At 65.5% G+C, this 115,343-nt stretch carries 94 protein-coding genes and 3 pseudogenes (2 of these 97 only partly in view); 55 read left to right on the top strand and 42 right to left on the bottom strand.

What is annotated here, in order from left to right; all coding sequences use genetic code 11:
- Window positions 1-50, bottom strand: partial view of a hypothetical protein gene (locus IIE29_RS11520; RefSeq protein WP_209325389.1) — the beginning only. Its footprint begins 325 nt before the window's first position; 50 of the gene's 375 nt are visible here — the first part of the coding sequence; it begins with the start codon at window positions 48-50; its stop codon lies beyond the left edge, outside the window.
- A 210-nt stretch (window positions 51-260) separates the two neighbouring features.
- Here IIE29_RS11520 and IIE29_RS17235 point away from each other — a divergent pair.
- A pseudogene (locus IIE29_RS17235) lies at window positions 261-1,085 on the top strand (GTP-binding protein); the annotation flags it as partial.
- Between the two features lie 90 nt (window positions 1,086-1,175).
- Here the strand turns inward: IIE29_RS17235 and IIE29_RS11510 are convergent.
- Window positions 1,176-1,277, bottom strand: a pseudogene (locus tag IIE29_RS11510).
- Window positions 1,278-1,388: 111 nt separating this feature from the next.
- Between IIE29_RS11510 and IIE29_RS11505 the strand changes: the two are divergent.
- The 11 genes from IIE29_RS11505 (at window position 1,389) to IIE29_RS11455 (ending at window position 13,267) form a co-directional block, all read left to right on the top strand.
- A complete protein-coding gene (locus IIE29_RS11505) occupies window positions 1,389-1,853 on the top strand; it encodes a hypothetical protein (protein ID WP_209325388.1) in 465 nt (154 codons plus the stop codon).
- Window positions 1,854-2,008: 155 nt separating this feature from the next.
- The gene (locus tag IIE29_RS11500) at window positions 2,009-3,094 is read left to right on the top strand and encodes an inositol-3-phosphate synthase (RefSeq protein WP_209325387.1); all 1,086 of its coding nucleotides are present in this window, start codon (window positions 2,009-2,011) and stop codon (window positions 3,092-3,094) included.
- Between the two features lie 312 nt (window positions 3,095-3,406).
- Window positions 3,407-4,990 (top strand): AbgT family transporter, encoded by a 1,584-nt coding sequence (locus IIE29_RS11495; protein WP_209325386.1) that lies wholly within the window; start codon window positions 3,407-3,409, stop codon window positions 4,988-4,990.
- Window positions 4,991-5,199: 209 nt separating this feature from the next.
- Window positions 5,200-5,994 carry a Bax inhibitor-1/YccA family protein gene (locus IIE29_RS11490; protein ID WP_209325492.1) on the top strand — a complete coding sequence of 265 codons (795 nt, stop codon included), beginning with the start codon at window positions 5,200-5,202 and terminating at the stop codon, window positions 5,992-5,994.
- Window positions 5,995-6,195: 201 nt separating this feature from the next.
- Window positions 6,196-7,743 (top strand): sodium-dependent transporter, encoded by a 1,548-nt coding sequence (locus tag IIE29_RS11485; RefSeq protein ID WP_209325385.1) that lies wholly within the window; start codon window positions 6,196-6,198, stop codon window positions 7,741-7,743.
- Window positions 7,744-7,991: 248 nt separating this feature from the next.
- Window positions 7,992-8,882 carry a dihydrodipicolinate synthase family protein gene (locus IIE29_RS11480; protein WP_209325384.1) on the top strand — a complete coding sequence of 297 codons (891 nt, stop codon included), beginning with the start codon at window positions 7,992-7,994 and terminating at the stop codon, window positions 8,880-8,882.
- Between the two features lies 1 nt (window position 8,883).
- Window positions 8,884-10,371 (top strand): aldehyde dehydrogenase family protein, encoded by a 1,488-nt coding sequence (locus IIE29_RS11475; RefSeq protein WP_209325383.1) that lies wholly within the window; start codon window positions 8,884-8,886, stop codon window positions 10,369-10,371.
- 29 nt (window positions 10,372-10,400) lie between these two features.
- Window positions 10,401-10,757 (top strand): hypothetical protein, encoded by a 357-nt coding sequence (locus IIE29_RS11470; protein WP_209325382.1) that lies wholly within the window; start codon window positions 10,401-10,403, stop codon window positions 10,755-10,757.
- A gap of 151 nt (window positions 10,758-10,908) precedes the next feature.
- A complete protein-coding gene (locus IIE29_RS11465; protein WP_209325499.1) occupies window positions 10,909-11,121 on the top strand; it encodes a hypothetical protein in 213 nt (70 codons plus the stop codon).
- Complete coding sequence (locus tag IIE29_RS11460) at window positions 11,118-12,665, top strand: sodium/proline symporter (protein ID WP_209325381.1); 1,548 nt, start codon at window positions 11,118-11,120, stop codon at window positions 12,663-12,665. Before IIE29_RS11465 ends, IIE29_RS11460 begins: the two co-directional genes overlap by 4 nt.
- A complete protein-coding gene (locus tag IIE29_RS11455; RefSeq protein WP_209325380.1) occupies window positions 12,662-13,267 on the top strand; it encodes a hypothetical protein in 606 nt (201 codons plus the stop codon). The genes IIE29_RS11460 and IIE29_RS11455 overlap by 4 nt, the downstream gene beginning before the upstream one ends.
- A gap of 34 nt (window positions 13,268-13,301) precedes the next feature.
- Here IIE29_RS11455 and IIE29_RS11450 read toward each other — a convergent pair whose 3' ends face one another.
- On the bottom strand, window positions 13,302-13,736 hold the full coding sequence (locus IIE29_RS11450; RefSeq protein WP_246475902.1) for a VOC family protein: 435 nt from the start codon (window positions 13,734-13,736) through the stop codon (window positions 13,302-13,304).
- Window positions 13,737-13,754: 18 nt separating this feature from the next.
- Between IIE29_RS11450 and IIE29_RS11445 the strand changes: the two genes are divergently transcribed.
- Window positions 13,755-14,729, top strand: a complete 975-nt coding sequence (locus IIE29_RS11445) for a helix-turn-helix domain-containing protein (protein WP_209325378.1) — start codon at window positions 13,755-13,757, stop codon at window positions 14,727-14,729.
- Window positions 14,730-14,805: 76 nt separating this feature from the next.
- Here IIE29_RS11445 and IIE29_RS11440 read toward each other — a convergent pair whose 3' ends face one another.
- The 5 genes from IIE29_RS11440 to IIE29_RS11420 form a co-directional block, all read right to left on the bottom strand.
- Complete coding sequence (locus IIE29_RS11440) at window positions 14,806-15,510, bottom strand: class I SAM-dependent methyltransferase (RefSeq protein WP_209325377.1); 705 nt, start codon at window positions 15,508-15,510, stop codon at window positions 14,806-14,808.
- Window positions 15,489-16,319: an alpha/beta fold hydrolase gene (locus IIE29_RS11435; RefSeq protein ID WP_209325376.1), complete on the bottom strand. Its 831-nt coding sequence runs from the start codon at window positions 16,317-16,319 to the stop codon at window positions 15,489-15,491. Before IIE29_RS11435 ends, IIE29_RS11440 begins: the two co-directional genes overlap by 22 nt.
- Window positions 16,320-16,411: 92 nt before the next feature.
- Window positions 16,412-18,526, bottom strand: a complete 2,115-nt coding sequence (locus tag IIE29_RS11430; RefSeq protein ID WP_209325491.1) for an iron ABC transporter permease — start codon at window positions 18,524-18,526, stop codon at window positions 16,412-16,414.
- A gap of 21 nt (window positions 18,527-18,547) precedes the next feature.
- Window positions 18,548-19,588: an ABC transporter substrate-binding protein gene (locus IIE29_RS11425; protein ID WP_209325375.1), complete on the bottom strand. Its 1,041-nt coding sequence runs from the start codon at window positions 19,586-19,588 to the stop codon at window positions 18,548-18,550.
- A gap of 64 nt (window positions 19,589-19,652) precedes the next feature.
- Complete coding sequence (locus IIE29_RS11420; protein ID WP_216629727.1) at window positions 19,653-20,462, bottom strand: ABC transporter ATP-binding protein; 810 nt, start codon at window positions 20,460-20,462, stop codon at window positions 19,653-19,655.
- Window positions 20,463-20,699: 237 nt separating this feature from the next.
- On the opposite strand from IIE29_RS11420, the gene IIE29_RS11415 reads away from it, so the two are divergent.
- Together IIE29_RS11415 and IIE29_RS11410 are read left to right on the top strand one after the other, a co-directional pair.
- The gene (locus IIE29_RS11415; protein WP_209325373.1) at window positions 20,700-21,833 is read left to right on the top strand and encodes a metallophosphoesterase family protein; all 1,134 of its coding nucleotides are present in this window, start codon (window positions 20,700-20,702) and stop codon (window positions 21,831-21,833) included.
- Window positions 21,830-24,487 (top strand): AAA family ATPase, encoded by a 2,658-nt coding sequence (locus IIE29_RS11410; RefSeq protein ID WP_209325372.1) that lies wholly within the window; start codon window positions 21,830-21,832, stop codon window positions 24,485-24,487. Before IIE29_RS11415 ends, IIE29_RS11410 begins: the two co-directional genes overlap by 4 nt.
- 28 nt (window positions 24,488-24,515) lie before the next feature.
- Here IIE29_RS11410 and IIE29_RS11405 read toward each other — a convergent pair whose 3' ends face one another.
- From IIE29_RS11405 to IIE29_RS11390, 4 genes are read right to left on the bottom strand one after another with little or no spacing between them, the layout of a single operon-like run.
- Complete coding sequence (locus IIE29_RS11405) at window positions 24,516-26,216, bottom strand: class I adenylate-forming enzyme family protein (protein WP_209325371.1); 1,701 nt, start codon at window positions 26,214-26,216, stop codon at window positions 24,516-24,518.
- Window positions 26,217-26,267: 51 nt separating this feature from the next.
- A complete protein-coding gene (locus tag IIE29_RS11400) occupies window positions 26,268-27,470 on the bottom strand; it encodes an acyl-CoA dehydrogenase family protein (protein WP_209325370.1) in 1,203 nt (400 codons plus the stop codon).
- 10 nt (window positions 27,471-27,480) lie between these two features.
- Window positions 27,481-28,311 (bottom strand): SDR family oxidoreductase, encoded by an 831-nt coding sequence (locus IIE29_RS11395; protein WP_209325369.1) that lies wholly within the window; start codon window positions 28,309-28,311, stop codon window positions 27,481-27,483.
- The gene (locus IIE29_RS11390; RefSeq protein ID WP_209325368.1) at window positions 28,308-29,342 is read right to left on the bottom strand and encodes a phosphotransferase family protein; all 1,035 of its coding nucleotides are present in this window, start codon (window positions 29,340-29,342) and stop codon (window positions 28,308-28,310) included. Before IIE29_RS11390 ends, IIE29_RS11395 begins: the two co-directional genes overlap by 4 nt.
- Window positions 29,343-29,516: 174 nt before the next feature.
- Between IIE29_RS11390 and IIE29_RS11385 the strand changes: the two genes are divergently transcribed.
- Window positions 29,517-30,488, top strand: coding sequence for an NADPH:quinone oxidoreductase family protein (locus IIE29_RS11385; protein WP_209325367.1), 972 nt, complete (start codon window positions 29,517-29,519; stop codon window positions 30,486-30,488).
- Window positions 30,489-30,497: 9 nt separating this feature from the next.
- Here IIE29_RS11385 and IIE29_RS11380 read toward each other — a convergent pair whose 3' ends face one another.
- Window positions 30,498-31,661 carry an acyl-CoA dehydrogenase family protein gene (locus tag IIE29_RS11380; RefSeq protein WP_209325366.1) on the bottom strand — a complete coding sequence of 388 codons (1,164 nt, stop codon included), beginning with the start codon at window positions 31,659-31,661 and terminating at the stop codon, window positions 30,498-30,500.
- A gap of 172 nt (window positions 31,662-31,833) precedes the next feature.
- On the opposite strand from IIE29_RS11380, the gene IIE29_RS11375 reads away from it, so the two are divergent.
- Together IIE29_RS11375 and IIE29_RS11370 are read left to right on the top strand one after the other, a co-directional pair.
- Window positions 31,834-32,526 (top strand): TetR/AcrR family transcriptional regulator, encoded by a 693-nt coding sequence (locus IIE29_RS11375; RefSeq protein WP_209325365.1) that lies wholly within the window; start codon window positions 31,834-31,836, stop codon window positions 32,524-32,526.
- 59 nt (window positions 32,527-32,585) lie between these two features.
- Window positions 32,586-34,163, top strand: a complete 1,578-nt coding sequence (locus IIE29_RS11370; RefSeq protein WP_209325364.1) for an AMP-binding protein — start codon at window positions 32,586-32,588, stop codon at window positions 34,161-34,163.
- Window positions 34,164-34,178: 15 nt separating this feature from the next.
- Here the strand turns inward: IIE29_RS11370 and IIE29_RS11365 are convergent, their stop codons facing one another.
- Window positions 34,179-35,558: an MFS transporter gene (locus tag IIE29_RS11365; RefSeq protein WP_343071883.1), complete on the bottom strand. Its 1,380-nt coding sequence runs from the start codon at window positions 35,556-35,558 to the stop codon at window positions 34,179-34,181.
- Between the two features lie 466 nt (window positions 35,559-36,024).
- On the opposite strand from IIE29_RS11365, the gene IIE29_RS11360 reads away from it, so the two are divergent.
- On the top strand, window positions 36,025-37,599 hold the full coding sequence (locus tag IIE29_RS11360; RefSeq protein WP_209325363.1) for a BCCT family transporter: 1,575 nt from the start codon (window positions 36,025-36,027) through the stop codon (window positions 37,597-37,599).
- 43 nt (window positions 37,600-37,642) lie between these two features.
- Here the strand turns inward: IIE29_RS11360 and IIE29_RS11355 are convergent, their stop codons facing one another.
- The 4 genes from IIE29_RS11355 to IIE29_RS11340 all read right to left on the bottom strand — a co-directional run bounded on the left by IIE29_RS11355 (window position 37,643) and on the right by IIE29_RS11340 (window position 42,478).
- Window positions 37,643-38,368: a DeoR/GlpR family DNA-binding transcription regulator gene (locus tag IIE29_RS11355; RefSeq protein WP_209325362.1), complete on the bottom strand. Its 726-nt coding sequence runs from the start codon at window positions 38,366-38,368 to the stop codon at window positions 37,643-37,645.
- 38 nt (window positions 38,369-38,406) lie between these two features.
- Entirely contained in the window at window positions 38,407-39,453 is a 1,047-nt protein-coding gene (pdxA, locus tag IIE29_RS11350; RefSeq protein ID WP_209325361.1) for a 4-hydroxythreonine-4-phosphate dehydrogenase PdxA, read from the bottom strand.
- Window positions 39,454-39,527: 74 nt separating this feature from the next.
- A complete protein-coding gene (locus tag IIE29_RS11345; RefSeq protein ID WP_246475901.1) occupies window positions 39,528-40,991 on the bottom strand; it encodes a four-carbon acid sugar kinase family protein in 1,464 nt (487 codons plus the stop codon).
- On the bottom strand, window positions 40,988-42,478 hold the full coding sequence (locus tag IIE29_RS11340) for a GntP family permease (protein ID WP_209325360.1): 1,491 nt from the start codon (window positions 42,476-42,478) through the stop codon (window positions 40,988-40,990). The genes IIE29_RS11345 and IIE29_RS11340 overlap by 4 nt, the downstream gene beginning before the upstream one ends.
- Window positions 42,479-42,698: 220 nt before the next feature.
- On the opposite strand from IIE29_RS11340, the gene IIE29_RS11335 reads away from it, so the two are divergent.
- Window positions 42,699-44,885, top strand: coding sequence for a heavy metal translocating P-type ATPase (locus IIE29_RS11335; protein ID WP_209325359.1), 2,187 nt, complete (start codon window positions 42,699-42,701; stop codon window positions 44,883-44,885).
- Window positions 44,886-45,074: 189 nt separating this feature from the next.
- Window positions 45,075-45,587, top strand: a complete 513-nt coding sequence (locus IIE29_RS11330; RefSeq protein WP_209325358.1) for a hypothetical protein — start codon at window positions 45,075-45,077, stop codon at window positions 45,585-45,587.
- 55 nt (window positions 45,588-45,642) lie between these two features.
- On the opposite strand, the gene rraA is transcribed toward IIE29_RS11330, so the two are convergent.
- The 4 genes from rraA to IIE29_RS11310 form a co-directional block, all read right to left on the bottom strand.
- Window positions 45,643-46,110, bottom strand: coding sequence for a ribonuclease E activity regulator RraA (gene rraA / locus IIE29_RS11325; RefSeq protein ID WP_209325357.1), 468 nt, complete (start codon window positions 46,108-46,110; stop codon window positions 45,643-45,645).
- Between the two features lie 39 nt (window positions 46,111-46,149).
- Window positions 46,150-47,172 (bottom strand): D-cysteine desulfhydrase family protein, encoded by a 1,023-nt coding sequence (locus IIE29_RS11320; protein WP_209325356.1) that lies wholly within the window; start codon window positions 47,170-47,172, stop codon window positions 46,150-46,152.
- A 46-nt stretch (window positions 47,173-47,218) separates the two neighbouring features.
- A complete protein-coding gene (locus IIE29_RS11315) occupies window positions 47,219-47,686 on the bottom strand; it encodes a hypothetical protein (RefSeq protein WP_209325355.1) in 468 nt (155 codons plus the stop codon).
- A 230-nt stretch (window positions 47,687-47,916) separates the two neighbouring features.
- The gene (locus IIE29_RS11310; RefSeq protein WP_209325354.1) at window positions 47,917-49,260 is read right to left on the bottom strand and encodes a dicarboxylate/amino acid:cation symporter; all 1,344 of its coding nucleotides are present in this window, start codon (window positions 49,258-49,260) and stop codon (window positions 47,917-47,919) included.
- A 231-nt stretch (window positions 49,261-49,491) separates the two neighbouring features.
- On the opposite strand from IIE29_RS11310, the gene IIE29_RS11305 reads away from it, so the two are divergent.
- The 3 genes from IIE29_RS11305 to IIE29_RS11295 all read left to right on the top strand — a co-directional run bounded on the left by IIE29_RS11305 (window position 49,492) and on the right by IIE29_RS11295 (window position 53,257).
- Window positions 49,492-50,493: an acetamidase/formamidase family protein gene (locus IIE29_RS11305; RefSeq protein ID WP_209325353.1), complete on the top strand. Its 1,002-nt coding sequence runs from the start codon at window positions 49,492-49,494 to the stop codon at window positions 50,491-50,493.
- Window positions 50,494-50,557: 64 nt separating this feature from the next.
- The gene (locus IIE29_RS11300) at window positions 50,558-51,316 is read left to right on the top strand and encodes an SDR family NAD(P)-dependent oxidoreductase (RefSeq protein WP_209325352.1); all 759 of its coding nucleotides are present in this window, start codon (window positions 50,558-50,560) and stop codon (window positions 51,314-51,316) included.
- An 87-nt stretch (window positions 51,317-51,403) separates the two neighbouring features.
- Complete coding sequence (locus tag IIE29_RS11295; protein ID WP_343071882.1) at window positions 51,404-53,257, top strand: acyl-CoA dehydrogenase; 1,854 nt, start codon at window positions 51,404-51,406, stop codon at window positions 53,255-53,257.
- Between the two features lie 11 nt (window positions 53,258-53,268).
- Here the strand turns inward: IIE29_RS11295 and IIE29_RS11290 are convergent, their stop codons facing one another.
- The 3 genes from IIE29_RS11290 to IIE29_RS11280 all read right to left on the bottom strand — a co-directional run bounded on the left by IIE29_RS11290 (window position 53,269) and on the right by IIE29_RS11280 (window position 56,273).
- Complete coding sequence (locus IIE29_RS11290) at window positions 53,269-54,003, bottom strand: phosphatase PAP2 family protein (protein WP_216629726.1); 735 nt, start codon at window positions 54,001-54,003, stop codon at window positions 53,269-53,271.
- Between the two features lie 68 nt (window positions 54,004-54,071).
- Entirely contained in the window at window positions 54,072-54,737 is a 666-nt protein-coding gene (locus IIE29_RS11285) for a response regulator (RefSeq protein ID WP_209325350.1), read from the bottom strand.
- Between the two features lie 60 nt (window positions 54,738-54,797).
- Window positions 54,798-56,273 carry a sensor histidine kinase gene (locus tag IIE29_RS11280; protein WP_343071881.1) on the bottom strand — a complete coding sequence of 492 codons (1,476 nt, stop codon included), beginning with the start codon at window positions 56,271-56,273 and terminating at the stop codon, window positions 54,798-54,800.
- Between the two features lie 159 nt (window positions 56,274-56,432).
- On the opposite strand from IIE29_RS11280, the gene IIE29_RS11275 reads away from it, so the two are divergent.
- The gene (locus IIE29_RS11275) at window positions 56,433-57,203 is read left to right on the top strand and encodes a DUF4352 domain-containing protein (RefSeq protein ID WP_209325349.1); all 771 of its coding nucleotides are present in this window, start codon (window positions 56,433-56,435) and stop codon (window positions 57,201-57,203) included.
- A gap of 19 nt (window positions 57,204-57,222) precedes the next feature.
- Here IIE29_RS11275 and IIE29_RS11270 read toward each other — a convergent pair whose 3' ends face one another.
- Complete coding sequence (locus tag IIE29_RS11270; protein WP_209325348.1) at window positions 57,223-58,014, bottom strand: fructosamine kinase family protein; 792 nt, start codon at window positions 58,012-58,014, stop codon at window positions 57,223-57,225.
- A gap of 139 nt (window positions 58,015-58,153) precedes the next feature.
- Between IIE29_RS11270 and IIE29_RS11265 the strand changes: the two genes are divergently transcribed.
- The 5 genes and pseudogenes from IIE29_RS11265 to IIE29_RS16890 all read left to right on the top strand — a co-directional run.
- Window positions 58,154-59,215, top strand: coding sequence for a zinc-dependent alcohol dehydrogenase (locus IIE29_RS11265; RefSeq protein ID WP_209325347.1), 1,062 nt, complete (start codon window positions 58,154-58,156; stop codon window positions 59,213-59,215).
- 57 nt (window positions 59,216-59,272) lie between these two features.
- Window positions 59,273-59,656, top strand: a complete 384-nt coding sequence (locus IIE29_RS11260) for a 6-pyruvoyl trahydropterin synthase family protein (RefSeq protein WP_209325346.1) — start codon at window positions 59,273-59,275, stop codon at window positions 59,654-59,656.
- Complete coding sequence (locus tag IIE29_RS17165) at window positions 59,653-60,708, top strand: glycosyltransferase family 4 protein (RefSeq protein ID WP_209325345.1); 1,056 nt, start codon at window positions 59,653-59,655, stop codon at window positions 60,706-60,708. The genes IIE29_RS11260 and IIE29_RS17165 overlap by 4 nt, the downstream gene beginning before the upstream one ends.
- Complete coding sequence (locus IIE29_RS11250; RefSeq protein WP_209325344.1) at window positions 60,705-61,595, top strand: class I SAM-dependent methyltransferase; 891 nt, start codon at window positions 60,705-60,707, stop codon at window positions 61,593-61,595. The genes IIE29_RS17165 and IIE29_RS11250 overlap by 4 nt, the downstream gene beginning before the upstream one ends.
- Window positions 61,592-62,062 (top strand): annotated as a pseudogene (locus tag IIE29_RS16890) (lysylphosphatidylglycerol synthase domain-containing protein); the annotation flags it as partial. The gene IIE29_RS11250 and the pseudogene IIE29_RS16890, both read left to right, overlap by 4 nt.
- A 313-nt stretch (window positions 62,063-62,375) precedes the next feature.
- Here IIE29_RS16890 and ribA read toward each other — a convergent pair.
- Complete coding sequence (gene ribA, locus IIE29_RS11245) at window positions 62,376-63,818, bottom strand: GTP cyclohydrolase II RibA (protein WP_209325343.1); 1,443 nt, start codon at window positions 63,816-63,818, stop codon at window positions 62,376-62,378.
- Window positions 63,819-63,846: 28 nt separating this feature from the next.
- On the bottom strand, window positions 63,847-64,626 hold the full coding sequence (locus IIE29_RS11240) for a CDP-alcohol phosphatidyltransferase family protein (RefSeq protein ID WP_209325342.1): 780 nt from the start codon (window positions 64,624-64,626) through the stop codon (window positions 63,847-63,849).
- A gap of 269 nt (window positions 64,627-64,895) precedes the next feature.
- On the opposite strand from IIE29_RS11240, the gene IIE29_RS11235 reads away from it, so the two are divergent.
- The gene (locus IIE29_RS11235; RefSeq protein WP_209325341.1) at window positions 64,896-65,831 is read left to right on the top strand and encodes a formylglycine-generating enzyme family protein; all 936 of its coding nucleotides are present in this window, start codon (window positions 64,896-64,898) and stop codon (window positions 65,829-65,831) included.
- 9 nt (window positions 65,832-65,840) lie between these two features.
- Here IIE29_RS11235 and IIE29_RS11230 read toward each other — a convergent pair whose 3' ends face one another.
- Complete coding sequence (locus IIE29_RS11230; protein ID WP_209325340.1) at window positions 65,841-66,773, bottom strand: LysR family transcriptional regulator; 933 nt, start codon at window positions 66,771-66,773, stop codon at window positions 65,841-65,843.
- Window positions 66,774-66,945: 172 nt separating this feature from the next.
- Here IIE29_RS11230 and IIE29_RS11225 point away from each other — a divergent pair, with 172 nt between their 5' ends.
- The 5 genes from IIE29_RS11225 (at window position 66,946) to IIE29_RS11205 (ending at window position 73,226) form a co-directional block, all read left to right on the top strand.
- Window positions 66,946-68,289 carry an MFS transporter gene (locus IIE29_RS11225; protein WP_209325339.1) on the top strand — a complete coding sequence of 448 codons (1,344 nt, stop codon included), beginning with the start codon at window positions 66,946-66,948 and terminating at the stop codon, window positions 68,287-68,289.
- A gap of 20 nt (window positions 68,290-68,309) precedes the next feature.
- Window positions 68,310-69,815: a succinyl-CoA:acetate CoA-transferase ScpC gene (scpC, locus tag IIE29_RS11220; RefSeq protein WP_209325338.1), complete on the top strand. Its 1,506-nt coding sequence runs from the start codon at window positions 68,310-68,312 to the stop codon at window positions 69,813-69,815.
- A gap of 215 nt (window positions 69,816-70,030) precedes the next feature.
- Window positions 70,031-71,281: a sensor histidine kinase gene (locus tag IIE29_RS11215; RefSeq protein ID WP_209325337.1), complete on the top strand. Its 1,251-nt coding sequence runs from the start codon at window positions 70,031-70,033 to the stop codon at window positions 71,279-71,281.
- A complete protein-coding gene (locus tag IIE29_RS11210) occupies window positions 71,278-71,958 on the top strand; it encodes a response regulator (protein WP_209325336.1) in 681 nt (226 codons plus the stop codon). The genes IIE29_RS11215 and IIE29_RS11210 overlap by 4 nt, the downstream gene beginning before the upstream one ends.
- A 116-nt stretch (window positions 71,959-72,074) precedes the next feature.
- Window positions 72,075-73,226 carry a fatty acid desaturase family protein gene (locus tag IIE29_RS11205; protein WP_216629725.1) on the top strand — a complete coding sequence of 384 codons (1,152 nt, stop codon included), beginning with the start codon at window positions 72,075-72,077 and terminating at the stop codon, window positions 73,224-73,226.
- A 70-nt stretch (window positions 73,227-73,296) separates the two neighbouring features.
- On the opposite strand, the gene IIE29_RS11200 is transcribed toward IIE29_RS11205, so the two are convergent.
- From IIE29_RS11200 to IIE29_RS11190, 3 genes are all read right to left on the bottom strand, one after another.
- Window positions 73,297-74,178 carry an MBL fold metallo-hydrolase gene (locus IIE29_RS11200; RefSeq protein ID WP_343071880.1) on the bottom strand — a complete coding sequence of 294 codons (882 nt, stop codon included), beginning with the start codon at window positions 74,176-74,178 and terminating at the stop codon, window positions 73,297-73,299.
- 106 nt (window positions 74,179-74,284) lie between these two features.
- Entirely contained in the window at window positions 74,285-75,031 is a 747-nt protein-coding gene (locus IIE29_RS11195; protein ID WP_209325335.1) for an MgtC/SapB family protein, read from the bottom strand.
- Between the two features lie 63 nt (window positions 75,032-75,094).
- Window positions 75,095-77,419 (bottom strand): ABC transporter permease, encoded by a 2,325-nt coding sequence (locus IIE29_RS11190; protein WP_209325334.1) that lies wholly within the window; start codon window positions 77,417-77,419, stop codon window positions 75,095-75,097.
- A gap of 118 nt (window positions 77,420-77,537) precedes the next feature.
- Between IIE29_RS11190 and IIE29_RS11185 the strand changes: the two genes are divergently transcribed.
- On the top strand, window positions 77,538-78,194 hold the full coding sequence (locus IIE29_RS11185) for a TetR/AcrR family transcriptional regulator (RefSeq protein ID WP_209325333.1): 657 nt from the start codon (window positions 77,538-77,540) through the stop codon (window positions 78,192-78,194).
- A gap of 111 nt (window positions 78,195-78,305) precedes the next feature.
- Here the strand turns inward: IIE29_RS11185 and IIE29_RS11180 are convergent, their stop codons facing one another.
- Window positions 78,306-79,370, bottom strand: a complete 1,065-nt coding sequence (locus IIE29_RS11180) for an Rv2578c family radical SAM protein (RefSeq protein WP_209325332.1) — start codon at window positions 79,368-79,370, stop codon at window positions 78,306-78,308.
- A 101-nt stretch (window positions 79,371-79,471) separates the two neighbouring features.
- On the bottom strand, window positions 79,472-80,002 hold the full coding sequence (locus IIE29_RS11175; RefSeq protein ID WP_246475899.1) for a flavin reductase family protein: 531 nt from the start codon (window positions 80,000-80,002) through the stop codon (window positions 79,472-79,474).
- A 282-nt stretch (window positions 80,003-80,284) separates the two neighbouring features.
- Here IIE29_RS11175 and IIE29_RS11170 point away from each other — a divergent pair, with 282 nt between their 5' ends.
- The 4 genes from IIE29_RS11170 to IIE29_RS11155 all read left to right on the top strand — a co-directional run bounded on the left by IIE29_RS11170 (window position 80,285) and on the right by IIE29_RS11155 (window position 85,244).
- The gene (locus IIE29_RS11170; protein ID WP_209325331.1) at window positions 80,285-81,646 is read left to right on the top strand and encodes an MFS transporter; all 1,362 of its coding nucleotides are present in this window, start codon (window positions 80,285-80,287) and stop codon (window positions 81,644-81,646) included.
- Complete coding sequence (locus tag IIE29_RS11165) at window positions 81,643-83,022, top strand: LLM class flavin-dependent oxidoreductase (RefSeq protein WP_209325330.1); 1,380 nt, start codon at window positions 81,643-81,645, stop codon at window positions 83,020-83,022. The genes IIE29_RS11170 and IIE29_RS11165 overlap by 4 nt, the downstream gene beginning before the upstream one ends.
- 74 nt (window positions 83,023-83,096) lie before the next feature.
- Window positions 83,097-83,630: an MFS transporter gene (locus IIE29_RS11160; RefSeq protein WP_209325483.1), complete on the top strand. Its 534-nt coding sequence runs from the start codon at window positions 83,097-83,099 to the stop codon at window positions 83,628-83,630.
- A gap of 87 nt (window positions 83,631-83,717) precedes the next feature.
- Window positions 83,718-85,244, top strand: coding sequence for an MFS transporter (locus IIE29_RS11155; protein WP_343071879.1), 1,527 nt, complete (start codon window positions 83,718-83,720; stop codon window positions 85,242-85,244).
- Window positions 85,245-85,356: 112 nt separating this feature from the next.
- On the opposite strand, the gene IIE29_RS11150 is transcribed toward IIE29_RS11155, so the two are convergent.
- Window positions 85,357-86,040, bottom strand: coding sequence for a GntR family transcriptional regulator (locus tag IIE29_RS11150; protein WP_209325329.1), 684 nt, complete (start codon window positions 86,038-86,040; stop codon window positions 85,357-85,359).
- Between the two features lie 12 nt (window positions 86,041-86,052).
- Window positions 86,053-87,729, bottom strand: a complete 1,677-nt coding sequence (locus IIE29_RS11145) for a DUF885 domain-containing protein (protein ID WP_209325328.1) — start codon at window positions 87,727-87,729, stop codon at window positions 86,053-86,055.
- A 119-nt stretch (window positions 87,730-87,848) separates the two neighbouring features.
- On the opposite strand from IIE29_RS11145, the gene IIE29_RS11140 reads away from it, so the two are divergent.
- The 4 genes from IIE29_RS11140 (at window position 87,849) to IIE29_RS11125 (ending at window position 92,489) form a co-directional block, all read left to right on the top strand.
- Window positions 87,849-89,045: an MFS transporter gene (locus tag IIE29_RS11140; protein ID WP_209325327.1), complete on the top strand. Its 1,197-nt coding sequence runs from the start codon at window positions 87,849-87,851 to the stop codon at window positions 89,043-89,045.
- 101 nt (window positions 89,046-89,146) lie between these two features.
- Window positions 89,147-89,944 (top strand): nitrilase-related carbon-nitrogen hydrolase, encoded by a 798-nt coding sequence (locus IIE29_RS11135; protein WP_209325326.1) that lies wholly within the window; start codon window positions 89,147-89,149, stop codon window positions 89,942-89,944.
- A 101-nt stretch (window positions 89,945-90,045) separates the two neighbouring features.
- On the top strand, window positions 90,046-90,753 hold the full coding sequence (locus tag IIE29_RS11130; RefSeq protein WP_209325325.1) for a TetR/AcrR family transcriptional regulator: 708 nt from the start codon (window positions 90,046-90,048) through the stop codon (window positions 90,751-90,753).
- Complete coding sequence (locus IIE29_RS11125; RefSeq protein WP_209325324.1) at window positions 90,750-92,489, top strand: MDR family MFS transporter; 1,740 nt, start codon at window positions 90,750-90,752, stop codon at window positions 92,487-92,489. The genes IIE29_RS11130 and IIE29_RS11125 overlap by 4 nt, the downstream gene beginning before the upstream one ends.
- A gap of 84 nt (window positions 92,490-92,573) precedes the next feature.
- Here IIE29_RS11125 and IIE29_RS11120 read toward each other — a convergent pair whose 3' ends face one another.
- The gene (locus tag IIE29_RS11120; RefSeq protein ID WP_246475898.1) at window positions 92,574-92,921 is read right to left on the bottom strand and encodes a hypothetical protein; all 348 of its coding nucleotides are present in this window, start codon (window positions 92,919-92,921) and stop codon (window positions 92,574-92,576) included.
- Complete coding sequence (locus IIE29_RS11115; RefSeq protein ID WP_209325323.1) at window positions 92,918-94,498, bottom strand: acyl-CoA carboxylase subunit beta; 1,581 nt, start codon at window positions 94,496-94,498, stop codon at window positions 92,918-92,920. Before IIE29_RS11115 ends, IIE29_RS11120 begins: the two co-directional genes overlap by 4 nt.
- A 67-nt stretch (window positions 94,499-94,565) precedes the next feature.
- On the opposite strand from IIE29_RS11115, the gene IIE29_RS11110 reads away from it, so the two are divergent.
- Window positions 94,566-95,429 carry a biotin--[acetyl-CoA-carboxylase] ligase gene (locus tag IIE29_RS11110; RefSeq protein WP_209325322.1) on the top strand — a complete coding sequence of 288 codons (864 nt, stop codon included), beginning with the start codon at window positions 94,566-94,568 and terminating at the stop codon, window positions 95,427-95,429.
- Entirely contained in the window at window positions 95,426-97,030 is a 1,605-nt protein-coding gene (locus IIE29_RS11105) for an adenylate/guanylate cyclase domain-containing protein (RefSeq protein WP_209325321.1), read from the top strand. The genes IIE29_RS11110 and IIE29_RS11105 overlap by 4 nt, the downstream gene beginning before the upstream one ends.
- 58 nt (window positions 97,031-97,088) lie before the next feature.
- Here IIE29_RS11105 and IIE29_RS11100 read toward each other — a convergent pair whose 3' ends face one another.
- The 3 genes from IIE29_RS11100 to IIE29_RS11090 all read right to left on the bottom strand — a co-directional run bounded on the left by IIE29_RS11100 (window position 97,089) and on the right by IIE29_RS11090 (window position 103,541).
- Window positions 97,089-99,839 carry a DNA gyrase/topoisomerase IV subunit A gene (locus tag IIE29_RS11100; RefSeq protein WP_209325320.1) on the bottom strand — a complete coding sequence of 917 codons (2,751 nt, stop codon included), beginning with the start codon at window positions 99,837-99,839 and terminating at the stop codon, window positions 97,089-97,091.
- A 148-nt stretch (window positions 99,840-99,987) separates the two neighbouring features.
- Window positions 99,988-100,542 carry a TetR/AcrR family transcriptional regulator gene (locus IIE29_RS11095; RefSeq protein WP_209325319.1) on the bottom strand — a complete coding sequence of 185 codons (555 nt, stop codon included), beginning with the start codon at window positions 100,540-100,542 and terminating at the stop codon, window positions 99,988-99,990.
- 326 nt (window positions 100,543-100,868) lie between these two features.
- Window positions 100,869-103,541: a bifunctional acetate--CoA ligase family protein/GNAT family N-acetyltransferase gene (locus tag IIE29_RS11090; RefSeq protein ID WP_209325318.1), complete on the bottom strand. Its 2,673-nt coding sequence runs from the start codon at window positions 103,539-103,541 to the stop codon at window positions 100,869-100,871.
- A gap of 79 nt (window positions 103,542-103,620) precedes the next feature.
- Here IIE29_RS11090 and IIE29_RS11085 point away from each other — a divergent pair, with 79 nt between their 5' ends.
- The 8 genes from IIE29_RS11085 (at window position 103,621) to manA (ending at window position 114,866) form a co-directional block, all read left to right on the top strand.
- Window positions 103,621-104,208 carry a DUF5998 family protein gene (locus IIE29_RS11085; protein WP_209325317.1) on the top strand — a complete coding sequence of 196 codons (588 nt, stop codon included), beginning with the start codon at window positions 103,621-103,623 and terminating at the stop codon, window positions 104,206-104,208.
- Window positions 104,208-105,386, top strand: a complete 1,179-nt coding sequence (locus IIE29_RS11080; RefSeq protein WP_209325316.1) for an alkaline phosphatase family protein — start codon at window positions 104,208-104,210, stop codon at window positions 105,384-105,386. Before IIE29_RS11085 ends, IIE29_RS11080 begins: the two co-directional genes overlap by 1 nt.
- A gap of 62 nt (window positions 105,387-105,448) precedes the next feature.
- Window positions 105,449-106,651 carry a 5-(carboxyamino)imidazole ribonucleotide synthase gene (locus IIE29_RS11075; RefSeq protein ID WP_209325315.1) on the top strand — a complete coding sequence of 401 codons (1,203 nt, stop codon included), beginning with the start codon at window positions 105,449-105,451 and terminating at the stop codon, window positions 106,649-106,651.
- Between the two features lie 16 nt (window positions 106,652-106,667).
- Entirely contained in the window at window positions 106,668-107,195 is a 528-nt protein-coding gene (gene purE / locus IIE29_RS11070) for a 5-(carboxyamino)imidazole ribonucleotide mutase (protein ID WP_209325314.1), read from the top strand.
- Window positions 107,196-107,232: 37 nt separating this feature from the next.
- The gene (locus IIE29_RS11065; protein WP_281389136.1) at window positions 107,233-108,381 is read left to right on the top strand and encodes an acyl-CoA dehydrogenase family protein; all 1,149 of its coding nucleotides are present in this window, start codon (window positions 107,233-107,235) and stop codon (window positions 108,379-108,381) included.
- A 294-nt stretch (window positions 108,382-108,675) separates the two neighbouring features.
- The gene (locus tag IIE29_RS11060; protein ID WP_209325312.1) at window positions 108,676-110,196 is read left to right on the top strand and encodes an LCP family protein; all 1,521 of its coding nucleotides are present in this window, start codon (window positions 108,676-108,678) and stop codon (window positions 110,194-110,196) included.
- A 264-nt stretch (window positions 110,197-110,460) separates the two neighbouring features.
- Window positions 110,461-113,271, top strand: coding sequence for an NlpC/P60 family protein (locus tag IIE29_RS11055; RefSeq protein ID WP_209325311.1), 2,811 nt, complete (start codon window positions 110,461-110,463; stop codon window positions 113,269-113,271).
- Window positions 113,272-113,552: 281 nt separating this feature from the next.
- Window positions 113,553-114,866, top strand: coding sequence for a mannose-6-phosphate isomerase, class I (manA, locus tag IIE29_RS11050; RefSeq protein ID WP_209325310.1), 1,314 nt, complete (start codon window positions 113,553-113,555; stop codon window positions 114,864-114,866).
- A gap of 181 nt (window positions 114,867-115,047) precedes the next feature.
- Here the strand turns inward: manA and IIE29_RS11045 are convergent, their stop codons facing one another.
- Window positions 115,048-115,343: the final stretch of a 3-oxoacid CoA-transferase subunit B gene (locus IIE29_RS11045; RefSeq protein WP_209325309.1), read on the bottom strand. The gene runs 367 nt beyond the window's last position; only the last 296 of its 663 coding nucleotides appear in the window; the start codon falls outside the window, past its right edge; it ends in the stop codon at window positions 115,048-115,050.

Genomic DNA, 115,343 nt, shown 5'->3' with positions numbered 1-115,343 from the left:
CGTTCCCTCGGCTCCGAACGGCCGGCATATTCTACGAATTCCTCAGACATCGCCCACCAGCATATGAGGAGAATCCGACAGGACGCTGGATGCGCTGCCCGACGGATCCGGCAAACACTGCCCTGCCTGGCGAACACTGCGCCGCCCGGCGAGCACTGCGCTGCCCGGTGGACCCGGCGAGTGAGGCGAATGCTGCGACGACCGGCGACTGTGACTGAACGGACACGCCGAGGCAGAGAGAAGAACGATAGGATATTGCGGTGACTTCCGGCCAGTATTCCGATAAGGACATCCGACACGAGGCGGCCCGCCGCCGCACGTTCGCTGTCATCTCCCACCCCGACGCGGGCAAGTCGACGACAACCGAGGCGCTCGCCCTGCACGCGCGCGCTATCGGTCAGGCCGGAGCCACCCACGGCAAGGCCGGGCGCCGCGCCACCGTCTCCGACTGGATGCAGATGGAGCAGGACCGCGGCATCTCGATCTCCTCGGCGGCGCTGCAGTTCGAATACCGGGATGCGGTGTTCAACCTCGTCGACACCCCCGGCCACGCGGACTTCTCCGAGGACACCTACCGTGTGCTCTCGGCCGTCGACTGCGCAGTCATGCTCATCGACGCCGCCAAAGGCCTCGAGACCCAGACGATGAAGCTCTTCGAAGTCTGTGCCCACCGCGGCATCCCCATCATCACGGTGGTCAACAAGTGGGACCGGCCCGGTCTCGACGCGCTCGAACTCATGGACGAGGTGCAGCAGCGCACCGGGCTGCTGCCGACCCCGATCACCTGGCCTGTCGGCCAGTCCGGCGACTTCCGCGGTGTCCTCGACCGGGCCACCGGCGAATACACGAAGTACACCCGCACCGACGGCGGCGCGACCATCGCGGGTGAGGAGACCTTCTCCGCCGAGGCGGCCCACGACCTCGAGGGCGAGGCCTGGACGACAGCCGTCGACGAATCGGATCTGCTGGAGATGGAGGACCAGAACCACGATCAGGAGACCTTCCTCGCCGGGAAGACGACCCCGGTGATGTTCGCCTCCGCCGTCCTCAACTTCGGCATCCACAAGCTCCTCGATATGCTCGTCGACTTCGCCCCCGCCGCCGAGGCGCGTGTGGACAAGGACGATCAGCCCCGTCCCGTCGACGACCCTTTCTCGGGATTCGTCTTCAAGGTGCAGGCCGGAATGGACTCGAACCATCGCGACCGGCTCGCCTACATCCGCGTCTGCTCCGGTGTGTTCGAACGCGGCACCGTGCTCACCCATTCGGCCACCGGCAAGCCCTTCGCCACGAAGTACGCGCAGCAGGTCTTCGGCCGCGACCGCGACGTCGTCGACGAGGCCTTCCCCGGTGACGTCGTCGGACTCGTCAACGCCTCCGCCCTGCGGGTGGGCGACTCGCTCTACCTCGACAAGAAGGTCGAGTTCCCGGGCATACCGACGTTCTCCCCGGAACACTTCATGGTCATCCGCGCCAAGGACTCCTCGAAGTACAAGCAGTTCCGCCGCGGCATCGAACAGCTCGACCACGAGGGGGTGATCCAGGTGCTGCGTTCCGATCTGCGCGGCGACCAGGCACCTGTGCTCGGCGCGGTCGGTCCCATGCAGTTCGAGGTCGCGGAGGATCGGATGACGAACGAATTCAACGCCCCCTGCTCCCTCGAGCGCCTCAACTTCTCCTTGGCCCGGCGCACCACCCCCGAGTGCGTGCCGACGCTGGCTCGGGAGCGGTCCGTCGAGGTGCTGCACCGTTCGGACGGCGAGCTGCTTGCGCTGTTCTCCGACCGGTGGCGGCTGCAGGGCGTGCAGAAGAACCACCCCGATCTGGTCCTCGAGCCGCTGGTCGTCAGCTGAGACGAGAACCATCGCCGTCGGAGGCCGGTTCACGGAGTTTTGACGGGGTCATTATTATGGATAGGCGGGGCCGAGAACATGAGGTCCTGCTTGGGGAGACCGCCTGCAGGGTCAATCCTGCCGCACGGTGAGACCCGAAACGACAAAGGAGAACTGTGGCAACGAAATCGATTCGAGTCGCGATTGCCGGCCTGGGCAACTGCGCCTCGTCCCTGATCCAAGGTGTTGAGTACTATCGGAACGCGTCCCCCGGGACGAAGGTTCCCGGTCTCATGCACGTGGAGTTCGGGGACTATCATGTCGGTGACATCGATTTCGTTGCCGCCTTCGATGTCGACGGCAAGAAGGTCGGCGTCGACCTCGCCGAGGCGATCACGGCCAGTGAGAACAACACCATCAAACTCAGCGATGTGGAGCCGACCGGCATCGAGGTCCTGCGCGGACCCACCCTCGACGGTCTCGGACAGTACTATCGCGACACGATCGTCGAATCCGATCGTGACCCCGTCGACGTCGCCAAAGCACTCAAGGACGCCGAGGCGGACGTCCTTGTGTGCTACCTGCCCGTCGGTTCGCAGGAAGCCGTGGAGTTCTACGCTCAGGCGGCCATCGACGCGAAGGTCGCCTTCGTCAACGCCCTGCCCGTCTTCATCGCCGGCACCAAGGAATGGGACGAGAAGTTCCGCGCCGCCGGTGTCCCGATCGTCGGCGACGACATCAAGAGCCAGATCGGTGCGACCATCACCCATCGCGTCATGGCGAAGCTGTTCGAGGACCGCGGAGTCGTCCTCGACCGCACCTACCAGCTCAATGTCGGCGGAAACATGGACTTCAAGAACATGCTCGAGCGCCAGCGCCTCGAGTCGAAGAAGATCTCGAAGACCCAGGCGGTGACCTCGAACACGAGTGCACAGCTGTCCGATCGCGACGTCCACATCGGACCCAGCGACTACGTCGAGTGGCTCGACGACCGCAAGTGGGCCTTCGTCCGTCTCGAGGGCCGCAATTTCGGTGACGCTCCCGTGTCCTTGGAATACAAGCTCGAGGTCTGGGACTCACCGAATTCGGCCGGTGTCATCATCGATGCCGTCCGTGCGGCGAAGATCGGCCTCGACCGCGGCATCGGCGGAGCTCTCATCTCCGCCTCCTCCTACTTCATGAAGTCACCGCCGGAGCAGAAGGACGATGACGCCGCCCACGAGGCGGTCGAAGCGTTCATCCGCGGCGACATCGATCGCTGAGCTCAGCGAGTCAGCAGACCCGGCCGAGGCGGCTTCGCCTCCGAGAGGCTGAACGGCGCGTCGATCACACACCATGTGATCGGCGCGCTTTCCGCATTCACCCCCGATTCGGCGGGCTGCCGACGATGTGGGGGACTGCGACAGGATGTCCCGGGATTCGGCACACCGGGACGGCCGGCCGCCTCGGCGCATCCGACATATGAGACCTCCGAGACTCAACCGGAGTTGTCCCTACACTGGTGTCTTCGAAGTGCTTGCGCTCACATACGCATCCCCCGCACCGATCGGTGCCCCCACGACCGAGGAGACCCCATGTCGAGCACCAACACCGTCACCGACGAGAAGCCGCGAGGTTCTGCCGACCTCAGCTGGCTGATGCGGCTTCTGGTCTTCATCGAGAAGGCCGGCAACAAGCTGCCGCATCCGTTCTGGCTGTTCCTCTCATTGGCCGTGATCGTCATGATCCTCTCGGCCGTGTTCTCCGCCGTCGGACTCAGCGCGGTCAACCCGGCCACCGATGAGACGGTGACGGTGACCAACCTCTTCTCCACGGAGTCCCTGCGGGAGATCGTGGCCGGAGCCACGACGAACTTCGTCACCTTCCCGCCCCTGGGGCTCGTCCTCATCGTGCTCATCGGCGTCGCCGTGGCCGAGCAGTCGGGACTCATCCCGGCGATGCTGCGCGGAACCATCGCCGGGGCCTCGCCGAAGAGGATCACCTTCATCGTCGCGCTGGCGGGAACTGCCGCCTCGATCGCCTCCGACGCCTCGTACATGATCATGATCCCCCTCGGCGGACTCGCCTTCAAAGCCGTCGGCCGCAACCCTCTGCTCGGCTGCCTCGTCGCCTATGCGGCCACCTCGGGCGGCTATTCTGCGGCCCCGATGGTCAACTCCTTGGATACGATCCTCGGCGGGCTGTCCACCTCGGCGGCTCAGATCATCGACTCCGAGTACACGGTCAGCCCGGTCGCGAACTTCTACTTCAACTTCGTGTCGATGTTCGTCGTCGCCGTCGCGGTCACCCTCGTCACCGAGCTGGTGCTGTCGAAGCGGGCCGATCAGATCGAACTCGACGAGCCCGATGAGAACGATCCGGACGACTTCGATGTCAAGATGGCACTCGACGCCAACGAGAAGCGCGGCATGGTGTTCGCGATCATCAGCATCGTCGCCTGCGCAGCCATCCTGTTCTTCCTCGCCCTTCCGGCGGATTCGTTCCTCCGCGACGAGGCCGGAGGGTTCGGTCCCGAATCGGGTCTGATGGCGGGGATCGCGGCGATCATCGGATTCGGATTCTTCATCGTCGGCATCGTCTACGGCTATGCCACCGGCACGATCAGGAAGACCGCCGACATCCCCGACATGATGGCCAAGGGCCTGCTGCCCTTCGTCCCGGTCATCGTGCTGTTCTTCGCAGCCAGCCAGTTCCTCGCACTGTTCAAGATGTCCAGCCTCGGCGAGATCCTCGCCATCCGCGGCGCCGAATTCTTCGGTTCGCTCAATACCGGACCGTTCGTCATCCTCCTGGGCGGTTGGCTGCTCGTGGCCCTCGGCGCCCTGTTCCTCACCTCGGGATCGGGACTGTGGACGCTCATGGCTCCGGTGCTCGTGCCGATGTTCATGCTGCTGTCGATCGCACCCGAGACCACCCAGGCGCTGTACCGGATCGGCGATTCGACGACGAATATCATCTCGCCGATGAGCCCGTACTTCGTCGTCGTCCTCGGCTTCGTCCAGAGATACAAGAAGGAGGCGGGGATCGGCACCGTGCTCTCATTCACGATTCCGCTGTCGTTCGCGATGTTCGTCCTCTGGGGACTGCTGTTCTTCATCTGGTGGGCCACCGGCATCCCCTGGGGCCCGGGCGCGGCCACGCACTACCAGATGGGGTGAGTGCGTGCATGAGGGAATTTCCCTTCACACAGGTGCGTTGAGCACAGCAGTGCATCACGATCGCACAACGCTCGTCGGGTCGACGGGCACCCCTCAGTATCCGTCCAGTTCATACGGCTAGACTGACACCGTGAATCAGCACTTGCGCAGCATCCCGTCTGCGTACGCAACCTACTCAGATCGAAAGGATCTCGACCGTGAGTAACCCCATGATGAATCGGGCGATCAACCAGGGCGCCCGGGCCGGCCGCAATGAGCCGGTCATGTCCGACCAGGAGCTCAACGAGCTCTTCAACAAGCCGGCGGCCGAGAACCGCAATGCCGGTCCGCAGGTCGCCGACCGGGCGATGACCTACGACGATGTGATGATGAAGACCGGTGTGCTCTTCGCCATCCTCCTCGGCGGTGCCGTCGTCGGTTGGTTCGTTCCCGTGCTGGCGTTCCCCGCGATGCTCATCGCGCTGGTCCTCGGCCTGGTCAACGCCTTCAAGAGGGAGCCGAACAAGGCTCTGATCATCGGCTACGCCGCGTTCGAGGGAGTCTTCCTCGGCGGCATCTCCTCGCTGTTCGAGGCCATGTACTCCGGCATCGTCGTCCAAGCTGTGCTCGCCACGCTCTGCGTCTTCGGCGTCATGCTCGCCCTGTTCAAGTTCAAGGGTGTGCGCTACGGCTCGAAGATGAAGAAGTTCCTGCTCATCGCCGTCGGCGGTTATGCGATCTTCTCGATCATCAACCTCGGTGTCGCCATGTTCACCGGCTCCGGCGGTGCCCGCAGCGTCGAGGTCAACATCATGGGTATGACGATGCCGCTCGGCGTCATCATCGGCATCGTCGCCACGGTGCTGGCCGCGATGACACTGATCATGGACTTCCAGATGATCGAAGAGGGCGTCAAGCACAGGATCCCGGAGAAGTACTCCTGGATGTGCGCGTTCTCGCTCATGGTCACCCTCGTGTGGCTCTACATCGAGATCCTGCGTCTCATCTCCTACTTCAGGGACTGAACACTCACACCGCTTCCACCGCGTCCTGAGCAGGGCGCCGGTTCGCAGGCGGAGAGTTCCGAAGGGCGGATCCCCGAGCCGGGATCCGCCCTTCGTCGGCTCGGCGGCCCTGGCCGAGGCCGGAGCCCGGGCGAACTCTTCTCTTCGCGAAGCGTTGGGGGTACAGTGAGGGCACCGACAGCGCAGTCGGATGAGTTCCCGGTGACCGGTGCCGTCGGGACGGACCGGGGCCTCGGCACGGTGGTCTTCCTGACGGTTGGGAGGGACATCATGGCCGTGCGCACCGGCGAGTTCTTTGCGAACCGTTTCACCTTCGTCGCCGCCGCGATCGGAATGGCCGTCGGCACAGGCAATCTCTGGCGCTTCCCGCGCGTCATCGGCGAATGGGGAGGCGGCACCTTCCTCATCGCCCTGATCATCGCGAATCTTCTCTGGGCGATCCCCATCCTGATGTCCGAATCGATCCTGGGCACCCATACTCGGCTGGGCACGGTCGGCGCATTCCGCGATTTCATGGGGCACAGATTCACCTGGGTCGGCGGCGTCGTCGGCTTCATCGGCCTCGGCGTCGCCTTCTACTATTCGGTCGTCACCGGCTGGGCCCTGCGCTACTTCGCCTATTCGCTCACCGGAGAATTCTCCACGGGCACGGACACGCAGAAGGTGTGGGAGGACTTCGTCTCGAACCCGTTCCAGACCATCCTGTTCCACGCGATCGCCATCGCGCTCGTCGGCTTCGTCGTCTATCGCGGACTGAAGAACGGCTTCGAGAAGCTGCTCAACATCATCATCCCCGCGCTCTTCGTCATCCTCGTCATCCTCACCATCCGAGCACTCACCCTGCCGGGAGCGATCGACGGGCTCACCTATATGTTCGTCCCCGACTGGAGCCAGTTCGGTGACGGAGAGATGTGGCGAGAGGCTTTCACCCAGATGGCCTTCTCGACCGGAGCCGGGTGGGCCCTGTACCTGACCTATTCGGTCTACGTCGACAAACGCGAGGACAAGTCTCTCAACGCCAGCGTGGTCGTCGCCGGCAACCTCTTCGCCTCGCTGCTGGCCGGCATGGCCGTCATCGGAACCGTCTTCGCCCTGCGCGGCGCCGACTTCGCAACCGAGGCCGTGGCCGCCGGCGACCAGGGGTTCGCATTCGTCTACTTCGCCGAGCTGCTCGGGCAGATGCCGGGCGGAGTCGTCTTCGGGCCCCTGTTCTTCCTCGCGCTCTTCCTCGCCGGGGCGTCGAGCCTCATCGCCATGGTCGAACTCGGCACCCGCAACGTCATGGACATGGGTGTGCGTCGGACCCGAGCGGTGCCGGCCATGATCATCGTCATCTTCATCTGCGGCATCCCCTCGGCGCTGAGCCTGTCGTTCTTCACCAACCAGGACAATGTCTGGGGCATCGGGCTTCTCCTCAGCGGCCTCGGGGTGGCCATGGCGATGTGGAAGTTCGGCGTGCACAGGGTCAGTGCCATGATCGAGGCGGTGGCCGATCTGCATTTCGGTCGAGCCTGGATCTTCTGCATCCGGATCTTCCCGCTGCTGTTCGTCGCCCTGTTCGGTTGGTTCATCGTCGACGCGGTCACGGGTACGGACCAATGGTGGAACCCGTTCCAGGAGTTCAGCCTCGGCACGATGGTCCTGCAATGGGGCGTGCTCATCATCGTCATGCTGCTGCTCAACCGGTTCCTCGCCAGGAAGGTCGTGGCCGGGCCGATGACCGAAGGCGTCGAAGGAGGTGAGAGGTGATGGCAGAGACGGTCATCTGGACCATCGTCTTCGTCGGCGGTGACCTCGCCGTCCTCGTGGCACTGCTGGGCTTCGCCATCCGCAAGGACAAGCAGAAGCTCGCGGCCGAGAGCTGAGCGGAGAGATCGCATCCGCGGGAGCCCGGACCGCTGCGGCGAAGCGGCCATTGCATGTGATCACACTCACCTCTATGGTCTGAGTATCGAGACGATACCGTGGTCGTCCACCGACAGTGAGGGGATCTTTCAATGACGAAACCGATGCGCGGCGTGTTCGCGGTGCCGACGACGCCATTCAACGAGGACGGCACGCAGAACATCGAAGCTCTGACCTCACGGGTCGAGGCCGTACTCGATGCCGGGGTGGAGGGGATCCTCTGTCTCGGGGCGACGGGCGAAGCGCTGGCACTCAGTGACGAGGAGCGCGAAGCTCAGATCCGCGCGATCGTCGACACAGCAGGCGACCGTGCGAACCTCGTGGTCGGATGCATGGCCTACACTCCCGAGCAGATGAGCGCGCACATCGCGAATGCGAAGTCCTGGGGCGCCGATGCCGCCATGATCACTCCGCCCTTCTACGGCGGGCTCGAACCCGAAGCGGCCGCCGCGGCACTGCACGCGGCGATGAAGGACTCCCCGCTGCCCGTGATGGTCTACAACAACCCTCATTCGACCGGCACCGACCTCCTGCCCGAGCACCTTGCCGCCCTTGTCGACACCGGAAGGCTGTGGAGTGTCAAGGAGACTTCCGGGGCCGCCGGCCGCGTACGCGAGCTGCGGGCCGAACTCGGCGACGACGTCGACGTGTTCGTCGGCGCCGACGGAATCGCCCTCGAAGGCTTCGTCCAGGGTGCCAGCGGGTGGGTGGCCGCCTCGGCGTGGCTGCTGCCCCGGCAATGTCAGGCGCTGTGGTCCCACGCACGGGAGGGCGACTGGGCGGCGGCTGTCGAGCTGTGGAACGACTTATCAGGTGCACTCGCCCAGATCGAGGACAACCCGGCGTTCATCTCACTGATCAAACAGGCGCTGAGCCGGCTCAGCATCGACCAGGGGCCGGTGCGCCCACCGCTGCCGACCGCCGACAGTGAGGCGCTGGAATCCCTGCTGTCGACGATCAGCGCACTCGCGAAGGGGAACTGACATGACCGACACCGGCGCACAGGCCCTGGCCGCGCTCCTCGACCCGGATCACGGGGTCTTCACCACCGGCGGCTTCGCCACGGGGCAGGGGCCCGGACTCGACCTCGTCTCACCGATCGACGGGGAGCTCATCGGCACCGTCCGCGAAGCCTCCGGACATCAGCTCGACTCGGCGGTCGCCTCCGCCCGCCGCACCTTCAGTGAGGGCTCCTGGTCGGCCGATGGGGCGCATCGCGCGAAGGTGCTGCGCCGCCTGGCCGATCTCGTCGTCGACAACGCCGAGCAGATCGCCTACCTCGACGCCATCGAGGCAGGCAAGGTCTTCACCGACAGTGTGGCAGAAGACGTCGAGGACGTCGCGTCCAACCTCCGGTTCTTCGCGGACCTCATCTCCCGCGATGACGGCCGCTACCTGCAGGGGCCCGAGGGCTGGGGCTGGGTGCGCAAGATCCCCGTCGGCGTCGTCGGGGCCGTCCTGCCATGGAACTACCCGATCGCCATGCTCGGGTGGAAGGTGGCACCGGCGCTGGCCGCCGGCAATGCGATGATCATCAAACCCTCGGAGGACTCGACGCTCAGCGCTCTGCACTTCGCAGGGCTGGCGCAGCAGGCAGGGGTGCCCGACGGCATCCTCCACGTCCTCACCGGCACCGGCCCGAACATCGGGGAGGCTATGGGGCTGCATGCCGGCATCGATGTGCTCACCTTCACCGGCTCCGGTCCTGTCGGACGCTCTTTCCTCGAGTCCTCCGCGAAGTCGAACCTCAAGAAGGTCTCGCTCGAATTGGGCGGGCGCGCGGTCTACATCGTCGATGCTGAACATGCCACCGACTTCGCTGCCATCGCCGCCGACATCGCCGGTGCCGCATTCGGAACCAGCGGACAGAACTGCACGGCCTCCTCCCGTGTGATCTTCGTCGGCGACGATGACGCGGACTTCCAACAGTTCCGCGAGGCGCTCGTCGCCGTCACCGAGGGGCTGACGGTCGGCGATCCTCTCGTCGAGGGCACCGATATCGGTCCCGTGATCAACAAGAAGGCCCGCGACCGGATCTCCGCCTGGGTCGATGAAGCAGTGGGCAAGGGCGCGAGCATCATCAATACCACCGCCGAGGTGCCTTCCGCAGGGACCTGGTTCCCACCGACGGTCATCGATGGTGTGCCCGAGGACAGCGAGCTCGGACGCGGCGAGATCTTCGGACCGCTCACCCAGCTGCTGCGCACCTCGAGCCGTGATGAGGCCGTGAGCGCGATCAACGACGAAGCCTACGGTCTGGCGTCGACCGTATGGTGTGAGGACCTGGGCACCACGAAGTGGTGGTCCAATCGTATACGGGTCGGAACCCTGGCGGTCAACGGCTACAGCGAAGGGACCGTGGCCACTCCGTTCGGCGGCCTGCGCCAGTCCGGGTTCTGGGGTCGCGACAACGGCCCCGAGGCGCTCGAGACCTACCAGGAGACGATGACGGTCTGGATCGCTGGGAACTGAGCAGGGCCGGTGGGACCTAAGATGGGTTCATGACCGCTCTGACCGACGACCTCGAGACCGAGATCCGGCGCCTGCGTGTGCGCATCATCGGATTGGACTCGCGCCGACTCGACGAGCCCGGCGGAGGGCCGGAGACCGGTGCCGACACGGGGCGGACGGCGAAGTCCCGCCGGGAGACCATCGAGAGAGCGCTCGCCGAATTCTCCGACATCGCCTCGGGCGGGCGCGCTGTGCCCGACCTCGGCGATGCGAGCCTGGCCGACCAGGTCGTCGTGCTGCTGGACCACGGTCGGAGCGTGGGCCAGAGCCTGCCCGAGGCAGAGCGTGACGCGATGCTCACTGAGCTCCTCGACGCCGCAGTCGCCCTGCGCCGCGGACTGGCCTGACCCTGCGCCGACTGCCGAACCGAGCTCGGCTCATGCACACTCCCGGGCGTCTTCGATCTCGACCCTGAGAAGCGTGTGAGTCGACCGACGGAACGCTGTATGCTCAGCCCCAGCAGTCAGCGTTCCGACATCACAGTGAGGTGGTTGAAACATGTTCGGCCTTCCGGCGGCAACGGTCGCCATCATCTTCGGGATCCCCGCGGTCTGGGTGCTCTACACCCTTGTGTTCGTCTATCTTTCGCGCGGCTGGAAGGCAGAGGACGTGGCAGAGGATCGCGCATTGCTGAACGGCGGTGGCGGCAGCCCGCGTCCCGGTGGCGACGACACCGGCCCGGCCGCCTCGGCGAACGGGGGAGCGGCGTGAACATCGAAACCTGGTTCCTCGTCATCTACTTCGTCGCGATGGCCGCCATCGGGGTGGCCACGCTGAAGATGGGCAACAAGGACAGCGAGGGCTTCCTGCTCGGCGGGCGCAGCCTCGGACCGGCGGTGACGGCCCTGCGCCTGCAGTCCTCATCGATGTCCGGCTACATGTTCCTCGGGGCCGGTTCGCTGGCATACACGAAGGGCTACTTCTCGCTGTGGTATGCGATGGGCGACATCGGCGGAGGCGTCCTCAACCTCTCGATCCTCGGTCGGCGGATGCGCAAGCTCTCGCAGATCCTCGGGTCCCTGACCTCGATCGAATACCTCGAACACCGCTACCCTTCGCGGTGGATCCGCGCGATCGCGGCCCCGATCGCTGTGGCCTGCATCTTCTTCTACGTCATGACCCAGTTCATCGCCGGCGGCCGCGGACTCGAGATGGTCACCGGCATCCCGTACGCCTGGGCCCTGCTCATCGCCGTCGGCGTCATCGTCTTCTACACCTTCCTCGGAGGCTACCTCGCGGTGGCCTACACGGACTTCGTGCAGGCGATCATCATGCTCATCGGCATGCTGTGGATCCTCATCGGCACGATGCAGGCCATCGGCGGCTGGACGGCCGGCAACGAAGCCGTCGGTGAGATCAACCCGAACCTGCTGACCATGTGGGGCCCGGACGGCATCGAGTCCGTCCAATGGGGCGTCATCATCGGCGCGGTCCTCGTGTTCTCCATCGGCTACATGGGGTGGCCGCACGTCAACGTCAGCCATATGGCGATGAAGCGCCCCTCGGTCGCGCGCACCGCGAGTATGTACGCCACCGGCTTCAACCTGCTGTTCATCCCCGCCCCCTACATCGTCGGTGTCATGGCGCTCATCCTGTTGCCCACGCTCGACAATCCGGAGCTCGCGGTCTTCCAGGTCGCCGACACCGTGCTGCCGAACTTCGCCGTCGGCATCGTCATGGCCGGCATCATGGCCGCGATCATGTCCACCGCCGATGCGCTGCTGCTGCAGTCGGGCACGATCGCCAGCCAGGACCTGTTCCGGCGCTTCGTCAAACCGGACATGACCGACAGGCAGTCCGTGTGGATCTCACGGTTCACAGTCCTCATCCTCGCGATCATCGGCTACTGGGTCGCCGTCAACGACCCGCCCTCGGTCGCCGAGGTCGCGATCTTCGCGACCACCGTCCTCGGAGCTGCCTTCGTGCCCGTCTACGTGGCCGCGGCGTGGTGGAAGAAGGCGAACGTACCCGGGGCGATCGTGTCCATGATCCTCGGCACCATCTCGTCCGTGGGTTGGCAGCTGGCCGGCCTCGTCGACAGCACCGGGATCGACCCGATGGGCATCGGAATCGTGTGCTCGACGCTTGCGATCATCATCGTCTCTCTGGCCACGCAGCGCTCTCATCCTGTGCCCGAGCATGTACTCGCCGCCCTCGAAGAGACCGAGAAGATCGGTGCCATTCCCGCTCACATGCTCGCCGGGCAGAACGACGCCCTGGCCGGGCAGGTGCCGAAGGAGGCAGAAGAGAAATGAGTGCCGAGCTCGGCGCCGAGTCGTGGGACGACCTGTCCGTCGTCGACCCCGTGCGGATGCATCCGAACATCACCGGCGCCGAGGCGCTCGCCGTCTTCCAACGCAAGCTGCCGGGTGCCGTCGCCGAGGGGCGAGAAGTGCACCACCCGTTCTGGTGGGCTCCGCTGCGGGTGAGGACCCGAGGACTGCTGAGGCGGGAGTCTCACGGTCCGGGGCAGGAGATGAACGTATTCGTCAATGCTGTGACCGGACGCGCGATGATCGCCGACTTCACTCCCGGCGGCACAGTGGAGGCGGGGGAGGCGTGGTCGACCATTCTGGATGAGCATGGAGGTCAGTCACGACTGCCGAGTCGGTCCGAGGCGGAGCGGACGGCGCGTGCATTGGCCCGGGCAAAGGTCGTCAAAACGGTGAAGCTCGGTATGGGGATCGAGATCTCAACGGCCGACGGGCACGGCCTGCACGGGGTGCTCAAACCCAATTGGCTCGTCACCGGAGCGAACTCGAAGCACTCGGCGACGATCCTCGTCGACGGCCTCGATTCCTCCCACTACATCGTGCGAGTGGAGAAGCTCGACAGGAACGGGGCTGCGCTTCGGTGACAGCGGGTTCCGGCGGAGCTGCGACGGAGACGGGTCAGCCCCAGTTCTTCGCATCGGAGATGCAGAAGGGGTGGCCTGCGGGATCGATGAGCACGACCCAGGACTCACCGGGCTGAGGATCGGCGAGTGCGGCGCCGAGTTCCACACAGCGGTCAGCTGCCGCCCGGACGTCATCGGCGGCGAGATCGAGGTGGAACTGCTTATGCCCGTCGTCGGGCCAGTCCGGTGGCCGGTAGTCGGGAATCGTGCCGATGCCCAAGGCATGGCTGGGGCCGGTCAGCATGGCATAGTTCTCGTCTGCATAGACCATCGGCCACCCGAGAACCGCGGAATAGAATTCGCCGAGTGCTGCAGCATCGGGGGCATCGAGGGTGACCATGGCCAGTCGGGCGACAGGTGCAGGGGCAGCGGCGTCGGCGACGGTCGACGTGCTGACGGTCTGGGCATCGGTCTTCTGTGTGTCAGTCATGTCTGACATTCTTGTGCCATGGACGATGTCGTCGCTAGGAAAAATGCGTCAGCAGAGGGAGGGACGCCTCAGCACTTCTTCGGGCGTGTGCTCAGACCCGGCGAGCTGCTCGACCACGCGAGCTATTCGACTCCGCGCATGGTCTCGGAGCGGCTGCGGCCCTTCGTGAAACGCTACTGGGCCGTCACATGGGACTTTCCGGACGGCGAGAGCTATCAGACGTCGACGGTCTCGGAACCGACCATCAACCTGACTTTCGAATTCGGGTCCAGCAGACGGGTGAGCACCGACGGACCAGGCGTATGGGTGACCGGACCGGTGACAGAGCGGCGCTTCGATGTGGGCATCTTCGGTCGGGGAGGGGTACTCGGGGTGAACTTCCATCTCGGCGCCACACTGGCGTTCTCGGATCGGGCGCCGTCGATCATCCGCAACTCGACCGTGGCCGCCGCCGAATGGTTTCCCACACTGGAGGCCGACCTCGGACTGGCCGAGGCTTTCTCACCGGTGCCCATCGCCGCGTCCGGACTGCGCCGGACTGAGGCAGCGGCGGTCGGTGAACCACAGGTCGATCGCGACCCCGTTGTTCCCGATATCGTTGCTCTGGCCGAGTCGGTCGAGAATTGGCTGCTCTCCCGGCGCCCGGAGATGACTCAGGGCTACAGTCGCCTGAAACATGTGCTGGACGTCCTCGCCGACCCCGAGGTCGTCAGTCTGCAGATCCTGTCCCGTCGTACGGGGATCGGCGAGCGCACACTGCAGCGGATGTTCGACCGATACTGTGGTGTCGGCGTGAAGAAGATCCTGGCTCGCGCTCGGATCATCGACGCCGTCGGCGCCATCGATTGCGGGTGGGACGGGTCCTTGGCCGATCTCGGGATTCACTTCGGGTGGTACGACCAATCCCATTTCAGCGCCGACTTCCTCCGCGTGACCGGGTTCAGCCCGCGGGAGTACTCGCAGAGGGCATCTGCGCGGGTCAATCGGGGATGATCCCCCTGCCGTCGACCTTCGGGATGGCGACGAGCAGCTTCTGCGTATTGAACAGTTAAGACACGGACAAGTCGGTCTATTGCCGTCTTGCGAAGATGAGGCCCCCGGGTCGCTCCTCGTCCGGGCCGATGACCGTCTCCGAAACGATGACGAATCCTGACGCCCGCAGCCATCCGGTCATCGTCTCCGGCTCTCGTCGATGGCTGTCGAGGCTGATCCGGGCTCCCATATATCCTTCGTCTGTATGGCGAACATCGGTCCCGACGGGGAAGCCCAAGAGGAGCAGACCGTCGCCGCGTAACACGCGGTGGAACTCGTCGATGACTCCTGGCATGGCGTCGTCGGGGATGTGGACGGTCGACCAGAAGGCCAGGGCACCGGCCAAAGAGCCTTCGGGCAGGTCGAGATCGGTCATCGTTCCGACCTCGAATCTGATCTCGGGATAGTCACGGTGGGCGATGGCGACCATTTCGGGCGAGAGGTCGATGCCGAAAGAGTCGACGCCGAGCCGGTGAAGATGGGCAGTCACATATCCGGGGCCGCAGCCGATGTCGGCGACAGGTCCTCCTCCCACCTCGGCGATCATCTCAGCGAAGATCTGGAGACCGGAACGCAGGTGCGGGTGCCCGGCGAGGAGCCCACGGACCTGTTCAGCGTACCCGGCCGCGTCGATGTCGTAGGATCTGCGGATCTGGGACAGCCACGTCGTCGATGTCGCAGCGGCTTCGGAATCCGCCCGCGAGCTGCGTGCGCCGCGGCTCAGAAGATGGTCGCGGAGCACCGGCAGCAGCGTGCTCCATGCTGGTGGAGGGGGCGTCTCATGGCCCATCCCGTCGAGCACGAGAAGAGTGGAGTCGGGACCATCCGTGCCAGAGCCTCACCGTGTGGCAGCGGGAACATCGGATCGGATGCACCGTGGACGACCAATGTCGGTGCTCGGATCGCTGCCGGGTCGACGGTCGTCTCGGCAGCGATCAGGAAATGATTGGCCTCCGCGGCTGCGATGTCTCCGCCGCGCCGGATTTCGAGTGCTGCGATGGCGCGGATGCGGGCCTCGTCGAATCCCCACGAGCCTGCAAAGGGGCGTTCGCCCTCGACCCGGTGGGTGAGGACAGCGTCCGGATCGAACCAATCGATGTGACTGTCGCCGGAGAAGGTCGCCTGAACCGATTCCGTCGGCGGCGGCAGAGGGGGCGGCGTACCGCCCGCCGGGGAAGTCGCGATGAGGGTCAGTGTCCTCACTCGGCCCGGGAACTCCACAGCGATGGTCTGGGCGATTCCGCCTCCCATCGATACTCCGATCAGATGAGCGGAGTCGATGCCGAATGAGTCGAGGATGCGCACAGGATCGCTCGCGAACTCAACGGCCGAATATCCCGGATACCCAGGTGGAGAAGTCGTCGACCGACCGGTGTCCCTGTGGTCGTAGCGGATGACCTGGTAACCCTCATCGCGGATGAGCCCGCAGAACTCGGGTGTCCACCAGTCCATGGACTGTGCGGCACCGGCGATGAGCAGGACGGCAGGGTCATCGGGTGCGCCGAATCGGTCGACGCAGAGAGCGGCGTCCTCGAACTCGACCGATTCCATGACAGCGGCCTCCCCGTTGACAGCCCTGTGGAGAACCGAGTCTATCGACGGAATCTGCGCATTTCACCCCTCTTTCAGGCGTTCGTCCGTGATCACGCCCGCGAACGGGCCAGCAGGTACACGAAGTACGGGGCGCCGATGAGGGCGACGATGAGGCCGGCGGGAATCTGAGCGGGGGCGATGATCGTACGACCGATCGCATCGGCGGCGACGAGTCCACCGGCACCGAGCAGCATGGACACCGGCAGCACGCGGGCATGCTGCGCCCCGACGAGGGCTCTGGCCGCATGCGGAGCGACGAGGCCGATGAAGCCGACCACGCCGACGGCCGAGACGCTGACGGCGGCGAGCACCGCTGCTGTGATGAGCACACCGAGGCGCACGGGTTCACGGGCGACCCCGACCAGCCTCGGCGTATCATCGTCGAGAGCCAGGAGGTCGAGTTCCCGAGTCCACACGAACGCCAATGGAATCGCGATGACGAGTGCAAGGGTCACCGGTGCGACATCGGCCCAGACCCGCCCGTAAGTCGACCCGGACAGCCAGGTGAACAGGGCAGGGGTGTCCCAGGGATTGGCGCGGATGAGGAAGAGCGTGGTCAGCGCCGTGAACCCGTACCACATGCCGATGCCGACGAGAACGAGACGATCCGTATTCATCCCGGCCCGCCAGGCGAGGGCATAGACGAGGGCGAAGGCCACCAGTGCCCCGATGATCCCGACCGTCGAGATCAGGACGACGGTGGCGCCGGGCACCAGTGTGATGACCACGACCGCCCCGAGCCCGGCTCCTCCGGTGATGCCGAGCAGGCCGGGTTCGGCCAGAGGGTTGCGGGCGCTGGCCTGCACGAGAGCGCCTGAGAGTCCGAGGGCCGCTCCGGCAGCCAGCGCTGCGGCCACTCGTGGGGCACGCGAGTCGAAGGCGAAGTTGATGACAGGGGTCGCCTGGCCGGTGAGCCACAGCGAGACATCGCCGAGGAGGTAGAAACGTTCGCCGGTCAGCAGCGCAAGGATCGCGGCGGCACCGACGAGCACGCAGCCGCCGACGATGACGACGGCCGCCCGCCGGGCCCCGTGAATCCGCGAGCGTGCTGCAGAAGTAGCCTGGGCAGGACTCGCGGTGCGCATCGATCGTGCGAGGGCGATGAGGACGACGGCGCCGACGATCGTCGTCGTCACTCCCGACGGCAGCGTGATCGCCTCGTCGGCTCCGACGATGGCGCGCAGCAGCGCATCGGCGAAGATGACGATGATCGCGCCGATGAGTGCGGTCGCAGGAATCATCACCGCATGCTTGCCCAGCGCCGGGACCAGCCGCCCGAGCAGTCGGGCGATGACAGGGGCGCAGAGTCCGACGAATCCGATCGGTCCCGCCAGAGTCACCGCCGTGGCGGTGAGGAGCACGGCGAGCAGGATTCCGATGGCCCGGGTCGAGCGGATCGGCACTCCGAGCACCGAGGCGGCGTCATCGCCGAGGCTGAGCAGGTCGAGGCGGCGGGAGAGCAGGATCGCTGCGATGACGATGAGCCCGATGACGGGAGAGCTGCGGACGGCGGCGGTGCCGTCGAGTTGATTGAGCGTACCCGAACCCCAGGAGACGAGGCTCGTCGTCTCCTCAGAAAAGAGGATGAGCAGCGTCGAGGTTCCCGCCTGCAGCGCCAATGCCGTCGCAGTGCCGGCGAGGACGAGTCGAGTCGTCGACGCGGCCGCCCCGCCGGCGAGTCCCAGCACGAGAGCCGCGGCGGCCAGACCACCGACGAAGGCGACCCCGCCGGAGGCCCACACCGGGACGGCGACGCCGAGGGCCGTGACCACTGTGACCGCGAAGTACGACCCGCCCGTGACCGCGAGCGTGTCGGGCGAGGCCAGCGGATTGCGCGCCAGGGACTGGAACAGCGCACCGGCCACACCCAGGGCGATGCCGACGAGGATGCCCGCACCTGCGCGCGGCAGCCGGGACCCGAGCACGATGTCACGCGTGCTGGGACCTGCCTCGGCGGGGGAGGCCGTACCGGTTGCGGCCGCGACCAGATCTCGGACACCGATTCCCGAGGTGCCCTGCGTGATGTGCCAGGCGCAGAGCAGCGTGAGGACGCACACCAGTCCGAGGAGGATTCCGGCGGCGGAGAGGACGCCGACGGCTCCGACCTTCTGCGCGGACGCGTCGGCTGTCTTTGCGGACGGTGCCTCGGCCGCGGTGGTGGGCATTGTCGTGGGCACGGTCACGGGCTACTTCGTCAGAGCGTCGACGTAGGCGTCGAGGGCCTGCTCGGAGGACTTGGGGCCTCCGAAGGTCCAGATGCCGGAGGGAAACGCATAGGTGCGGTCGTCCTTGACGGCGGGGATGTTCGCCCAGATGTCGTTCTTCTTCAGCAGCTCGACGTAGTCCTCGGACTCGGGGTCTTCGGTGCCGGTGTAGAAGAAGTTCGCGTCGCCGACCTTCGAGATGCCCTCGATGTCGGTCTGACCCAGCCCATAGGCCGGATCGACCTCGCCGGTCCAGGCGTTCTTCAGCCCCAGCTCTTCGCCGAGTTCGCCGATGAGCGAGCCCTGGCCGAAGGGCCGGATGGCGACATTCGAGCCGTTGACCCATCCGTCGAAGTAGACGAACTCCTTGGTTGCCAGATCGGCTTCGGCGATGGCTTTCTTCGACTCGGTGACCTTGGCGTCGAAGTCGGCGAGTACGGATTCGGCCCGTTCGGTCCGTCCGGTGGCCTCGGCGACAGTGGTGAAGGTGTCCTTCATGTATTTCACGGGGTCCTCGCCGTCGGCTCCGGCCATCGCCATGACCGGGATGCCCTGGTCCTCGAGCTGACCGACGATCTTGTCATCGCGGTTCGTCGTTTCGATGATGACCAGATCGGGGTCGGCCGACAGGATCGACTCGACGTTGGGTTCCTGGCGGGTGCCGACGTCGGTGGTTCCCTCGGGCAGCTTCTCTGCCGTGTCCCAGGTGGTGAAGCCCTTCGCATCGGCCACAGCGACGGGGTCTACACACAGGGAGAGGAGGTCCTCGGTGTACTGCCACTCGAGTGAGACGACCTTCGCCGCCGGTTCGTCGAGCGAGATCTCGTGTCCGGTGTCGTCCTTGACGGAGACCGGTTCTGTCGAGGCGGTGCTCGAATCGTCCGCACACGAGGCGGAGGTCGTGGACTTCGCATCGGCGGCGTCGGTGTCGGTGGTTCCGCATCCGGTCAGGGCGAGAGCGCAGATCGCCGTTGCCGAGGCGAACGTGGCGAAAGCGGTGCGCGGCAGGTGTGTTCTGGTCATTGTCTTCCTTCTATGGGCCGATCATCGATCGGAGGGTGGGTGGAGCACGGATGAACGGGGTGCTTCAGGTCGAAACGGCGGACCGCCGGTGTCGCCGCTGCAGAGCCTCGACCCTGACGAGTCCCGTGTCCTCGTCGACGCGGGTGCTGATCGGAACCCCGTAGACGTCGCTGAGGACATCGGCCGTGAAGACCTCCTCGCAGGTGCCGGCGGAGCGGATATGTCCCTGATCGAGAAGGATCACGTGGTCGGCCACCGTGGTTGCATGTCCGAGATCGTGGAGGACGACCCCGACGGCGATGCCGTGGTCGTCGGCGAGTTCGCGCATGAGATCGAGGATCTCCGCCTGGTAGCGCAGGTCGAGGTGATTCGTCGGTTCGTCGAGCAGCAGCACACCGGTGTCCTGTGCCAGGCATGTCGCCAGCCAGACGCGCTGCAGTTCACCGCCCGAGAGCTGATCGACAGGGCGTTCGGCCATGCGGGCCGTTCCGGTGAGCTCGAGTGCACGACCGATGGCCGTGCGGTCCGCGTCCGTGAGAGCGGCGAAGCGTCGGCGGTGCGGATGGCGACCGTAGGCGACGATCTCGCGGACGCTCACGCCGGAGGGGTGCGGACGGGACTGAGACAGAAGCGTGACGACTCGTGCGAATTCCTTGGCCGTCAGGGCGCTCGAAGCCGTGTCGGTGCCGTCGGCGGTGACGACGACGTCGCCGGAGGCGATCGGGTGGAGACGGGCCAAGGAGCGCAGGACAGTCGACTTGCCTGATCCGTTGGGGCCGAGAAGCGCCGTCACTCGACCGGGAGCGATCGACAGGCTGACGCCGTGGACGACGGAAGGTCCGCCGTAGCACAGGGTGAGGTCTGTGGCAGTCAATGCAGTAGGGTTCACAAATGCTTAGCCTAACCTAACCGTCCGTGATTCGTGATGCGCTTGAGAAGTCGTCGGTGGCGACAGCGGTTCCCGGAGGCGCCGGTTGGCCTTCTTCGTTGGCGTTCGTCCAGGCAGGACCGCCGGAGCGAGTCGGAGCTGTGCCGTGCATCACTGATGTCAGTCCCGGCGTATATGGTGGCCCCTCGACCGTAGGATGGGTGAGGAGACGAGGAGGAGCAGATGAGATTCATCGCCACGGGGGACTGGCAGCTGGGTATGACAGCTCACTACCTCAGCCAGGAGGCCCGCCCGCGGTTTCACCGGGCCCGGCTCGATGCTGTCGCGCGCATCGGCGAGGTGGCTGCTGAGAAAGGCGCGGAATTCGTCCTCGTCTGCGGAGACGTCTTCGAGACCAATCAGCTCGACCGAGCAATCATCGCCCGTGCCTTCGAAGTCCTCGCCTCCTTCACGGTCCCCGTCGTTCTGCTCCCGGGCAACCACGATCCGTTGGACGCGTCATCGATCTACGATTCCCCGGCGTTCGTCTCCCGAGTGCCCGGGCACGTCCATGTGCTGCGTGACAGCGAACCGTTCGAAGTCGTTCCCGGAATCGAGATCGTCGGAGCTCCGTGGTTCTCCAAACATCCCCAAGGCGACCTCGTCGCGGCAGCGACGGCCGACCTCGCCGAGGTGGCCGCTGGCGCCGTCCGCATCATCGCCGGCCACGGCGCCGTGAGCGTCCTCGACCCCGATCGGGAATCCCTGGCGACGATCGACACGGACAATCTGCAGACCCTGCTGCGTGAGGATCGGGCCCAATTCGTCGCCCTCGGCGACAGGCACGCCACCTACGAGGTCGCCGAGAGGATCTGGTACCCCGGAGCGCCCGAGGTGACCTCGCGGAGAGAGGACGATCCCGGCAATATCCTCCTCGTCGACATCGACCGCGACAGCCATCTGGCCGGGGTAGAGAAGATCCCTGTCGGAACCTGGACCTATACGGTCATCGAAGCCGACCTCAACTCGGACGAGGACGTGGCCGAGTTCGAACAGCGGCTGAACGCAATGCCGGACAAGGATCGGACCGCGATCTGGCTCGTGCTGCGAGGCACACTGCCGACCGCGGCGAAGGCACGGCTCGACGACATCCTCGACCATTTCACCGACCTGTTCGCGCTCGTCTCCCTGTGGGAGCGGCACATGGACCTGGCCGTCATCGCCGCCGACGAGGACTTCGCCGATCTTGGCCTGAGCGGGTATCTGCAAGAGGCCCTCGACGAACTGTCCGAGCAGGCGGCCGGCGACGGTGAGGACGCCGTCACGGCCCAGGACGCCCTGGGCCTGCTCTTCCGATTCGCCAGGAGCGGTTCATGAGACTCCATTCCATCAGCCTCGTCGACTATCGGGGAATCACCGATGCCACCGTCGAATTCGGTTCGGGAGTGACGATCGTCGAGGGGCCGAACGAGATCGGCAAGTCCTCCATTCACCAGGCGATCACTCAACTGCGGGAGGACAAGGCCAGCTCTCGAAAAGCCAGCATCAAGGACACGCAGCCCGTCGGCTCCGATGTCGGCCCCCAGGTCGAACTGCACCTGAGCACGGGAGGATACGAGCTCCGGTACCGCAAGCGGTGGCTCAAGCAGCCATTCACCGAGTTGAACATTCTGCACCCCGTGCCCGAGCAGCTCAGCGGGGACGAGGCCCACGAACGATTTCTCAGCATCCTCGACGAGACGGTCGACGTGGATCTGCTCGACGCTCTTGATGTCGCGCAGGGCAGAAGCCTGGCTCAGGCGCCGCTGGCCGAGATCAAGGCTCTGCACGGTGCCTTGAACGACTCCGGGGAGGAGCCGGCCGACCATGATGCCTTCCTCGATCGTGTCGAATCCGAATACCTGTCGTTCTTCACTGCCAAGGGCAAGGAGACGGGAGAGCTGAAGAAGCTTGCTGAGGAGGTCCCTGCCGCAGCCGAGCAGTTCCGTGAACTCAACGAGCGCAGCAAAGAGTTGGACGCGCTCGTGGACAGGCATGCTCGGGCGACCGAACGGCTGACGTCCGTGCGTGCCCAGCTCAGTGCGGCCGTCACCGAACGTGACGAGGCAGAAGAGGCCTCGAAAGCAGTCTCCGGGCTCAAGGCCGAACTCGATCGGGCCGTGGAGCTGGCCGAGTCGGCGGAGCGCGAGGAGCAGCGGGCCGAGGAGGCCAGGGAGCGCCGTCTCGCCCTCATCGCTGAAACCGAATCTGCCGCAGAAGCGGTGCAGGCCGCCGAGGTGGACCTCGAGCGGGCCGTGGGCGCCCAACGGGACAAGGACACCGAATTCGCCGCCGCGCAGAAGACGCTCGAAGGGAAACAGGCCGATCTCGATCAGGCCCGGGCAAGGGCGAAGTCCGCGTCCACCGACTTGGCCAAGGCTCGAGCCCGACGCGAAGTGAGTGAACTGCGCAGGAGGCTGTCGAGCATCCGCGAACAGGAGCGCCGAGCGACCGAAGCGAAGGCGACGATCGGGTCGATCACCGTCACGGCCAAGAACGTCGAGCGCCTGAGCGCCTTGGTCACCGAAGTGCGCATCGCGCAGAATTCGAAGACTGCCGCTGCCGCGCAGATCGTCGCCCGACGCCTCGGCGACGCCGCAATCAGCATCGATGGCACGGAACTGCCCGACGGCTCCACCGAGGAATTCGCCGTCGTCAGAGATACGCGGATCCTCGTCGACTCAGTCCTCGACATCACTGTGCGCCCCGGCCAGTCGCCGGCGGAACTCGACCGGGCAGTCGAAAAAGCGCAGACCGCGCTCGACTCCGAGCTCGATCGTCTCGGTGTCGAAAGCCTCGACCAAGCCCGGCAGCGCGCCGACGTCCGGACCGACGCCGAGGCGGTTCTGGCGGAGACGAGGGCGACGCTGCGTGTGCTCATCGGCGGCGACGACCGTGCGGAACTCGATTCTGCCCTGTCGCGGGCAGAGCACCTGGCCGGGCAGTCTCCGGAGACAGGTGGCACAAGCGGCTCGTCCGGCGACTCCGCCGGCGAGTCGGACGTCGAGACCATCGAGGATCAGGTCGCGATCGACGAACTCGAATCGGCCGTCGAATCGACTGCTGCAGTGGTCGACTCCGCACAGGAGGCAGTCGACAGAGCCCGAGTCGTGCTCGAGCGCAGCCGCGCCGAGCGTGATGAGACGCGGGTGGCGGCGGTGCGAGCGCAGACGACCCGCGAACAGGCGACGACGACATCGGACAATCTCATTTCACGTCTTGCCGCGGATCGGGAGGCGAACTCCGATGAGGCACTCGATGAGGCGCTGACCGCGGCGAAGAGCCAGTCGGAGAAGTCGACGGTCCAGGTCGCCGCGGCGCGTTCGCGCTATGCAGAATCCGATCCCGAGACCCTGGAGATGCGGCTGCAGAATGCGCACCAACTCGTCGACAGCAAGCAGAAGCAGCTGGAGACCGACCGAGAGGAAGTCGACCGGCTCTCCGCGCTCATCGATGACCGCGCGAGCGAAGGCATCTACGACAAGCTCAAAGCCGCAGAGGAGTCGTTGACGTCTCTGCAGTCGAGACAGGCCCGTCTGCGTCGGCAGGCCGATGCGATCAGATTGCTGCGTGAGACGGTGCTCGCCCACAAGGAGGAGGCCCAGCGGAAGTACGTGGCTCCATTCAAGGAGCAGATCGAGAGACTGGGACGGGTGATCTTCGGACAGGGACTGTCAGTGGAGATCTCCGAGGGCCTCGAGATCGTCTCCCGTACGCTCGACGGTCGAACCGTGGCCTTCGAATCGCTGTCCGGTGGGACGAAGGAGCAGCTGGCGCTCATCGGTCGGCTCGCCGTGGCCACTCTGGTCGACGACAGCACTGGGGCTCCGGTCATCCTCGACGATGCCTTCGGCTTCGCCGATGAGAAGCGGCTGGCAGCGCTCAACGTCATCCTCGGCAACGTCGGCCGGAATGCGCAGGTCATCCTGCTCACCTGCCAGCCCGGTCGTTTCGGTGCCATCGGCGGAGCGCAGACAGTCAGCCTCGCGTGAGACGAGCGGAGTCGACCTGACAACGTCGTCACTCTGCAGGCGTCGCCGCCTCGCGCGCTGCCTCGGCGGCCTCGACGGCATCGGCGCGAATCGTGCGCCGCAGGATCTTGCCCGAACTCGTCTTCGGCAGCTGATCGATGAATGTCACCCGGTGCGGGGCCTTGTACGAGGCCAGATGCTCGCGACAGTAGGCGATGACCTCTTCGGCTGTCGCCTCTGCCCCCGGCTGCAGAGTGACGAAAGCGGCGACATCCTCTCCGCGATACTCGTCGGGAATGCCGACGACCGCAGCCTCCTGGATGGCCGGATGGGTGTAGAGGACGTCCTCGACTTCGCGCGGCCAGACCTTGAAGCCGGAGGCGTTGATCATGTCCTTCTTCCGGTCGACGATGAACAGCCAACCGTCCTCGCGCATGAATCCGACATCGCCGGTGTGCAGCTCGCCATTGGGGATCTGCTCCTCGGTCGCCTGAGGGTTGTTGAGGTATTCGCGAACCACCTGCGGTCCGGAGATGGCGACCTCGCCGACTTCACCCGGCCCGACTGGTTCGCCGTCATCATCGAGGATGCGGATCAACACGTCGGGCTGAGGAAGGCCGCAGGCGAGGTTGCCGCTGTCGGGATCGACAGGTGCTTGGAATCCGTGAGGAACGGTTGCCACCTGAGCACAGGTCTCCGAGAGCCCGTAGCCTTGGCCGACATAGATGTCTGCTCTCTGCTCGAACTTCTTGACCAGACCCTCGGGCAGCGGCGCACCGCCGGACATCAGGGACTTGAACGACGCGAACTTCTCGGCGGCGAAATCCGGGTGAGCCATCATCGCCGTGTAGATGGTTGCCGGTCCGGCCATATACGCCGGCTTCTCCCGATCGCACAGGGCGATGAGCGAGCCCGGCTCGAACCGATAGTTGAGGATGAGCCGCGCCCCGCCGGCGACCGCGGCGAGGAACTGGCAGACGAACCCGGTGATATGGAACAGCGGGGCGAGTGAGACGTAGCCGTCTCCGGGGCCGAGCATGGGGTTGCGCAGGCAGTACCGCGAATTGCTCGAGATGTTGGCGTGAGTCGCCGCCGCGCCCTTCGACCGGCCCGAAGTCCCCGACGTGTACGCGATGAGCGCGAGGTCATCGACGGCCGGTGAGAGCGGGGTGAAGTCGGTGTCGAGGCGCTCTCTGACGGCTGCTTCGAAATCCGGGAGATCGGGCACCTCCGGCAGTGCGTCGAACATCGCGAAGATCGCCTCGGGCCCTTCCGTCTGGAAGCTCCGATCATCGCTGAGGACGACGAGCGGAAGATCGGTCGCATAGTCCCTGACCCGATTGAGGTAAGCCGCCTTCGAGACGATGAGCCCCTTGACCTCGGCATCGCTGAAGATATGCTCGAGCTCGCCGCGATACATGGGGTTGAGCGGGACGACAGCGGCACCGGCCTTCCAGATCGCATAGGTCGAGACGACGAACGCCGGCGTGTTCTGCTCGTAGATTCCGATCCGGTCTCCGGGTTCGACTCCCTGTTCTGCGAGGAAGGCGGCGAAGGCGGTCGACCAGCGGTCGAACTCCTTCCAGGTCAGCCTGAAACCGTAGTAGGTGATGGCCTCCTCATCGCCGCGGGCCCCAACCGTCGCGGCGAGGTCGGCCAGAGGGGTCGAATCCTCGAGTACATAGGGCTCCTGGGCGATCTCACCCAGAGTGGTGATCCAGGGTCGTGTCTCGAACCAGCTGCTCGTCATTGAACGTCCTCTCTCGGATGGTCCTTGCAATTGGGTGGTGTCGGCGGCGGATCAGCGGTGTTTCTTCAGCTCATTGCGCGCGATGGAGCGCTTGTGCACCTCGTCGGGCCCGTCGGCCAGGCGCAGAGTGCGCATATGGGCCCAGAACCTGGCCAACGGGAAGTCATCGGTGACTCCGCCGCCGCCATGGACCTGGATCGCCCGGTCGAGGACCTTCAGGGCCATCGTGGGGGCGACGACTTTGATCTCGGCGATCTCGTTCTTCGCGACCTTGTTGCCGTACTTGTCCATCATGTCTGCGGCATGCAGGGTCAGCAGCCGGGCCTGATCGATCTCGATTCGGGATTCGGCGATCCAGTCCTGGATGTTCGACCGGTTCGAGAGCTTCTCCCCGAAGGTCACGCGTTCCTCGGCGCGCTTGACCATGAGTTCGAGTGCTCGTTCGGCGACCCCGATGGCGCGCATGCAGTGGTGGATGCGCCCGGGCCCCAGCCGTGCCTGACTGATGGCGAAGCCTTCGCCCTCGCCCTTGAGGATGTCCTTGAAGGGCACAAGCACATCCTCGAACAGGATCTCCGCATGCCCCTCTCGGTCGGCATAGCCGAAGACGGGAAGGTTGCGCACGACTTTCACTCCCGGGGCGTCGATGGGCACGACGAGCATGGACTGCTGACGGTGCACTTCTGCGCTGGGATCTGTCTTGCCCATGACGATGAGGACTCGGCAGTTGGGGTGCATACCGTTGGAGGCGAACCATTTGCGTCCGTTGAGCAGGAATCCTTCTGTGGTGCGTTCCATGCGCATCTCGACGTTCGTAGCATCGGAGCTTGCGACCGCGGGCTCGGTCATCGCGAAGGCCGAGGCCATCGTTCCCTCGAGCAGCGGACGCAGGTACTTCTCCTTGTGCTCATCGGTGCCGAAGAGGGTGAAGACCTCCATATTGCCCGTGTCCGGAGCGTTGCAGTTGATCGCCTCGGGCGCGAGTTCGATGCTGCGGCCGGTGATCTCGGCCAGCGGGGCGTATTCGAGGTTCGTCAGGCCCGGGCCCCATTCGCGATGCGGGTGGAACAGGTTCCACAGACCCTGACGTTTCGCCTCGGCCTTGAGATCCTCGAGGATCTGCGGCTGGGTGTGCGGGCTGGCCGTGGCAGCCATCTGTTCGGCGTAGACGGGCTCGGCCGGGTAGACGAATTCGTCCATGAACGCATTGAGGCGGTCCTGAAAGTCGCGTCCGCGTTCGGTCGTTTCCAGCAAGGTGTGCTCCTTATTCTCCGTTGAGGCGAGTCTGATAGCGGGACATCCCACGCAGCCAGCGGTCGTAATCGCTGCCCTTCATGCGGTACATCTCGAGCACTTCGGGGTGAGGCAGGATGAGGAACTGTTCATGCTCGACGGCATCGATGACGATGGAGGCGACCTGCTCGGGTTCGAGGACAGTGCCGGCCTCCGTGACCGCTCTCTGCGCAGCCCCGCCGCCGGCTCCCGCATCGCCGAGCAGGTTCGTGTTCACACCCATCGGGCACACCACCGAGGCGCGGATGCCGTCATCGCGATACGTCACCGACAGCCATTCCGCGAAGCCGACCGAGGCATGCTTGGTCACCGAGTACGCAGCCGAGCCGATCTGGGTGAGCAGTCCCGCCGCCGAGGCAGTCGCGACGAAATAGCCGGATCCGGCCGCCTTCCAGCGGGGCACGAGAGCCTGGGCGGCGCGGATATGGGCGCGCACGTTGACATCGATGATCGCATCCCACTCGGCATCGGAATCTCCGAGCATGGCCGGGCCGATGATTCCGGCATTGGCGAAGTACATGTCGACGCCGCCGAGGCGGTTGTCGGCGAAGGCGATGAGCTCGCCGACGCCAGCGACCGAGGAAACGTCCCCGACCCAGGAATGGGCGTGCGGTCCAGCACCATCGGAGTCACCGTGTGAACCAGCGGCCAGGTGCTCAGCGGTCTGCTTGACCGTGGGGGAGAGATCGGCGAGGACGACCGAGGCGCCGCGGCTGATGAGCTTGGCGGCCAGAGCTGCGCCGATTCCGCCGGCGGCACCGGTGACGATGACACGGGCACCGTCGACGCTCCGGGAGCTCATGCCTGCTCCAGCAGAGTCAGCGCCTGCTGCGCGAGGTCCTCGACTCCGGCCCCGGCGGCCTCCGGATCGAGGTCGAGATCGCCCATCTTCCCGGTCGCGAGCCGAGTGTAGACGCCTTCGCGGATACATGCGAGCTTCCACATCGCGAAGGCCGAATAGTAGCCGACATCGTGGACTTCGTGGCCGCTGGCCTCCTGATAGCGGTCGATGAGCTCGTCCGTCGACGGGAAGCCGTCCTCGGCGGTCGGCACCCAGATGCTCGTGTACTCTTCGGGCACGGTGAGCATGGCGATGAAGTAGCCGAGGTCGGTGAGCACCTCCCCGACAGCGGTGAGCTCCCAGTCGACGACGGCATTGACCGCTCCGCTGGGGGAGAAGATGAGGTTGTTGGGTTTGTAGTCGCCGTGGGCGATGCCCACGGGACTGCCCGCGGGGTCGGGCATGGATTTCAGCAGGACGTCGTGGACCTCGTGGATCATCGGGGTCTCACGCATCGCGATCTGCTCCACCTGGCCGAGCCATCGCCGCAGCTGACGTTCGATGAGACCCCCGGGCCGGCGCAGATCACCCAGTCCGACCTCGTCGATGTCGACCGCATGGATGGCTGCGAGGGTGTCGATCATCCCGAGAGCGCAGGAGCGTTTGTCGTCCGGGCCGGGCTCGTCGGGGATCCGCGCCCAGTCGTCGGGAGCGTTGATCGCAAAACCGGGGCAGTGGTCCATGAAGACGAAGGGCACATCGAGGACCTCGGGGTCGTCGACGATCTCGAGCACGTTGGGCACCGGGACGGCGCTGCCGGACAATGCCGACATGATCCGCCCCTCACGAGCGACGTTGTGCGCGCTGCCTCCCTCGTGGCCCAGAGGCGGGCGGCGGAGAACCCAGCGGGGACTGTCGGCGACAGTGATGGTGAATGTGAGGTTCGACCGGCCGATGGACATGACTTCGACGTCGAAGTCCCTGACTCCGAACCTCTGCTCGATCCATCTGCCGATGCTCTGCGCATCGAATCCTGCCGGTGCCTGCGTCATCCTTGACCTTCCCGAGTGAACAATCGTTCAGTAGAGTTCACAGTATTCAAAGCGGGCAGGGGAGTCAAGCCGTGAAAGTGACCGCCGTCACCGGCGCAGATGTGATAGGGCTTGAGCTATCGCCGCGGCGAGACGCCCACCGGGCCCGCACCCGACAACGACAGTGAGGACACCATGAAAGCCATCCGCGTCACCGCCCTGACCGGTCCCGATGATGTTGAGCTCGCCGAGGTGGAGCGTCCGAGCCCCGGCCCCGAGCAGGTCCTCATCGAAGTCGCCTATGCGGGCGTGACCTTCCCCGAGCTCCTGCAGACCCGCGGCATGTATCAGACGAAGCACGAGCTGCCCTTCGTCCTCGGCTCCGAGGCCTCGGGCATCGTCGCTGAGGCGGGTCCGGGCTCCCGCTTCTCCGTCGGTGATCGAGTGGCTGCGATCACGGGAGTCGCCACCTTCGCCGAGTACCTGCTCGCCGATGATGCCTCGACCATGGCGCTGCCGGACACCGTCAGCCTCGCCCACGGTGCGGGCATGCCGATGAACGTGCTCACCGCTGATTTCGCCCTCCGGGTCCGCGCCGGGGCTCAGCCGGGGCAGAGCGCGCTCGTCCACGGTGCTGCCGGCGGATTGGGTTCGGCGGCTGTGCAGATGGCGCTGGCGATGGAGCTCGAGGTCATCGCTGTCGTGTCCACGGAGGCGAAGGCCGCAGCGGTGCGAGAGCTCGGCGCCGATCACGTGGTGCTCGCCGACGGCTTCAAGGACGCGGCCAAGGAGATCAGCCCACGCGGGGTCGACTATGTCTTCGATCCCGTGGGAGGCGACCGCTTCACCGACTCCACGCGTGTGCTCGCCCCGTTCGGCCGCCTGCTCGTCCTCGGCTTCACCGCCGGGGAGATCCCGTCGGTCAAGGTCAACCGTCTGCTGCTGAAGAACATCTCGGTCGACGGGGTGGCTTGGGGTGCGGCAACGGTCGGCGATCGTTCCTTCATCGCCAGGCAGTGGGAGGCAGTCAGCGGGCATATCGCGGCGGGACGGCTCAATCCGCGCATCCACGCGACCTATCCGCTGGCCGAAGCCTCCCAGGCGCTCAGGGCACTCGATGAGCGTGCGGTCATGGGCAAGGTGCTCCTCGAAGCCGCGGGGGAGTGACGCTGCGCATCACCTCTTGTGTCGGGAGGCGATGTCGCGTCCGATGAGCTCCTTCATCACTTCGTTGGCGCCGCCGAAGATGGCCTGAATGCGGTTGTCCTTGAATGCTCGGGCGATGGGGAATTCGAGCATGTAGCCATAGCCGCCGAAGAGCTGCAGGCATCGGTTGACGACCTCGATCTCGAGATCGGACCCGAGGTACTTCGCCTTCGCCGCATCCACGGCGGTGAGTTCGCCGGCGTTGAGCGCGAGTGCGCAGCGGTCGACGAAGGCTTCGAGGGCGTCGACGCGCGTCTCGAGCTCGGCGAGTTCGAAGCGCGTGTTCTGGAAGTCGCCGATCGTCTGTCCGAAGGCCGGGCGCTCGAACACGTACTCAGCCGTCCATTCCAGGGCGGCGCGGGCCGCGGCGAGCGTGCCGGAGCCGATGAGCAGACGCTCGGTCGGCAGGTTGACCATGAGATGGATGAAGCCCCGATCGAGTTCGCCGAGCAGCGCCTCGGCGGGCACCCGGACGTCCGAGAAGGAGAGTTCGGCAGTGTCCTGCGCGTCCATGCCGAGCTTCCGCAGCTTCCGTCCGCGCTCGAATCCGGGGGTGTCGGCGTCGACGATGAACAGCGAGGTGCCGCGTGAGGCCTTGGCCTCCGTGTCGGTCCTGGCGACGACGATGACGAAGTCGCAGTGGATGCCGTTGGTGATGAAAGTCTTCGCTCCGTTGATCACCCAGTCATCGCCGTCGCGGACGGCCTTCGTCGTGATTCCCTGGAGATCCGAGCCGGCGTTGGGCTCGGTCATCGCGATCGCCCCGATCATCTCTCCCGAAGCCAGGCCGGTGAGATACTTCTCCTTCTGGGCCTGCGTGCCGAACGCCATGAGATATCCGGGCACGATGCCGTCGGAGACACCCCAACCGCTGGTGGCCGAGCCGACGCCCCGACGGGCGATCTCTTCGCTGCGGACCATGTCGAAGCGGAAGTCCGTGACCCCGGCACCGCCGAACTCCTCGGGGATGGTCAGACCGATGACGCCCGCCCGTGCGGCCCTGCACCACATCTCGCGATCGACGAGGTGATCCTCTTCCCACTGGTCGATATGGGGCACGACCTCCCGGTCGAGGAAGGCGGCGACGGTGCCGCGGAAGGCTTCGTGGTCCTCGTCGTACAGGTTTCTCTTCACGGTGTCGGTCCTCTTCTGCTGTGGTCGTCGGCGATCGGCTCACCGATGCGAGGGCTGCGGGGTCTCGCGCCGTGCGTGTGATCGTCCTCACTGATCGTGCGCTCAGCTTGACAGCTCAGGAAAAAACAGTCAACACGGACCGTAAATGTGAGATAGTCGTAACTGACGAGACTTGTCGAAGCAGACGGAGGACGCAGTGGACGCCCGCAACCAGGCCGATCGAACGGCGGTTTCGCGTGAGCTCATCCTCGACGCGACGATCGAATGCCTGCTCCGGGAGGGCTACTCCGCGACGACGACGGTCAAGGTCCAGTCCCTGGCCGGTGTCACCCGCGGACGCCTGCTCCACCACTTCCCGTCGAAACAGGCCCTGCTCACTGCCGCGGTCGCCCGCCTCGGCGAGCAACGGCTCGACCGACGGCTCGAGGACGGCGGGGACGAACTCGATCACATGCTCGACGCCGAACGCCCGGCCGACGACGAGGTGGGGCCGCGCATCGATTGGGCAGTCGTGAGCCTGTGGACGGGACTCATGCACAAGAGCTTCTTCTCCGCCCTCGAATTGTGGACGGCCTCGCGGACCGATGACGAGCTTGCTGACAGTGTGCGCAGCCATGAGAAGGTCGTACTGGACAAGGTCAGAGACAATGCGAAGGACCTGTTCGGCCCGGTCGTCGCCGCTGCCCCGGACTATGACGAGATCTTCACGATGCTGTTCGCGAGCATGCGGGGGATGGCGGTGACCTACACCTTCTCCCGCCGAGACCCTCGACATGAGCCGATGATCGCGACCTGGCAGTCGGTCGCACGCTCGCTGCTGTCGTACCATCTCGCCGAAGGCGGCGAGACTTCAGCTGCGCACTGACGGCGGAGAGCAGATCCGAGAACCCGAGCACCGGAAAAGCCGAACACAAGGAAGTGATCATGTATCCAGGCAGATGGGCAGCTCAGAACCCCGAGAAACCAGCGATGATCATGGCCGACACCGAAGCGGTCCTCAGCTACGGCGAATTGGAGGACAGATCGCTGCGGCTGGCCAACCATCTGCGCTCTTCGGGCGTCGCCCCAGGCGATCACATCGCAGTGATGGCGGAGAACCGCTTCGAAGTCGTCGAAGCCCTGTGGGCGGCGCTGCGAACCGGCGGGATCATCACCGTCGTCAACACTCACCTCACCGCTGCGGAATCCGCCTATATCGTCAGCGACTGCGACGCCGTCGTGCTCATCGTCTCGACCCAGGTCGAGCACGCCGCCGAGCTGGCGCGGTCGTGCAGCCACGTCACTCACCGGATCCGCATCGGTGAGACCCCGAGGGGAGACGACGCCGCGGCATTCAGCGGCTGGGACGAGTATGAGACCGTCCTCGCCGCCGCCTCGGACGAGAAGCCGGAGATGGAGCCGCGCGGCGATGACATGCTCTACTCCTCGGGGACGACGGGGCGTCCGAAGGGAATCCTGCCGGCACCGAAGGCGCTGACGATCGAATCCGAAGGCGTGCCGACCATTCAGCTCTTCACAGCCGCCTACGGCTTCGCCGAGGACTCCGTCTACCTCTCACCGGCCCCGCTCTATCACGCAGCGCCGCTGCGGTTCGTCATGACGACCCATGCGCGGGGCGGAACCGCGGTCATCATGCCGAAGTTCGATGCGGAGACATCACTGCATCTCATCGAGAAGCACGGAATCACGCACTCCCAGTGGGTGCCGACCATGTTCATCCGCATGCTCAAGCTTCCCGAGAAGGTGCGCAGATCCTATGACGTCAGCAGCCTGAGAGCCGCGATACACGCGGCCGCGCCCTGTCCACCGGAGGTCAAACGCGCCATGATCGAGTGGTGGGGCCCGGTCATCTGCGAATACTATGCGGCCACCGAAGCCATCGGAGTCACACTCATCGACAGTGAGCAGGCGCTCGCCCGACCCGGATCGGTGGGACGCGACGGAGTGCTGGGAACGGTGCACATCTGCGGCCCGGACGGACAGGAGCTGCCGACCGGCGAGGTCGGCCTCATCTACTTCGAACGCACAGACACACCGCTGTTCGAATACTACAAAGATCCGGAGAAGACGCAGGCCTCACGCCACCCCGAGCACCCGGAGACCTGGGCGACAGCCGGAGACATGGGCTGTCTCGATGAGGACCGATATCTCTACATCGCCGACCGAGCGAGCGGCCTCATCATCTCCGGAGGGGTCAACATCTACCCCCAGGAGATCGAGAATGCGCTCGCCGTCCACGAGGCTGTGGCCGATGTCGCCGTCATCGGCAGAGCCCACGACGAACTGGGTACGGTTCCCGTCGCATACGTGGAGCTGGCTGAGGGAGCCCGCCCGGAGGGGCGTGCAGCAGAGCTCGCGGACTGGCTGAACGGGCGGCTCGGCCGCTTCAAGATCCCTCGCGAGTTCCATTTCGTCGAGAGCCTGCCGCGGACTCCGACGGGCAAACTCGTCAAACGTCGTCTTCCCGATCTCGGGGCCCTGCCGCAGTCCTCTGTGCAGTAGCTGTCGGCCCGGCCGTCATTTCGAATCAGTGGGCTCTGCCTCCTCGAAGACGATCTCGGCGCCCTCTTCGGGAAGACCCGCACCGCGCAGGGAGGCTCCCTTGGTCTCCTTCATGAACAGCGCGGCGACGAAGCCGATCACGCATGCCCCCATGACATAGTAAGCGGGCACGATCGGATTGCCGGTCGCCTCGATGATCGCCTCGTTGACCGAGGGGGCGGTGCCGCCGAAGGTCGCCGTGGACACGTTGTAGGAGATCGCGAAGCCCGCGAAGCGCACAGGTCCGGGGAACATCGCCGGGAAAGTCGCCGAGATCGTCGACAGCTGCGGGATGTAGAGGACTCCGAGGACCGCAAGACCGATGAGCGCCCAGACGAAGCCGTTGGCCATTAGCATGAACATCGGGATGGCGGCGACGAAGAGGCCGATGAGGGAGAAGTACCAGACGGGTTTGCGTCCGACCCTGTCGGACAGGACGCCGCCGAAGGGAATGAGAAGCATCATGAACGCCTGCGCCAGGAACATGACGGTCAGAGCGACCGACGAACCCATGCCGACCTGGTTCTCCAGATAGCTGGGCATATAGGACAGGAGCGTGTAGTTGACGACGTTGACGGCGACGACCATGCCGCCGAGGACGAGCAGCTGCTTCTTGTAGTGGGCGAACAGGCTGCGGAAGACTTCCTTGACCGATTTACCCTGATCGTTGTCGTCGAGCTCTTCGTAGACGGGGGATTCATCGAGCCGTGACCTCAGATACAGGCCCACGACTCCGAGAACGCCTGCCATCATGAAGGGGATCCTCCAGCCCCAGGCCATCATGGTCTCCTCTCCGAGACCGAGCTGGAGCAGGAGCACCACGAGGGAGCCTGCGGCCATACCCGCCAGAGTGCCGAACTCGAGGAAGCTGCCGAAGAATCCCCTTCGCCTGTCAGGAGCGTACTCGGCCATGAATGTCGCGGCACCGCCGTACTCTCCTCCGGAGGAGAAGCCCTGAATGACGCGCAGCAGCACGAGGATGATCGGAGCGAGGACGCCGATCGTCGCATAGCTGGGGAGGAGGCCGATGCAGAAGGTCGATCCGGCCATGAGAAGGATCGTCAATGCCAGGACTCTCTTGCGACCCAAACGGTCGCCCATCGGCCCCCAGAAGATGCCGCCGAGCGGGCGGAAGACGAACGAGAAGGCGAACGTCAGAAGCGTGAGCAGCGTTCCCTTCTCTCCGGGGAAGAAATGCTGCGTGATGTAGGTGACCGATACGGCGAAGAGGCCGTAGTCGAACCATTCGGTCGCGTTTCCGATCGCCGAGGCGACGACGGCTTTCCTCACCGTCTTGAGCTCCGGTTCGGGCGGGGATGCGGGAGATGTCGAATCATGGGTGTTGGGGTTGCTCACGAGTTCCTCCGATCGTACGAGTCGCCGTCGAGGCGGCCCTCAGCAGAAGCCGAAGTCACGCTACGAGCATCGACTCAGGGTTTCAACAGCGGATACGCTGTCAAATCAACGGCGTGTCCTCTCAGCACAAACAGTAAATTAAGCTTCTGACCTGGATCGATGGGCGGACGCTCCGGATCTCCGATCCCGTCCCCTTTCACAGGGAACCCTGAGGCGAGCGTTATGCTCGGTCGCATGTTCTCGGACTCCGGCGATAGGGGGTCGCGAGACCGGGTTCGGCCGTCCCACAGTGCTTCGATGCGGGTGAGTATTCCCACATCCGAGCGGAATCCGTCCCGCCCACGGACGGTGCCGGTCTTCCGCCCCCTAGACTGGGCCGCTGCGATTCCAGACGGAACGAGCATCGGAACCCAACAGCTCCGCCCCCGACAGCACGGTCGGTGGGGCACGGAAGGCAGCACGACCCATGGACCAGTCCAATACCCGTACGGAATCAACCGATCAGGAGGCTGATCCTCCTCCCGCAACCGCCGAACCCGCTCAGACCGGGCGTGGTCGCATCGATCTTCCCGTTGCCGGAACGAGCGTGGGGATCCTCGCGACCTTCGTCGTCCTGGCCCTCATCCTCCCCGACCGCATGTCGACCTGGGTCGGAGACGCATTCGCCGCCTGCGCCGAGATCTTCGGCATGTACTGGCAGATCCTCCTGCTCGCGACATTCCTCATCGCGCTCGCCCTCATCTTCACCCCCTGGGCGAAGGCCCGCTTGGGCAATCAGGCGCGACCGGACTTCAACCGCTTCGCCTGGGTCGCGATGATCATGACGACTCTGCTCGCAGCCGGGGGAGTGTTCTGGGCCGCGGCTGAGCCGATGTACCACTACACCTCGACCCCTCCGTACTTCGGAGGCGGCGGCGTTGACGCCGTGGCCGCCGCACTGGCCACGAGCTTCATCGACTGGGGCTTCCTCGCCTGGGCGATCCTCGGGTCGTTGGGCACCATCGTGATGATGCGGGCGGCGGAGAAGGGCATGCCGCTGCGCCCGCGAAGCCTTCTGTACCCGATCATGGGCAGACGTGCGGCCACCGGCCCGATCGCGGCGATCGTCGATGTCGTGTGCGTGATCTCCGTGGCGGCGGGGACCATCGGTCCGGTCGGCTTCCTCGGTCTTCAGGTCTCCTACGGTCTGAACTCCCTGTTCGGGGTCCCCGATGTCTATCCCGTCCAGCTCCTCGTCATCGCGCTGCTCACCGCAGTCGCCGGTGTCAGTGTCTTCTCCGGCGTCAGCCGCGGAATCCGGTTCCTCAGCTCCGCGAATGTGTGGATGGCGCTCGGGCTCATGGCCGCAGTGCTCGTGCTCGGCTCGGCATGGTTCGTCGTCAAGAGCTACTTCAGCGGCATCGCGCTCTATGTCACCGACTTCTTCAGCATGACGCTCTACCGCGGAGACACCGAGTGGCTCTCCGGCTGGAGCGTGTTCTTCTTCGGCTGGTTCCTCGGCTATGCGCCCCTGATGGCGATCTTCGTCGCCCGGATCTCCAAGGGGCGGACGGTCCGCGATCTGCTCATCAGCACCACAGTCCTGCCTCCGATCGCCACAACCTTCTGGTTCACCGTGCTCGGCGGCACAGGCATCTTCCTCGAGCAGAGGACCGAGGGTTCGATCTCGAAGCCGCTCATGGACGGCGGACTGCCCGCCGCAGTCATGGCGATCAGCGACAACCTGCCGCTGTCGCTGATCATCAGTCTCGGCTTCCTCCTCCTGACGATGACCTTCGTTGCGACGACCACGGACTCGATGTCATTTGCGATGTCGCAGTCGTGCATGGCCTCAGGGGAGCCCTCGCCGAAGTTGAGAGCCACCTGGGCTCTGCTCATCGGCATCACCGCGGCCGTGCTCATCAGCCTCGGCGACGGAGGTGTCGATGCTCTGCAGTCGGCGATCGTCATCACCGCGGTGCCGGTGGGCTTCGTCATGCTGCCCTCGCTGTTCGCCGCTCCCGTCTTCGTGCGGCAGATGGCTCGCGAACAGAAGGTGTGAGCTCGGCCGAGCCGAGCCGCGCCGGGCCGGTCGCCGAGCGCCCTCACCCGTGAGTGTGCGAACCGTGCTCGTCGATCCACACCCACCCGGGCGGCATCGGCGCCCATGCGGCGACCTCTCGGCCGGACTTGGAGCTGTCGGCGAGCACGACGACGCTGCGGGCGCGTTCGGCGATGAGTTCCTTGGTCCGTGCTTCGTCCAGCGTCGGTTCGCCCAGTCCGTTCCGCGGATCGACGGCGTCCGCGCCGAGGAATGCGACGTCGACATGGATCCGTCCTAGCGCATGATCGCTCAGGGCACCGGTGGTCCCGTGCGACATCGTCGAGACCTCACCGCCGATCATGATGACCTTCGGGCCCCTCGGATGAGCCAGGGCGAGGGCGATCTCGAGCCCACGGGTGACGACGGTGAGATCATCGCGGTCGCGGATCCTGTCGGCCAGACGCACGGTCGTCGAGCCGGCATCGAGGAAGACCGTGCGCACACTCGAGCCTGCGAGGTGGCCCAGCGCCCAGGTCGCGATCGTGTCCTTGGCCACGGCATTGTGCTCCATCCGCTGCCCCAGCGGCGGTTCGACGTAGCCGGCGGCGGTGGCGCCGCCGATCGTGCGGATGACATCGCCGGATTCGGCCATCTCGCGCAGGTCGCGGCGAATCGTCGATTCGGAGGTGCCGAGTTCGGCGGCCAGACGCGCGATCGTCCAGGTCCCGCTCTTGAGCAGGGACAGGATGTCCTCGCGACGTCTCAGCGTGCCTGTCCGAATCGCCATTCAAGGTGTCCTCTCACTGGTGGAAGCGGCCGTCGGAGTCAGCGCGGCAGGTACTCGGTGCGGATGCCGTCGACGTAGGGAGCGTAGCCGATCGCCGCCCGGTAGGCCGAGCGCATCGTCCCGGCGTCGGCGATGCCCTGCCCGGCGATGTCGAAGGCCGTGCCGTGATCGACGGAAGTCCGCAGGATCGGCAGGCCCACGGTGACCGAGATCGTCCCATCGAAGTCGAAGGTCTTCGAGGCGATATGGCCCTGATCGTGGTACTGCGAGAGGACGCCGTCGAAGCGTCCGGTCAGCCCCTGGTGGAAGACGGAGTCGGCTGGAATCGGTCCGGCGACTTCGAAGTCTCCGGCGGCATTGACCTGCTCGACCGCGGGACGCAGGATCTCGATCTCCTCATCGCCGAAGGCCCCGTTCTCGCCCCCATGCGGGTTGAGTGCGGCGACGGCCAGCCTCGGCGACTGCACTCCGTAGAGCTGCAGGGCCCGATGAGCGCGTTCGATGGAGTCGATCTGCGCGTCGACGGTGAGCGCGTCGATGGCCTTGCGCAGAGACATGTGGCGGGTGGCGAAGAAGATCTGCAGCTTGTGCCCGGGAGCCTTCGTGTTCTCGACGACGAACATGGTGTCCTGCTTCGTCACACCGGTCAGCTCCCCGAGCATCTCCGTGTGGCCCAGGTGAGCAGAACCCGATTTCCAGACCGCCTCTTTGTTGATGGGGCCGGTGACGATGCCGGCGATCTGCTGGTCCATGGCCGCCTTCGCGGCGACCTCGATGGCGGTGACTGCTGCTTGGCCGGCACGCGCGTCGACGGTGCCCCAAGCGGGCAGGTCGGTCCCGAGGACGCCGATGTCGAAGACGTCGATGACTCCTTCACCGGCCGAAGGGGTCGACCAGTCGGTGATCGTGCGCAGTTCGACATCGAGGTCGAGGACCTCGACGGCTCGTTTCATCGCTGCGAGGTCAGCCACTGCGATTCCGTGCTGATCGTCCCTGCCGGCGAACTCCGCGAGCACCTGTGCGGTGATCTCCGGTCCGATGCCGACCGGGTCGCCCACGGTGACGGCGAGTGCTGGTGCTGTCATGTCAATCTCCTCAGATGGTTGTCTGTGCTTGGATGCTGCCGATGGTCGCGGAGTCGTACGCTGTCACTGTGAAGTCATTCCCTCCTCACGCGGGAGGTCGCCTTGAGGTATTCGAAGCAGTGTGCTGCCGTGGTCGGCCCTCCGATCAGGCCGCCCTTGGTCACGATGGGCAGCCCGTCTGCGCGGCCTCCGACGAGGCGGCCGCCGACGGCCAGCGGCACGATCTCCTTCTCCACCTCCATGCCGACCGCGCCGAGCTCCCGCATGACGGTGGCCGTGACGTCGCCGCCGGTCGTGTAGAGACCGGTGACCGAGACCGAGTGCATGATCGCCGCTGCGATCATCGCCAGCCGTCGCGTCGTTGTCTCCGACTCTTCGTCGCTGAGCTCGAGCAGGTCTCCGGACTCGAGCACAGTCGCGATGATGATCGCCCGCGCCGAGGCGGCTTCTTCGACCCGTTCGAGCGTCGCGTCGACGTCGGGCAGGCTGTCTTCGTCGAGGACGGTGCGGATGAGCGCGACCGTCGGATCCCCGGCGAGCTCGGCCAGCTGCATGCGGGTGACCTCGGTGGCGGATCCCGAGATGCCGAGGAGGACCTCGTCCGAGCGGGTCGGCAGCAGGGAGAGCGCCAGTGAGAGGCTGCCGGGGCCGGGGTCGATCGTCACCCAGTCGAGCAGTTCGTCGGGAGGCAGTCCCGCGCGGTCTCGGACATTTCGTCCGGTCACTTCAGCAGCGCTCTTGCGAGAACCGGACGGCGGCGTTCCCATCGAGATCTCGGCGATCTCGGCGCTCACCTCGGCGACGACGGAGCCGACGAGCTCGACGTGGGCTGTCGTCAGCGCATCGGCGATGATGACCTCGGCGCCGGAGCGGATCGCCTCGAGCACCTCGGCGCGGATCGCGCTGCGTCCCTCGAGCACCGAGGAGATCTCGATGAGACGGCACTCGAGGTCGGTGCCGGAACGCAGGATCTCCTCGACGTCGGAGGTGAGCATGGGGGAGCGGACGTCATGACGCAGCTCGGTGTGTTCGAGCAGTCGACCGTCGAGCAGCTGGCGGCCGCCGACGGTCGTGCGGTCGGCATCGGGGAAGGCCGGGATGCACAGCCCCAGAACGCGTCGGTGCCGTCCGTCGTCCCTCTGCCGGTCGGCGGAAGCGACGAGCCTCCTTCGTGCGCGCAGGGCCGCCTCGGCGGTCGCCCCCACATTTCCGCGCAGAGTCGTGTCGATCCGGCAGGACACGAGATCGACGTCACCGGCCGCGGCGATGAGCGCCTCGGTGAGCTCGGCGGCATCCTGCGACGGCAGATGCCGGGAATCGGCGTTGAGGACGACGGCATCGTAGTCGTCGAGGAACCCACCGAGGCCGACCGCCGCCTCCTGATCGTTCGCCGAGACCGTGATCGTGCGCAGCCCCGCCTCGGCGAAGAGCGCACCGCAGGCGTTGCCGCCGGTGAGGTCATCGGCGACGATGAGGATCCGCGGGTCGGCGCCGCAGGTGCCTGCCGTTCCGGACTGGGGCATGGGACGTTCGCTCATACGACCAAGTCGAGCACGAACAGCAGCGGAAGGGAACCGAGCCAGACGGCCGTGGTGATTCCCGACCAACCCTTGATCGCGTGGATTCCGTCGAGGCCGGCGAAGCGGGTGACGACCCAGAAGTACGAGTCGTTGAAGTAGGAGAAGACCATGGAACCGGCCGTGCAGGCCATGACGGCGACGAGCGGATCGAGGCCCAGCGGTGCGATGAGCGGTGCCGTCACCGAGGCGGCGGTGATCATCGCGACGGTGCCGGACCCCTGTGCGAGACGGACGAGGGAGGCGATGAGGAACGGCACGAGGAGGGCCGGGAGGCTAATCGAGGCGATCGCCTCGGCAAGGGCGTCGCCGACGCCCGATTCGCGCAGAACCAGTCCGAAGCTGCCGCCGGCTCCGGTGATGAGAAGGATGAGACCGGCCGAGGCTGCACCGTCGGCAAGCCACCCCTGGACCGTGTTGCGTGGGGTCAGGCGCGGCAGAAGCGTGTAGACGGCGAGCACGAGGCCGATGATCAGAGCGATGACGGGGTTGCCGAGGAAAGCGAGAGGAGCGACCCATGCCGAGGGTTCGTAGGCGTCGCCGGCGAGCTCGCCCTGCGCGTCCTTGTCGATCGCGGTGCCCACGGTGTTGGCCACGATGAGCAGCAGCGGCACGATCAGCGGGAGGAATCCGAGGAAGGCACCTGGCTTCTTCGACGTCTCGGTCTCGACGTCGGCCGAGCCGGCCCCGACGCCGCCGGAAGCCGAAGGGCCTTCCGTCGCAGTCGTGCCGTCAGTGTCGACAGTGGCGGCGGCGGACGTGGTGCCGGAGGCGCTCGCCGAGGTGGCTGCGAGTTCTGTGTAGACATCGTGTTTGACCGCCGCGTTGAGGACGGGTTCGAGCTTCGGCCCGATCCAGCGGGCGTAGACGACGACAACGGGCAGGAGGATCACGGTGAAGACGAGACCGGCGAGGATGACGGACCCGATATCGGCGCCGAGGATGCCGGTGGCCGCCAAGGGGCCGGGCGTCGGCGGGACCATATGGTGGGTCAGCGTCATACCGCAGCCCAGCGCGAGTGCGAGGGTGACATAGCCGCCCCTCTTCACGCGGGCGATGGAGCGGGCGAGCGGGTTCATGATGACGTAGCCGGAGTCGCAGAAGACCGGGATGGACACGAGCGAGCCGACTGTGCCCATGGCCCAGGGCTCGCGGCCCTTGCCGAAGGCGCGCAGGAACGCGCGGGCGAGTGAATCGGCGGCACCGGAGACTTCGAGGATCTTTCCGATCCCGACGCCGAGTCCGATGACGATGCCGATGCTGGCCAGGGTGTCGCCGAATCCCGTGGTGATCGACTCGACGATGGAGAGCAGGTCCTGACCGGCGACGATCCCGGTGACGACTGAAGCGAGGAGCAGGGCGATGAAGGCGTCGAGGCGGGTCGCCAAGACGATGACGACGATCGTCGCGATCCCGGCGATGAGCGCCAGGATGAGTTGCAGGTCCATGAGGTTCCTCCGCAGTGAGGCCGGCTCGATCGGCGAGCCAGGGTGGGTGTGGTTCTCGGCGGCTGCCCGGTCCGATGGCGCAGCACAAGCGCCCGGACCAGAACCGAAGATGAACAGTATGAGCAAGTATGTTCCATAGGTGCGCAACTATGCAAGGTATTTGGTAGCGGTGGGGTGAATCACCATTGAAAGGTACCCCTAGGGGGTATATGTTGAGGGTATGAGCAATCAGCAGAATCATCAGCAGCACAGTGTGGGGCTTGACCACTCGGCACATGCCGGGCACGAAGGCCACACAGACCACCACGGCAGTGATCGTTCCGGCGCCGCGGTCGCGCACGAGCACGGCGGCCACGGAAGCCACGAGGGTCACGGCGGCCATGAGGGCCACGCAGGGCATGGGGGACACGGCGGCCATGGTGACCATGTCGCGCAGTTCCGGCGTCTGTTCTGGATCATGCTCATCATCGCTATCCCGGTCGTCGCCTTCAGCCCGATGTTCGGCCACCTCGTCGGCTATGAAGTTCCCGAAACCGGTGTGCTCGGTGTCCTGCGCTGGCTCTCGCCGATCCTCGGCACCGTCATGTACTTCTGGGGCGGCAAGCCGTTCCTGACCGGCGGCCTCGACGAGATCAAGGGCCGCAGTCCGGGGATGATGCTGCTCATCGCCTTGGCCATCACGGTCGCCTTCCTCTCCTCCTGGGGCTCCTCGCTCGGCCTGCTGGACCCCCAGCTCGACTTCTGGTGGGAGCTGGCTCTGCTGGTCGTGATCATGCTCGCCGGGCACTGGATGGAGATGCGTTCACTGGCGCAGACCACCTCGGCGCTGGACAGCCTTGCCGCGCTCCTTCCCGATGAGGCGGAGAAGGTCGTCGACGGCGAGGTGGTGAGCGTCTCGCCCGACGAGCTCGAAGTCGACGACATCGTCCTGGTCAGGCCCGGCTCCGCGGTCCCCGCCGACGGGCAGGTGATCGACGGATCGGCGAGCATGGACGAATCCATGGTGACCGGCGAGTCGACGACAGTCCGCCGCAGCGAGGGCGACTCAGTCGTTGCAGGAACCATCGCCACCGATTCGGGCCTGCGGCTGAAGATCACGGCCATCGGCGACGATACGGCGTTGGCCGGGATCCAGAAGCTGGTCTCCGATGCGCAGAACTCGTCCTCGCGTGCCCAACGGATCGCTGACAAGGCCTCGGCATGGCTGTTCTGGTTCGCGCTCGGCGCGGCGATCATCACGGCGATCGTCTGGTCGCTGCTCGGCATGCCGGATTCCGCTGTCGTGCGCACGATCACCGTTCTCGTCATCGCCTGTCCCCATGCCCTGGGTCTGGCGATCCCGCTGGTGGTCTCCATCGCCACCGAACGTGCCGCCCGCACAGGAGTGCTCATCAAGGACCGTCTCGCACTCGAAACGATGCGCACGGTCGATTCCGTGCTCTTCGACAAGACCGGAACCCTCACTAAGGGCGAACCCACCGTCACCGGCGTCGAGGCACTCGAGCGTGATGAGGACGAAGTGCTCGCCCTGGCCGCCGCGGCCGAGGCCGACAGCGAACACCCCTTGGCCCGTGCCATCGTCCGTGCGGCCGACGAACGCGGACTCGAGGTGCCGTCGGCGGCGAACTTCTCCTCCTCGCCTGCGGTCGGCGTCAAGGCCGAGATCGACGGCTCCACCGTCGAGGTGGGTGGGCCGAAGCTGCTCGAGGAGCACAATGCCTCCGAGGTCGCGGCCGCCGACCACTGGCGAAGCGAAGGTGCCATCATCCTGCACGTGATCGAAGCCGGTGAGGTCATCGGTGCGCTGCGTTTGGCCGATGAGATCAGACCGGAGTCCCGAGACGCCGTCGACGCCCTGCATGCCATGGGTGCCCAGGTGGTCATGATCACCGGTGATGCCGAGGCGGTTGCCCAGTCGGTCGCTTCCGAGCTCGGCATCGATCGCGTGTTCGCCGGTGTCCACCCCGCAGACAAGTCTGCGAAGGTGAGCGAACTGCAGAACGAGGGCAAGCGGGTCGCGATGGTCGGTGACGGCGTCAACGACGCGCCGGCTTTGGCGCAGGCCGATGTCGGCATCGCCATCGGCGCCGGCACCGATGTGGCCATCGGTTCGGCCGGAGTCATCCTCGCCTCCGATGACCCGCGTTCCGTCCTGTCCGTCGTCGAGCTCTCGCGCGCGACCTACCGGAAGATGAAGCAGAACCTGTGGTGGGCGGCCGGATACAACCTGCTGTCCGTGCCGCTGGCAGCGGGCATCCTCGCACCGATCGGCTTCGTCCTGCCGATGAGCGTCGGTGCTGTCCTCATGTCGATCTCGACGATCGTCGTGGCGCTCAATGCACAGCTTCTGCGCCGCCTCGACCTGCGCCCGGAAGCTGCGGTCGCCCGCGTCAGCAGGGATCGCTGATCGACGCGCTGGAAGCGATGTGGTCACGGGCGGTGAGGCGGTTCCGTCTCGCCGCCCGGGGTCAGCGGTCGAGCGCCGCCTCGTTCGAGGTCGCGCCGCTCAGTGAGGCTTGCCGAAGCGCCCCGGCCGATAGCAGGTGAGGGCGAAGCGATGCGACATCGGGGGACACTCGTCGATAGGGTGGTTCCTATGTGGTTCGTTTCGAAGACCGTCCCTGCCTCCGCGGTCGCCGGGGCGCTGATCGTTGCGCTCTTCGGGCTCAGCGCGTGCAGCGACAGCGCGACAGAGCCCGAGGCGGAATCGACGCCGACGCAAACCTTGGAAGTCGTGGCCCAGGGATTCGACACGACCGAAGACCTCTCCGAGTATCTGTCCGAGGATTTGGACGAGGTCGAAGTGCGGCTCGAGTCCGAGTCGAATCCGGACTACGACGAGGAGGTCGATGCGGATCGCCTCTACGTCGATTTCGCCTCGGATGAGCAGAGGTCCGCAGACATGGAAGCGACCGCGGCCATCGTCCAGGCGGCGTCGCGGGCGACATTCGACTTCGACGTGCTCATGGTCACCGGAGACGTCTCAGCCGGTGAGTGGTCTTACCTCTACAACCGGCAGACTGTTGAGAAGCTTACTGAGGGTGACCGGATCGCCGTCGCTGACGTTTGGGGCGCTGCCGAACAGGACTTCGACACCATCCACCGTTGACTCCGCTGCTGTCGATTCAGCGGAGCGCGGCCGAGGTTCTGACGGACCGCCGTGCCTACTTCTCGACCGCGACCCCGTCGGCGTCGGCGAAGACCATGGCACCGGGTCGGATGGTCGCACCGCCGATCTCGACGATCACATCGATCTCACCGGCTCCCTCCTTCGCGCTCTTGCGAGGGTTACTGGCGAGTGCTTTGACTCCGAAGTCCATCTCGGCCAGCGCGGCTCGGTCGCGGACGGCACCGTTGATGACGACTCCCGCCCAGCCGTTGCGCACTCCCGCCTCAGCGATCATGTCGCCCATGAGCGCGGTGGCTATCGACCCGTCGCCGTCGATGACGAGCACGGCACCGTCGCCGGCCTGATTGAGGGTCCGTTTGACCAGGGCGTTGTCCTGGAAACAGCGAATGGTGCGGGCGGGGCCGGAGAAGGAGGTCTTGGCTCCGAAGTCGCCGAAGTCCAGGGCGATCGAGTAGAGGTCCTCGCCACGCTCGTCCCAGAGATCTGCTGTCGATACCGTCATGTCTGTGCCTTTCGCCGAGTTGGTGAGAGTGCGGATCGGTCAGTCGAATGCTCGGGCTCGTGCGTAGAGGCCGGGCACACCACCGGAGTGCATGAATACCACTGTTTCGTCAGTTCCGAACCTGCCCTGACGGATGAGATCGATCAGTCCTGCTGCGGCCTTGCCGGTGTAGACGGGGTCGAGGAGGATTCCCTCGGCGCGGGCGAAGAGACGCACGGCTTCGACCATTCCCTCTGTCGGCAGGGCATAGCCGCTTCCGACGTAGTCGCCGAGACCCACCGTGTGGTCGCGGGGGACGGGGGGAAGGCCGAGGAAATCGGCAGTGGAATCGACGAGTTCGACGATCTTTGGCTCCTGTTCAGACCGGGAGCGGCTGACATTGATGCCGAGTACCGGGATCTCGCTGCCTGCTCCGTGCAGGCCCACGACCAGTCCCGCTTGCATGCCCGCCGACCCGCTGGGGGAGACGACAGCTGCGACGTCGAGTTCGGCGGCGTTGATCTGTTTGAGCAGTTCGTCGGCACAGTCGACGTACCCGAGTGCGCCGATGACGTTCGAACCTCCGACGGGGATGACATACGGCGTCTTGCCTTCACCCCTCAGCCGGTCGGCCAGCGCCTGAGCTTCGCGGAGCAGGTCGCTGCCATTGCCGAAGACGGTGACCGAATCGGCGCCGAGGAGGTCGAAGAGCAGGAAATTGCCGGTGTGTTCGGGTGGGTTGGCACCGGCAGGACCGAGTCCGGTTCCCTCCGGACCGAGATCCTCCTCGACGATGAGATGGCATTCGAGCCCCTCACGCCGCGCGGCCGCCAAAGTCAGTCGGCAGTGATTGGACTGGACGCCTCCGACGGTGATGAGCGAATCCGCGCCCTGTTCAAGCGCATCGGCGATGAGGAACTCGAGCTTGCGGGTCTTGTTGCCGCCCTGAGTCAGCCCCAGACGGTCGTCCCGTTTGATCCAGATCTGCGGCCCTCCGAGTTCGGCGGAGAGGCGCGGCAGAGGCTCCAGAGGGGTCGAGCCGTCGGTATAGCTGCGACGAGGAATCTTCTCAAGGCTGATCATGGAACCCGAGTCTACTCGTGCCCAGCCGTCGCCCGCAGGGGCAGTCTCAGCTGTCGAATCGAACCCGTTCGACAGCGCCTTCGGAGCCGCGGTCGGCAGCCCTGTTGTCCACGCTCAGGGTCAGCACGTCTCCGGTCTCACGATTCACGTAGACGGCGGCGGTGTGTTCCGAGTCGGCATCGGCCGTGATCCTGCGCCACTGCTTGATATGAGCTGTCCCATGACCGGCCAGAGCCTGGACGACGCTCGGATGGGCCCGTTCCTTCACCTCCTGATCGTTCCCGTGTGACCAAGCGGTGACGAGCCTGTCGGCGTATTCGGCTGCTTCCGTCGGATGCCCGGTGGACTGTGGGGCGGACGACGACGAACCGGGTTGATCGGTCACAGGTGCGGCAGAGGCTGTCGGGGTCGCCTGTGCGGCATTGGTCGAGACAGTCAGCAACAGGACGCTGGCCAGCCCGAGGCTTGCGGCGAGAACAGCGGAAGGACGCAGGTGCGAGGTCGTGGTCGGCATGTGAGGCTCCTTTTGAAAACAACGGGCGTTGACGTCACCGAGTATCGTCAGTCTGAATGAGCGTCGCTTGCCGAATTCTGGAAGTTCCCTTGGAACAGGTCTCAGGCGGGAGAACGCCGCATTGCAGTGATGCGTCAGGACCGAAACATTTCCGTGCAGCCTGAGTCTTCACATGCTCATCTCTGCGCAAGTGTGACAAGAACGGAGGAGCCTAAGGAATCAAATCGTGATCATCGGTTCGCAGCGCGAGCCGTGTCCGTCTCCGGTTCTGCGGCTGCGGATCCCTCCTGCTCCTTGTCCATCCAGTCCTTTCCGTCGAGGATGCGCGCGACCATCATGGAGCTCGACTGGTCGCCTACGGCGTTGACCGTGGTCGCCGGGGGGTCGATGACTGTGCCGATGATCTGGATGATCGGCAGGGCGGCGGGCGGGAAACCGTAGAGCGTGATGATCATGAGTTCACCGATGAAGCCGCCCGAGGGGATTCCGGCCATGACCATCCCTGCCAGCAGGGCTACAGCGATGCCCAGGAGGATGTTCTCGATCGTGAAGAAGTCTCGTTGGAAGACGGCGAAGAGGAACGCGATCTTGAGGATCGCCGACAGGCTCGAGCCCTCCATGTGGATCGTCGCTCCGATCGGTACGATCGTCTCCCGGATGTCTCGAGGCACTCCGATGCGTTCACCGGCACGGAGGTTCGCCGGGATCGCCGCCACCGAGGACGAGGTCCCCAGGGAGATCGCCGTCGGTTCGAGGACATTGCCCCAGAAGCGGGTGACTCCGCGGCGTCCTCCGGCAAAGAACGCATAGAACGTGAAAGCGACGATGAAGTAGACGATCGCCACCGGATAGTAGACGAGGAAGGCGCGGACGTAGTCGCCGACGAGTTGGGCGCCGAGATCGCCGATGAGGGCCGCGAAGTAGGCGCCGAGGCCGATCGGGGCGTAGTACATGATGATCGAGGTGAACTTGAGGAACACCTCGGTGCCGGAGGAGAGGAACTGTGCGAAGGGCTTGCCGGCCTCCCCGATCCTGCTCGTTGCGAAGCCGACGATGACTGCGAACACGATGAGAGCGAGCATGTGCTCGGCCGACAGGATCTTCGAGAAATCGTCGACGACGACGGTCTGGACCAGCTGTTCACCGATGGAGCCGACCTCCTCGACGTTCTTCGGCTCCTGCATCTCGACCTGCACACCCTCCGTGGCGTTGAAGAGCCAGAGCGCGGCGACCATGACGATGGAGGCGATGACGCCGGTGACCGCGAAGACGCCGAGCATGCTGCCCATGATCTTGCCCAGGCGCGCTGCGGAGGACATGCCGGAGACAGCCGAGGCGATGGAGAAGAACACCAATGGCACCACGAGAGTGAACATCATATTGATGAACAGGGTGCCGAATGGCTTGATGACGGTGGCGCGTTCGCCGAAGACGAGCCCGATGACGGCACCGATGACGACCCCGGCGAGGATGAAGAGCGGGAATCGGTAGTTGCGCAGGATGCGGACGGCCTTCGAGGTCGGCTGATCCTGGGGCGTGGAGTCCGCTGTGTCGGAATCGGCTGGGGAGGGCATAGAGTCTGCCTTTCACGTAGTGCGTGGTGCCAGACGGAGTTCTGCTCCACCTTCTCCCTCATTGGTACGGGCAGGGTCAATGCAGATTCCGATCGAAAGTTCCTGGCTGTAGAGATCTTAATGGCGACCGCAGGCGACTTGGAAAGAGCCCTGACCGGCCGCCGTCCGTCAGCGCCGCGGCGACCGTAGTCTCCCTATTGGTTCTGTGTCCTGCATCACATACCATGAGATATGGAGATCATCGACTTCGTCCCCAGGCCCGATGAGTTCGTCTACACCTTCGGTGGGGTGGCCCCCGCGGCGACGATCCAGCCCGGAACCGTTTTGAAACTGTGGTCCGAAGATGCGTTCAACAATGCAATAACCTCACGGTCGGACGTGCCCAGCTCGAAACTGGACCCTCATCGGCTGAATCCGCAGACTGGTCCGTTCTATGTCAATGGCGCCGAGCCCGGGGACACATTGGCGATCCACATCGTTGATCTCACTCCCGCTCGCCGGTGGGGCGCATCTGCGACGATTCCGCTGTTCGGCGGACTGACGGCAACGGATCGCACAAGCCTTCTTCATGAAGCATTGCCCGAAGCCGCTTGGATCTATGAACTCGACTCAGAAGCGCAGACCGTGGGCTTTCAGAATCGGGCTGGTGATTTCGAACTTGCCTTGCCGGTCGAGCCTATGCTGGGCACGGTCGGAGTCGCACCCGCAGGCGGGGAAGTCCACTCCTCTCTTACACCTGAGCGCTTCGGCGGGAACATGGACACCCCGGAGATGAGGGCCGGCACCACCGCATTCTTCGGGGTGAACGTCGAAGGGGCCCTGTTCTCCATCGGAGATGGACACTACCGGCAAGGAGAAGGCGAAGCGTGCGGCACCGCAGTCGAAGGGGCCATGAACTCGACGATCATCGTCGATCTCGTCAAGGGAAGCGGCCCTCTGTGGCCGCGGCTGGAAAGTGACGAACACTGGATGGTCGTGGGTTCTTCACGACCGATGGAAGACTCATGGAGGATCTCTCAGGTGCAGATGATCCGCTGGCTCGCCGAGCTCTTCGATCTTGAGATCATGGATGCTTACCAGCTGCTGACTCAGATCTCTCTGGTTCCAGTCGCCAACGTGGTCGATACGAACTACAGCGTCGTGACGAAAGTTGCGAAGTCACTGCTTCCGGTAAGGAGCGCATTCAACGGGCTTCACGCAGACCTGCGTCAGCGTGCACGGGAACTTCTATAGACGAAGAGCGCGATTCTCGCGGTCGGGTGACTCGAGTCGCGATGAGCAAGGGGGAAGAGGAACAGTGGATCTGAAGATCGGCGGCAAGACCGCAATGGTCACCGGCGGGACAAGGGGTATAGGCCGTGCCATCGTCGAATCATTCTTGGCAGAAGGGGCCGACGTGGCCTTCTGCGCTCGCAGCGCTCAGGCGGTAGTCGATGCCGAAATGGAGTTCGCGTCTCAGGGAAGAGCGATCGGAACTGCTTTCGATGTCAGTGACAGTGTCGCGTTGAGTGACTGGGTCCTGGCCACCGCCGAAGAGTTCGGCGGAATCGACATGGTCGTCAGCAGTGTCAGTGCGCTCGCGATTCCCGACACCGAAGCGAACTGGTACCAATCTTTCAATGTTGATCTGATGGGCACGGTCAATCTGTCCAAAGCGGTGATCCCGTATCTGAAGGAAAGCGATGTGGCATCGCTGATTGCCATCTCGAGTGTCTCCGGCAGAGAGGCGGACTTCGCGTCTGGACCCTACGGAACGATGAAGACTGCGATCATCGGCTACATGGCCGGTCTTGCGCTGCAACTGGCAGGGAGCGGAGTGCGGATCAACACCGTCTCACCCGGCAATACGTATCATGAGGGAGGAGTCTGGCCAGGGATCGAGGCAGACGATCCTGAACTGTTCGACTATGCGCTCGGACTCAATCCGAGCGGTCGAATGGGCACACCCGAAGAGACGGCTGCTAGCGTCGTATTCCTGTCGAGTCCGCGGTCCAGCCGTACCTCGGGGGCAAATCTACTCATTGACGGAGCGCTGACACGCGGAATTCAGTTCTGAGCAGAAGAAGAGAGGTTCCCTGATCGAAGGGATGATCCTCCGCCGTAGACCCTTTACTTAACGAACGATTAGCTTAGACTGAGAGCTGTGACTGATCAGAACACAGGCAAAGGCGCCGTGCAGGCAACGGAATCCCTCCTCTCCGCCAGGGACATCGACTTCCTTCTCTACGACTGGCTGAAGGTCGACGAACTCTGCCGCAGGCAGCGCTTCTCGAGCCACTCGCGTGAGGTCTTCGACTCGGTGCTCTCGGCGAGCGAGCAGCTGGCCAAGGAACAGTTCGCACCGCACTCCAGGAAATCAGATCTCAACGAACCGACCTTCGACGGTACGACGGTCACCGTCATCCCGGAGATCAAGACCGCGCTCGACCAGTTCGCAGAAGTCGGACTGCTGTCGGCGACGATGGATGAGAGCGTCGGCGGGATCCAGCTGCCGCAGACGGTGGCGAAGGCCTGCTTCGCGTGGTTCCAGGCGGCCAATATCGCCACCGCCAGCTACCCGATGCTGACCATGGCCAACGCCAATCTGCTGCTCGAGTACGGAACCCCGGAACAGGTCGAGACTTACGTCCTGCCCGAACTCGACGGACGCTTCTTCGGCACCATGTGCCTGTCCGAACCCGAGGTCGGTTCCTCTTTGGGCGATGTCACGACGAAGGCTGTGCCGGACCCCGAAGCCGGCGAGGGGGCCTTTCGGCTCCACGGTACGAAGATGTGGATCTCGGGCGGCGACCACGAACTGTCGGAGAACATCGTCCATCTCGTACTCGCTCGTGCCGAGGGCGACCGTCCCGGCACTAAGGGACTCAGCCTGTTCCTCGTTCCGAAACATCTCGTCGAGGACGATGGCACCCTCGGTGAGCGCAACGACGTCGTCCTGTCGGGGCTCAACCACAAGATGGGATGGCGCGGGACAACGAACACCCTGTTGTCGTTCGGTGAAGGTGCCCACCGGCCGGCAGGCTCCGCCGGCGCGATCGGCCACCTCGTCGGGGAGCAGGGCCAAGGTCTGGCCTGCATGTTCCACATGATGAATGAAGCACGCATCGGAGTCGGCGCGGGAGCCGTGGCCATCGGATACCACGGATACCTCGACGCCCTCCGCTATGCCCGCGACCGTCGCCAGGGCCGCCCCGACGGTGCCAGGGGTGCGGACTCCGGCCAGATCCCGATCGTCGAGCACGCAGACGTTCGGCGCATGCTGCTGTCGTCGAAGAGCTACGTCGAGGGCGGTCTCGGTCTCATCCTCTATGCGGCGCGTCTCCTCGACGAGGCCGAAACGGGCGGATCGCAGTCCGAGCGTGAGCGGGCGGCGCTGCTGCTCGACGTGCTCACTCCGATCGTCAAGACCTGGCCGAGCGTATGGTGCCTGAAGGCCAATGACCACGCCATCCAGGTGCTCGGCGGGGCGGGATACACCCGTGACCACGATGTCGAGCAGCTCTATCGGGACAACAGGCTCAACCCGATCCATGAAGGCACGCACGGCATCCAGGCCAAGGACCTGCTCGGCCGCAAGGCCATCATGTCCGAGGGGGCGGGACTGTCGGTTCTGCTCGAACAGATGCGAACGACCCTCGCCGAGGCGGCCGACGACCCCGAATGGAGCGCAGAATGCGCGGCGCTCGGTTCCGCCGCCGACCGCATCGAGTCCGTCACCGCCGCAGTATGGGCCGACAAGGACCCGGCCCGTGCCCTCGAGAATGCGTGGACCTACTTAGAAGCGGTCGGACATACTGTGGTGGCGTGGCTGTGGCTGCAGCAGGGCAGGGCCGCAGAGGAGACTGCCAGCGTCCGCGGTGACTCGGCGTTTCTGCGCGGGAAGATTGCGGCCGCGCGCTATTTCTTCACTCATGAGCTGCCGCAGACCGGTCCGTGGTTCGACCTCGTCGAGAGCAGGTCGACGACGTTCGCTGATCTCGATGACGCGAGCCTGTGACGAACGCAGCCTCAGAAGGGCGGGGCCGACAGCCGTCGGTCGACCGTCATGAGGATCCGCAGGAACAGACCGCCGGCCAGGAGGCCGCCGATGAGGTCGGTTGCCCAATGCCAACCGAGGAGGAATGACACCACCACGGAGTTCACGCCGATCGCGGCCACTGCCCACCACAGAAGCCGCACCGTCCTGGTGGACGCACTGCTGTAGGTCGCGATGAGATAGGCGACCGCGCCGTAGATGAGCACGGATTCGGCGGCGTGGCCGGACGGATAGCTGATTCCGCGGTCACCGAGTTCGAGCAGGCCGCCCTGGAAGAACCTCGGATCGTGCAGAGTGGTCGCCGGTCGGGCGAGCAGAATCTTCAGCGAACCGACACCGAGGAAGAACGCGGCCTCGGTGCCCAGGGCGAATGCGACCGGGCGCCAAGAGCGCCTTCGGTAGGCCAGGGTGATCGCTGTGATCGCCAGTACGGGCAAGCAGACGGCCTGTCCGGCGATGGGATCGAGGATGTGCTGAGCGAACCAGACGAGATCGGGATCGGCGAGGTAGAGCCAGCGTCGGTTGAGCTTATAGTCCCAGACACGCAGAGGGCCCGCCGCAATCACGGTCACCGCGATGAAAGCGAGCGCCAGGGCCCAGAATGAGGTTGCCTGGGACAGCAGCCCCTTTGCTCGAGCCGTCCAGGGACTACGATCTGAGGGGCTGCCGATTATATTCTCGGATTCGACATAAGACTCAGCAACCATCACTGCTGATTTTAGACGGAGTGAGGAATCACTTCTGCCGTGGGTGATAAAGAAACGATGAATTCTGGTCAGAACTTCCGAGCGCGCACCACTGTGGTGGCGACACGCACACGATTGTTCGTATCGAGTTTGATGTTGATCCGGTTGAGATGCGTCTTCACGGTGGCCTGGCTCATGAACGTGGCCGCGGCGATCTCCTGATTCGACAGCCCCTCGGCGACGAGTTCGGCGATCTCCATCTCTCGATCGGTGAGTTCGGCGAGCAGAGCCTCGGCCTCGCGCTGCAGACGATGGTCGGGATTCGAAGTGACCTTGGCGATCATGCGCCGCATGGACTGCGGCGCCAGAATGGGCTCTCCTGCCTGGGCCTTCCGGACCGCGACGGCGAGCTCCACCGGGCCGATGTCCTTGAGCAGGTAGCCGGCGGCTCCGGCCTCGAGTGCGCGGAAGAGGTGATCGTCGCTGTCCATGCTCGTCAGAGCCACCACCTTCGGTGCTCGCACGCTGTTGAGGAGACGCTCGATCGCTTCGATCCCACCGATCCCGGGCATCCGAATGTCCATCAGCACGACGTCGGGGTAGTGCAGCGCGACTTTCTCAATGGCTTCTTCGCCGCTGGCTGCCGAAGCGACCACGTCGATGTCTTCTGCGGCCTGCAGAATTCCCTTGATTCCGGTGATGACCATGGGATCGTCGTCGACGACGATGACGCGGATCGGGACGGCTTGGTTCATGAGCGTCACATTACCCGAGGGCGATGACACGGTTCGGCGGGGACTCGGGCGGCCTTCGGGTCAGGCTTCCGCGGCGAACGGCGGGAACTCCGCTTCTACGAGGAACTCCTCGCCTCGCACTCCGAACGAGGCGTGCCCTCCGAACATGTCGGTCCGTTCGCGGATCCCCTCCAGCCCGGAGCCCGTACCGGTGGAGGCCAAGTCCGTCGCCGGTTCGGGAACCGGCGCGGCAGCGCCCGAGGTGCGGCGGGCAGCCGAGTCAGGGGCGAACTGGGGGCGAGGCGGTGCATCCGGGAATCTGCGCTCCTGGGCCAACGGGTTCGCTACCGAGATCCGTGCCCCGCCCGCCGCTGAGACGTTGACGTCCACGGTCACGGGTGAGTTCGGCGCATGCTTCATCGAATTGGTCAGCGCCTCTTGGACGATGCGGTAGACCGCGCGGTCGAGAGCCGGTGGGCACGTGTCGACGTCCTGGATGATGATCGAGGGACGGATGATCGTTCCGGTGGACTGAACGGAGGCGATGAGCTGCGGAATCGAGCGCATCGACGCGCTGTTCGGCGGCGCGGGCTGTCCGTGTCCCGGGCGCAGGTCTGCGAGATTGCCGTCTCTGACCCCACCCACCAGGTGGCGCAGATCCTCCAACGATGCTCGCGCTTCCTGCCGCAGGGCAGACGCGGTCGAAGCAACCTCGGGGTCGGCCTGAGCGCCCACCTCCAGGGCCCCGCTGTGCAGCGAGATCACCGACAGGCGGTGAGAGAGCGTGTCGTGGAGTTCGCGCGCCAGCAGTTCGCGTTCGGACTGCCGGGCGAGTTCGGCCGTGAGCGATTCGTTGCGCAGCGACTCGCGCTGCGCGAGCGACTCCACGGCTCGCATCCTCCTGGTCCGTCGCAGAAGCACGCCCACGCCGAGGCTGATGCCGAGTCCGATGGCGCAGGCGGCGATCGTCATGATTCCGATGGCCAGGAACGAGTCCTCGGGAGGGATCGTGGCTTCGACGCCCGTGACCTGCGCGGGGTCCGGCAGGAAGAAGATGCTGAAGGGGTTGTGCTGTGCCGGAGCCAGACACATCCGCACAGTGCCCAGGACGACGAGGGTGGTCCCCACGACCGAGGCCGTGACCACCTGTCGTTTGGGCGCCCGGATGACGAGGTGGAACAGGGCGATGAGAAGCAGCAGGGCATCACCCCATGCGATGGTGAGCCCAGCCCCGGCGATGAAAGGGACCCACGGCCATCTGTGACGCAGGAACACCGATCCCCAGACGGGGACGAGCAGCAGCACGGCGACGATTCCGGTGTCATTGAGCACCCCGTCGGAGAACGCCCAGGCATTCGCCGTCAGCGCCATCGCCGAGCAGAGGAGCCCGAAGAGGAACAACACCATGCCGATGAGGATGCTTCCCGCGATTCGCACACCGCGAGGGATCTTCCGCGACAGTGCGAAGCGGACGCCGGCGGGACGACCGCGACCGACGGTGCCGGGGGCGGAGGACTCACGGCCGCTGGCGGACGGAGGGACGGAATGATCTGACACAGAAGAATCGTAACCGCGGGCACTGACGCGTGCCGTCCGCCGATCGGCTGGTGGCTGTCAACCGATCGGCTGTCGGGGTCCAGCCCGTCGGCGGACGCGCCGGAGGGGAATCGAGACGAGGCTGAAGGAGTCAGTCAGAAGCCGTTTCGAAGGAGCGCCATGTCCCACCCGCAGAACTCGCAGAACTCTCCGGTCCCGCCTCAACCTCAGCCGCCTCATCAGCAGCATCCTCAGAGTCCGCAGCAATGGGCACCGCAGCAGCAGACTCCCTCACCCGGATACCCCGGCGGTCCCTACCCGCCGCAGAATCATCCCGGCTATGGGCAGAAACCGCCGAAGCAGAAGAAGCCGCTGCTCAAACGCTGGTGGTTCTGGCTGATCGTCATCATCGTCGTCATCGCCTTCTTCGGCGCCGTCAGCGGCGGGGGAGACGAGGCCTCCACCGATTCGGCGGAGTCCAACTCTGCCGGTGGCCAGCAGCCGGAAGGGTCTGCTGAGGAGGAGAACGCAGACAAGCCGGCCGAAGAGGCGGAACACGGCATCGGCGACACGGTCGCCGCCGACGGTTGGGAGATCACCGTTGACTCCGTCGAGGACGGTGTCTCGAAGGTCGGCGACGAATACCTCGGTGCGCAGGCCCAGGGACAGTTCGTCCAGGTCGCCATGTCGGTGAAGAACACCGGCTCGGATCCGAACTACTTCTTCGAGGACGACATCAAACTCGGTGACGACGAGGGCAATACCTACTCGGCGGATTCCGAAGCCGGCATCTACGCAGCCGAGGACAACATCCTCTTCCTCGAGGAGATCAATCCCGGGAACACGGCCGAAGGCGTCCTCGTCTTCGACGTGCCCGAAGACGTCGATCCGAACCGGCTCACATTCGCAGGCGGACTGTTCTCCGATCCGGTGGAGATCTCGCTGAAGTAGATGCGTACGGAGGGCATGGCTATCGGTCCAGACTCTGTGCGCGAGCAGTGATCGTTCGTGCAGCCCGCAGGGTCTGGCCGAGGAAGCCCCGCCCGAAGATCCGGACGTGGGCGAGCAGGGCGAAGAAGCTGTGCGCCGGAAGGTCCTGTCGCCAGTCCTCCGGCATCGGATGGGCCTGCTCATAGCCGGAGAAGATCTCTTCGAGGAACGGGGTGCCGAAGAGGGCGAGCAGGGCGAGATCCTCCAGCCGGTGACCACCATGGGCCGCTGGATCGATGAGGGTGCACCCGCCGGACGTCCACATGAGGTTCCCCGCCCACAGGTCACCGTGGACGCGAGCCGGAGCCTCGGTGCCCTCTCCTCCGATTCCATCGAACCGGCCCGCAGAGATCGCCTCCACCGCCGAGGCGACAGTGGCCCTCTCCTCACCTGTCAGGGCTCCCTCGACGGAGGAGAGGAGCGGTGTCAGGCGCTGCGAGGCCCAGAATTCGGAGAAGGAGGTCACCGACTCCGTCGACACCTCGAACGGGGAGTCGAGAGGGCCGAAGAATGCCGGTGCGGCCGGCGAAAAGCCGAATCCGGCAGCTCCGGCATCGTGCAGACGTGCCAGCCTGCGCCCGAAGTCGATGGCCGCCGCGGCGTGGGGACCGGTCTCCTCGAGTCGTTCGAGCTGCAGGAAGTCCTCGCCCTCGTCGACGACTTCGACGACGGGAACAGCTCCCGGTTCGGCCAGCCATCGCAGACCTGCGGCCTCGGCCGCGAAGAAACCCGTCGGCACGGCTTCACGCTGTTTGAGGAAATATGAGGTCATGCCCTCAGGGTAGCGGGCCGATGGTCAGAGGTCAGGGGCCGATCCAGACGTCGAAGTCAGCCGGTGGGAGCACACGGCCGATCACGGTAGCGGCCTTTTCGGTCCCCACTGATCGGGGCACCACCTGTAGGATCGCAGTATGGCTTGGCAGTACTGGACCGAAGCCGCCCGGCAAGGGGGCTGGCGCGAGGTGCCGACCCCGCATGCGGATCCGCGGTCAGGGGAGGAAGTGCGGATCCGCACGACTGCCTCGGCGGTGTCGAAGGGCACCGAGACGCTCGTGCACACCGGAGGGATCCCCGCCCGGATCGCAGGACTGATGCGCGCACCCCACCAGCTCGGCGAGTTTCCGTTCCCCGTCTCCTACGGCTATCTCGCCGTCGGGATCGTCGACGAAGGTCCCGCCGAGTGGATCGGGCGCAGGGTCTTCGGTCTCCTGCCCCACCACAGCCATCACGTCGTGCCAGTCGATGACATCCACGCCGTCCCCGACGGAATCGGCGACCATCGGGCACTGTTGGCCGGAGCCGTCGAGACCGGGATCAACATACTCTGGCAGCACCCCCCGCGCATCGCCGACCGCGTCGCGATCGTCGGCGCCGGAATGATCGGCGCCTCCACGGCGCTGCTGGCTTCCCGCATGCCGCTCGACCGTCTTGAAGTCGTCGACAGCAGCCCCAGCCGTCGCGCGCAGCTCAGTGCCCTCGGACTCGTTGCCGTGGCCCCGGAAGAAGCCGCGGGCGACTGCGACGTCGTCATCCACACCTCCGGCCACCAGAACGGTCTGGCACGGGGGCTCGAGATCACCGGTGACGACGCCACGCTGGTCGAAGCGTCCTGGTACGGAGACGACAGCCCCACCGTGCCGTTGGGAGCCGACTTCCATGCTCGTCGCCTCAGCATCATCGCCTCCCAGGTCGGCGAGGTCGCCGCCGGGCATCGGGCGCGGCGCACTCGGAGGCAGAGGATGCAGGCGGCATTCAGGGCACTCGAAGACGATCGCTTCGATGCGCTGCTCACCGGTTCCTCTTCGTGGTGCGAGCTGCCGAGTCTGATGGAGGCACTCTGCTCAGGCGGAGAGCTTGCGGCCGAGACCCTGTGCCACGTCATCGACTACTCTCGGGCCGATGAGGGCGCGGATCCCGGCGCGGTCCAGGCCGGGGAAGTCACCGAGAACGCGAGCGGCCCCACGCGCCGATGACCAGCCGACAACCGGGGTCGGACCATATCCGCGGCCCCGAGACCTGAGGAGGAGACGATGTTCAGTCTGACCGTCAACGACCACGTGATGATCGCCCACAGTCTGCCGCACGAATTCTTCGGACCGGCGCAGGCGATGCACGGAGCGACCCTCGCCGTCGAGGCGACCTTCAGCCGTGCGGATCTCAATGAGCATTCGGTCGTCCTCGATATCGGTGAGGCGATGAGCCTCCTCGACGCGGCACTCGAACCGCTGCGCTATGCCAACCTCGATGAGCATCCGGATTTCCGCGGACGCCTGAGCACCACCGAAGCCGTCGCCGAGTACATCGGCCACCGGCTCTCCGACGCCCTGGCCGACCGACCGGACGTCGGCATCCGGCTCGACCTGCGCGAGAACCCGCGCGCCTCCATCGCCTACACCGTTCCGGGACGTCCGTGAGGGTCCACCTCATCGAACCCGAACTCGGGCGCATCAGCGGGGGACTGGCCTACAACCGGGCCCTCGCCGAGGCGGCCGAAGCCGCGATCGTCCGCCACACTGTGCCCGGTTGCTGGGACCGCCCCGGCCGAGCAGAGGCCTCTGCGGTGGCCGCGCTCATCGAGGCCGCCCCCGGCCCCGTCCTCCTCGACGGACTCATCGCGACCGGCCTGCCCGACCTGACGAGACCGCCCGGGCGAGGTGTGGCTGCGGGCGTGCATGTGCTCGTCCATTCCCTGGCCGCCGACGATGCCGCACAGACCGGCACCGCCTCGCAAAGCCGGTGGTCTGCCGCGCTCGAGAAGGAACGACGCGCGCTGATGTCGGCTGCGGGCGTGATCACGACGAGCCGGTTCACTGCCGAAATGCTGTCCTCCCGATACGGAATCCACGCCGAGGCGGCCCCACCGGGCAATCCCGCGCGAGCCCAGGCGACCGGAAGCGGGGGAGGACACTTCATCTGCATCGGGGCGGTCACGGAGAACAAGCGGCAGCTGCTCATCACCGAGGCACTTCGGGCCATCATCGCTGACGAGCGCGGTCGAGATGACCGAGGAAGGCTCACCTCCTGGCACTGCACCTTCGCCGGACCGATCGTCGAGGCCGACTATGCGCATCGTCTGCGCACAGCCTGTGCAGACCTCCCCGAAGGCAGAGCCGAGGTCGTCGGCGAACTCGCCGAGGACGAGCTCGACGCACTCTACGGAAGCGCGGACCTTCTGCTCCTGCCTTCCCGCTCGGAAGCCTACGGGATGGTCGTCGCCGAAGCCGCGGCCGCCGGGATCCCCTCCTTCGTCACCTCCGGCACCGGGGCCGAAGAACCTCTCCGGTCGGGCCTCAGCCTGCCTGCCGATCGCGAGTCATGGGCTCGGGCTCTGCGACGCTGGATGGACGATGAGCACTTCAGGGTGCAGCTGCGCGCAGAGGCGCAGCAGCGCAGGGAAGAAGCCGTACGCGGCTGGGATCAGACAGCGGCGGACGTCTTCGGTGCGCTCGCAGGACACCGACGATGACTGCTGCCGAACCCGACTGGCTCGACCTGCGGCTGACCGTCGACGATGCGGCCAGACAGCAGTCGCTGCCGCTGCTCGACCGCGCCGTCGCGGCCCTCGGTCCCGAGGACGACAAACCGCTGCTCGTCATCGATATCGGCGCGGGCACGGGCAACTCGGCCCGCTGGTTCGACGTCCGGCTGCGCGAACGTCTGCCCGGCCGCGAGCTCACGTGGGTCCTCTTCGACGCCGACCGAGCATCACTCGACCTCGCCGGACGATCGCTGCCGCAGGCCCGCACCGTCTGCGGACCGATCTCGGCGCTTCCCGACATCGCTCGCGGCCTCCTCACCGTCGATCTTCCCCGCACGGCAGCGGACCGAGCCGGAGCCGCCGCAGAGCCCGTGCGACAGAAGCGACCGGATCTGCTTCTCACGTGCAGCGCTCTGCTCGACGTGCTCACCTCGGCGGATCTGGACGCAATCGTGCGCACGCTCGACGAACTCGCCGGAATCGGTCTCTTCCTCCTCAGCATCACCGGCGGCTGGTCCCTCGACCCCGCCCACCAGCACGATGCCCTGCTCGACGCGGCCTTCACCGCCCACCAGCATCGCGTCGGCCGCCTCGGCTGTGACGCGCCCGACGAGCTCATGGCCCTGGCGCGGGCGCGCGGCGCCGAGGTCATGAGCGGGTCGAGCCCGTGGAGACTGCAGGCACCCGAGGACCGCGAATTCCTCGCTCGGTTCCTCACCGAACGCATCGAGGCCGCCGTCGACGAAGACCCGGAGCTGGCCGAGACCGGCAAACAGTGGTGCGCCGATCGCCTCCGACAGCTGGACGCGCGGCTCGATGTCACAGTCGGCCACCGCGACGTGCTCATCGACGCGAGCAGAACCTCACGGCGATGACCTGGGCGAAGAGGCTCCTCGCCCTCCTCCTCACCGTCGTGCTGCTGGCACTGACGGTCCGCCTCGTCGGCGCCCAGGCGCTTCTCCACGGATGGGAGGTGCTCAATGTCTGGACGATCCTGGCCTCCCTGGTCTGCGGATTCATCATGACCGGTGCTCAGGCGCTGCGGTGGAAGCTGCTGCTGGCGCTCAAAGGCACGCACATCGCCTGGTCGCGCGCACTCGCCGACTGCTATTCCTCGAGTCTGCTGAATATGGTCCTGCCCGGCGGACTCGGCGGCGACCTCGCACGCGTGGCCGTCTACCGGCATACGGGAGCGAAGAAGTGGCTCTCGCCGCTCACCGCCGTCGGTGCCGAGCGCCTGAGTGCGACGACCCTGCTCTTCGCCGCTGCCTCCCTCAGCCTCATCGCAGTGTCGACCCGGGCGGCGCTCGCAGCCGTGGCGGTGTCCGTGACGACTCTGGTCATCTCACTGCTCGGGATGCGGGGGATGGAATGGCGGCGCAGCCTCATCGTCTGGCTGTCCTCGGCGCTGGGCATGGCGGCTCTTTTCGCGCTCTTCCTCATTGCCATGGTCGCGCTCGGGGGACCGGTTGCTCCCGTTCTCGCCGTCGTCGGTCTCGCGGCTATGAGCCTGCCGATCGGTGTGGGCGGCTGGGGCGTGCGGGAGCTGAGCGTGAGCCTCGTCGCCGCCGGAGCGGCAGTGTCGATGGAGGCGGCCGTGACGGCCTCGACCGGTTACGGCCTGCTCGCGATGCTCTCCACCCTGCCGGGGACTGTCACCCTGTGGACGGCGTCGAGCCGACGGTCACGGAGTTCGGGACCGGAGCCTGCGAAGAATGCTCGACTGCCGCAGGACTCAGCAGGTATTCGGTGCAGATGTCCTCGCCGAGCTCGAAGCGACGGAACGGTGTGCGCAGCGCCTGGGCCATCACCTCAGAACCCTCGAAGCGGATTCCCGGCACACCGTCGCCGATGAAGACCGGTGCGGTGGTGAGGAAGAGCCGGTCGAGGACTCCGGCGGAGAGGAACCTCGAGACGGTGCGGCCACCTCCTTCGACGAGGATGGAGCCGGGCACACGTTCGCGGATGAGTGCGATGACCGTCTGCGGGGCTGCGGTCTCTCCGGCTCCCATCGGTGGGAGCCGGACGACGCGCACATGATCCCCGACGTCGGAACCCACGGTCGCCTCGGCGCCGATCATCCACAGCGTCGCAGCAGGACCGGTGCGCAGCACCGTGGACTCCGTCGGCACACGTCCCCGGGGATCGAGGACGACGCGCACGGGATTCTCGCCCTCGACCGCCCGCACTGTCAGCTGCGGATCATCCGCGATGACCGTCTGAGCCCCGACGAGGACCGCCCCGACGCTGGCCCGAACCCGATGGAGGTGTGTCCGGTCGGTGCGGCCGGAGACGAAACAGGCGTCGCCGGTGCTCGTGGCGATGAACCCGTCCTGGCTCTGTGCCAGCTGAGCGACCACCTCCGCCTCGTCCGAGAGAATGTCGTAGACATCCCTTCCGTTGAGCGGAAGATGCGAGCCGATAGGCGGCTCATGGCGGGCTTGCCTCGTCGATGGCACCGCGCTGAGCTCCTCCTCGAGGTGGGAGGGAACGTCATGGTTCATCCGCAGCCGTTTGCTCATCAGGTATCTGCTGTTCTCCGGCCGGTCGGCCACAGGCAGCCGCACCCGTGAGGCGACCTCGATGCCCAGCGCCTCCAGAGCCTCCTGCTTGCTCGGATTCGACGAAAGGAGTCGGATGCGCGGACAGCCGAGTTCGCGCAGAACCGCGGCCGCGGCATCGTAGTCCCGAGCGTCGTCGGGCAGACCGAGAGCCCGGTTCGCGCTCACCGTGTCGAGACCCCCGTCCTGCAGGGCATAGGCCTGCAGCTTCGCGGCGAGACCGATTCCGCGTCCCTCGTGCTGCGTCATGTAGATGAGGAGCCCGTGACCGGAGGCGGCGATGGCGGCGAGCGCCGCGGTGAGCTGGTCTCCGCAATCGCAGCGATGTGAGCCGAGGGCGTCTCCGGTGAGGCATTCGCTGTGCACCCGCACCAGGGGAGCGTCCCTCTTCTCCGGGCTGCCCATGCTCATGACGGCATGCGTGATCCCGTTGTGGGTGAATGACCTGATGGTGAACGTCCCATGTTCGGTCGGCAGGGAGCTGCTCGGTCCGACGACGAGGGGCGGCGGGACGGAGCGGCGGTGCATCGAAGTCATATGAGCAGTATAAGAGAGAACCGTGTGGTCACGGGGTCCGAATTTTCGTCGCATCGGAGAGGGCCGGCCTTGACGCGCCGCGCTCGAGCCAGATGATGTCACGAGCGAATGACCAGGTGAGGGCTGTGAGAGCGATGCCGGCCGCGGTGCAGCCGAGCCAGGTATGGGCCTGTGCCAAGGGAGAGCCGGCCGTGACGAGGAGGATCCCCTGGGCGGCCGCGACGATCTTGCGCACTCGGGAATGGGGCAGCTTCTGCTGCCAGCGTGCGCGCAGAGATGTGATGGCCTTGAAACCGTAGTAGTAGAGCCCCGGCAGCATCGTCCACGGTCCCCAGAGCGGAACGAGAGATACCGAGAGGATGAGGACGAAGAGGGCGTCGACCCTCTCGTCGAATGCCTCACCCGCAGCGGTGACCACGGTCCGGCGGGCCACGAAACCGTCGCCGGCATCGAGCAGCAGCGCTGACGCCGCCAAAGTCACAGCCGTCCAGCTCAGCCCCGGCTGAAAGATCATGGCCGCCGTGCAGATGGTGATGATCCCCAGCCGGGCGGCCGTGATCGCATCGGCCGGTGACCACGGCCTGCCTGTGCAGAGCCGAGGGCCGGCACCGACGGCGCCGATGAAGACGACGACCAGCACGGTCAGGGGGTGCGGTCGGACGAAGACGCCGATGATCGCCGAGGCGGTCAGCAGCAGCATCGACAGGACGTCGATGCGGAGTGCTCCGGCGGTGTTCACTCCTCGTCGCAGCAGCATCGAGGTCCTTTCCTCGCCCGATCCGAGGTGTCCGGTCCGCGGTCTCGACATGGGCGAACGCGAACCGGCAACCCTGACAACTTCACCCTAGGACATCGCCCGCCAGTCAGGGGAGCCTGCTCGCTCGCGACGGGAATTTGAACGACCGCCGGGTGTGCGGCGTCGAAGGCGCTGAGGGCGTTGCGTGTCTGGACGTCGTATGGTGGTTCGACAGTGAGAACCGAAATGAGGGGTGCGCACACGTGAACGGAACGGCCGACGGATCCGAGGCTGGCCTCGGCGATCTCGCACACACCTGCTGTGCGCCCGCCGCGAAGCGAATGAGCAAGGCCGAAGGCACGGCGGTCGGCGCGGCCTGTCGAAGCGGCGAGCGAACAGCGGAGGCGAAGGACTTCAGTTTCGATTTCGTGACCGTAGGCGGCACCTTCGATATGGGCGACCCGTTCGGCGACGGTCATCCGGCCGACGGCGAAGGGCCTCGCCATCGGGTGAGTCTCAGCGACTTCGAGATCGCGACGACGAGTGTGACGAACGAGGACTTCGCGGGCTTCGTCGAGGACACGGGGTTCGTCACCACCGCAGAACGGCTGGGCACCTCCGCGGTGTTCGCCATGCTCCTCGAGACGAACCCGCAGGCGCGCAGCCACGTGCTCGGGCAAGCGCCGGGCGTGCCCTGGTGGGTCGAAGTGTCCGGGGCGAACTGGGCGGCTCCCGAGGGCCCGGGCTCCGATGTCGCCGACCGCCGAGGGCACCCGGTCGTCCATATCAGTTGGGACGATGCCCTGGCGTACTGCGCCTGGGCGGGCGTCCGACTGCCGAGCGAAGCCGAATGGGAGTGCGCCGCCCGCGGCGGCCTCAAGGGACGACGCTACCCGTGGGGCAACCGGCTGCTCGTCGACGGAGAGTGGAACTGCAATATCTGGCAAGGCGACTTCCCGCGCAGCAACACCCTCGAAGACGGGTTCATCGGCACTGCTCCTGCCCGGCATTTCTCCCCCAACGGCTTGGGGCTGTACAACACCGTCGGCAACGTCTGGGAATGGTGTTCCGACTACTTCGACCGCGACTACTATCAGCGCTCGCCCCAGACCGACCCGCCCGGCCCTGCCACGGGGGAGAAGAGGGTCATGCGCGGGGGATCGTTCCTCTGCCACGACTCCTACTGCAATCGCTACAGAGTGGCCGCGAGGTCGTCGAACACTCCCGACTCCTCGGCGTCGAACATCGGATTCCGCATCGTGCGCGATCCTCGGTGATCATCGACTTCAGTGCTTCAGGTCGTGGCCGAGTCGGCTCATCAGCCGTTGCGTCTGATCCGCCAGTGTCTCGAGCGTGAAGCGAACGGTTTCGCGGGAATCCGCGCCGGCGCGGGTGACAGCGGCGATATGGCGGGACGGCGAGTTGTCGCCGCTGAGTGGGATCCGTCGGACGGGGTGGAGATCCTGGGACCGTGACAGGCGAGATGCGACACAGACGCCGAAGCCCTCGCAGACGAGCGCGGTCCCGGTGTTCCAATCATTGGCGAAGTGGCCGATGCGCGGGGTGAACCCGGCCGCCGCGCAACTGGCCATGAGGAGCTGATGGTAGGTGGTGCCGGGCCGGCCCAGGATCCAAGTCTCCTCGACGGTGTCGCCGATCGTGACGGATTTCCGATCGGCCAGGGGATGGTCGAGCGGGACCATGAGATCGAGAGGATCATCGATGAGGAAGTGCTGACTGAAGCGTTCGTCTCCTCCGGCGGGGATGCCGGGAGCGGCCACGATGACGCCGACGTCCGCGTCACCGGAGAGCAGGAAGTCGAAGCACTCGCTGGGTTCGGCCTCGATGGTCTGCGTCTGCAGATGAGGGAACTTCGCATTGAGCACCTGCATGGTCGGCGGCAGCAGGAGTGCCGCAGCGGTGGAGAAACCGCAGAGACCCAGCCTGCCCGACACCGTTTCTGAGAAGCGTCCGAGATCGGCCAGAGCCGATTCCCATTCCGCGGACATGGCGTCCACATGGCCCAGCAGCGAGGCGGCCGCCGGCGTGAGCCGGACGTTGCGTCCGTGCTGCTCGAGCAATGTGACACCGAGCTCCTCGGCGAGTTGTCTGACCTGATGGGACACGGTCGATGGCGAATACCGAAGGGCATGGGCCGCCGCGGTGACGGTGCCGTGCCGTTGGATCATGCTCAACATGGTGAGCCGACTGTCGATCATGCGGTCCTATCGAATGATTCAGTGGAAATTCTTGCGATAGACAACAGTACTCGTTCGGGCCCATGCTGGAACAGCAGCTTCGCAACGCCACGAGGTCGGCAGCGCAGAGCCTGCGGAAGCGGCCCGCGCCACTGAGCGCGCATTCAGACCGATGAGACGAAGGAGGTTCCGGATGCCCGAATACGCACGCATCAGAGGGTCGAGGCGTCAGATGTGGTTCGGATCCCTGGTCCTGCTGGTGCTCTCGGCGGCCGCGAACATGGCCAGCCCGCTGTATCCGCTGCTGCAGGACGCCTATGGGATGTCCGACACGCTGATGACCGCGCTCTATGCGACCTATGTCCTCAGCTGTCTGCCGTCGCTGCTGCTGTTCGGGTCGGCGGCGGATGCGTTCGGTCGCAAGCCGGTCCTGTTGGCTGCGATCGGTCTGGTCGGACTGGGCACTGCGGGATTCGGGCTCAACGGCCTGGGGACTGCAGGCCTCTTCGCCGGAAGGGCGCTTGTGGGCATCGGACTCGGTTTGGGCACAGGCGCCGGAATCGCATTGATGGTCGAAGCCTCACCGGCTCGGAAGGCCTGGTTGGGAACGACCTCGGCGACGATCTCGTTCGTTCTGGGCTCGGGCCTCGGCCCGATTCTGGCGGGAGCCGTCTCAGCGCTGAGCGGCGCCCCTCTGGTGCTGCCCTTCATGGTCATGTGCGCGATGACCGCCATCGTGATGATTCTGATCGCGGCGATGCCATTGCATCGTCCGTTCACTCGACAGCGATGGCGACCGACGTGGCCGTCGGTGCCCGGCCCCATGCGCATGAACTTCAACATCGCCGCTCTGACCGGATTCGTCGGCTGGACGGCACTCGGCCTCTTCCTCGCATTGTTGCCATCGATGGCACAGTCGATTCTTCCGAAGTCGGGAACTTTGTCCTCGGGTGTCATCGTGGGTTCGGTCCTGGTGGTCTCGGCGGCGAGCCAGCTGGTGGCGCCGAAGTTCCGCCCTCGAGCCGCGCAGACGCTGGGTCTCACCCTCATGGGACTCGGAGCGGCCCTCCTCCTGGGCTCGAATCTGCCGACGATCGGACCCGATGCGGTGACATCGATCATGGTGATCGCCGCCGTGGCAACGGGTACCGGGCACGGTCTGAGCTATTGGGGAGCCAATCGTGAGATCGATGTGCTCACTCCGACGAAGAACCGCGCAGGAATCTCCGCGGCACTGTATCTGGCGTTCTACGCCGGAGCGGGGGCCCCAGCGGTCGTCGTCGGAATCCTGGCCCTGAGCATGCCGCTGGTGGTGGCCACGATGATCTTCACTCTGGCGCTGCTACTGGCGACGATCGTCGCCATTCCGGTTCCCGTCCTGGCGCAAACCGTGGTGCGGCAGTCGCGCGCTGCTTCCGCGATGTCTGCAGAAGACGGAAGGGAGGGCGATAGCGGGACCATCCGGGAAAGCACCACGGCCGACCGCTCGAGCCAAGCGGCACGACCTGGCGGGACCGCCTCGGTGCTGGAGTCATAGCGCCCGATAGACTTCGGACCATGTCGAGAATCACGTGCCCGGAGCTGAGAACGAAGACCGCTTCCGCCGCCGAGGCGGCCAGCCATATCGACAACGGCCACAGAGTGGCCATGAGCGGATTCACCGGTTCGGGGTATCCGAAGGCAGTGCCGGGCGCGGTGGCGGATCGGGCGCGTGCTGCGCACGAGCGCGGAGACGACTTCAGCGTCGAGCTGTGGACCGGCGCTTCGACGGCGCCGGAACTCGACGGAGTGCTCGCAGCGGCGCAGGCGGTGAGCAAACGGCTGCCGTTCCAGTCCGATCCGGACATGCGGGCCTCGATCAACTCCGGCGGCACCGAGTATGTCGACACCCACCTCAGCCATTCGGCGCAGCAGGCTTGGTTCGGCTTCTACGGAAACCTCGATATCGCCGTCGTTGAGGTCGCTGCGATCCTGCCCAACGGGCTTCTGGTGCCCGGCAGCTCGGTCGGCAACTCGAAGACGTGGCTCGACTTGGCCGACAAGGTCATCCTCGAGGTCAACGAATGGCACCCGCGTGCATACGAGGGTTTCCACGACGTCTACTACGGCACCCGCCGGCCGCCCGAGCGTCTGCCGATCCAGCTGCTCGAACCCATGCAGCGCATCGGCGATCCGTACCTGCGTGTCGATCCCGCGAAGGTCGTCGCCGTGGTCGAGACCAATGCTCCCGACCGGAACCTTCCGTTCAAGCCGACCGATGACGATTCGAAGGCGATCGCGAATCACCTCGTCGATTTCCTTCGCCACGAGATCCGGGCCGATCGGCTGCCGCCCGAGCTGCTCCCGCTGCAATCGGGTGTGGGCAATGTCGCCAACGCAGTGATGGGCAACCTCGCAGACAGCGAATTCGAAGGTCTGACCGCGTACACCGAGGTCATCCAGGACGGGATGCTCGACCTTCTCGACAACGGCAAACTCGCTTCGGTGTCGGCCACCGCGTTCTCACTGTCGGCCGAACGGGCAGCCCATTTCAACGAGAACATCGAGTCCTACAAAGGCCGGATCCTGCTGCGGACACAGGAGATGTCGAACCATCCCGAGGCCATCCGCCGCCTCGGAGTCATCGCGATCAACGGGATGGTCGAGGCCGACATCTACGGCAACGTGAACTCCACCCATGTGATGGGCTCGTCGATCATCAACGGCATCGGCGGTTCCGGCGACTTCGCGCGCAACGCCTACCTCGACTTCTTCGTCTCGAACTCGTTGGCCAAGAACGGCGCGATCTCCTCGATCGTGCCGTTCGCCAGCCACATCGACCATACCGAGCACGACACGCAGATCCTCGTCACCGAACAGGGACTGGCCGATCTGCGCGGACTCTCACCCGTGGCACGAGCCCGGAAGATCATCGCCGCCTGCGCCCACCCCGACTACCGCGAACGGCTTTCGGACTATCTCGAGCGGGCGATCGCCGCGAATCCGCACGGACGGCACACTCCGCACCTGCTGGGCGAGGCCCTGTCCTGGCACGAGAGCTTCACGACCACCGGACGGATGTAGAGGGCCGGTCCTGCTCACTCAGCCGGCGAGCCAGGTCGGCACGGCGGCCACCACCCAGGCCAGCCCGGGGCCGATGAGGCTGATCGTCTGAAGATTGTCCGTGACTTCGCCCGCGCGCGGTTTGCTACTGTCGGTTGAGGACGCGGACGAGGTTCGGCTTCACAGCAGACGACCGAATTCGCGGGAGGGAGCGGCCGCCTGTGGTGGTGAACCAGATGTTCGGCAGATTCCTGCCGTCGAATCGCAGACTCAATCCGGCGGCGCTGGCATGGGTGGTCGTCGTCTTTGCGGCTATCGTCATGCTGGCCGTGCAGTCCTCGATCGCCGCGGGAGTCTATGATGCTCCCGTGGCGTTGGCCTTCGGTCTCACTGTCGTCCACGCCGGAACGATGCCGCTGTCCATGCTGCGTCCGCTCTTCGGTGCCATCCTCTCGTCCTGTGCGTGCGCCGCGCTGCCGCTGATCGGCCCCCATGCAGCCGATGCGCCCTGGCCGTGGATGGTGCCGGTGATGATCACTCAGATCGCAGTCATCCTCATCATCGGCCTGCGTGCGCACTGGGGGATCGCGCTTTCGGCACTCCTCGGCAGCATAGGCGGGTCCGCGCTCGCGGCCGTGGTCGGTCATGCTCTCTTCCACCTCGAACGAACCGACGCGTCGATCATCAACATCATGATCTATGCCTGCATCGCAGGTGGCGTCTACGTCGCCGCCGTCATCGTCCAGCAATGGCAGCTCATCCGCTCCCAGCTGCTGCAGGAGAAGGAGAACACCGCCGAGGAGCATTCGAAGCGCGTCACGATCGAAGAGAGGGCCCGAATCGCGCGCGAGCTGCACGATATCGTCGCTCACAGCATGTCCATCATCAACATCCAGTCCTCCAGCGCACCCTTCCGCCATGCAGGGATCGACGCCGGGGTGGCGAAGGAGTTCGAGGACATCTCGACCTCTGCGCGCGCGGCGCTCACGGAGATGCGCGGTCTGCTCAGTGTGCTGCGCAACGACGATTCGGCACACGAACTGGCCCCGCAGCCGAAGCTCACCGACGTCGACGAGCTTGTCGACAAGGCTCGACAGGCGGGAGTGAGAGTCACCCTCGAGCGCCGCGGAGAACCCTTGGATGCCGTCTTGCGCGACAGCACCGGGTTGGCCGGTTATCGGATCATCCAAGAGGCCCTGAGCAATGCGATTCGGCATGCCCGGGACTCGGACATCGCCATCAGGATCCGAAGCGATGGCGCTTCGGTCCGCATCTCAGTGACCAATACCCGGGGTGAAGGCCCCACCGAGGCCGTTTCGACCGAAGAGCATCGGGGGCAGGGCCTGGTGGGGATGCGCGAACGTGCCGGTTCCGTCGGCGGTGAGATCCGCAGCCGCCGGACGGCGACGGGAGGATTCGAAGTGGAAGCTGTGCTGCCGCTCAGCCTGACAGGGCCGGTGGCCGATGAGAGGCGGGAACGCGCATGATCCGCATCGTCATCGCCGACGACCATGCCATGGTCCGGGCAGGATTCGCTGCTCTGCTGGAGGCCCATCCCGACCTCGAAGTCGTCGGACAGGCGCAGGACGGCGAGGAATGCGTGAGAATGGCGGCCGACTGCGCCCCCGACATCGTGCTCATGGATGTGCGCATGCCGATGATGGACGGCATCGAGGCGACGCGGACGATCGTCGCGGACTCACGAGCCGCCTCGGCGACAGGTCCTCGGATCATCATGCTCACCACCTTCGACATCGACGATTATGTCTTCGACGCGATCCGGGCCGGGGCCAGTGGGTTCCTCCTCAAGGACGCTCCGCCCGATGAGCTCGCCGAGGCGGTGCGCGTCGTGGCCTCGGGTGAGGGGCTGCTGGCCCCGAGCGTGACCAAACGCGTCATCGAGCACTTCGCCGCGACGCCTCGGACATCCCCGGCCCCGACGCTTTCCGGCCTGCCGGAGCTGACGGATCGCGAGCGGGAGATCCTCGTGCTCGTCGCGCGCGGCGAATCCAATTCGGAGATCGCGGCCAGTCTCTTCATCGCCGTTCAGACAGTGAAGACGCATGTCTCGCGGATTCTGTACAAACTCGATGCCCGGGATCGGGCCCAGGCCGTCATCGCGGCCTACGAATCCGGTCTGGTCGTGCCCGGGGGCCAGCTCTGAAACGGCTCTCAGATCTTCTGGCTCGGTCCCTTCGCTGACCCCCTACTCGGGTAGGGGGTGGGAAACGGCTCCACGGGGTGACGCGCAATGCGCGTGCGAACCATAGCGTTGAGGATATGAACCCATCCGAAGTGCTCAGCACCCCCTTGTCGATTCCCGCTCCGGACCCGGCCGCCCGCGCCGAGGTGCTCGAACGGCGGCGTGCCAGGCGCGGCACTGCACAACAGGAGTTCACAAGCGACTTCAGCGCCCTCATGGCCCAGGTCAAGGAGGCCGGTCTGCTCGCCCGACGCCCGGGATGGAATCTGCTGCGCTTCTGCCTCCTCGGCCTCGGGTATGCGGCCGCGTTCACGATGCTCTTCTTCGTCGGCGAGAGCTGGTGGCAGCTGGCCACCGCCGTCGTCTTCGGTGCGCTGTTCACTCAGACGGCCTATGTCGCCCACGATGCGGCTCACCGGCAGATCTTCTCCAACGGCAAGACGGGCGAATGGGTCTCGACGATCATCGGCAATCTCTTCATCGGCCTCAGCTACGGCTGGTGGCTGAAGAAGCACAATGCTCTCCACCACGCGAACCCGAACAAGGCAGGCGTCGACGGTGACATCGCCCCCGGCGCACTCGTCTTCGTCGCCGAGGATGCCCGTGAGCGCACGGGTTTCGCCGCTTGGTTCGCGGCCCGACAGGGTTGGTTCTTCCTGCCTCTGCTGACGCTGGCGGGACTGCAGCTGCATGCGGATTCGGTGAGGGCGATCCTCCGCGGCCAATCGTCGATCAAGCGACGCTGGACCGAGGGCATCCTCATCGCCATCAGACTCATCGGGTTCCCGGCGTTGGCGATCTGGGCCGCTGGTCCGCTGATCGGCAGCGTCTTCGTCCTCGTCCAGGTCGCGGTCTTCGGCGTCCACATGGGCGGTTCGTTCGCTCCCAACCACAAGGGGCAGCCGATCGTGCCCAAGGACGTCAAGATCGATTTCCTGCGCCGTCAGACGCTGATGTCGCGCAATATCTCAGGTGGTCGCCCGATGGGGTTCCTCATGGGCGGACTGAACTACCAGATCGAACACCATCTGTTCCCGAGCATGCCGAGCATCAATCTGCACAAGGTGCAGCCGATGGTGCGCGAGTACTGTCGGCAGAAGGACATCACGTACACGGAGACCACTCTCCTCGAATCCTTCAGGATCATCATCCGCTACCTCAACCGCGTAGGCCTCGGCGAGGCCGATCCCTTCGACTGCCCGGTCACCGCGCAGTTCCGCTCCCGCTGAGCTCGAAGCGCCTCAATGAGATCATCGAACCTGCGGGTATGTAGGCGTCCGGGGCGAACCCTGCGGGTCCTCAGGTGAGGTCGTCGTGTTCTCCGGAGACCCATTCGGCGTAGCGCTCCGCCGAGGTCCGGACCGCATGGTGAGCGCCGGTGGCGATGTGCTGACCGAAGTTGCCGTACATCCGATCGAAATCGAGGTCGGCCACCGAGGCGGAGATGCGCCGGACGACAGCGGCCGACAGCGGCAGGTAGTTCGGGAAGCTGCGCATGAAGGTCACCCAGCCTTCTCGGGCGACCGGGCCGATGGAGTCTCCGCTGAGCATCACTCCGGCCCCGTCCTCGGCCGTCCACACGGCGACGGCGCTGCCGGCGAAGTGACCGCCGGTGCGACGCAGCACGGTTCCCGGCAGCGGCGTCGCCTCGTGGTAGTAGGTGCAGATGGTGCCGACCGTCCGCTGCACCCATCCGAGATCGGCACGGCAGACGAAGATCGGAGCATCGCCGAACGCGGCGCTGTATTCCACCTGTGTGCCGAACATATGCGGATGGCTCGCAGCGATGGCTGCGATGCCGCCGAGTTCGCGGATGCGGGCGACGGCTTCGGCGTCGATGTAGGCGGGAACGTCGAACAGCAGATTGCCGAGTTCGGTGCGCACGAGATAGCAGGTTTGGCCGATACCCAGCTTCGGTTCGACCCCGAGGGCGAAGAGTCCGGGCTCCCTCTCCTTCACGACGAGCGAATGGCCTTCAGCCTCCAGTTCGTCCCGAGTCGCCCACTGCTGGCCGGAGGCCGGGACCCACTGACGGTCATCGTCGCAGATCGGGCACAGCCGCGGAGGCGGCGTCGTCGTCTCCACCCCGCACGTGCGGCAGATCGTCACATCACTGAGCTGTGCGCCCCGGCCGCGGCCTGAGGCGGAGCCGCTGTCCGCGGCGCTGTTGGTGTTCGGCACGACGCCATCCTCTCGAGTCTCGACCGATGAGAGCACTGATTCCCACCGAGCCTAGTCCTCGGGTGAGTCCATGACCAGGGTCGGCGATGGCGATCCACGCGCGGGCTCAGACCGAGTCGCCGTCGTCGTCGACCGAATGGAGGCGATCTTCGCGCATGCTGACCGTGTCGACCCCGGGCAGATCCATGAGTGGGGCGACGAGGAGGTGCAGCGGGGGTTTGCCCTCGAACTTCGCCTCGATCGTGACCATTCGAACACCGTCGTCCTCGAATTTCCGCGAATCGACGATGGTGTTGGAGAAACCCATCCGTCCGGCCAATGCGAGGATGTCTCGCAGGACCCCCTCACCGTCCCGGTAGGAGATGCGCAGAAGCCGGCCGTGGTCGCTGTTCGGAATCCTGCGGATCAGCGGTGCGATGACGAAGAGTGTGAAGAGGTGCAGGGCCGTGAGGATGGTCGCCAGCGACAACATTCCCGCTCCGCAGGCCATGCCGACGGCGGCCGTCACCCAGATCGTCGCCGCCGTGGTCAGGCCGCGGACCATGTTGCGGCCCTTGAAGATGACCCCGGCGCCGAGGAAGCCGATGCCCGAGACGATCTGCGCTGCGATCCGCGATGGATCGAGCCGCACGTCGTTCTCGAGCACCCCGGCGAAGCCGTAGGCCGAGACAAGGGTGAAGGCACACGTGCCGATTCCCACGAGCACGTGCGTGCGATAGCCGGCCGCCTTCTGCCGGAACTGGCGTTCGAAGCCGATGAGCGAACACAGCACGAAGCTGGCCAGCAGCAGTTCGGCCTCGAGTGCCGTGGTGCTGCTGAAGAAGCCGTCGAGCGACACCGATGAACTCTCCATAGTGACTTCACCTTAGCCGTGACCGCCGAGGTGAGGAAGAAGACTGACCGGCCAGACGTGCGGTCAAACGGTGGAGGGGATCGACTCCACGCGGCTTCGGTCATCGATGACCGAGCCCTGCACGGTCTGGTGCCGGGCTGGATCAGTCGTGGTCCGGCCATCGGTGCCGGCCTCGGCGGATCGGGTGCCGTGCGAGCTCGGTGCGGCCTCCAGTGCCAAAGCCTGCTTCCGCTGTTCATTGTCGATCTCGCGTTCGCGCTCGAGATGCAGGTTGCCGAAGTCGTGCTGTGTCCGCGGCGGTCTGATTCCGTCGATGAGGAACACCAGGGCCAGAGAGACGAGCCCCCACAGACCCAGCACCTGAAGATGCTCGGTGACGACGTCCCCGTCGAAGTAGAGGATCGACCGGATCGTCTCGACCGCGGCGGCCATCGGCAGGAATTCGTGCAGGGTGGAGAAGAACGCCGGCACCATGTACTGCGAAAGCGCTCCGTTCGATGACGGCACTCCGGCGAACATGAGTGTGCCGATGACCGGAATGATCGCGAACATGCCGATGAGCCGTTCGAAGACCATCGCGAACATCGAGATGCACGCGATGGCAAGGATCCCCGAACCCCACAGGGCCGCGAAATGCCCTTCGACGGCTCCGGTGATCGGTCCCGCGATGAGCGCGACGACCAGGGACATGAATGGCGCATAGACGACGATGACGGGCAGCATCCGTTTGAGCGGACGGACCCAGGGATTGGCGTTCGCAGCGACGATGACGACCATGAACCCGGCGAGGATCCAGCCCATCGCCACGTACATCACGACCACACCGTTCTTGTCCCGATCGGGCAGCGGAGCCAGATCGTCGACATGGAGATCTGCATCCTGCGCGGAGGCGACCTCCTCGAAGATCTGCACGACCACCCGATAGGAGGCGTTGTTTCCGGCCTGATTGGCCAGCAGCTCGAAGTCCGGATTGTCTTCGTCGGGCAGGACGAGGGCGGCGACCTGATCACGGTCGTGGACGAGCCGCCGGGCCTCGCCCTCGTCGTCCACGGCGGTGAACTCGAACATCCCATCCATCTGGTCGTCGAGCTGCTTGATCGTGTCCTCGGCCTGCTCGGCCGACGCCCCGACAACGGCAACGGGCATGTCCTTCGGGGTCGGCGAGTGCATGGCCCCGAGCATGAACGTAATCATCATGGTCACCATCGCCAGGGGGAAGAGTGTCAGCGAGATGTAGCGGATGACCTTCGAATCGGGACGGCGCCCGCCGTGGATGGACGGCACGTTGACGTCGAGCGGCACCGGATGGGAGTTGCGCTTCGCGTAGAAGTGGTCATAGATCTGGGTCAGGAGGAGACCGGCGACCGCGCCGAGGGCGAGCACCAGAAGGTGTCCGGTGACTCCGTCACCGTCGAAGTAGAGAACCGAGCGCAGGGACTCGCCGATCGCCGGCATGGGCAGGAACTCGTGGGTGAAGCGGAAGAATCTCGGCATCGTGTACACGGGCATCGCCATGTTCGACGACGGCATTCCGAGCGCCATGAGGAAGAGGATGCCGACGATGACCCCCAAAGCACCGACGAGCCGGGTGATGAAGAGCTGAACGGTGGAGATGGCGAAGATGCCCAGCCAGGCGATGCCGAGCACGGCCACGGTGTCCTTGACGTCGACGACGTCGAGGATCGGGCAGGCCACGGTCCACACGAGTCCGGCGATCGCTGCCGACCAGCCGGCGAGGATGGGCACGATGCGCTTGAACTTCAGCAGCTCGGGAGAATTCGACCGCAGCACGCTGAAAGGCATGTAGCCGGCCATGACGATGGCTGTCATGAGGAACATCGCAGCCATGCTGGACGGATCGCTGTCCGGCAGCGGGGCGATGTCGTCGGTCTCGATCTCGAACCCTTCGCCCTGGAGCGCCGGGCGGACGAGCTGCTCGACCGTGTTCGCCTGCTGGACGCCGGCCCCGCTGGCCGTGACGATCGTGGCGGTGTCGCCTTCGACGATGACCGCGCCCGAGGCTTCACGGTCGTAGACCTTCTCTCGGGCGGAATACGCATCATCGGTGACATCGACGTCGAACGCACCGGGCTGGGAGCCGTTGAGAGCGAACTCCACTTCATCGGCGCTGTCAGCTGACCCGGTCACGACGACCGGCATGTCATCGGCCGTGGGGGAGTGCATGGTGCCCAGATAGCTCGTGATCATCATACCGACGAACATGAGCGGCATGATGAAGATCGCGACTGTCCGACCGATGAACTCGGCCTTCTCCCGCGTGGCGGCGGCCCGATCGTCGGCCGTCGTGACCGAGTCTGCGGGAAGGCCGTCAGCCGAGTGCTCGGACTCGCGGGCCTCTCTTCTCGTCCGTGGTCGCTGGTCGGGCATCGCCGTCCTCCTGAGGGGCTGGAAATCCTGTGATCCTCATCGACCACGGTGAACCCGATCAGTTTAAGACGCGTGACTTAAAATTGTGAAATCGATGCCTGATGAAAAGATTGAGGACATGGGAACCCACAGTGACCGAGCGCGCGAAGCGCTGCTGGATGCGGCCGAAGAGCTCTTCGCGCGCAATGGGATCGACGCGGTATCGAACCGGCGCATCGTCGAGCACGCCGGGGCGGCGAATCATTCGGCGATCGCCTATCACTTCGGCGGGCGCGACGGCCTTCTGCGTGCCCTCGTCGAAAGGCACCATGACGAGATGGCCGAGCGCAGACGAGAGCTCTCGTCGCAGCTGAGCGATTCGCCGAACATCCATGAACTCGTCCGCTGCCGACTGCAGCCGCTCATCGAAGTGCTCGACAGCCTCCCGAGGCCGAGCTGGCGAGCTCAGTTCATGTCCCAGATATCGGCCGTCCCTTCGGCGATCGAAGTGGCCACAGAAGTGGCTCGTGAGGCAGACCTTCCCGATGAGCTGCGTTTCATCAACGGTGAGTTCGAGGGGATACCTGAAAGCGTTCTGCGGGGGCGTGCTTATCTGCTGGGATCCATGGTCGTCGGCGTATGCGCCGACCAGGAGGCGAAGATGAACGAGGACGCCAACAAGGGAAGCTGGGAGCAGGTCGGACGGTTCCTCATCGACGCCGCCGCCGGGATGCTCGGCGCTCCCGTCACCGACCCGAAGGGCGCAGTGCGCTATCCCAATGTTCCCCTGCTCTGATCCGCATCGAGCAGGGACTCGACGTCGGCTGCAGCCGTCGGGACCGCAGACTGCGCCGTCGCTGACCTCACCGACCGCGCTCGCGCCATCACCGGCCCCACACCGTCGCGTTCAGAACAGGGCCTGTTGGGCCGGGGCAACGATCCCTGCAGCAGGGCTGTCGGCGGTCGCTGCCGGCTCCGACCGGAGACCGCCTCGCCTACGGGACGTCGCCGGATAGTCGTCATCGTCGGTCCCGCGCAGCCCGTAGCGGTCGATGAGCGGGTTGATGCGCTCACCGAGCCAACGGCGATACTCCTTGGAGGCATAGGACGACGTGGCGTACATCCTGCGATAGCGGTCGAGAAGCTCGGGGTGTTCACGCTCGAGCCAGGAGAAGAACCATTCGCGAGCTCCCCGCCGCAGATGCAGAGCCCCATAGACGACTCGAGCGGCTCCGGCGCCCCTGATCGCTCTGAGTGCCGAATCGAGGTGGTCGAGGGAATCGGTGAGCTTGGGCAGGATCGGCATCATGAAGACGGTGACGTCGAAGCCGAGATCGGCCGCGGCACGTACGGTGGCCAGCCGGGCCTTCGTCGTTGGGGTGCCGGGTTCGAGGCTCTGCTGCAGAGCGTCGTCGTGGACGGCGATCGACATGCTGATCTCCACCGACGTCTCCTCGGCGGCCCGTGAGAGAAGAGGCAGATCGCGACGCAGCAGAGTGCCTTTGGTGAGAATCGACATCGGCGTCGAGCGGTCGGCCAATGCGGTGATGATCCCGGGCATGAGGCCGTAGCGTCCCTCTGCCCGCTGATAGGGGTCGGTGTTCGTTCCCAATGCGACGTGGTCGCGGGCCCAGCTCGGGCGGGACACCTCGGCGGCGAGCACCTCGGCGATGTTGACTTTGACGATGACTTGCCGATCGAAGTCCCTGCCGGCGTCGAGGTCGAGGTAGCGGTGGGTGCTGCGGGCGAAACAGTAGACACAGGCGTGGGAGCAGCCGCGATAGGGGTTGATCGTCCAGGTGAAGGGCATCGAACTGGACTGGGGGACCTTGTTGAGCGCCGATTTCGCAAGGACCTCATGGAAGGCGATTCCGGAGAACTCCGGAGTCCGGACCGTGCGGATGAGCCCCTTGGCGCCGAACAGATCGGGAGCCCTCGGGCCGGACGTGTCGCCCAGTTCGTTCCATCTCATGCTTCAATTCGAACATGAGTTCGAATGACGGTCAAGACTGGAGACTGGTCGGATGTGCCAGGGGTGCCGATAGCGCGCAGAGCGCCTGCGCGACGGTGACATCAGGAGACGCGCAGTCCTTTGAACTCGCTGCGGTGGAAGACGAGGGCATCGGCTCTGCCGTCGCTGCGGGCACCGAGGATCTCAAGCAGCGCCACTGTGTGGTCACCGGCGGCGAACTCGGCGTGAAGGCGGGTCCACAGATATGCCGAGCTGTCCGGAATCGTCAGAGCGCCGCTCGCGGTGACGTCGGGAACGACGTCGTTGAAGCGCCGGTTGCGGTCCGTCGATGCGAGCTGCCTGGCCAGGCCCTCTTGGTCCGTGCTCAGCAGTGAGATTCCCAGTTCCGGGGCCCGGCGCAGGGAGGGCCAGGTGGTCGAGGAGTTCTGGATCGCGACGCTGACCAAGGGAGGGGCGAGGGAGACCCCGACCGTCAGAGTGGAGGCGACGATGCCGAGCGGAACCGCGTCGGCCTCGGCGCCGATGAACGCGACTCCCTGTGGGAAATGGGAGAACGTCTCGCGGAGAACCTCCGGCGAGGCGCGGTTCGCCTCCATGGGTGTGGCAGCAACGGGGCTAGTCGAGATCGTCATTCAATCACCTCACGTGTTCTGTTGAGCGATCCTGGACGTGCTCGCTGGTTCCGAGGCCACCGGATCGTTCGACTGTGTGTCGGTCGTCGGTGCCGATGATTCCAGAGACCGCCTTGAATTGCGACGTTAGAGTTCATATGACGACGTTCTTTGTCCGCGTGTGACGGATGATGTCAGGGCATGACGGAGCGCATCCGGTGGCGGTGCCTCAGGGGCTAGATTGCTCAGCGAAATTCTATCCCGGCACGGTTGCCTGCTCGAGCAGGCCCACAGGAGACGTTCATGACACAGCTTTCGGTCACCGACTCGACACCCCAGAGTCCGCCGCGGTTGCTCGCCGGCAAGAAGCGGGTGCTGGCTTCGGCCTTCGCCGGCACGACGATCGAGTGGTACGACTTCTACCTCTACGGCACAGCCGCGGCACTGATCTTCGACGTCCAGTTCTTCCCCTCTGGCAGTGAACTCGGCAGCCGACTGGCCGCCTTCGCCACCCTGGCCGTCGGATTCTTCGCCCGCCCTTTGGGCGGAATCATCGCCGGCCACCTCGGCGACCGACTGGGCCGCAAGGCGCTGCTCGTGGTCTCCCTGCTGTCGATGGGCACCGCTTCCACACTCATCGGACTTGTTCCGAACTTCGCGACGATCGGCTGGTGGGCCGCGGTCTCCCTGGTCGTCCTGCGCATCGTCCAGGGCCTGTCCGCCGGAGCCGAATGGGGCGGCTCCGCGCTGCTCTCGGTCGAACATGCTCCGGCGCGCAGACGCGGACTGTTCGGCTCCTTCACCCAGATCGGATCCGCGGCGGGCATGCTCCTGGCCACCAGCGCCTTCTTCCTCGTGCAGAAGCTGCTGCCGAGCGATCAGTTCGAATCCTTCGGCTGGCGCATCCCGTTCCTCGCCTCCGCGGTGCTCGTGGCCTTGGCGCTGTGGATCCGCCTCGGCGTCTCCGATGCGCCGGAATTCCAGGAACTCAAGGACTCCGGCGAGGTCGCCGAGGCCCCGCTGCGCGAGGTCATCACCGCGTACCCGCGCGTGCTGCTCGTCACGATCGGGCTGCGCCTGGCTCAGAACAGCGTCTTCTATCTCATCACCGTCTACATGCTCAGCTATCTGTCTGAGAATCGCGGCGATTCCACCTCGGGGGTCGCCGCCGTGATGATCGCCTCGGCGATCGGTCTGTTCACCGGGCCGGTCTGGGGATGGGCCTCGGACCGTCTCGGCCGCAGACCCGTGACCATCAGCGGACTGATCGGCATCGCCGTCTTCGGCTGGGTGTTCTTCGCCTTTCTCGACGCCGGGCCGCTGTCCTTCCTGCCCATCGTCGTCATCCTCGGTATGAATCTCGCCCACGACGCCGTCTACGGCCCCCAAGCCGCGTGGTTCGCCGAGCAGTTCCCCATCGAGGTCCGCTACTCGGGCGTGAATATGGGCTACCAGCTGGGCACCGTGATCGGCGGCGGCATCATGCCGATGGTCGCAGCTCTGCTTTACGTCGCCGGAGGACACTCGCCCTGGCTCATCTGCGGCTACCTCACGCTGCTGTGCGTGCTCTCGCTCATCGCCGCCGCAGCGGCGAAGGACCCGGCCCGCCGCCTCGCCCGCTCGGCCGCCGGAACCATCACCACCAACACAGGAGACACCAGATGACGAAACCGATCCTGCTCAATGCCTTCGACATGATGACCCCGGTGCACCAGTCGCCCGGGCTCTGGCGCCACCCCGAATCGCGCATCGAGGACTTCACGAAGCTCGAGTACTGGATCGAGCTGGCGCAGACCCTGGAAGAAGGCGGCTTCGCCTCACTGTTCCTCGCCGACATCCTCGGGGTCTACGACGTCTACGGCGGCAATGCCGACGTCACGAACCGCGGGGGAGTGCAGTTCCCGCTGCTCGACCCGCTCGTTGCGGTCCCAGCCATGGCAGCGGCCACGAAGACCCTCGGCTTCGGCGTCACCGCCTCGGTGACCTATGAGAAGCCCTACCTGCTCGCCCGCACCCTGACCACGCTCGACCACTTCACGAACGGTCGGGTGGCCTGGAACATCGTGACCAGCTACGTCGATTCGGCCGCCCGCAACCTCGGCCTCAAGGGACAGATCCCACACGACGAGCGCTACGACAGGGCCGACGAGTTCATGGAAGTCGTGTACAAGCTCTGCGAAGGGTCGATCACTCCCGAGGCGCTCAAGGCCGATGCCGAAGCCAACGTCTTCATCGATCCCGCAGAGGTCCGGGAGATCGGCCACGAGGGCAGGTTCTTCACCGTGCCCGGTCAGGCGCTCGCCGTTCCGGGCCCGCAGGGGACTCCGCTGCTGTTCCAAGCCGGAGCGTCCGCACGAGGCCAGGAGTTCGCGCTCGACCATGCCGAGGCGATCTTCTTATCCGGACCGACCCCACAGATTCTGCGCAGCTGGGTCGACAGGGTCCGTGACGGTCTCGTCGCACGCGGCCGTTCCCGAGATGCAGTGAAGATCTTCGCACTGGCCACAGTGATCGTCGACGACACCGATGAGGCGGCCGAACAGCGCCTGACCGACTACCGCAGGTATGTCGACACGGAATCCGCTCTCTCCCTCTTCGGCGGTTGGACAGGGGTCGACCTCTCGGGCGCCTCACCCGATGACACGCTCGAATACGTGTCCACCGACGCCAACCAGTCGGCGCTCGCCTCCTTCACCACCATGACCGGGGACAAGGCGTGGACGATCCGCGATCTGGCGGAGTTCGTCGCGCTCGGCGGCCGTGGACCGGTCATCACCGGGTCGCCCGAGACCGTCGTCGACGAATTCCAACGGTGGATGGACGAAGCGGACATCGACGGGTTCAACATCGCCGCCGCCGTCCGACCGTCCGACGCCGAACGCTTCACGAAGTACGTCTCACCCGAAATGCGCAGGCGCGGTCTCCTGCGCGACCCAGTCGCCGGAGCCACGGTGCGCGAACGTCTCACCGGTGGGGGACCGCACCTGGCCGACGACCATAAGGGCGCAGGCTTCCGGCTGGACGCGGGCGTTCGCGTGTGATCGGCTCGGGCTGCGGAGTGAGGTTCGGCAGGTGAGTGCTCGAGGACTGAGAGAATGAAACAGTCGAGGACGCGATCGGCTACGGACTCGACGGCTTCGACCTGCTCATCCTCAGCTTCGCACTCAGCGGGATCATCGCGAGCTTCGGACTCAGCGACGTCCAGGCCGGATCGCTGTCGACGATCACTCTCCTGGGAGCCGTCCTGGGCGGCATAGTCTTCGGCGCGCTCGCCGACCGGCTCGGTCGCCGCCCCGCTTTCTGGATCTTCCGGGCGGGAGCGATCATCTCGATCCTCGTCTACAGTCAGATGACCGACCCGACCGCTCTGCTCGCCGGCGGGTTCCTCATGGGCGCCTTCGCCAACGACATGCTGGGCGGACACGGAGCGCTGCTGGCTGAGATGTACCCGACCGAAGTCAGGGCCACGGCTCAGAACGTCATCTTCAACATCGGACGCGCCATCGGGGGACTGGCGCCCATCGTCATCGCCCTGCTGGCCGGTTCCCTCGGGTTCGGCTTCGCCTTGGCGCTGCTGCCGACCATCTGCGTCATCCAGTTCCTCGCGATGTTCCTGCTGCCGGAGAAGCGCGGTCTCGCTCTCGAATGAGCCGCTGAGGAGCCCCGGTCGTCGACGGTGACGAACTGTGACAGCGCGCGGGGGCGGTGAGCGGCCCCAGGGCCATACTTGTCGACTGTGACTTCGACAGAATCCGCCGACGATTCGGCGCAGACACCACTCGCCGTCGGCCAGACAGCATCCGCACAGACTCCTCCTGCCTCCGCGGCGACAGCGGCGGACAGTGCTCGTTCCCCGCGCCTCGTGCGCACCGCGGCAGATATCCACAACGTGCTCGCCGAGTTCGGTTCTCAGGGGACGAAGACGACGGCCGTCATCATCCTCGCCCTCGGCGGCATCTTCATGGACGCCTACGACTTCTCCTCTCTGGCCTTCGGCATCACGGCGATTCAGGACCAGTTCGGCCTCAGCGGATTCATGACCGGACTCGTCAACGCCTCGATCATGGTCGGCGCCGTTATCGGGGCGCTGTTCGGCGGCTACCTCGTCGACCGTTTCGGCCGCTACAGACTGTTCATGGCCGATATGGTCTTCTTCGTCGTCGCCGCGCTCGGCTGCGCCGTGGCACCGAACGAATGGTTCCTCATCGCCTTCCGCTTCGTCATGGGCATCGGCGTCGGCCTCGATCTTCCTGTGGCCATGGCCTTCCTCGCCGAATTCTCCAAACTCAAGGGCAAAGGCAACCGCTCACAGCGGGTCAACGCCTGGTCGCCCGCCTGGTACTTCGCCACCGGTGTCGGGTACCTCGTCGTTCTCATCATCTTCGTCACCCTGCCCTATGACCAGCACGCGATCCTCTGGCGCATCGTCGTCGGTTTCGGCGCAGTGCCTGCGCTCATCGTGCTCCTGGTGCGTCGTCGCTACCTCGCGGAATCGCCCGAATGGCTGGCCAATCAGGGCGATCTTCGGGCCGCAGTCGACGTCATGCGCTCCCACCACAACCTCGATGTCGAACTCGCCCCTGTCGATGAGCAGGACTCGCCCGCCTCCTCGGCCGATCCGGTCAAGGGTGGGAGATGGAGCGGCTTCGCTGAACTCTTCACCCCGCGCTACAGGGTGCGCACCATCGTGGCGCTCTGTGTCTCCGTGTTCTCGACCTTCGGCTACAACGCCGTCGCCTACGGCACTCCGCTCATCATCACGACGCTCTTCCATCAGACGCCGCTGATCACGATCGTCTCCTCGCTCATCATCAATCTCGGCTTCGGCACCATCGGCGGGCTGCTCGGGATGAGCATCGTCAATCGCTTCGGCACACGCCGGATCACCCTGGTCGGATTCATGATCCAGGCTCTGTCGCTGGGGCTGTTGGCGATCGTGGGCATCCCGAACGGCGCCCTCGTCATCGTCTCCGTGGCCATGCTCTCGGCCTTCGTCTTCGCCCAAGCCGGTGGGCCCGGAGCGAACCTCATGAATTACGCGACGCTGTCCTATCCGACCCGGCTGCGCGGCATCGGGATCGGCTTCAACCAGTCCGTGCTGCGCGCCTTCTCGATCGTCTCGCTCATCATGTTCCCGATCCTCGCCGGCTCTCTGGGCACCGGTGTGTTCTGGATCGTCGCCTGCGCCCCACTGGCCGGTGCGATCGCCGTGGGCGTCGTGAAGTGGGATCCGACGGCCAAAGACGTCGAGCACGAGGGCTGACGGTCGCAGATCCTCGTACGGCCGAGTCCCTCGTCGGACTCGGTCTGAGCACATCGAAGGTGCGCAGCTGTGCGCCGGCTCGGAAGAACGAGCTGAGCGGGTGGCTGTTCGGTCAGCCTTCCTCGGCCTGATCTGCGTCGTCGGCGGTTCGGGCCAGGCGTTTCGAATGCTTGTCGTGCTGCTCCCGGCTCGTCCCCAGATGGTGCGCGGCCAGGGCTCCGGCTCGAGCCTGGTCCCGGCGGGCGATCGCCTCGTAGAGTTCGGCATGCTCGGTGGCGACGACGCCGAGGTCATCGTGTCGGCTCAGCTGCCAGCGCATCCGCGAATCGAGCAGTGCCCCGATCTCCGCGAGCAGCTCGTTGCCCGAGAGCTCGGTGACGATGGCGTGGAACTCCGCCGCGCAGCGGTGTGCACCGACGACGTCCCCGGCCTCCGACAGCTCCTGTCCCTTGCGCATCGTGGCCTCAAGACGGGCCAGCCCCTCGCGGTTGTGCCTTTGAGCGGCCAGCTCGAAGGAGAGTACGTCGAAGACCGTTCGGACCTCGTTGAGGTCTGCGATGTCGCTGGGGGAGAACACCCGGACCGTTGACCACGTGTTCGGTCGGTTCGTCACCAGCCCTTCAGCAGCGAGCTTCTTCAGCGCCTCACGGATGGGCACACGGGAGACGCCGAGTTCGGTCGCGAGATTGCGTTCCACGAGCTTGTCTCCCGGCATCCGATCGCCGTCGATGATCTCGTTGCGCAGCGCCTCGGTGACCCGCGCCGTCTCCGAGCGCGGAGTCTCATCGGTCCCCACTCGGTCCTCGTCTCACCGTGTGCGCTCCATCGCGCGGCCGAGGGTATCGAGGCCGACAGAGCCGAGCCCCAGCGCCTGAGTGTGGAATGCCTTGAGATCGAAGTCGGCGCCGGCGGCGGACTTCGCTTCGTCTCGGAACTGCTCCCACAGGCGTTGGCCGATCTTGTAGCTGGGAGCCTGACCGGGCCACCCGAGGTAGCGGTCGAGTTCGAAGGCCAGGAACGACCGATCCATGGCGACATTGTCCGTGAGGAACTGCCAGGCCTTCTCCCGATTCCAGATCCCGCCGCCGAGGCTGTCCGGAGCCTCGAGCCCGAGGTGGAAGCCGATGTCGAGGACCACTCGCGCCGCACGCAGACGCTGCGAATCGAGCATGCCCAGGTAGTCGCCGGGATCGTCTAAGAATCCGAGGTCGGCCATGAGCTTCTCGGCATACAGCGCCCACCCCTCACCGTGTCCGGAGACCCAGCACATGAGACGACGCCAGCGATTGAGAGTGCCCGAGACATAGGTGGCCTGACCGATCTGCAGATGATGACCGGGAACTCCCTCGTGGTAGACCGTCGTCCTCTCCTGCCAGGCGGCGAACTCCGTGACGCCTTCGGGCACCGACCACCACATGCGGCCGGGCCGGGAGAAGTCGTCGGTCGGGCCGGTGTAGTAGATGCCGCCGGTTGCAGAAGGGGCGATCATGCATTCGATCGTCCGTACCGGCTCGGGAATGTCGAAGTGGGTCTTGCCGAGTTCGGCGATCGCCTCGTCGGCCACGCTCTGCATCCACTCACGCAGAGCGTCGGTGCCGACGAGCGTGCGTTCGGGATCCTTGTTCAGAGCATCCATGACCTCGAACAGATCGGCGCCGGGCACGATCTTCGCCGCCACCTTGCGCTGTTCGGCGTCGATGCGGGCGAGTTCCTCGAGTCCCCAGGCGTAGGTCTCGTCGAAGTCGACCTCGGCGCCGAGGAAGTCCCGGGAGTGGAGTCCATAGGCTTCCCGGCCGCAGGCCTCGTTCTCGCCGGCAGCCGGCAGCAGCTGCGAGCCGAGGAACTCGGCCAGGGCCGATGCGGATTCCCGCGCCGCCGCAGCATGGTCACTCAGATCCGAGCGCAGGGCTGCAGGGATATCGGAGGCGCCGGCGACGAGACGGTCGAAGTTGCTGCCCGGTTCGGCCAGGGCCCGGGCCTGTTCGATGACCTTCTCGATCTGGATGCGAGCAGCGACGCGACCGTTCTCCCGTGCCGATGCGAGGGACTCCTGGTAGCCGGCCAGCGAAGCGGGAATCGCGGCCAGTGTGGTCGAGATCGTCTCCCAGTCGTCGGTCGTGGAGGTGGGCATGAGGTCGAAGGCATCCCGGACCTGCTGCAGCGGGGATTCGATGACATTGAGGCTCGCATGCTTGATGCCGGCCTCGAAGAGGTCCCTGTCGACGCCGAGACGATCGCGCATCGCATCGACGGTGACGCGATCGACCTCATCGAGTTCGGCTCCGGCTTCGGCCTCATCCAGGCGCTTGAGCGTGGACACGGTGAGGTCGTTGAGTGCAGAGAGCCCGGCGGGGGAGAGGTCGTCGAAACCCTCCGCGCCGTCGAGGCCCAGATACAGGGCGAGAGAGGGGGAGAGCGCGAGCATGTCATCGACGTAGTCCTCGGCGACGGCGTCGACAGCGGAAGGAGTTCTCTTCTCAGTCATGGGATCCACCCTATCGCGAGCTGCGTCACGTTCGGCGTGGACTGCAGCCCCCGGCCGTCGTCGAACCCGCTAATCTGTCTGTGTTCCCGACACGCAGCAGAAAGCGAGACCGACCTCCAGTGGCACAAGCGAAGCTGTGGACGAAGGACTTCATCGTCGGCATCGGTCTCAACCTGTCGATGTCGATGGTGTTCTACCTGCTGATGACGTCCATGGCCGGCTACGCCGTGGCCCGGTTCGCCGCCGGCGAGGCAGCCGCCGGATTCGCGTCCTCCGCCTTCGTCCTCGGCGCCGTCTTCGCCCGTGTGCTCACCGGCAAGTATCTCGACTTCATCGGGCGCAGGCGTCTGCTCATCATCACGATGGCGGTCTCGGTGCTCGCCTCGTTGGCATATCTGGCCGCCGACAGCCTCACCCTTCTCATCGGTCTGCGCATCGTCCACGGCCTCGCCTTCGGAGCGGGCAACACTGCGATCATGACCGCCATCCAGAGCATCATCCCCGCCTCCCGTCGGGGCGAAGGGACGGGCTACTTCGGAACGGCCACGACGCTGTCGACGGCGCTCGGACCGTACCTGGGTGTGATCATCCCCCGCGAATCCGATTTCGCGATGCTCTTCATCGCCTCGGCCGTCATGTCCGTCGCGGCCCTCGTGGCCTGTATTCTCATCCGCTTGCCTGCCCAGGAGCTCAGCGACTATCAGCGGCGGACGAAATGGCATCTCAGGCTCGGCACGCTCGTAGATCGGGACGGGCTGCGGATCGGCTCGGTCATGCTGCTGGCCGGCACCGCCTACGCCGCGGCACTCGTGTTCCTCGCCGGCTATGCGGCCGAGCACGGGGTCGCGGCCGCGGCCTCACTGTTCTTCGTCGCCTTCGCTCTCGCCTCGCTCGTCGCCCGCCTGTTCGTCGGCCGGCTGCAGGACGTCTTCGGCGACAACGCAGTGATCTTCCCGGTCTTCGCCTGCGACATCGCCGGAAATCTCCTGCTGGCGCTGTGGCCGACGATGACGGGTATCGTTCTCGCCGGCGTGCTCATCGGCTTCGGATTCGGCTCGCTCATGCCCTGCATGCAAGCCATCACCGTCAAATCGGTGACGATGAATCGCGTTCCCGTGGCCACGGCATCCTTCTTCCTCCTCCTCGACGCCGGTTCGGGCATCGGCCCGGTCATCCTCGGGTTCCTCTATCCGCTGACCGGTGGGAACGGGATGTTCCTCGTCTGCGCCGGACTCGTCGTCGCCGCCGTCGTCGTCTACATCGGAGTCCACGGTCGTCGCCGAGGCGGCCGACCCGGCCGGGAATACCTCGGGTGAGTCGTCCGGTTCCGCCCTCGTCGTGATCGCGATAGCCTGAGAGAGAACCGTACGAAGGGCCCTGGCCCTTCGGCTCAGAGCCCGCTGCCCGGAGGATCAGAATGAAGTTCGCGCTCGCTCAGATCAACTCGACCACCTCGGTGCCCGAGAATCTCGACAAAGTCCGCACCTTTGCTCGTGAGGCCGCCGAGGCGGGCGCCCGCTTCGTCGTCTTCCCGGAGGCCACGATGTCAGCCTTCGGACCGGGGCTGCGCGGCATCGCGGAGGAGAACACCGAATCCTGGAGAAGCGCCCTGGCCGAGCTGGCAGCCGAACTCGACCTCAACATCGTCGTCGGTGAATTCGCTGTCACCGGCGACAGGGTCATCAATCTCCTCGCCGCCTACACGCCTGAGGGCGAACGATTCGACTACGCGAAGATCCACCTCTACGATGCCTTCGGATTCAAGGAATCGGACACCGTGGAACCCGGAGCCGAACCTGTGGTGATCAGCATCGACGGCGAGGACATCGGTCTGGCTCTGTGCTATGACATCCGCTTTCCCAAGCTCTTCGCCGAACTCAGCCGCCGCGGTGCCCGTCTGGCTGTGGTGGCCGCCGCCTGGGGTGCCGGACCCGGCAAGGTCGAGCAATGGGAGATACTCGCGCGGGCCCGAGCCCTCGATTCGAACATGTTCGTGGCCGCACTCGGCCAGGCCGATCCCGAGGTCAGCGGTGTCGAGGTGCCGAAGAAGGGGCCGACAGGTGTCGGGCACAGCCTCGTCTCCGACCCTTTCGGCCACGTCCTCAGCTCACTGGACGGGGCCGAGCGCCTCGAAGTCGTCGACCTCGACCTGTCCGAGGCGGACAAGGCGGCCGAGGCGGTTCCGGTGCTGGCCAACGCGAAGCTCGGATACTGAGTCCGAGGCGCTGCAGGGACGCCGGCGGCTGAATGCGAGTGTGCTCTAGAACACTTTAGTTGCACTTGAGGCAAAAATGCACGGAGTGCAATAATAGGATCATGTCATTCAGTTCGGAAAGCGATCCCTCGGCCCCGACAGAAGGGCTGCGTGAACGCAAGAAGCGCGAACGCGGCCAGGCTCTGCGGCGCGCCGCCGTCGATCTCGCCCTGGAGAAGGGCTACCACAACGTCACCGTCGAAGACATCTGCGAACGCTGCGGAGTCTCGCGCCGGACCTTCTTCAACTACTACTCATCGAAGGAAGAAGCACTCCTCGGACGCGCCGACACCGTATTCGATGAGGAGGACCAGCCTGCCATCGAGGAGTTCGAGGCCGGAGGGCCCCATGGGAACCTCATCGCCGATCTCGAGCACCTCCTCGGTTTCATCGTCGCGACTCGCATGAGCAAACGCGAGGAGATGCACCAGTACCACCTCATGCTCAAGCAGGATCCCTCGCTGCTGCAGCTGCAGATGGCGCGGATGGGCAACAACGAACGGCTCTTCCGACGCATCATCCAGCGTCGCCTCGATGGCACGCCTCGCACGGCCTCGGCGCCGGTTCCGCCTCTCAGCGAGACAGCGGTCGCCTGCGACGCCGAGGACGATGAGCCGGTCTCGCTGCGCGCCGAAGCCGTCGCCGCGCTGGCGATGATGGCGCTGAAGGCGACTTTCACACGTCTGCGCAGGTTCGAGGGCGATCCGGGCCCCGTCATCGAGGGGCTCTTCACCGAACTGCGCACGATCTTCAAGGAGGAGTCAGCATGAGTGCTGCACCCGCGACGGAGGACAGGGCTCCGATCGTTCTGACGAAGAAGACGATCGTTCTCATCTTCTCCGCCCTCATGGCCGCGATGTTCCTGGCCACTCTGGACCAGACGATCGTGTCCACGGCGATGCCGACCATCGTCGGCGAACTCGACGGTGTCGAGCATCAGGCCTGGCTGGTCACCATCTATCTGCTGGCCATGACGATCGTCATGCCTCTCTACGGCAAGTTCGGCGACATGTGGGGACGGAAGATCATCTTCCTGGTGGCGATTGCGATCTTCGTCATCGGATCCTTCGGCTCCGGCCTGTCCCAGAACTTCTGGGAGCTCATCGCCTGGCGCGGGTTCCAGGGCCTGGGCGGCGGTGGTCTGATGATCCTCTCGCAGGCGATCATCGCCGACATCATTCCCGCCAGCGAGCGCGGAAAGTACATGGGACCGCTCGGCGGACTGTTTGCGATCTCGAGCGTGCTCGGCCCGGTGCTGGGCGGATTCTTCACCCAGCATCTGGACTGGCGCTGGTGCTTCTGGATCAACGTGCCCATCGGCATCATCGCGTTCTTCATCGGTCTCTTCGCCCTGCGTCTGCCCAGTCACAGGTCCGATCAGAAGGTCGACGTCCTCGGCATCGTTCTGATGATCGCAGCGACCTCGCAGCTCATCCTCGTCACCAGCTGGGGCGGGCACGACTACGACTGGGACTCGCCGGTGATCATCTCCCTCATCATCGGCACGGTCGTCGCGGCAGTGCTGTTCGTCCTCGCCGAGTCGAAGGTGTCGAACCCGATCATCCCGATCGGACTGTTCAAGAACCCGACGTTCGTGCTCTCCACCGTCATCGGCCTGCTCCTCGGGTTGGGCATGTTCTCCGCGATGGCATTCCTGCCGACCTTCATGCAGATGGCTGCGGGCACCGATGTCACCGGGTCCGGACTGCTCATGCTGCCGATGATGGCCGGCGTCATGCTCACGTCGATCGTCTCGGGCATCATCGTGTCGAAGACCGGCAAGTACAAGATCTATCCGCTCGCCGGCACCCTCATCGCCGGCGCCGCACTGGCCTGGATGACGACGATGACGGCCGACACCTCAATGGTCGTCATCGGCCTCATGATCTTCACCATGGGCTTCGGCCTGGGACTGGTCATGCAGATCATCGTCCTGGTCATCCAGAACTCCGTGGCTCCGCAGCTGGTCGGCACGGCTACCTCGACGAACAACTATTTCCGTGAGATCGGCGCCTCGGTGGGCACCGCGCTGTTCGGTTCGATCTTCACCTCTCGTCTCTCGGACAAGATCGCCGAGGCGATGCAGGACCTGCCGGCGAACGCAGCCAATGCCGCTGCAGGCGCGCCGGCGACTGATTCTCTGACCCCGGAGTCGGCGGCGGACCTGCCCGGTCCGGTCCACGATCTAGTGGTCAACGCCTACGCCGACGCCCTGGCGCCCTCGTTCTGGTACATGGTCCCGGTGTTCCTCATCGCCTTCGTCCTCGCCTGGTTCCTCCCGCAGCTCAAACTCTCCGACGTCGCCGGCATGGTGGCTCGCGGCGAGGCCGTCTACGGAGAGGACATGGGCGGAGCCGCACGGGGGACGGCAGACTCGGAGAGCCACCGGCGCCTGAGCACGATCTCGGTCGAAGGGGAGTCCGATCCCGCACCGGGAACCGCCGCCGGCACGTTCCAAGTGGCGGCGGGCGTGGATCCGGCCAAGGACCAATACCGCCTGAAGTAGCCGCTGAGCCTCGGCCTCCGGCCGCCCGCCTGCCTCGAGAGGACCACTTGGCGACGCTCGCCCTTCAAGCGTGTCCCGCGGGGGTCAGCGTCCCAGGGTCTGCGTCCAGGCCTGCGGGAGGCGCCGACGCACATTGCGGCGTGGGGCGCCGAACCCTGCACGGTCGTGCCTCTTCGTCTCGATCTCGTTCAGCGCCGCCGCCTGATTGGCTGCATAGGCACGAGCCACCTGACGGATCGCGACCACAGCGGCCACTGCTGCTGCGCTGGCCATCTCGTCGCTGACCGGTTCGCCGTCGTGAGCGAGGACCCGCGAACGCGTCTCGACCGAGGCGGAGACCACGGAGTCGGCCGCGGCCCCTTCGGCAACTCCGGTCAGCTCGTCTGCCGCGGCCGGTTCCTCGACGGGCAGTCCCTGTGCACCCTCACTCATAGTGGGATGTTACCGTGCTTGCGCGCGGGAGCGTCGACGTGCTTGTTCTTCAACGCGCGCAGGGAACGCACGATCCGGCTGCGGGTCTCGCTCGGCTTGATGACGGCGTCGATGTAGCCCTCTTCGGCGGCCAGATACGGGTTGAGCAGAGCGTCCTCGTAGTCCTGAATGAGCTCGCCCCGCACGGCTTCGACGTCCTCACCGGCCTCCTCGGCGGCCTTGAGTCTGCGCCGGTAGACGATGTTCGCCGCACCCTGGGCGCCCATGACCGCGATCTGCGCGCTCGGCCAGGCGAGGTTGATATCGGCCCCGAGCTGTTTCGACCCCATCACACAGTACGCGCCCCCGTATGCCTTGCGGGTGATGAGAGTGACCAGGGGGACCGTGGCCTCACCATAGGCGTAGATGAGCTTCGCCCCGCGGCGGATGATGCCGCCGTACTCCTGATCGGTGCCGGGCAGGAAGCCGGGCACGTCGACGAAGGTGAGGATCGGGATGTTGAAGGCGTCGCAGAGGCGAACGAAACGAGCGGCCTTCTCCGAGGCGTCGATGTCCAAGGTGCCGGCCAGCTGCATCGGCTGGTTGGCGATGATCCCGACGCTCACGCCCTCGACCCGGCCGAACCCGGTGATGACGTTCGGAGCGAAGAGCTCGGAGACCTGCAGGAACTCCGCATCGTCGAGGACGGTGGTGACGACGTCGAGGATGTCGTAGGGCTGCGAAGGCGAATCGGGCATGAGGGCATCGAGCGCCTCGTCCTCGGCCGTCAGCGAGAGATCGGACTCGAACTCATCGGCATCGGCCGGATCGATGTTGTTCTGCGGAAGGAACGAGAGCAGATCGCGCACATAGTTGACGGCGTCCTCCTCGTCACTGGCCAGGTAGTGGGCGTTGCCCGAGACGGTGTTGTTCGTCCGGCCGCCGCCGAGCTCCTCGTGGCCGACCGACTCGCCGGTGACGGTCTTGATGACGTCCGGACCGGTGATGTACATGTGGCTGATCTGATCGACCATGATCGTGACATCCGTCAGGGCGGGCGAGTAGACAGCACCGCCGGCCGAGGGGCCCATGATCAGCGAGATCTGCGGGATGACCCCGGAGGAGGCCACATTGAGGCGGAAGATCTCGGCGAACAGGGCGATCGACCCCACGCCCTCCTGGATCCGGGCGCCGCCGGAGTCGTTGATGCCGATGATCGGGCAGCCGAGCTTGAGCGCGAGCTTCTGCACCTTGACGATCTTGCGTCCGTTCGCCTCCGCGAGCGACCCGCCGAGGACAGTGAAGTCGTGAGCGAAGACTGCGACGGTCTTGCCCTCGATCGTGCCCAGCCCGCAGACCACGCCGTCGCCGTCGGGACGGTTGTTCTGCATCCCGAACTGGTGGTTGTGGTGGCGGGCGAATTCGTCGATCTCCTGGAAGGAATCGGCATCGAGGAGAGCGGTGATGCGTTCACGGGCGGTCTGCTTGCCGCGCTTGTGCTGATTGTCCACCGAGCGCTGGTTGCCGGTGTGGGCAGCGTCCCGGCGCTGGGTGAAGTGCTCGATGCGCTCGGCTGTAGTCCGTGGGGTATCCGTCATGCCTCCACAATAACGACGTGAGAGCGCTTCATTGTGCACTCCCACCAAAAGAATCTAGAGTGGTCTGGTGAACAGCCAACACAATTCCCTTCTCGTCGACGTCGACTCCGTCGTCCGCGCAGCCGCGGACCGTGGTCTCTCACTCCCGCGTCTGATCTGGGACGATACCTGCGCGTCCACGAACGACGAGTTGGCGCGTCTCGTGAGAGAGGGCGTCGAAGCGCCGGCCGAGTTCACCATCCGCGGCACCGATTTCCAGAGTTCCGGCCACGGTCGTCTCGGGCGGACCTGGACGGTCCCGGCCCGTGGCTGTCTGACCTGGTCGATCCTTCTCACTCCTCCGGCCGGGTTCTCGAAGTGGGGATGGATTCCGCTCATCGCCGGTGAGGCCGTGCGCGCCGCCGTCGCCGAGGCGGGTGTGCCCTCCGTGATCAAATGGCCCAACGATGTGCTCACCGTCGAGGGGAAGAAGCTGTGCGGCATCCTCGCCCGAATCGAGTCCCTTCCGAGCGGACCGAGGATCGTGTTGGGGATGGGGCTGAATACGCGACTGCAGCCGGCCGATCTGCCGCGGGCCGATGCGAGTTCCCTGGCCATCGAGACCGGGACCGAGGGTTCAGAAATTGATCATGAAGCGTTGTTACTGTCGATCCTGAGCACACTGATCCCTTGCTACAGAGAGCTGACCGACTATGGCGATGAGGATTTCCGTGACAGCCCCACCGCGCAGAGAGTGCGTGAGCACATGGTGACGCTCGGAACGCAGGTCAGGGTGGAGAGGCCCGACGGCTCGGAGCTCATCGGGACCGCCACCGGCCTCGATTCCGGAGCCGACCTCATCATCGACGATCGGGTGTCAGTCAGCGCCGGTGACGTCCACCACCTGCGTCCGGCTCCCACTCCGCCCGACCACGAGGGAGGTGAGCGATGATGGCCGTCTCCGACTTCACCGCCGGATTCGATGTCGTCGGTCGCGAGCGCCTCGGTTCGGCCGAGGTCGGTGAGCACGACGGGCAGACGCCGGAGGGTTCCGGTGCCTCGGAAGCAGCTTCGCAGAACTCGGCAGCAGGGGACGCGGAGGCCCGGGACGTCGATCGTTCGCACACCGATCCGACGCGCGACGTGGAGGTCGCCGCGGACGAAGCGGCCACCGCCGAGGCGGAATCGTCCGCAGGACCGAACTCGCTGCCGATCATCACCGACGAACGGCTGCGAGAACACACCGCGGATGCCGCTCCGGCGAGAGCCGGAGCATCCCCAGCCTCGGTGCACGGCATCGAACACGGCGACGACGATCTGGTGCGCGGTCTCGAGACCGCCCCTGCCGGCTCCTCCGACGACACAGCCGCGGCCGAGAGAGACGCCGATGCTGAAGGAGACTTCTTCGGAGGGCTGTACGAAGATCCGCGCACCGCGGCGCTGCAGATCGTGGAGGAGGGCGAGGACGAGGACAATGCGGCCGACTTCGACGACACGATCTACGAGACCCGCACGGCCGCCGAACGCCTCGAGGAGATCCTGCTCGACGGCAAGCGCGTCCTCGACCGGCGCGAGGCGGCCAAGCTCGGCGGCATCTCGACGGTCTCGGCGCGCAAGATGTGGCGAGCACTCGGAATGTCGCAGACCGACGAGGGGGAGAAGGCCTACACCGTCAGCGACGCGCACGCCCTGAGGATGTGGGCGAAGCCCGTCGCCGACGGCCTCATCGATCAGGACACCGCGCTGTCCCTGGCCCGCGCGATCGGACAGACCACCGACCGACTCGTCGTCTGGCAGATGGAGACGCTCGTCGAGTTCCTCACCGAGGAGAAGGGGCTGTCCGACCCCGAGGCGCGCCGGGACGCCCTCCAGGTCGTCGAGGACATGATCGACCCTCTGCAGAAGATGCTCACCTATTCGTGGCGGCGCAACCTCGCCGAGGTGATGGGTCGGCTCAATGTCAATGTCTCCGACGGTCTGGCCATGGACAACCGGCAGGGCTGGTACGATTCCTCGATGCCTCTGGCGCGGGCGGTCGGTTTCATCGACCTCGTCTCCTTCACCCGTCTGTCGCAGCAGATGGAGCCCAGACAGCTGGCGAACATGGTCCAGGAGTTCCAGGGGATGGCCTACAACATCGTCGCCACAGGGGGCGGGCGTGTCATCAAGACCGTCGGCGACGAAGTGTTCTTCGCCGCCTCCACTCCTCTGGCCGGCGCCGAGATCGCCATGACTCTCATGGAACGCGTCACTGCCGCCGAGGACCTGCCGCAGGCCCGCGTCGGGTTCGTCTGGGGTCGAGTGCTCTCGCGTCTGGGGGACATCTTCGGCTCGAGCGTCAACCTTGCGGCGCGCCTGACCGCAGTCGCCGACCCCGGGACGATCTTCACCGACGAAGAGACCGCGCGCGTGCTCTCGGCCTCCGATGACTACGTCTTCGAACCCCGACAGTCGATCTCGCTCCACGGGCTCGGCGAGACCGCCATCGGCGAAATGAAGCGCGGCACCGCGGCGCGCATGCGACTCGATATCGACGACGAAGGCGAGTCCTGAGCGCAGCCGCGCTCCTCAGAGCACCGACGCTCGCCTCGCTCCGGCGGCGACGCTCGGCTCAGAACAGGGCGGAGCCGTCATCCTCTTCGTCGTCATGGGAGACGATGACGGCGTCCTCGGTGTCGAACTTCGCCCGTGCGATCTCGTCCTCGGCATCATCGACATCGAGTCCGAGCCCGTCGACGCTCGTCGCCAGTCCCTGCTGACCGTGCTGTGCCGCGCCCGCGGTCGTCCGCTTCGCCGCAGCCTTCGACTTCCCGGCGCCGGCATCGTCATCCTCCGAACCCGGCTCAGGTGAGGGACCGTCGGGATCCGAGTCGGCACCGGCCGAATGGTCGATCGCTTCGGCCCCGCCCAGGCGCGGCAGCGTGCCGATGACGTCGATCTTCGACTCCAACGGAGAACCGGTACCGTCCCGACGCGAGAGCTCCGCGGGCAGCGTCCGGGCACCCCCGCCGATGGCAGCGGCCTGGGGTGAGTCGCCGACCCACGCCAGTGACAACTCGGTCTCGCCCTTGAGGAACTTGTGCGCACGCACCCCCGAGGTCGCCCGCCCCTTGGTCGGGAACTCGGAGAACTCGCTGACCTTGATCGAGGAAGAGGGCGCGCCGTAGAAGTTCTCCCCGCTGGCGATGGTGACCACGGCGAAGCTGCCGAGAGCGGCATCGGCGTCGCCGTCCTCATCGGTCTTCGCCGCCTTCGGAGTCATGCCGAAGAAGATCACCTGCGCTTCGGCGCCGACCTTGATTCCCGCGACGCCCGAAGCGTTCCAGCCCTGGGCTCGCAGGCCGCCGGCGTCGAAGGCGAGCAGCTGGGCGTTCGACGTCACGAACACGGCGAGGGAATCGTCGATCGCCTCCGGCTGCGCGACACCAACGACGGTGTCCTTGCCCTTGAGGGTGAGGACCTCCCATTCGTTCTTGTTCGGCCGTCCCGCCACGGACACCCGCTTGACGACGCCCTGGGCCGTGCCGAGGACGAACTCGCGATCGAGGTCGACGAGACCGAGGATCTTCTCGTTCTTCTCCAATGCCGCGTACTCGGCGATCTTCACGCCACCGGCGACATTGGGTCTGGATGCGGCCGGGGACAGCGCGGGCAGGTCGACGACATCGACCATGTGCAGGCGCCCTGCGGTGGTGACGGCTCCGACCTTGCCCTGGGTCGTGGTGACGATCTCCGAGCGCAGTGCATCATGGCTCGAACGCCGGCCGTCGCGTGCCAGGGGTGCGGCATCCGAGGTCCGAGCGATGCGGCCGGAGGTCGACAGCAGCACCCGGCAGGGGGAGTCGGCGATCTTGAGGTTCGTCGGGGCTTTCTTGCCCTTGGCGGTCAGCTCCTTCATCGATCCTTCGATGAGGACTGTGCGCCTCGGCGATCCGATGATCTCGGCCGTCGTTTCGAGTTCGGTCGCGACGAGCTCCCGCAGCTTCGCCTCATCGGCGAGCAGGGATTCGAGATAGTCGATCCGCTTCTTCAGCTCGTCGCGTTCGGCCTCGAGTTCGAGTCGGGAGAACTTCGTGAGTCGGCGCAGCTGCAGATCGAGGATGTAGGTCGCCTGCAGCTCGGAGAGTTCGAAGACGTCCATGAGCCGTGTCCTGGCCGTGGCCGCGTCGTCCGAGGAGCGGATGAGCTGGATGACCTCGTCGATGTCGAGGATTGCGATGAGGAGGCCCTCGACGAGGTGGAGCCGGTCCTTGGCCTTGCGCAGCTGGAAGACCGTGCGGCGACGCACGACGTCGATGCGGTGGGTGAGATAGACCATGAGCAGGTCTCGCAGACCCAGAGTGGAGGGCTGGCCCTCGACGAGGCAGACGTTGTTGATGCCGAAGGACTCCTCCAAGGGCGTCTGCCGGTAGAGCTCGGCGAGCACGGCCTCGGGATTGAAGCCGTTCTTGACCCCGATGACCAGACGCAGGCCGTTCTTGCGGTCGGAATAGTCGTCGATCGAGGCGATGCCGGTCAGCTTCTTCGCTCCGACGGCGTCCTTGACCTTCGACACGACCTTCTCCGGGCCGACGAGGTAGGGCAGCTCGGTGACGACGATGCCCTTGCGGCGGGCGCTGATGTTCTCGATCGAGACGGTGGCGCGGGTGCGGAAGGTGCCGCGGCCGGTCTCATAGGCTTCGCGCACACCGTCGAGACCGATGATCCGGCCTCCGGTGGGCAGGTCAGGGCCCGGGATGAAGCGCATGAGTTCGGCCAGACCGGCATCAGGGTTGCGGATGAGGTGGGCGCAGGCGGCGATGACCTCACCGGGATTGTGCGGGGCCATGTTCGTGGCCATGCCCACTGCGATGCCCGAGGCGCCGTTGATGAGCAGGTTGGGAAAAGCGCTCGGGAGCACTTCGGGCTGGGTCAGCGTGTTGTCGTAGTTCGGGACGAAGTCGACGACGTCTTCGTCGAGTCCTGCGATCATGTGCATCGACGCGGTGGTCAGTCGGGCCTCGGTGTAGCGCGGGGCCGCGGGCCCGTCGTCGAGCGAACCGAAGTTGCCGTGGCCGTCGACCAAGGGCACACGCATGATGAAGTCCTGGCTCAGACGCACCAGTGCGTCGTAGATCGCCGAGTCGCCGTGCGGGTGCAGCTTGCCCATGACGTCGCCGACGATGCGCGATGACTTCACATGGCCGCGTTCCGGTCGCAGCCCCATATCGCCCATCTGGTAGACGATGCGCCGCTGCACCGGTTTGAGGCCGTCCCGGGCATCGGGCAGCGCACGGGAGTAGATGACCGAATACGCATACTCGAGGTACGAACTCTCCATCTCTGAGGAGACGTCGACATCGATGACTCTGCCTTCGGGCATGGAACTCCTTTGACGCACGAACTGTTCGATTCTCGTGCCCGTCCGCGCCGCAGGCGTGCTTCAGTGCAGGAGGGCACCCGTCGATTCTAGCGTTCGATTTGAGCTCTCCGGCTCAATCGGGCGTCAGCGCAGCGTTCGTGTCGGAGGCTCAGGCCGACTCGCGGCTGTTGTGCAGCCAGGAGAAGAACTCCTTCATATAGGCCTCGACATTGGCCCGTTCGGCGGTGCCGGAGACGAGCTCGCTGAACATCATGCCGGCGATCGAGCTGTTGACGCGGCGAGCGTAATCGGCGTCGACGCCGGCGAAGCGCATGATGAAGTCCTGGATCGCCCGGAGGTTCTTCTCCTTGGCGACGACGGCCTCGGGAGGCAGCGCCGGATCGAGACTGAGCATCATCATGGTGTAGAACCGGTTGCGGTCGGTGGTCAGCCAGTTCATGCAGAAGTCGATGGCGACCTCGATGGGATCGGCATCCGGTGCCCGCACCAGTTCGGGGATGCGTTCGAGCTGCTGGGAATTCAGTTCGCCGATGCGCTCCATGATTCCGGTGATCAGCGCATCGCGGGTGCGATAGACATTGGACGTCGAACCCACCGGCAGTTCGGCCAGCGCATCGACCGCCCGGTGAGTGAGTCCCCGGACTCCCTGTTCGGCGACTACGGCGATCGCGGAGTCGGTGACTACGTCTCTGCGCGAAATCATGACTGTGAGGCCTCGCTCTCATGGGACACCCGCAGTTGCCGGTGCCGTGGTCGGTGGGTGGCCAGTGGCTGGCCACAGACAGTGGCCGCCGGAGCGGCCACTCACTGAAACACGAATTCATAACTTTTCGTGCTGAACGGATACAGACACTACCTGTCAACCCTGCGAATTGGTATAAGACTCGCCAATCTGCCAGGCGGTTCCCAATATTCGGGGTGCGTCCTCGGCCGGTGCTGACGCGATGCTCAGCTTCTGGCGGCGGACGGCAGAAGCTGAGGAAGGGCCGGCCGGAGCCGCGGGCGCGGATCCGAACATCGCTTCGTCTCTCAGCTGAGGAGTCGTCGGGTGCCGTCGATGCGAGTCGGGTCCGGCAGCAGGTCCACGTGGGCGCTGAGCACATGGCCATCGGTCTCCGTGGCGACCATGGGGTGGATGACGAGCTCGAGGATCTGCGGATGGTTCTCCACGAGCACCGACAGTCGCTCGAGCACATTCCTCAGCGGCTGGATATTCATCGGCGGCAGGCCCCGATAGCCGAACAGACGCGGGGAGGCTTTGATCGACCGGATCATGTTCCCGGCCTCCTTGTCGGTGATCGGCGCGACCCGGTGTGCGACATCTCCGAGCAGCTCAGTGGTGTCACCGGCCAGAGAGAAGGCCAACAGCGGGCCGAGCAGCGGGTCCTCGCCCGCGCGCAGCACGCAGGGGACTCCGTGCGGGGCCATCGCCTGGACGTCGACGAGCGGCTCCTCGTCACCGGCCAGCTGCCGGATGGTGTCCTGGATCGCGGCGAAATCCTCGGCGAGCTCTTCGGGGGAGTCGATGTTCAGGCGGACACCGCCGAGTTCCATCCGATGACGGAGCACCTTCGTCACGGCCTTGAGGGCCACTGGGTATCCGATCCTCTCGGCCGCGGCGAGTCCCTCCTCGACCGAGGAGGCCGCGATGTAGGGCAGGACCTCGATGCCGTAGGCGCTGAGCAGCTCCCGTGTGTCATCGCGTTCGAGGCGGACCGGGGTGCCCGGCTTCGCCCCGGTCAGGGCCGCGTCGATGATCGTCCGGACCTTCTTGTCGTCGAGATCGTCGAGTTCGATGTACCGACCGTGATCGGCCGCACGCCAGCGCGAGTAGTCCGTCGCTCGGGCCAAGGCCCACACCGCATCCTCCGGGCCGATATAGCTGGGCACTGTCCGCGAGACGCGCTTGCCCTCGTCGTCGGCGAGGTAGCTGGTGAGCTCGTCATGCACGCCATGGATGCCGAGGAAGCAGGCGACTGTGGTCTTGCCCGAACGGGCGGCGGACTCGGACAGCATGGCTGCGATCTCCGACTCCTCGGCACCGGCCGAGGGGGTGAAGGTGACGATGACGGAATCGATGTCGGTCCGAGCGAACATGGCATCGAGTTCGGCCCGGAAGGCCTCGGCGTCGACTTCGGGGTGGAGGGAGACCGGATCGCACTCGACATGCAGGCCTTCGGACCGGGCTCGCTGTACGATCAGGGTGCCCATCGCCGCCGAATTGCCGATGACTCCGACCCGCCGTCCCTCGGGCAGCTTCTGTGTGGCGAAGACCTGAGCGAGGTCGAAGAGCTGGTGGACGGTGTCGGCTCTGATCACCCCGGCCTGTTCGAGCACCTGGTCGAGCGTGTTCGGAGCCAGCGACGAGGTGCGCACGATATGACCGGGCGGCAGCTCGCGGCCGGTGAGGTCGGATTTGATGACAACGACCGGCTTGACCCGCGAGACGCGGCGGGCGATCCGAGAGAACTTCCGCGGATTGCCGATGGACTCGAGGTAGAGACCGACGGTCTGCGTGGCCGGGTCCTCCTCCCAGTACTGGAGCATGTCGTTGCCCGAAAGGTCGGCCCTGTTGCCTGCGGAGACGAAGGTCGAGATGCCCAGACCACGTTTCTTCGCGGCCGCCAGCAGTGCGGTGCCCAGAGCCCCCGACTGGCTGAACAGGCCGAGCGTGCCCGAGGCGGGCAGGAACGGGGCCAGTGAGGCGTTGAGCGAGATGTCCTCGGCCTCATTGACCAGACCGAATGAGTTCGGACCGACGACGCGCATGCCGTAGGCGCGCGAGGTTGCGACCATCCGCCTCTGCAGCTCCGCTCCCTCCGGGCCGGTCTCGGCGAAGCCGGAGGAGATGACGAGCACGGCCTTGACGCCGTGGGCGGCGCAGTCCTGGACGACCTCGGTGACGGATTCGGCCGGAACCGCGATGACAGCGAGATCGGCGGTGCCGGGCAGTGCGTCGAGGCTCGGGAAGGCCTGGACCCCGGCGATCTGATCGGCCTCGGGGTGGACGACCCAGAGCCTGCCGGTGAATTTCGCGGCGGTGATGTTGCGGATGAGCAGGTGACCGGTGGAATTGCGTTTGCGACTGGCGCCGATGACCGCCACCGAGGTGGGATGGAGGACGGTGCGCACGCTCAGGGCCTCGGCCCTGTGCTCGCGGGAGGCCTGGACCTCGATCGACCGCGCGGTCGGATCGATGTCGAACTTCACGGCCACGACTCCGTCGTCGAATCCGCGGGAGACCTCGTAGCCGGCGGCCTGGAAGACCTGGAGCATCGAGCGATTCTGCGGCAGCACCTCTGCGGTGAATCGCTGGATTCCCGATTCTCGGGCCGCCGCGGCCAGATGCTCGAGCAGGATCGAGCCGATTCCGCGCCCCTGATGGGCATCGGCGATGTTGAAGGCCACCTCGGCCTCGGTGTCGGAGATCCTGTCGAAGCGTCCCACGCCGATGATGTCATTGCCGATGAGCATGATCAGGGCGACACGATCGTGGTGGTCGACGTTGACGAATCGATCGAGATCCCGCTGCGGCAGACGCGGCAGCGGAGCGAAGAAGCGCAGATAGACGGACTCCGGCGACTGAGCTTCGTGCATGCGCGCCAGAGCGTCGGCATCGGCAGGAGTGATCGGACGCAGATGGGCGGTGCCGCCGTCCCGGAGGACGACATCGGCTTCCCACCCGGCAGGATACTTTTCCATGGTCCCAGCATATGCGTCCGGCTCCGATTGCGGTCGACCTCGCTGGGAAGTGTCAGGGGAGTGGGGCACAATGGAGGACATGGCATTACCCGAGGTTCTCGTACACGATCTGCAGTCGGCCGGCTACTATCCTCAGCTGACCCAAGGCATACTCGCCGACTCCCTGTTCGACGAACCGGTACTGGCTCACTTCGTCCACATCGACACCCATGTCGACATCGAATCCATCCACCGGCACGTCACCGCGTTCGTCCTCACCGAGACCCGTCTGCTGCTGGCGCACGTCGATGACGACCCGAATTCCGAACCGGGGTCGAATCCGCGGGCCGTGACCAGCAGCGAGGACATCGAGCTCGACAGACTCGGTACGGTCATGGTCGGCCGCACCTTCGCCGACCCCGCCTCCTACACACCCGGCGACAAGCCGGTCGAAGTCTCCCTCACCCTGTCGTGGGGTGCCTCCAAGCGGATCGAGGCCTTTCCCGAAACCTGCGGGGACCCCAACTGCATGGGCGATCACGGCTATGGCGGCTCGGTCTTCGCCGAAGACGTCATGCTCCGGGTCTCGGCCGAGGCCGAGGGGCAGGCCGCCGTCGACCGCATCGCCGATTTCGCCGGAAGGCTGCGGGCCGCGGTCTTCCACGCTCGGCTCAGATCGCGTCGTTGATGGGTGAGACGACACCGCGGCCTCAGGACGGCGCGCCGCTGTTGGGGCCACCGGACTACTCCGGCCCTGTCCTGTCGGACATCGTTCCTGCCGCGGCACTCGGCCTCGGCGCGGGGAGCATCTTCGACACCGAGGTGCAGGAGCGCGCGCGCAGGCTCGGTCTCGACCGCCACTCACGGACCGCGATCGTCGTGCTCATCGACGGGCTGGGGGAGCAGCAGCTGCGGCGCTACAGCGGCTACACCCCCTTCTTCCGGTCCCTGGCCGACACCCGCAGGACCCTGTCCGCCGGGTTCCCCTCGACCACGGCGAACTCTCTGTCGTCCCTGGCCACGGGCCGTCTGCCCGGTGCGCATGGAGTCGTCGGCTACCGAGTGCTCGACCCGGAGAAGGACGCGGTGTTCAACCAGCTGACGTGGAACCTCGACGTCGACCCGGTGGCCTGGGTGCCCGACGCCACGCTCTTCGAGCGGCTCACGGACGCCGACGTCGACGTGGTCAGCCTCGGCGAGAGGAAGTTCGCCGGCCGCGGGCTCAATCGCGCTTCCCTGCGCGGAGGCCGCTTCCGAGACTCGAAGACCCTGGAGGAGCGCTGTTCGCAGGCCCTGGCCGAAGCTCGGGCGCCGGGGCGCCGACTCGTCTATCTCTACTGGGGCAATCTGGACAAGACCGGTCATGTGCACGGATCGAACTCGGCAGCTTGGACCGAGGAGCTCGAACGAGTCGACCTCGCTCTGTCCCGTTTGGCCGCCGATCTTCCCCACGATGCGACGATGCTGGTCACCGCCGATCACGGGATGGTCGACGTCGACCACGATCGTCGTCTCGACCTCGCCGATGCTCCCGAGCTCAAAGCCGGTCTCAGGCACGTCGGCGGGGAACCGCGGGCTCTCCACCTCTACGCCGAACCCGGTGCCGAGGCGGACGTCGGCTCCGCCTGGCGGGAGACGATCGGTGAGCGCGGCCTCATCCTGCCGAAATCCGAGGCGATCGCGCGGGGGTACTTCGGCCCTGTGGCCCCGCACGTATACAGCCGGATCGGCGACTTCCTCGTCATCTGCGCCGATGAGTTCGCGGTCGTCGACTCCCAGGTCGAATCCGCCTCGGCGCTGGCGCTCATCGGCCACCACGGTTCGACCACGGAACGGGAGCTCGAGATCCCGCTCCTCGTCGTCTGAGACCCGGATACGCGGCCCGAATCGCGGACCACGAGCCGTGTCCGCCGGTGGCGAGCGTTAGGATGGCAGACGTGACTTTTCCTCGTATCGGTGTCATTGGCGGCGGCCAACTGGCACGCATGCTCGCCCCTGCCGCAGAAGCCCTCGGCATCCGGTTCTCCGTTCTGGCGGAGACCGCTGAGGCCCCCGCCACTCAGGTCATCAATGAGGTGACCGTCGGCGACTACACTGACTATCCGACGCTCAAGGCCTTCGCCGAGACCGTCGACGTCATCACCTTCGACCACGAACACGTTCCGCCGGAGCACCTGCAGGCTCTGGTCCGGGCCGGCCACACCGTGCGTCCGGGACCGCAGGCCCTCATCTTCGCTCAGGACAAGATCCGGATGCGGACGAAGATGGACGAGCTCGGCCTCCCCAACCCCGCCTGGGCGGAGATCACATCGGCCGCCGACATCGAGGCCTTCGCCGCCCGAGTCGGCTATCCGTTCATCCTGAAGACACCTCGCGGCGGCTACGACGGCAAGGGTGTCCGCGTCATCGACAGTCTCGAGGAGGGCGTCGACTGGCTCAGCGAGGTCCCGCAGCTGCTCGCCGAGGAGAAGGTCGACTTCACCCGCGAACTCGCGGTCATGGTCGGGCGGTCCCCGATGGGGCAGACAGCGGTGTGGCCGGTCGTCGAGACCTGGCAGCAGGACGGGGTCTGCAAAGAGGCGATCGCGCCGGCACCCGACCTGGACGCGGAGAAGGCGAAGGCGATCACCGAGGCGATCCTCAAGGTCGCCGGCACCCTCGAAGTCACGGGTGTCATGGCCATGGAGATGTTCGAGACCTCCGATGGCTTCCTCATCAACGAATTCGCCATGCGCCCCCACAACACCGGGCATTGGACGCAGGACGGGTCGGTGACGAGCCAATTCGAACAGCATCTGCGCGCCGTCCTCGACCTGCCCCTGGGCAGCCCGGCGGCTCGGGAGGACGTGTCCGTGATGGTGAACATCCTCGGCGCCGAGCACGTCGATCTCTACCAGCCGTATCTGCATGTCATGGCCCACGATCCCGCGGTCAAGGTGCACCTCTACGGCAAGAGCGTGCGTCCGGGCCGCAAAGTCGGACACGTCAACGCCTACGGCGAGGACCGGCAGCTCGTGCTGGCCCGGGCCCGCCACGCTGCGGATTTCATCGCCGGCGTCGACGTCGATCCGCACCCCGTGATGCCCACGCCCGGCGACCTCCTCGCCGATCGAGACCTCGGAACCGCCTGAGACGAAGGAAGCACAGATGAGCGCAGCACACGAAGACGTCATCCCGGCAACGGCCCCCGTCGGCATCGTCATGGGGTCGGATTCGGACTGGCCGACGATGCAGGCCGCGGCCGAGGCCCTCAGCGGACTCGGGGTCCAATCGAGCGCCGAGGTCGTCTCCGCTCACCGCATGCCCGAGGACATGGTCGCCTGGGCGAAGTCGGCGGCCGATCGCGGTATCCGGGTGATCATCGCCGGTGCCGGGGGAGCGGCCCACCTGCCGGGGATGATCGCCTCGATGACCTCGCTTCCGGTCATCGGCGTTCCCGTGCCCCTGAAGCATCTCGATGGAATGGACTCCCTCCTGTCCATCGTGCAGATGCCGGGCGGTGTGCCCGTGGCGACCGTCTCCATCGGCGGAGCGAAGAACGCGGGCCTTCTGGCTGCGCGCATCCTCGGTGCCGGAGACGGTGAGGAAGCCGCGAAGCTGCGGAGCCGATTGGACGCCTATCGGGAGGAGCTGCGACAGGTCGCCCTCGACAAAGGTCGCGCATTGCAGGAATAATGGCCTTGCTGAACGTTTGATAAGTCATAGGAGAATGATGTTCGACCTCTACCAGCCCAGCGAAGAGCACGAAGAGATCCGCGCCGCGGTGCGCAATGTCGTGGAGAAGAAGATCGCGCCGTATGCGGCCGAGGTCGACGCGGACTCCCGCTATCCGCAGGAGGCCCACGATGCGCTCGTGGAGACGGACTTCTTCGCCGCCCATATCCCGGAGGAGTACGGCGGAATGGGCGCTGACGCCCTGGCGGTGTCGATCATCATCGAGGAAGTGGCGCGCGGCTGCGCCTCCTCCTCGCTCATTCCGGCCGTGAATAAGCTCGGCAGCATGCCCGTGCAGCTCGGCGGCAGCGATGAGATCAAGCAGAAGTACTTCCCCTCGGTCGCGGCAGGAGAAGCCGGCTTCTCCTACGGTCTGTCCGAGCGGGAGGCCGGTTCGGACACGGCTTCGATGAAGACCCGTGCACTGCGCGACGGTGACGACTGGATTCTCAACGGAGTGAAGACCTGGATCACGAACGCCGGCGAATCCGAGTACTACACGGTCATGGCCGTCACCGACCCCGACGGTCCGCGCGGCCGGAACATCTCGGCCTTCGTCGTCGAGAAGTCGGATGAGGGATTCACCTTCGGCGAGAAGGAGCGCAAGCTCGGCATCAAGGGCTCGCCCACGCGCGAACTGCTCTTCGACAACGTCCGTCTGCCGGGAGACCGGATCGTCGGTGAGCCCGGAGAGGGGCTCAAGATCGCCCTGCGCACCCTCGATCACACCCGGGTGACGATCGCCGCGCAGGCCGTGGGCATCGCCCAGGGCGCTCTCGACTACGCGCTGTCCTATGTCAAGGAACGGCAGCAGTTCGGCAAGGCGATCGCGGAGAATCAGGGCATCCAGTTCATGCTCGCCGATATGGGCATGAAACTCGAGGCGGCACGTCAGCTCACCTACACCGCTGCCGCGAAGAGTGAGCGCTTCGACGATGATCTGACCTACTTCGGCGCCGCGGCGAAGGCCTATGCTTCGGATGCGGCAATGGAGATCACCACCGATGCCGTGCAGCTGCTCGGCGGTGCCGGCTACGTCGTGGACCATCCTGTGGAGCGGATGATGCGCGATGCGAAGATCACCCAGATCTACGAGGGCACCAACCAGATCCAGCGCATGGTGATGGGACGTCAGCTGCTTCGCTGAGGCTTCGTCCACGCAGACACCGCGGGCCGTCCGAATCGGGCGGCCCGCGGTGTCTGCGTGCTCTTCTGTGAAGAATCGCACAGGCGGGGAATCCGACATGCACGGCGCGGATGTGCCGGAATCGGAAGTCCGCAGGCGACACAATGGTTGAACACAGTGGACTCTGAATTCCGTTTGGCACAGTGGTTCCCGGTGCGACTCCGGTTGTGCCGACCGTGCTGAGCGTGGCCGCCGGCACAGGTCCGCGTGTGGCTGGCGAACAGTGACGACCGCAGACGAGACGAAGGGAAGGCAGTGGCCGAAACGAGATACGTGGACCCGATCCGCTACCCTTCGTACTCCTCACAGCCGACACGGGATGTGCGGGCCTGGCTGCTCCTCCTCGTCACCGTCATCGTTCCGGGCGGCGTGCAGCTGCTGTTCGGGCACCGCCGCTGGGCGAAGATCTCGCTGTCGATCACAGTGATCAGCTGGCTGCTGGCCATCGTCGCCGGGGTGATCGTCCTCTTCGACCGGACGTTCCTGTTCACTATCGGCACGAATCCCTTCATCCTCACCTTCCTCACGATCTGGATTCCGGTCATCGCCGTCAACTGGGTCGTCTGCCTCTTCGACTCGCTGCGTCGCATCCGACTCGTCACGCTCTCCCAGCGGGCCAGGAAGCGCTTCGTGGCAGCGTTCTGCGCCCTCCTGCTCATCGTCGTCGGTCCGCTCGCGTGGGGGACGACGATGCTCAACTCGCAGCGCGGTCTGATGAGCGACCTCTTCGCCTCGGGCAAGGCCCTCAAACCCGTTGACGGCAGGTACAACATCCTGCTGCTCGGTTCCGACGCAGGTAAGGGACGCACAGGCATCCGACCTGATTCCCAGTCCCTGGTCTCGATCGATGCGAAGACCGGCAAGACGGTCATCGTCGGTCTGCCGCGGAACATGGAGAACGTGCCCTTCCCCGAGGACTCCCCGCTGCACAAGCATTATCCGCAGGGGTTCAACTGCGGCAGCGAGTGCCTGCTCAACGCGGTGTTCCAGCAGGGGGAGAGGCACAAGGACGAGTTCGAGGACCCGAAGCTCGCCGGGGAGCAGGCGACCATGGACGCGGCCTCCGCGATCACCGGGCTCGAGGTCCAGTACTATGCGATGATCAACCTCAAGGGCTTCGAGAACCTCATCGACTCCCTGGGCGGGATCACCCTGGTCTCGGGCAAGCGGGTGCCGATCTCCTCGAAAGTCGACCCGACGACGGGTGAGCACGGTCCGGTCAAGGGGTGGATCGAGCCGGGCAAGCAGAAGCTCGACGGCTATCACGCGCTGTGGTTCGCCCGCTCCCGGGAATTCTCCAGCGACTACGAGCGGATGATCCGGCAGCGCTGCGTGCAGACGGCGATGGTCAAGCAGCTCGACCCTTCGACGGTGCTCACCCGCTACCAGGCCATCGCCAAGGCCACACCGGGGGCCGTGTCGACGAACATCCCATCCTCGCAGGTCGACTCGTTCGTCGACCTCGCGCTCAAGGTCAAATCGCAGAAGATCGAGTCCCTGGACCTCACCCCGCCGCAGATCACTCCCTCGGATCCGGACTTCGATGTGGCACGACAGCTCGTAGCCGATAAGATCGAGGAGGCGTCTAAATCCTCGGAAGAGGACAAAGGCGCCGTCTCGGCCCCCGGAGGCGACCTGTCAGCCGCCGCCGGAGTCGATGCGGGACTCGATCCGGACCCCGGTTCCGGGCCGCAGCTTCTGGCACAGGGTGCCGGCGGCACCTCGGCTGACGACGGCGAAGAAGCCGAGGCGAAAGCGATCTGCTACGTGCCCTGAGGCATCGGATATGTGGTCGGTCGGGATCGGCAATGACCGAAATCGACCCCTTCATGACGGTTCCGGGAAAATCTTTTGCTCGGTGTGTCCCTTGCCAATACTGGGAACCACACCGGTGTAACTAGAATATTCCTCTTTGTGGCTAGTCTGACACGCCGAAAATGTGTAACAATTTTGAGATGTTGGGGTTGCCCACCGTACTGCCAACGGTGCAGGAGACCTCGAGGCCTGAACTTCCCTGTCTTCCTCGAAAAGGCTGTAACGATGAAATATCTATTGCCCACCGTCGCGGGCTGCGCATCTGTCGCGCTCGTCGGCACCTTAGCGGTCACGGCGCCGGCGGCCATTGCGGACACGTCGTCGCCCGATGTGTCCAAAGAGGCGCTGGACGTCAGCAAGGACGGACTCAACGTCCCCGGTGCCCGCGATTCCAGTGATTCCACCGCCACTGCCGCCAACCAGAGCGCCACGAGCAATCTGCCCAACATCTTCAAGTCGCAGACCGCGCTCGCGTCGACCAAGGTTCCGAACATCGTCAACGCCGCCGCTTCGGCGTCGACCGGCACGGTCAACAACGTCTCGACCGGCCTGTCGTCAGGAAGCGACGAGGCTGCGCCGTCCGAGGACTCGACACCGTCCGAGGACTCGACACCGTCCGATGGCGAGCAGACGCCCGCCGAGGACGAGAAGAGCGAAGATCAGAAGACCGAGGACGACGGCGCGGAGGACTCCTCGCAGAAGTCGGACTCGAAGGACGATGAGGACATCTCCGGCTCTGTTCGCCAGAAGACCGAAGACGGTGTGAACATCGCACTCATCTCGGACGTCCTCGACGTGCCGTCGAACAACCCGAGCCTCATCGGCTTCACGTTCTCCGAGGCGAAGTCGAACATCCGCATTCAAGTCCGCGTCAAGCACGGCTCCGACTGGGGCAGCTGGGACACTCTCGACCAGGAACAGCAGGAGGAGGCCCAGAACAAGGGCTCCGAGCCGATGACGGTGTCGAACGCCTCCGGTGTGCAGATGCGCATCCTCGGTGATTCCGCGCCGAGCGACGCCGAACTCGTGCTCGTCGATCCCAAACGCGATTCCGGTGATGCTCAGGCAGTGGCCGAGAACGCTCCCGTCGAGCTCGATCAGCAGGCCTCTGGTGCCTCTGAGGGTGCCGATGCGGCGACGGAGGAGTCGGACGACGCCGAGGCAGCTTCTGCCGAGAATGTCGCCGCCGCCGGTGGCGCGACGGTGACCAACCAGAACTACGTGCCGGGGTCGTCGAGCGTCTCCACCGTGGCGAAGAAGGTATCGAAGCCGAAGATCGGTTCGCGCAGCTCCTGGGGCGCGAAGGCCTACAAGGGCAGCCCTGACTACGCGAGCGGGATCAAGCAGGCTGTCGTCCACCACACCTCCGGTTCGAACAGCTACTCGGCTGAGGACGTCCCCGGAATCATCCGCGGCATCCAGGCATACCACCAGCAGGGACGCGGCTGGAACGACATCGGCTACAACGTCGTCGCGGACAAGTACGGCCGTCTCTGGCAGGCGCGTGGCGGCGACATCTCGAAGGCCGTGATCGGCGCGCACGTCTCCGGGCACAACACCGGCACCTTCGGCATCTCCGTGCTCGGCACCTACAACAGCTCGGCGCCGCCGAAGAAGACTAGGGATGCCGTGGCCTCGGCGATCGCGTGGAAGTTCTCCATCAATGGGATCTCCTCGGCGACGAAGTCGAATCTGGTCGGACACCGCGACCTGGGGCAGACCGACTGCCCGGGCGACGCCTTCTACGCGAAGTTGGGCGAGGTTCGTTCGACGGTCAACTCCATCCTCAAGACCGGTGAGCAGCCGGACGAGAAGAAGGACGATTCCAAGAAGGACGACAAGAAGAAGGACGACGACAAGAAGGCGGACAAGCCGAAGTCGAAGACCACGATCGAGAAGTACGCCGAGAAGCACAAGCTGGGCAAGGCGCTCGGCAAGGAGCAGTCGGTCAAGGGCATCTCGGGCGCGAAGTCCCAGAAGTTCGAGAAGGGCGTCGTCTACTGGTCCAAGAAGACCGGCGCATACCACTTGTCGGGTGCGATCGCCTCGTCGTACAAGGGCGATGCGATCACCGAGTTGGGGCTGCCCACCTCTGCGGAGAAGGGCGGCCTCAAGGACGGGGGCGCTGCACAGCGGTTCCAGAAGGGGTCGATCTACTGGTCCAAGGACACCGGCGCGCACTACACCAAGGGCACGCTCATGAAGTACTGGGGTGACAAGGGAACCGTCAAGGGTCACCTCGGTTACCCCAAGTCCGACGTCGTCTACAAGGACGGGCGCGGCGAGCAGCTCTTCGAAGGCGCCCGTCTGGTCTGGGCCGAGGGCTACGGCACAACGGAGTTCTCTCCCAAGGGTTCGATCGCCGGCGGCGTGACCGATGACAACGCCGCGGGTGATTCGACCCCGCCGGGGGACGAGCCCGCCGATGACCAGTCGCCTGCAGACTCCGGGGAAGGTTCTGCAGACGACAAGGACTCGAAGGACGACGACAAGTCCAAGGACGACTCGAAGAAGGACGACTCGAAGGACGACGACAAGTCCAAGGACGACTCCAAGAAGGACGACTCGAAGAACGACGACAAGTCCAAGGACGACTCCAAGAAGGACGACTCGAAGAACGACGACAAGTCCAAGGACAAGGACAAGAAGAAGGACAAGCCGACGAAGGCCGAGAAGATCGCGGCCCAGCGCGCGTCCATCATCAAGGAAGCGAAGGCCCACCTCGGCGTCAAGTACGTGTGGGGCGGCACCTCGCCGAAGTCCGGCTGGGACTGCTCGGGCTACACGCAGTACGTCTACGGCAAGCACGGCATCGAACTGCCGCGTACGACCAGTCAGCAGCGTAATGCGGGCAAGGAGATCTCCATCAAGGACGCCAAGGCAGGCGACCTGATCTGGATCCCGGGACATATCGGAATCATCTCCGAGACGAAGGGCCAGATGTACGATGCGGGATCGACGCGGACGAACACCACGAAGCGCAGCTACAGCTGGATGCTCAACCGCGGCGCCAAGGTCATCCGCGTGATCGGCTGACCGACAGCGTCCACAGCAGGCGTTCGATAGCCTCACTGACAGTGCCCTGCAGGGATCCGTTTCCGGATCACCGGCAGGGCACTGTCTGGTTCCCCTCCGTTCTCTGCGTTGGCAGGCATCGACGGAACGCGCCGCGGATGACAGGCGGTGAATAGTGTGTGACTCCGTCTGAACAGTGCATGAAGAGCACTCGCACGCTTCGCCGCTGAGGCTATCGTGGACAGTGCACACCCGGAGCACGAAGCGTGATCCGGCACGATCCGTCCAAGGGGGCCAGAACAGTGCATCGACTGCACAACACGGTCAAGAACTTCGAATGGGGCAGCACCGACGCGATTCCCGCGATCCTGGGCACGGTCCCAGACGGAACCCCCTGCGCGGAACTCTGGCTCGGAGCGCACCCCATGAGCCCCTCACAGCTCGACCTCGATCGGGAGCGGAGGAAGGCGGCAGCCGATCGCCTCGGACGCCTCGGCGGTCCGTCGTCCCCGGCACCGGTGGCGACCGAGTCTCGGCCGGGACCGAATCTCATCGAATACCTCGCAGGCGACCCGACCGGTCTGCTCGGTCATGAGTCCGTCGAGTCCTTCGGCGCCCGGCTGCCGTTCCTGCTCAAAGTGCTCTCGGCCAGGAGGGCACTGTCGATCCAGGTGCACCCGAATCAGGAGCAGGCGCGAGCCGGATACGCACGAGAGGAGGCTGACGGCCCCTCGCTCGACGCTCCCGAGCGCAACTTCAAGGACGCTTCGGCGAAGCCCGAGCTCATCTACGCTCTCACCGACTTTCATGCGCTCACGGGATTCCGTCCCCGCAAGGCCGTGCGCGCGACGTTCGAGCGCATGCTCTGCCAGCCGCTGACACCGCCATCGCTGGACTTCCTCGGTGCCGTCATCGCAGCACTGAAATCCTTCAGCGAGGCGAAGGGCCTCTCACGTGCCGTCGAACTCGTGCTCGGGGATCCGAGGGCGATCGGCCTCGTCGACGAGGTCGCCGCGCACGGCATCGATGAGCTGCCCGTCGGGCATGTGAGCCGACTCGGCAGCGCCGTCGACCCGGCGCAGACCTTCTGCGAACTCGTCGACGACTATCCCCACGATCCCGGTGCGCTTGTGGCGCTCATGCTCAACCGCGTGCACCTGCAGCCGGGAGAGGCCTTGGCGATGGACGCCGGAGTGCTGCACGCATACCTCTTCGGCACGGGCATAGAGATCATGGCTTCGAGCGACAACGTCCTCCGCGGAGGGCTGACGTCCAAGCACGTCGATGTCGCGGAGCTGTCGAAGATTGCGGACTTCCACGCGGGAATGCCGCGGATGGTCGAGCCCGACCGCGACGGCGTTCTGCTCGGGTCCACCGAGGACTTCGCGCTGCAGGCCCTGCGCTGCCCGCGAGCGACGAGGCTCGAACGTCGAGGTGCGGCAATCGCACTGTGCACCTCCGGGACGGTCACGCTGACCTCTCTCGGGTCCTCTGTGGCCCTCGAACGCGGAGAGAGCGTCTTCATCGCGGCCAACGAGCCGACGGTGACCGCTGACGGCCACGGAGACCTGTTCGTGGCGACCACCGGTCTGGAACCCGCACCCTCGCTGGGCTGAGAGACAGATTCTCGCGCGGCCGCAACGAGAAGTGGTCACGTTCGGATACAGAATCTCAGATCTGATATCCGAACGTGACCACTTCTCGGGCGTTCGGCAGGTGACAGCGGGCGGAAAGCCCGACGCCCTCGCGCGGCTCGCCCGTTTCTCGGTCAGCGACCCGCCGGTCGCCCGGAGGAAGTCAGGCGGCGACCTCGATGGTGGGCACCTCGTCGGGAACGCGCACCTCGGCGCCGGTCTTCTCCTTGACCTCGTCCACGGTGACCCCGGGGGCGAGCTCGACGAGGGTGAAGGAGTCGCCGCTGACATCGAGCACGGCGATATCGGTGATGATGCGTTCGACGACGCCCTTGCCGGTCAGCGGCAGCTCGCAGGACTTCCGCAGCTTGTGCGAGCCGTCCTTGGCCACATGGTCCATGATGACGATGACGCGCTGGGCGCCGTGGACGAGGTCCATGGCGCCTCCCATGCCCTTGA

Source organism: Brevibacterium renqingii, from assembly GCF_017808095.1.
GTDB lineage: Bacteria > Actinomycetota > Actinomycetes > Actinomycetales > Brevibacteriaceae > Brevibacterium > Brevibacterium renqingii.
This window is presented reverse-complemented; position numbering and strand designations above follow the sequence as displayed.

Coding starts and splice junctions, on each gene's coding strand:
- IIE29_RS11080 (WP_209325316.1), top strand. CDS start 104,208: ATGGGTGAGACGACACCGCGGCCTCAGGACGGCGCGCCGCTGTTGGGG.
- IIE29_RS11310 (WP_209325354.1), bottom strand. CDS start 49,260: ATGCCCTCCCCAGCCGATTCCGACACAGCGGACTCCACGCCCCAGGAT.
- IIE29_RS11270 (WP_209325348.1), bottom strand. CDS start 58,014: ATGACCTCATATTTCCTCAAACAGCGTGAAGCCGTGCCGACGGGTTTC.
- IIE29_RS11330 (WP_209325358.1), top strand. CDS start 45,075: ATGTGGTTCGTTTCGAAGACCGTCCCTGCCTCCGCGGTCGCCGGGGCG.
- IIE29_RS11395 (WP_209325369.1), bottom strand. CDS start 28,311: ATGAGCTCCCGGAGCGTCGACGGTGCCCGTGTCATCGTCACCGGTGCC.
- IIE29_RS11445 (WP_209325378.1), top strand. CDS start 13,755: ATGGACGATGTCGTCGCTAGGAAAAATGCGTCAGCAGAGGGAGGGACG.
- IIE29_RS11415 (WP_209325373.1), top strand. CDS start 20,700: ATGAGATTCATCGCCACGGGGGACTGGCAGCTGGGTATGACAGCTCAC.
- IIE29_RS11090 (WP_209325318.1), bottom strand. CDS start 103,541: ATGGAAAAGTATCCTGCCGGGTGGGAAGCCGATGTCGTCCTCCGGGAC.
- IIE29_RS11490 (WP_209325492.1), top strand. CDS start 5,200: ATGATGAATCGGGCGATCAACCAGGGCGCCCGGGCCGGCCGCAATGAG.
- IIE29_RS11275 (WP_209325349.1), top strand. CDS start 56,433: ATGTCCCACCCGCAGAACTCGCAGAACTCTCCGGTCCCGCCTCAACCT.
- IIE29_RS11285 (WP_209325350.1), bottom strand. CDS start 54,737: ATGAACCAAGCCGTCCCGATCCGCGTCATCGTCGTCGACGACGATCCC.
- IIE29_RS11145 (WP_209325328.1), bottom strand. CDS start 87,729: ATGACTGAGAAGAGAACTCCTTCCGCTGTCGACGCCGTCGCCGAGGAC.
- rraA (WP_209325357.1), bottom strand. CDS start 46,110: ATGACGGTATCGACAGCAGATCTCTGGGACGAGCGTGGCGAGGACCTC.
- IIE29_RS11405 (WP_209325371.1), bottom strand. CDS start 26,216: ATGACGAGCAGCTGGTTCGAGACACGACCCTGGATCACCACTCTGGGT.
- IIE29_RS11250 (WP_209325344.1), top strand. CDS start 60,705: ATGACTGCTGCCGAACCCGACTGGCTCGACCTGCGGCTGACCGTCGAC.
- IIE29_RS11095 (WP_209325319.1), bottom strand. CDS start 100,542: ATGATTTCGCGCAGAGACGTAGTCACCGACTCCGCGATCGCCGTAGTC.
- IIE29_RS11125 (WP_209325324.1), top strand. CDS start 90,750: ATGAGTGCTGCACCCGCGACGGAGGACAGGGCTCCGATCGTTCTGACG.
- IIE29_RS11175 (WP_246475899.1), bottom strand. CDS start 80,002: ATGACGATCTCGACTAGCCCCGTTGCTGCCACACCCATGGAGGCGAAC.
- IIE29_RS11260 (WP_209325346.1), top strand. CDS start 59,273: ATGTTCAGTCTGACCGTCAACGACCACGTGATGATCGCCCACAGTCTG.
- IIE29_RS11105 (WP_209325321.1), top strand. CDS start 95,426: ATGATGGCCGTCTCCGACTTCACCGCCGGATTCGATGTCGTCGGTCGC.
- IIE29_RS11180 (WP_209325332.1), bottom strand. CDS start 79,370: ATGAGATGGAACGAACTGGGCGACACGTCCGGCCCGAGGGCTCCCGAT.
- IIE29_RS11390 (WP_209325368.1), bottom strand. CDS start 29,342: ATGACGCAGGCACCGGCAGGATTCGATGCGCAGAGCATCGGCAGATGG.
- IIE29_RS11450 (WP_246475902.1), bottom strand. CDS start 13,736: ATGACTGACACACAGAAGACCGATGCCCAGACCGTCAGCACGTCGACC.
- IIE29_RS11385 (WP_209325367.1), top strand. CDS start 29,517: ATGAAAGCCATCCGCGTCACCGCCCTGACCGGTCCCGATGATGTTGAG.
- IIE29_RS11205 (WP_216629725.1), top strand. CDS start 72,075: ATGAACCCATCCGAAGTGCTCAGCACCCCCTTGTCGATTCCCGCTCCG.
- IIE29_RS11085 (WP_209325317.1), top strand. CDS start 103,621: ATGGCATTACCCGAGGTTCTCGTACACGATCTGCAGTCGGCCGGCTAC.
- IIE29_RS11410 (WP_209325372.1), top strand. CDS start 21,830: ATGAGACTCCATTCCATCAGCCTCGTCGACTATCGGGGAATCACCGAT.
- IIE29_RS11120 (WP_246475898.1), bottom strand. CDS start 92,921: ATGAGTGAGGGTGCACAGGGACTGCCCGTCGAGGAACCGGCCGCGGCA.
- IIE29_RS11185 (WP_209325333.1), top strand. CDS start 77,538: ATGGGAACCCACAGTGACCGAGCGCGCGAAGCGCTGCTGGATGCGGCC.
- IIE29_RS11495 (WP_209325386.1), top strand. CDS start 3,407: ATGTCGAGCACCAACACCGTCACCGACGAGAAGCCGCGAGGTTCTGCC.
- IIE29_RS11130 (WP_209325325.1), top strand. CDS start 90,046: ATGTCATTCAGTTCGGAAAGCGATCCCTCGGCCCCGACAGAAGGGCTG.
- IIE29_RS11370 (WP_209325364.1), top strand. CDS start 32,586: ATGTATCCAGGCAGATGGGCAGCTCAGAACCCCGAGAAACCAGCGATG.
- IIE29_RS11435 (WP_209325376.1), bottom strand. CDS start 16,319: ATGGAATCGGTCGAGTTCGAGGACGCCGCTCTCTGCGTCGACCGATTC.
- IIE29_RS11055 (WP_209325311.1), top strand. CDS start 110,461: ATGAAATATCTATTGCCCACCGTCGCGGGCTGCGCATCTGTCGCGCTC.
- IIE29_RS11360 (WP_209325363.1), top strand. CDS start 36,025: ATGGACCAGTCCAATACCCGTACGGAATCAACCGATCAGGAGGCTGAT.
- IIE29_RS11065 (WP_281389136.1), top strand. CDS start 107,233: ATGTTCGACCTCTACCAGCCCAGCGAAGAGCACGAAGAGATCCGCGCC.
- IIE29_RS11480 (WP_209325384.1), top strand. CDS start 7,992: ATGACGAAACCGATGCGCGGCGTGTTCGCGGTGCCGACGACGCCATTC.
- IIE29_RS11100 (WP_209325320.1), bottom strand. CDS start 99,839: ATGCCCGAAGGCAGAGTCATCGATGTCGACGTCTCCTCAGAGATGGAG.
- purE (WP_209325314.1), top strand. CDS start 106,668: ATGAGCGCAGCACACGAAGACGTCATCCCGGCAACGGCCCCCGTCGGC.
- IIE29_RS11335 (WP_209325359.1), top strand. CDS start 42,699: ATGAGCAATCAGCAGAATCATCAGCAGCACAGTGTGGGGCTTGACCAC.
- IIE29_RS11165 (WP_209325330.1), top strand. CDS start 81,643: ATGACGAAACCGATCCTGCTCAATGCCTTCGACATGATGACCCCGGTG.
- ribA (WP_209325343.1), bottom strand. CDS start 63,818: ATGACTTCGATGCACCGCCGCTCCGTCCCGCCGCCCCTCGTCGTCGGA.
- pdxA (WP_209325361.1), bottom strand. CDS start 39,453: ATGACAGCACCAGCACTCGCCGTCACCGTGGGCGACCCGGTCGGCATC.
- IIE29_RS11190 (WP_209325334.1), bottom strand. CDS start 77,419: ATGCCCGACCAGCGACCACGGACGAGAAGAGAGGCCCGCGAGTCCGAG.
- IIE29_RS11305 (WP_209325353.1), top strand. CDS start 49,492: ATGGAGATCATCGACTTCGTCCCCAGGCCCGATGAGTTCGTCTACACC.
- IIE29_RS11075 (WP_209325315.1), top strand. CDS start 105,449: ATGGCAGACGTGACTTTTCCTCGTATCGGTGTCATTGGCGGCGGCCAA.
- IIE29_RS11290 (WP_216629726.1), bottom strand. CDS start 54,003: ATGGTTGCTGAGTCTTATGTCGAATCCGAGAATATAATCGGCAGCCCC.
- IIE29_RS11235 (WP_209325341.1), top strand. CDS start 64,896: ATGAGCAAGGCCGAAGGCACGGCGGTCGGCGCGGCCTGTCGAAGCGGC.
- scpC (WP_209325338.1), top strand. CDS start 68,310: ATGTCGAGAATCACGTGCCCGGAGCTGAGAACGAAGACCGCTTCCGCC.
- IIE29_RS11210 (WP_209325336.1), top strand. CDS start 71,278: ATGATCCGCATCGTCATCGCCGACGACCATGCCATGGTCCGGGCAGGA.
- IIE29_RS11115 (WP_209325323.1), bottom strand. CDS start 94,498: ATGACGGATACCCCACGGACTACAGCCGAGCGCATCGAGCACTTCACC.
- IIE29_RS11135 (WP_209325326.1), top strand. CDS start 89,147: ATGAAGTTCGCGCTCGCTCAGATCAACTCGACCACCTCGGTGCCCGAG.
- IIE29_RS11225 (WP_209325339.1), top strand. CDS start 66,946: ATGCCCGAATACGCACGCATCAGAGGGTCGAGGCGTCAGATGTGGTTC.
- IIE29_RS11265 (WP_209325347.1), top strand. CDS start 58,154: ATGGCTTGGCAGTACTGGACCGAAGCCGCCCGGCAAGGGGGCTGGCGC.
- IIE29_RS11340 (WP_209325360.1), bottom strand. CDS start 42,478: ATGGACCTGCAACTCATCCTGGCGCTCATCGCCGGGATCGCGACGATC.
- IIE29_RS11465 (WP_209325499.1), top strand. CDS start 10,909: ATGTTCGGCCTTCCGGCGGCAACGGTCGCCATCATCTTCGGGATCCCC.
- IIE29_RS11240 (WP_209325342.1), bottom strand. CDS start 64,626: ATGTCGAGACCGCGGACCGGACACCTCGGATCGGGCGAGGAAAGGACC.
- IIE29_RS11320 (WP_209325356.1), bottom strand. CDS start 47,172: ATGATCAGCCTTGAGAAGATTCCTCGTCGCAGCTATACCGACGGCTCG.
- IIE29_RS11170 (WP_209325331.1), top strand. CDS start 80,285: ATGACACAGCTTTCGGTCACCGACTCGACACCCCAGAGTCCGCCGCGG.
- IIE29_RS11345 (WP_246475901.1), bottom strand. CDS start 40,991: ATGAGCGAACGTCCCATGCCCCAGTCCGGAACGGCAGGCACCTGCGGC.
- IIE29_RS11455 (WP_209325380.1), top strand. CDS start 12,662: ATGAGTGCCGAGCTCGGCGCCGAGTCGTGGGACGACCTGTCCGTCGTC.
- IIE29_RS11425 (WP_209325375.1), bottom strand. CDS start 19,588: ATGACCAGAACACACCTGCCGCGCACCGCTTTCGCCACGTTCGCCTCG.
- IIE29_RS11470 (WP_209325382.1), top strand. CDS start 10,401: ATGACCGCTCTGACCGACGACCTCGAGACCGAGATCCGGCGCCTGCGT.
- IIE29_RS11195 (WP_209325335.1), bottom strand. CDS start 75,031: ATGGAGAGTTCATCGGTGTCGCTCGACGGCTTCTTCAGCAGCACCACG.
- IIE29_RS11230 (WP_209325340.1), bottom strand. CDS start 66,773: ATGATCGACAGTCGGCTCACCATGTTGAGCATGATCCAACGGCACGGC.
- IIE29_RS11215 (WP_209325337.1), top strand. CDS start 70,031: ATGTTCGGCAGATTCCTGCCGTCGAATCGCAGACTCAATCCGGCGGCG.
- IIE29_RS11355 (WP_209325362.1), bottom strand. CDS start 38,368: ATGGCGATTCGGACAGGCACGCTGAGACGTCGCGAGGACATCCTGTCC.
- IIE29_RS11475 (WP_209325383.1), top strand. CDS start 8,884: ATGACCGACACCGGCGCACAGGCCCTGGCCGCGCTCCTCGACCCGGAT.
- IIE29_RS11315 (WP_209325355.1), bottom strand. CDS start 47,686: ATGCCGACCACGACCTCGCACCTGCGTCCTTCCGCTGTTCTCGCCGCA.
- IIE29_RS11430 (WP_209325491.1), bottom strand. CDS start 18,526: ATGCCCACCACCGCGGCCGAGGCACCGTCCGCAAAGACAGCCGACGCG.